This window comes from Nocardioides currus, assembly GCF_003057875.1.
GTDB lineage: Bacteria > Actinomycetota > Actinomycetes > Propionibacteriales > Nocardioidaceae > Nocardioides > Nocardioides currus.
Window position 1 is genome coordinate 57,272 of the sequence record NZ_PYXZ01000003.1, and the last position, 109,074, is coordinate 166,345.

General features: G+C 72.3%; 116 protein-coding genes and 1 pseudogene (2 of these 117 only partly in view). 64 read left to right on the top strand and 53 right to left on the bottom strand.

Annotation, left to right across the window (positions count from 1 at the left end):
• The 5 genes from yidC to C7S10_RS09075 form a co-directional block, all read left to right on the top strand.
• On the top strand, positions 1 to 715 hold the 3' portion of the coding sequence (yidC, locus tag C7S10_RS09055; protein WP_108344121.1) for a membrane protein insertase YidC. It extends 260 nt beyond the left edge of the window; 715 of the gene's 975 nt are visible here — the last part of the coding sequence; the start codon falls outside the window, past its left edge; the stop codon is at positions 713 to 715.
• A gap of 60 nt (positions 716 to 775) precedes the next feature.
• Entirely contained in the window at positions 776 to 1,375 is a 600-nt protein-coding gene (locus C7S10_RS09060; protein ID WP_341476743.1) for a Jag family protein, read from the top strand.
• Positions 1,376 to 1,455: 80 nt separating this feature from the next.
• Positions 1,456 to 2,112: a 16S rRNA (guanine(527)-N(7))-methyltransferase RsmG gene (gene rsmG / locus C7S10_RS09065; RefSeq protein WP_207769310.1), complete on the top strand. Its 657-nt coding sequence runs from the start codon at positions 1,456 to 1,458 to the stop codon at positions 2,110 to 2,112.
• A gap of 274 nt (positions 2,113 to 2,386) precedes the next feature.
• Positions 2,387 to 3,292 carry a ParA family protein gene (locus C7S10_RS09070; protein WP_243395289.1) on the top strand — a complete coding sequence of 302 codons (906 nt, stop codon included), beginning with the start codon at positions 2,387 to 2,389 and terminating at the stop codon, positions 3,290 to 3,292.
• Positions 3,289 to 4,338, top strand: a complete 1,050-nt coding sequence (locus tag C7S10_RS09075; protein WP_108344124.1) for a ParB/RepB/Spo0J family partition protein — start codon at positions 3,289 to 3,291, stop codon at positions 4,336 to 4,338. The genes C7S10_RS09070 and C7S10_RS09075 overlap by 4 nt, the downstream gene beginning before the upstream one ends.
• 108 nt (positions 4,339 to 4,446) lie before the next feature.
• On the opposite strand, the gene C7S10_RS09080 is transcribed toward C7S10_RS09075, so the two are convergent.
• On the bottom strand, positions 4,447 to 5,220 hold the full coding sequence (locus tag C7S10_RS09080; RefSeq protein WP_108344125.1) for a lysophospholipid acyltransferase family protein: 774 nt from the start codon (positions 5,218 to 5,220) through the stop codon (positions 4,447 to 4,449).
• 131 nt (positions 5,221 to 5,351) lie between these two features.
• Here C7S10_RS09080 and C7S10_RS09085 point away from each other — a divergent pair, with 131 nt between their 5' ends.
• From C7S10_RS09085 to C7S10_RS09100, 4 genes are read left to right on the top strand one after another with little or no spacing between them, the layout of a single operon-like run.
• Complete coding sequence (locus C7S10_RS09085; protein WP_108344126.1) at positions 5,352 to 6,338, top strand: ABC transporter ATP-binding protein; 987 nt, start codon at positions 5,352 to 5,354, stop codon at positions 6,336 to 6,338.
• Positions 6,335 to 7,081 (top strand): ABC transporter permease, encoded by a 747-nt coding sequence (locus tag C7S10_RS09090; protein ID WP_108344127.1) that lies wholly within the window; start codon positions 6,335 to 6,337, stop codon positions 7,079 to 7,081. Before C7S10_RS09085 ends, C7S10_RS09090 begins: the two co-directional genes overlap by 4 nt.
• Before the next feature lie 22 nt (positions 7,082 to 7,103).
• Positions 7,104 to 8,261: a sensor histidine kinase gene (locus C7S10_RS09095; protein ID WP_108344128.1), complete on the top strand. Its 1,158-nt coding sequence runs from the start codon at positions 7,104 to 7,106 to the stop codon at positions 8,259 to 8,261.
• Positions 8,258 to 8,881 (top strand): response regulator transcription factor, encoded by a 624-nt coding sequence (locus C7S10_RS09100; RefSeq protein ID WP_108344129.1) that lies wholly within the window; start codon positions 8,258 to 8,260, stop codon positions 8,879 to 8,881. The genes C7S10_RS09095 and C7S10_RS09100 overlap by 4 nt, the downstream gene beginning before the upstream one ends.
• Positions 8,882 to 8,885: 4 nt before the next feature.
• On the opposite strand, the gene C7S10_RS09105 is transcribed toward C7S10_RS09100, so the two are convergent.
• Positions 8,886 to 10,100 carry a pyridoxal phosphate-dependent aminotransferase gene (locus C7S10_RS09105; protein WP_108344130.1) on the bottom strand — a complete coding sequence of 405 codons (1,215 nt, stop codon included), beginning with the start codon at positions 10,098 to 10,100 and terminating at the stop codon, positions 8,886 to 8,888.
• 43 nt (positions 10,101 to 10,143) lie between these two features.
• Between C7S10_RS09105 and C7S10_RS09110 the strand changes: the two genes are divergently transcribed.
• Positions 10,144 to 10,791 carry a GNAT family N-acetyltransferase gene (locus tag C7S10_RS09110; RefSeq protein ID WP_108344131.1) on the top strand — a complete coding sequence of 216 codons (648 nt, stop codon included), beginning with the start codon at positions 10,144 to 10,146 and terminating at the stop codon, positions 10,789 to 10,791.
• Between the two features lie 46 nt (positions 10,792 to 10,837).
• Here C7S10_RS09110 and trxA read toward each other — a convergent pair whose 3' ends face one another.
• The 3 genes from trxA to C7S10_RS22025 all read right to left on the bottom strand — a co-directional run bounded on the left by trxA (position 10,838) and on the right by C7S10_RS22025 (position 14,004).
• Positions 10,838 to 11,161, bottom strand: a complete 324-nt coding sequence (gene trxA / locus C7S10_RS09115) for a thioredoxin (protein WP_108344132.1) — start codon at positions 11,159 to 11,161, stop codon at positions 10,838 to 10,840.
• A gap of 144 nt (positions 11,162 to 11,305) precedes the next feature.
• Positions 11,306 to 12,409, bottom strand: a complete 1,104-nt coding sequence (locus C7S10_RS09120) for an NPCBM/NEW2 domain-containing protein (protein WP_108344133.1) — start codon at positions 12,407 to 12,409, stop codon at positions 11,306 to 11,308.
• 95 nt (positions 12,410 to 12,504) lie between these two features.
• On the bottom strand, positions 12,505 to 14,004 hold the full coding sequence (locus C7S10_RS22025; protein WP_133176473.1) for a hypothetical protein: 1,500 nt from the start codon (positions 14,002 to 14,004) through the stop codon (positions 12,505 to 12,507).
• Between the two features lie 140 nt (positions 14,005 to 14,144).
• Here C7S10_RS22025 and C7S10_RS09130 point away from each other — a divergent pair, with 140 nt between their 5' ends.
• Both C7S10_RS09130 and C7S10_RS09135 read left to right on the top strand, forming a co-directional pair.
• Entirely contained in the window at positions 14,145 to 16,427 is a 2,283-nt protein-coding gene (locus tag C7S10_RS09130; protein WP_108344135.1) for a sensor histidine kinase, read from the top strand.
• A 35-nt stretch (positions 16,428 to 16,462) separates the two neighbouring features.
• Positions 16,463 to 17,131 (top strand): helix-turn-helix transcriptional regulator, encoded by a 669-nt coding sequence (locus tag C7S10_RS09135; RefSeq protein WP_165807096.1) that lies wholly within the window; start codon positions 16,463 to 16,465, stop codon positions 17,129 to 17,131.
• A gap of 111 nt (positions 17,132 to 17,242) precedes the next feature.
• Here the strand turns inward: C7S10_RS09135 and trxB are convergent, their stop codons facing one another.
• From trxB to C7S10_RS09165, 6 genes are all read right to left on the bottom strand, one after another.
• Positions 17,243 to 18,244, bottom strand: a complete 1,002-nt coding sequence (trxB, locus tag C7S10_RS09140; RefSeq protein ID WP_108344137.1) for a thioredoxin-disulfide reductase — start codon at positions 18,242 to 18,244, stop codon at positions 17,243 to 17,245.
• Between the two features lie 105 nt (positions 18,245 to 18,349).
• Positions 18,350 to 19,078 (bottom strand): hypothetical protein, encoded by a 729-nt coding sequence (locus C7S10_RS21925; protein WP_133176475.1) that lies wholly within the window; start codon positions 19,076 to 19,078, stop codon positions 18,350 to 18,352.
• 37 nt (positions 19,079 to 19,115) lie between these two features.
• Complete coding sequence (gene sigM / locus C7S10_RS09150) at positions 19,116 to 19,796, bottom strand: RNA polymerase sigma factor SigM (protein ID WP_108344138.1); 681 nt, start codon at positions 19,794 to 19,796, stop codon at positions 19,116 to 19,118.
• Positions 19,793 to 21,751, bottom strand: coding sequence for a hypothetical protein (locus tag C7S10_RS09155; protein WP_108344139.1), 1,959 nt, complete (start codon positions 21,749 to 21,751; stop codon positions 19,793 to 19,795). The genes sigM and C7S10_RS09155 overlap by 4 nt, the downstream gene beginning before the upstream one ends.
• Positions 21,752 to 21,802: 51 nt before the next feature.
• Complete coding sequence (gene murJ, locus C7S10_RS09160; protein ID WP_108344140.1) at positions 21,803 to 23,431, bottom strand: murein biosynthesis integral membrane protein MurJ; 1,629 nt, start codon at positions 23,429 to 23,431, stop codon at positions 21,803 to 21,805.
• Positions 23,432 to 23,441: 10 nt separating this feature from the next.
• Positions 23,442 to 25,775, bottom strand: a complete 2,334-nt coding sequence (locus C7S10_RS09165) for a DUF6049 family protein (RefSeq protein ID WP_133176476.1) — start codon at positions 25,773 to 25,775, stop codon at positions 23,442 to 23,444.
• Positions 25,776 to 25,863: 88 nt separating this feature from the next.
• Here C7S10_RS09165 and C7S10_RS09170 point away from each other — a divergent pair, with 88 nt between their 5' ends.
• Positions 25,864 to 27,330: a CCA tRNA nucleotidyltransferase gene (locus C7S10_RS09170; protein WP_108344142.1), complete on the top strand. Its 1,467-nt coding sequence runs from the start codon at positions 25,864 to 25,866 to the stop codon at positions 27,328 to 27,330.
• Between the two features lie 306 nt (positions 27,331 to 27,636).
• Here the strand turns inward: C7S10_RS09170 and C7S10_RS09175 are convergent, their stop codons facing one another.
• Both C7S10_RS09175 and C7S10_RS09180 read right to left on the bottom strand, forming a co-directional pair.
• Complete coding sequence (locus C7S10_RS09175) at positions 27,637 to 28,719, bottom strand: inositol-3-phosphate synthase (RefSeq protein ID WP_108344143.1); 1,083 nt, start codon at positions 28,717 to 28,719, stop codon at positions 27,637 to 27,639.
• Positions 28,720 to 28,763: 44 nt separating this feature from the next.
• Positions 28,764 to 29,342 (bottom strand): PadR family transcriptional regulator, encoded by a 579-nt coding sequence (locus tag C7S10_RS09180; protein ID WP_108344144.1) that lies wholly within the window; start codon positions 29,340 to 29,342, stop codon positions 28,764 to 28,766.
• Positions 29,343 to 29,415: 73 nt separating this feature from the next.
• On the opposite strand from C7S10_RS09180, the gene C7S10_RS09185 reads away from it, so the two are divergent.
• Both C7S10_RS09185 and C7S10_RS09190 read left to right on the top strand, forming a co-directional pair.
• Positions 29,416 to 31,716 (top strand): transglycosylase domain-containing protein, encoded by a 2,301-nt coding sequence (locus C7S10_RS09185; protein WP_243395290.1) that lies wholly within the window; start codon positions 29,416 to 29,418, stop codon positions 31,714 to 31,716.
• Positions 31,713 to 33,194 carry a glycosyltransferase 87 family protein gene (locus tag C7S10_RS09190; RefSeq protein ID WP_108344145.1) on the top strand — a complete coding sequence of 494 codons (1,482 nt, stop codon included), beginning with the start codon at positions 31,713 to 31,715 and terminating at the stop codon, positions 33,192 to 33,194. Before C7S10_RS09185 ends, C7S10_RS09190 begins: the two co-directional genes overlap by 4 nt.
• Here C7S10_RS09190 and C7S10_RS09195 read toward each other — a convergent pair.
• The 3 genes from C7S10_RS09195 to C7S10_RS09205 all read right to left on the bottom strand — a co-directional run bounded on the left by C7S10_RS09195 (position 33,105) and on the right by C7S10_RS09205 (position 36,305).
• Complete coding sequence (locus C7S10_RS09195; RefSeq protein ID WP_108344146.1) at positions 33,105 to 34,187, bottom strand: alanine racemase; 1,083 nt, start codon at positions 34,185 to 34,187, stop codon at positions 33,105 to 33,107. The genes C7S10_RS09190 and C7S10_RS09195 overlap by 90 nt on opposite strands.
• Complete coding sequence (locus tag C7S10_RS09200) at positions 34,184 to 35,326, bottom strand: lipid II:glycine glycyltransferase FemX (RefSeq protein WP_108344147.1); 1,143 nt, start codon at positions 35,324 to 35,326, stop codon at positions 34,184 to 34,186. Before C7S10_RS09200 ends, C7S10_RS09195 begins: the two co-directional genes overlap by 4 nt.
• 184 nt (positions 35,327 to 35,510) lie before the next feature.
• Complete coding sequence (locus tag C7S10_RS09205) at positions 35,511 to 36,305, bottom strand: deoxyribonuclease IV (RefSeq protein WP_108344148.1); 795 nt, start codon at positions 36,303 to 36,305, stop codon at positions 35,511 to 35,513.
• Between the two features lie 82 nt (positions 36,306 to 36,387).
• Here C7S10_RS09205 and C7S10_RS09210 point away from each other — a divergent pair, with 82 nt between their 5' ends.
• Both C7S10_RS09210 and C7S10_RS09215 read left to right on the top strand, forming a co-directional pair.
• A complete protein-coding gene (locus C7S10_RS09210) occupies positions 36,388 to 37,731 on the top strand; it encodes a calcium-binding protein (protein WP_108344149.1) in 1,344 nt (447 codons plus the stop codon).
• 60 nt (positions 37,732 to 37,791) lie between these two features.
• Positions 37,792 to 39,174 carry a calcium-binding protein gene (locus C7S10_RS09215; protein ID WP_108344150.1) on the top strand — a complete coding sequence of 461 codons (1,383 nt, stop codon included), beginning with the start codon at positions 37,792 to 37,794 and terminating at the stop codon, positions 39,172 to 39,174.
• Here the strand turns inward: C7S10_RS09215 and C7S10_RS09220 are convergent, their stop codons facing one another.
• The gene (locus C7S10_RS09220; RefSeq protein WP_108344151.1) at positions 39,175 to 40,092 is read right to left on the bottom strand and encodes a serine/threonine-protein kinase; all 918 of its coding nucleotides are present in this window, start codon (positions 40,090 to 40,092) and stop codon (positions 39,175 to 39,177) included.
• A 170-nt stretch (positions 40,093 to 40,262) separates the two neighbouring features.
• On the opposite strand from C7S10_RS09220, the gene rpsF reads away from it, so the two are divergent.
• From rpsF to rplI, 4 genes are all read left to right on the top strand, one after another.
• The gene (rpsF, locus tag C7S10_RS09225) at positions 40,263 to 40,556 is read left to right on the top strand and encodes a 30S ribosomal protein S6 (protein ID WP_108344152.1); all 294 of its coding nucleotides are present in this window, start codon (positions 40,263 to 40,265) and stop codon (positions 40,554 to 40,556) included.
• Between the two features lie 98 nt (positions 40,557 to 40,654).
• Entirely contained in the window at positions 40,655 to 41,254 is a 600-nt protein-coding gene (locus C7S10_RS09230) for a single-stranded DNA-binding protein (protein ID WP_108344153.1), read from the top strand.
• 95 nt (positions 41,255 to 41,349) lie between these two features.
• Entirely contained in the window at positions 41,350 to 41,586 is a 237-nt protein-coding gene (gene rpsR / locus C7S10_RS09235) for a 30S ribosomal protein S18 (protein ID WP_008355445.1), read from the top strand.
• Between the two features lie 14 nt (positions 41,587 to 41,600).
• Positions 41,601 to 42,047 (top strand): 50S ribosomal protein L9, encoded by a 447-nt coding sequence (rplI, locus tag C7S10_RS09240; RefSeq protein ID WP_108344154.1) that lies wholly within the window; start codon positions 41,601 to 41,603, stop codon positions 42,045 to 42,047.
• 240 nt (positions 42,048 to 42,287) lie between these two features.
• Here rplI and C7S10_RS09245 read toward each other — a convergent pair whose 3' ends face one another.
• Genes C7S10_RS09245 through C7S10_RS09255 form a run of 3 tightly spaced genes read right to left on the bottom strand, consistent with a single transcriptional unit; the run spans position 42,288 to position 45,270 of the window.
• A complete protein-coding gene (locus tag C7S10_RS09245) occupies positions 42,288 to 43,418 on the bottom strand; it encodes a hypothetical protein (RefSeq protein WP_108344155.1) in 1,131 nt (376 codons plus the stop codon).
• A 9-nt stretch (positions 43,419 to 43,427) separates the two neighbouring features.
• Positions 43,428 to 43,937: a hypothetical protein gene (locus C7S10_RS22180; protein WP_165807098.1), complete on the bottom strand. Its 510-nt coding sequence runs from the start codon at positions 43,935 to 43,937 to the stop codon at positions 43,428 to 43,430.
• 10 nt (positions 43,938 to 43,947) lie between these two features.
• Positions 43,948 to 45,270, bottom strand: a complete 1,323-nt coding sequence (locus C7S10_RS09255; protein ID WP_108344156.1) for an MATE family efflux transporter — start codon at positions 45,268 to 45,270, stop codon at positions 43,948 to 43,950.
• 530 nt (positions 45,271 to 45,800) lie between these two features.
• Here C7S10_RS09255 and dnaB point away from each other — a divergent pair.
• Positions 45,801 to 47,207 carry a replicative DNA helicase gene (gene dnaB, locus C7S10_RS09260; protein WP_207769311.1) on the top strand — a complete coding sequence of 469 codons (1,407 nt, stop codon included), beginning with the start codon at positions 45,801 to 45,803 and terminating at the stop codon, positions 47,205 to 47,207.
• Positions 47,208 to 47,242: 35 nt separating this feature from the next.
• Positions 47,243 to 47,749, top strand: coding sequence for a YflT domain-containing protein (locus C7S10_RS09265; RefSeq protein ID WP_108344158.1), 507 nt, complete (start codon positions 47,243 to 47,245; stop codon positions 47,747 to 47,749).
• A gap of 13 nt (positions 47,750 to 47,762) precedes the next feature.
• Here the strand turns inward: C7S10_RS09265 and C7S10_RS09270 are convergent, their stop codons facing one another.
• The 3 genes from C7S10_RS09270 to C7S10_RS09280 all read right to left on the bottom strand — a co-directional run bounded on the left by C7S10_RS09270 (position 47,763) and on the right by C7S10_RS09280 (position 51,230).
• Positions 47,763 to 48,773 carry a hypothetical protein gene (locus C7S10_RS09270; protein ID WP_108344159.1) on the bottom strand — a complete coding sequence of 337 codons (1,011 nt, stop codon included), beginning with the start codon at positions 48,771 to 48,773 and terminating at the stop codon, positions 47,763 to 47,765.
• A gap of 41 nt (positions 48,774 to 48,814) precedes the next feature.
• A complete protein-coding gene (locus C7S10_RS09275; protein WP_108344160.1) occupies positions 48,815 to 50,656 on the bottom strand; it encodes an amino acid permease in 1,842 nt (613 codons plus the stop codon).
• 85 nt (positions 50,657 to 50,741) lie between these two features.
• Positions 50,742 to 51,230 carry a MarR family winged helix-turn-helix transcriptional regulator gene (locus tag C7S10_RS09280; protein ID WP_108344161.1) on the bottom strand — a complete coding sequence of 163 codons (489 nt, stop codon included), beginning with the start codon at positions 51,228 to 51,230 and terminating at the stop codon, positions 50,742 to 50,744.
• 103 nt (positions 51,231 to 51,333) lie between these two features.
• On the opposite strand from C7S10_RS09280, the gene C7S10_RS09285 reads away from it, so the two are divergent.
• Positions 51,334 to 51,711: a DoxX family protein gene (locus tag C7S10_RS09285; protein ID WP_108344162.1), complete on the top strand. Its 378-nt coding sequence runs from the start codon at positions 51,334 to 51,336 to the stop codon at positions 51,709 to 51,711.
• A gap of 5 nt (positions 51,712 to 51,716) precedes the next feature.
• Positions 51,717 to 52,586: a DODA-type extradiol aromatic ring-opening family dioxygenase gene (locus C7S10_RS09290; protein WP_207769312.1), complete on the top strand. Its 870-nt coding sequence runs from the start codon at positions 51,717 to 51,719 to the stop codon at positions 52,584 to 52,586.
• 3 nt (positions 52,587 to 52,589) lie between these two features.
• Here the strand turns inward: C7S10_RS09290 and C7S10_RS09295 are convergent, their stop codons facing one another.
• From C7S10_RS09295 to C7S10_RS09305, 3 genes are read right to left on the bottom strand one after another with little or no spacing between them, the layout of a single operon-like run.
• Positions 52,590 to 53,519, bottom strand: coding sequence for an MBL fold metallo-hydrolase (locus C7S10_RS09295; RefSeq protein ID WP_108344163.1), 930 nt, complete (start codon positions 53,517 to 53,519; stop codon positions 52,590 to 52,592).
• A 21-nt stretch (positions 53,520 to 53,540) separates the two neighbouring features.
• Positions 53,541 to 54,302 carry a sulfite exporter TauE/SafE family protein gene (locus C7S10_RS09300; protein WP_108344164.1) on the bottom strand — a complete coding sequence of 254 codons (762 nt, stop codon included), beginning with the start codon at positions 54,300 to 54,302 and terminating at the stop codon, positions 53,541 to 53,543.
• On the bottom strand, positions 54,299 to 55,021 hold the full coding sequence (locus tag C7S10_RS09305; protein WP_108344165.1) for a FadR/GntR family transcriptional regulator: 723 nt from the start codon (positions 55,019 to 55,021) through the stop codon (positions 54,299 to 54,301). The genes C7S10_RS09300 and C7S10_RS09305 overlap by 4 nt, the downstream gene beginning before the upstream one ends.
• 97 nt (positions 55,022 to 55,118) lie before the next feature.
• Between C7S10_RS09305 and C7S10_RS09310 the strand changes: the two genes are divergently transcribed.
• From C7S10_RS09310 to C7S10_RS09345, 8 genes are all read left to right on the top strand, one after another.
• Positions 55,119 to 56,444 carry an SLC13 family permease gene (locus tag C7S10_RS09310; protein ID WP_108344166.1) on the top strand — a complete coding sequence of 442 codons (1,326 nt, stop codon included), beginning with the start codon at positions 55,119 to 55,121 and terminating at the stop codon, positions 56,442 to 56,444.
• Positions 56,441 to 57,616 carry a CaiB/BaiF CoA transferase family protein gene (locus C7S10_RS09315; RefSeq protein ID WP_108344364.1) on the top strand — a complete coding sequence of 392 codons (1,176 nt, stop codon included), beginning with the start codon at positions 56,441 to 56,443 and terminating at the stop codon, positions 57,614 to 57,616. Before C7S10_RS09310 ends, C7S10_RS09315 begins: the two co-directional genes overlap by 4 nt.
• On the top strand, positions 57,613 to 59,079 hold the full coding sequence (locus C7S10_RS09320) for a carboxyl transferase domain-containing protein (RefSeq protein ID WP_108344167.1): 1,467 nt from the start codon (positions 57,613 to 57,615) through the stop codon (positions 59,077 to 59,079). The genes C7S10_RS09315 and C7S10_RS09320 overlap by 4 nt, the downstream gene beginning before the upstream one ends.
• 235 nt (positions 59,080 to 59,314) lie before the next feature.
• Positions 59,315 to 61,258 (top strand): adenylyl cyclase, encoded by a 1,944-nt coding sequence (locus C7S10_RS09325; protein WP_108344168.1) that lies wholly within the window; start codon positions 59,315 to 59,317, stop codon positions 61,256 to 61,258.
• Positions 61,259 to 61,293: 35 nt separating this feature from the next.
• A complete protein-coding gene (locus C7S10_RS09330; protein ID WP_108344169.1) occupies positions 61,294 to 62,160 on the top strand; it encodes an aldo/keto reductase in 867 nt (288 codons plus the stop codon).
• Between the two features lie 20 nt (positions 62,161 to 62,180).
• Positions 62,181 to 62,600, top strand: coding sequence for a BLUF domain-containing protein (locus tag C7S10_RS09335; protein ID WP_108344170.1), 420 nt, complete (start codon positions 62,181 to 62,183; stop codon positions 62,598 to 62,600).
• 75 nt (positions 62,601 to 62,675) lie between these two features.
• Positions 62,676 to 64,244: a peptide chain release factor 3 gene (locus tag C7S10_RS09340; protein ID WP_108344171.1), complete on the top strand. Its 1,569-nt coding sequence runs from the start codon at positions 62,676 to 62,678 to the stop codon at positions 64,242 to 64,244.
• Between the two features lie 34 nt (positions 64,245 to 64,278).
• A complete protein-coding gene (locus C7S10_RS09345) occupies positions 64,279 to 64,683 on the top strand; it encodes a cupin domain-containing protein (protein ID WP_108344172.1) in 405 nt (134 codons plus the stop codon).
• Here the strand turns inward: C7S10_RS09345 and C7S10_RS09350 are convergent.
• Genes C7S10_RS09350 through C7S10_RS09360 form a run of 3 tightly spaced genes read right to left on the bottom strand, consistent with a single transcriptional unit; the run spans position 64,670 to position 66,648 of the window.
• Positions 64,670 to 65,167: a GNAT family N-acetyltransferase gene (locus C7S10_RS09350; RefSeq protein WP_108344173.1), complete on the bottom strand. Its 498-nt coding sequence runs from the start codon at positions 65,165 to 65,167 to the stop codon at positions 64,670 to 64,672. The genes C7S10_RS09345 and C7S10_RS09350 overlap by 14 nt on opposite strands.
• Entirely contained in the window at positions 65,164 to 65,802 is a 639-nt protein-coding gene (locus C7S10_RS09355) for a hypothetical protein (RefSeq protein WP_108344174.1), read from the bottom strand. Before C7S10_RS09355 ends, C7S10_RS09350 begins: the two co-directional genes overlap by 4 nt.
• 33 nt (positions 65,803 to 65,835) lie before the next feature.
• Positions 65,836 to 66,648 (bottom strand): VOC family protein, encoded by an 813-nt coding sequence (locus C7S10_RS09360; protein WP_108344365.1) that lies wholly within the window; start codon positions 66,646 to 66,648, stop codon positions 65,836 to 65,838.
• Positions 66,649 to 66,708: 60 nt separating this feature from the next.
• On the opposite strand from C7S10_RS09360, the gene C7S10_RS09365 reads away from it, so the two are divergent.
• The 5 genes from C7S10_RS09365 (at position 66,709) to C7S10_RS09385 (ending at position 71,309) form a co-directional block, all read left to right on the top strand.
• A complete protein-coding gene (locus C7S10_RS09365; protein WP_207769313.1) occupies positions 66,709 to 67,332 on the top strand; it encodes a class I SAM-dependent methyltransferase in 624 nt (207 codons plus the stop codon).
• A gap of 31 nt (positions 67,333 to 67,363) precedes the next feature.
• On the top strand, positions 67,364 to 67,828 hold the full coding sequence (locus C7S10_RS09370) for a Fur family transcriptional regulator (protein ID WP_108344175.1): 465 nt from the start codon (positions 67,364 to 67,366) through the stop codon (positions 67,826 to 67,828).
• A gap of 103 nt (positions 67,829 to 67,931) precedes the next feature.
• Positions 67,932 to 70,106 (top strand): catalase/peroxidase HPI, encoded by a 2,175-nt coding sequence (gene katG, locus C7S10_RS09375; RefSeq protein ID WP_108344366.1) that lies wholly within the window; start codon positions 67,932 to 67,934, stop codon positions 70,104 to 70,106.
• A gap of 73 nt (positions 70,107 to 70,179) precedes the next feature.
• Positions 70,180 to 70,677 carry an FBP domain-containing protein gene (locus C7S10_RS09380; RefSeq protein WP_108344176.1) on the top strand — a complete coding sequence of 166 codons (498 nt, stop codon included), beginning with the start codon at positions 70,180 to 70,182 and terminating at the stop codon, positions 70,675 to 70,677.
• 14 nt (positions 70,678 to 70,691) lie between these two features.
• Complete coding sequence (locus tag C7S10_RS09385) at positions 70,692 to 71,309, top strand: maleylpyruvate isomerase family mycothiol-dependent enzyme (RefSeq protein ID WP_108344177.1); 618 nt, start codon at positions 70,692 to 70,694, stop codon at positions 71,307 to 71,309.
• 69 nt (positions 71,310 to 71,378) lie between these two features.
• On the opposite strand, the gene C7S10_RS09390 is transcribed toward C7S10_RS09385, so the two are convergent.
• Positions 71,379 to 72,185 carry a DEAD/DEAH box helicase family protein gene (locus C7S10_RS09390; protein ID WP_108344178.1) on the bottom strand — a complete coding sequence of 269 codons (807 nt, stop codon included), beginning with the start codon at positions 72,183 to 72,185 and terminating at the stop codon, positions 71,379 to 71,381.
• A 96-nt stretch (positions 72,186 to 72,281) separates the two neighbouring features.
• Here C7S10_RS09390 and C7S10_RS09395 point away from each other — a divergent pair, with 96 nt between their 5' ends.
• Entirely contained in the window at positions 72,282 to 73,382 is a 1,101-nt protein-coding gene (locus tag C7S10_RS09395; protein WP_108344179.1) for a WXG100 family type VII secretion target, read from the top strand.
• Between the two features lie 3 nt (positions 73,383 to 73,385).
• On the opposite strand, the gene C7S10_RS09400 is transcribed toward C7S10_RS09395, so the two are convergent.
• Positions 73,386 to 74,003, bottom strand: coding sequence for a class I SAM-dependent methyltransferase (locus tag C7S10_RS09400; RefSeq protein WP_108344180.1), 618 nt, complete (start codon positions 74,001 to 74,003; stop codon positions 73,386 to 73,388).
• A 67-nt stretch (positions 74,004 to 74,070) separates the two neighbouring features.
• Positions 74,071 to 75,153, bottom strand: coding sequence for a WD40/YVTN/BNR-like repeat-containing protein (locus C7S10_RS09405; protein ID WP_108344181.1), 1,083 nt, complete (start codon positions 75,151 to 75,153; stop codon positions 74,071 to 74,073).
• A 78-nt stretch (positions 75,154 to 75,231) separates the two neighbouring features.
• Between C7S10_RS09405 and C7S10_RS09410 the strand changes: the two genes are divergently transcribed.
• Genes C7S10_RS09410 through C7S10_RS09420 form a run of 3 tightly spaced genes read left to right on the top strand, consistent with a single transcriptional unit; the run spans position 75,232 to position 77,250 of the window.
• The gene (locus tag C7S10_RS09410) at positions 75,232 to 75,729 is read left to right on the top strand and encodes a cupin domain-containing protein (RefSeq protein ID WP_108344182.1); all 498 of its coding nucleotides are present in this window, start codon (positions 75,232 to 75,234) and stop codon (positions 75,727 to 75,729) included.
• 28 nt (positions 75,730 to 75,757) lie between these two features.
• On the top strand, positions 75,758 to 76,768 hold the full coding sequence (locus tag C7S10_RS09415; RefSeq protein ID WP_108344183.1) for an aldo/keto reductase family protein: 1,011 nt from the start codon (positions 75,758 to 75,760) through the stop codon (positions 76,766 to 76,768).
• A gap of 8 nt (positions 76,769 to 76,776) precedes the next feature.
• Positions 76,777 to 77,250, top strand: a complete 474-nt coding sequence (locus tag C7S10_RS09420; protein ID WP_207769314.1) for an MOSC domain-containing protein — start codon at positions 76,777 to 76,779, stop codon at positions 77,248 to 77,250.
• Between the two features lie 89 nt (positions 77,251 to 77,339).
• On the opposite strand, the gene C7S10_RS09425 is transcribed toward C7S10_RS09420, so the two are convergent.
• Positions 77,340 to 77,822: an SRPBCC family protein gene (locus tag C7S10_RS09425; RefSeq protein WP_108344184.1), complete on the bottom strand. Its 483-nt coding sequence runs from the start codon at positions 77,820 to 77,822 to the stop codon at positions 77,340 to 77,342.
• Position 77,823: 1 nt separating this feature from the next.
• Positions 77,824 to 78,180 (bottom strand): ArsR/SmtB family transcription factor, encoded by a 357-nt coding sequence (locus C7S10_RS09430; RefSeq protein ID WP_243395291.1) that lies wholly within the window; start codon positions 78,178 to 78,180, stop codon positions 77,824 to 77,826.
• A gap of 58 nt (positions 78,181 to 78,238) precedes the next feature.
• Between C7S10_RS09430 and C7S10_RS09435 the strand changes: the two genes are divergently transcribed.
• The 3 genes from C7S10_RS09435 to C7S10_RS09445 are packed head-to-tail and all read left to right on the top strand — an operon-like array spanning position 78,239 to position 79,855.
• Positions 78,239 to 78,679 carry an SRPBCC family protein gene (locus C7S10_RS09435; RefSeq protein WP_165807099.1) on the top strand — a complete coding sequence of 147 codons (441 nt, stop codon included), beginning with the start codon at positions 78,239 to 78,241 and terminating at the stop codon, positions 78,677 to 78,679.
• Entirely contained in the window at positions 78,679 to 79,662 is a 984-nt protein-coding gene (locus C7S10_RS09440; RefSeq protein ID WP_108344187.1) for an SDR family NAD(P)-dependent oxidoreductase, read from the top strand. The genes C7S10_RS09435 and C7S10_RS09440 overlap by 1 nt, the downstream gene beginning before the upstream one ends.
• A gap of 1 nt (position 79,663) precedes the next feature.
• Positions 79,664 to 79,855, top strand: a complete 192-nt coding sequence (locus tag C7S10_RS09445) for a hypothetical protein (protein WP_108344188.1) — start codon at positions 79,664 to 79,666, stop codon at positions 79,853 to 79,855.
• Positions 79,856 to 79,929: 74 nt separating this feature from the next.
• Here the strand turns inward: C7S10_RS09445 and C7S10_RS09450 are convergent, their stop codons facing one another.
• Both C7S10_RS09450 and C7S10_RS09455 read right to left on the bottom strand, forming a co-directional pair.
• The gene (locus C7S10_RS09450; protein WP_108344189.1) at positions 79,930 to 80,613 is read right to left on the bottom strand and encodes an alpha/beta fold hydrolase; all 684 of its coding nucleotides are present in this window, start codon (positions 80,611 to 80,613) and stop codon (positions 79,930 to 79,932) included.
• 1 nt (position 80,614) lies between these two features.
• Positions 80,615 to 81,376: a DinB family protein gene (locus C7S10_RS09455; protein ID WP_108344368.1), complete on the bottom strand. Its 762-nt coding sequence runs from the start codon at positions 81,374 to 81,376 to the stop codon at positions 80,615 to 80,617.
• 61 nt (positions 81,377 to 81,437) lie between these two features.
• Here C7S10_RS09455 and C7S10_RS09460 point away from each other — a divergent pair, with 61 nt between their 5' ends.
• The 3 genes from C7S10_RS09460 to C7S10_RS09470 all read left to right on the top strand — a co-directional run bounded on the left by C7S10_RS09460 (position 81,438) and on the right by C7S10_RS09470 (position 84,308).
• Positions 81,438 to 82,391 carry a helix-turn-helix transcriptional regulator gene (locus C7S10_RS09460; RefSeq protein WP_108344190.1) on the top strand — a complete coding sequence of 318 codons (954 nt, stop codon included), beginning with the start codon at positions 81,438 to 81,440 and terminating at the stop codon, positions 82,389 to 82,391.
• A 37-nt stretch (positions 82,392 to 82,428) separates the two neighbouring features.
• Positions 82,429 to 83,892, top strand: coding sequence for a peptide MFS transporter (locus tag C7S10_RS09465; protein ID WP_108344191.1), 1,464 nt, complete (start codon positions 82,429 to 82,431; stop codon positions 83,890 to 83,892).
• Positions 83,893 to 83,954: 62 nt separating this feature from the next.
• Entirely contained in the window at positions 83,955 to 84,308 is a 354-nt protein-coding gene (locus C7S10_RS09470) for a hypothetical protein (RefSeq protein WP_108344192.1), read from the top strand.
• Positions 84,309 to 84,332: 24 nt separating this feature from the next.
• Here C7S10_RS09470 and C7S10_RS09475 read toward each other — a convergent pair whose 3' ends face one another.
• Positions 84,333 to 84,521: a hypothetical protein gene (locus C7S10_RS09475; RefSeq protein WP_108344193.1), complete on the bottom strand. Its 189-nt coding sequence runs from the start codon at positions 84,519 to 84,521 to the stop codon at positions 84,333 to 84,335.
• 51 nt (positions 84,522 to 84,572) lie between these two features.
• Between C7S10_RS09475 and C7S10_RS09480 the strand changes: the two genes are divergently transcribed.
• From C7S10_RS09480 to C7S10_RS09490, 3 genes are all read left to right on the top strand, one after another.
• Entirely contained in the window at positions 84,573 to 85,259 is a 687-nt protein-coding gene (locus C7S10_RS09480) for a hypothetical protein (protein ID WP_108344194.1), read from the top strand.
• 102 nt (positions 85,260 to 85,361) lie between these two features.
• Positions 85,362 to 85,685: a hypothetical protein gene (locus C7S10_RS09485; protein WP_108344195.1), complete on the top strand. Its 324-nt coding sequence runs from the start codon at positions 85,362 to 85,364 to the stop codon at positions 85,683 to 85,685.
• Positions 85,682 to 86,449: a WXG100 family type VII secretion target gene (locus C7S10_RS09490; protein ID WP_108344196.1), complete on the top strand. Its 768-nt coding sequence runs from the start codon at positions 85,682 to 85,684 to the stop codon at positions 86,447 to 86,449. Before C7S10_RS09485 ends, C7S10_RS09490 begins: the two co-directional genes overlap by 4 nt.
• Here the strand turns inward: C7S10_RS09490 and C7S10_RS09495 are convergent, their stop codons facing one another.
• From C7S10_RS09495 to C7S10_RS09515, 5 genes are all read right to left on the bottom strand, one after another.
• Positions 86,450 to 87,415 carry a succinylglutamate desuccinylase/aspartoacylase family protein gene (locus C7S10_RS09495; RefSeq protein ID WP_108344197.1) on the bottom strand — a complete coding sequence of 322 codons (966 nt, stop codon included), beginning with the start codon at positions 87,413 to 87,415 and terminating at the stop codon, positions 86,450 to 86,452.
• A gap of 196 nt (positions 87,416 to 87,611) precedes the next feature.
• Complete coding sequence (locus C7S10_RS09500; RefSeq protein WP_108344198.1) at positions 87,612 to 88,058, bottom strand: hypothetical protein; 447 nt, start codon at positions 88,056 to 88,058, stop codon at positions 87,612 to 87,614.
• Positions 88,059 to 88,091: 33 nt separating this feature from the next.
• Positions 88,092 to 89,609, bottom strand: a complete 1,518-nt coding sequence (locus tag C7S10_RS09505; protein ID WP_108344199.1) for a carbohydrate-binding domain-containing protein — start codon at positions 89,607 to 89,609, stop codon at positions 88,092 to 88,094.
• Between the two features lie 34 nt (positions 89,610 to 89,643).
• On the bottom strand, positions 89,644 to 90,828 hold the full coding sequence (locus C7S10_RS09510) for a glycosyltransferase family 2 protein (RefSeq protein WP_165807100.1): 1,185 nt from the start codon (positions 90,826 to 90,828) through the stop codon (positions 89,644 to 89,646).
• 5 nt (positions 90,829 to 90,833) lie between these two features.
• Positions 90,834 to 91,787 (bottom strand): phosphodiester glycosidase family protein, encoded by a 954-nt coding sequence (locus tag C7S10_RS09515; protein WP_108344201.1) that lies wholly within the window; start codon positions 91,785 to 91,787, stop codon positions 90,834 to 90,836.
• Positions 91,788 to 91,966: 179 nt separating this feature from the next.
• On the opposite strand from C7S10_RS09515, the gene C7S10_RS09520 reads away from it, so the two are divergent.
• The 3 genes from C7S10_RS09520 to C7S10_RS09530 are packed head-to-tail and all read left to right on the top strand — an operon-like array spanning position 91,967 to position 94,144.
• Complete coding sequence (locus C7S10_RS09520; RefSeq protein WP_108344369.1) at positions 91,967 to 92,563, top strand: DUF4956 domain-containing protein; 597 nt, start codon at positions 91,967 to 91,969, stop codon at positions 92,561 to 92,563.
• Positions 92,560 to 93,363, top strand: a complete 804-nt coding sequence (locus C7S10_RS09525; protein ID WP_108344202.1) for a polyphosphate polymerase domain-containing protein — start codon at positions 92,560 to 92,562, stop codon at positions 93,361 to 93,363. Before C7S10_RS09520 ends, C7S10_RS09525 begins: the two co-directional genes overlap by 4 nt.
• 40 nt (positions 93,364 to 93,403) lie before the next feature.
• A complete protein-coding gene (locus C7S10_RS09530) occupies positions 93,404 to 94,144 on the top strand; it encodes an FkbM family methyltransferase (RefSeq protein ID WP_108344203.1) in 741 nt (246 codons plus the stop codon).
• Between the two features lie 82 nt (positions 94,145 to 94,226).
• Here the strand turns inward: C7S10_RS09530 and C7S10_RS09535 are convergent, their stop codons facing one another.
• A complete protein-coding gene (locus C7S10_RS09535; protein ID WP_108344204.1) occupies positions 94,227 to 94,733 on the bottom strand; it encodes an ATP-dependent zinc protease family protein in 507 nt (168 codons plus the stop codon).
• 28 nt (positions 94,734 to 94,761) lie between these two features.
• Here C7S10_RS09535 and C7S10_RS09540 point away from each other — a divergent pair, with 28 nt between their 5' ends.
• On the top strand, positions 94,762 to 95,955 hold the full coding sequence (locus C7S10_RS09540) for a RimK family alpha-L-glutamate ligase (protein WP_108344205.1): 1,194 nt from the start codon (positions 94,762 to 94,764) through the stop codon (positions 95,953 to 95,955).
• Between the two features lies 1 nt (position 95,956).
• On the opposite strand, the gene C7S10_RS09545 is transcribed toward C7S10_RS09540, so the two are convergent.
• Complete coding sequence (locus tag C7S10_RS09545) at positions 95,957 to 96,340, bottom strand: YbaB/EbfC family nucleoid-associated protein (RefSeq protein WP_108344206.1); 384 nt, start codon at positions 96,338 to 96,340, stop codon at positions 95,957 to 95,959.
• A 77-nt stretch (positions 96,341 to 96,417) separates the two neighbouring features.
• On the opposite strand from C7S10_RS09545, the gene C7S10_RS09550 reads away from it, so the two are divergent.
• A complete protein-coding gene (locus C7S10_RS09550; RefSeq protein ID WP_108344207.1) occupies positions 96,418 to 96,879 on the top strand; it encodes a PPOX class F420-dependent oxidoreductase in 462 nt (153 codons plus the stop codon).
• A gap of 15 nt (positions 96,880 to 96,894) precedes the next feature.
• On the opposite strand, the gene C7S10_RS22760 is transcribed toward C7S10_RS09550, so the two are convergent.
• On the bottom strand, positions 96,895 to 97,146 hold the full coding sequence (locus C7S10_RS22760; RefSeq protein WP_243395292.1) for a DinB/UmuC family translesion DNA polymerase: 252 nt from the start codon (positions 97,144 to 97,146) through the stop codon (positions 96,895 to 96,897).
• A 55-nt stretch (positions 97,147 to 97,201) separates the two neighbouring features.
• Positions 97,202 to 97,939 (bottom strand): annotated as a pseudogene (locus C7S10_RS09555) (DNA polymerase IV); the annotation flags it as partial.
• Between the two features lie 26 nt (positions 97,940 to 97,965).
• On the opposite strand from C7S10_RS09555, the gene C7S10_RS09560 reads away from it, so the two are divergent.
• From C7S10_RS09560 to C7S10_RS09570, 3 genes are all read left to right on the top strand, one after another.
• Complete coding sequence (locus C7S10_RS09560; RefSeq protein ID WP_108344208.1) at positions 97,966 to 98,319, top strand: hypothetical protein; 354 nt, start codon at positions 97,966 to 97,968, stop codon at positions 98,317 to 98,319.
• Positions 98,312 to 98,725 carry a hypothetical protein gene (locus C7S10_RS09565; RefSeq protein WP_108344209.1) on the top strand — a complete coding sequence of 138 codons (414 nt, stop codon included), beginning with the start codon at positions 98,312 to 98,314 and terminating at the stop codon, positions 98,723 to 98,725. Before C7S10_RS09560 ends, C7S10_RS09565 begins: the two co-directional genes overlap by 8 nt.
• A 70-nt stretch (positions 98,726 to 98,795) precedes the next feature.
• The gene (locus C7S10_RS09570) at positions 98,796 to 99,335 is read left to right on the top strand and encodes a hypothetical protein (protein WP_133176477.1); all 540 of its coding nucleotides are present in this window, start codon (positions 98,796 to 98,798) and stop codon (positions 99,333 to 99,335) included.
• 12 nt (positions 99,336 to 99,347) lie between these two features.
• On the opposite strand, the gene C7S10_RS09575 is transcribed toward C7S10_RS09570, so the two are convergent.
• Positions 99,348 to 100,067 carry an EcsC family protein gene (locus C7S10_RS09575; protein ID WP_108344211.1) on the bottom strand — a complete coding sequence of 240 codons (720 nt, stop codon included), beginning with the start codon at positions 100,065 to 100,067 and terminating at the stop codon, positions 99,348 to 99,350.
• 256 nt (positions 100,068 to 100,323) lie between these two features.
• Between C7S10_RS09575 and C7S10_RS09580 the strand changes: the two genes are divergently transcribed.
• The gene (locus tag C7S10_RS09580) at positions 100,324 to 101,745 is read left to right on the top strand and encodes an alpha/beta hydrolase family protein (protein ID WP_108344212.1); all 1,422 of its coding nucleotides are present in this window, start codon (positions 100,324 to 100,326) and stop codon (positions 101,743 to 101,745) included.
• Here C7S10_RS09580 and C7S10_RS09585 read toward each other — a convergent pair.
• From C7S10_RS09585 to C7S10_RS09610, 6 genes are read right to left on the bottom strand one after another with little or no spacing between them, the layout of a single operon-like run.
• Entirely contained in the window at positions 101,637 to 102,323 is a 687-nt protein-coding gene (locus C7S10_RS09585) for a DUF4396 domain-containing protein (protein WP_243395293.1), read from the bottom strand. The two genes, C7S10_RS09580 and C7S10_RS09585, sit on opposite strands and share 109 nt — an antisense overlap.
• Positions 102,320 to 104,446: a heavy metal translocating P-type ATPase gene (locus tag C7S10_RS09590; protein WP_108344213.1), complete on the bottom strand. Its 2,127-nt coding sequence runs from the start codon at positions 104,444 to 104,446 to the stop codon at positions 102,320 to 102,322. Before C7S10_RS09590 ends, C7S10_RS09585 begins: the two co-directional genes overlap by 4 nt.
• A complete protein-coding gene (locus C7S10_RS09595) occupies positions 104,433 to 105,305 on the bottom strand; it encodes a hypothetical protein (RefSeq protein ID WP_108344214.1) in 873 nt (290 codons plus the stop codon). The genes C7S10_RS09590 and C7S10_RS09595 overlap by 14 nt, the downstream gene beginning before the upstream one ends.
• A complete protein-coding gene (locus tag C7S10_RS09600) occupies positions 105,302 to 105,508 on the bottom strand; it encodes a heavy-metal-associated domain-containing protein (RefSeq protein ID WP_108344215.1) in 207 nt (68 codons plus the stop codon). Before C7S10_RS09600 ends, C7S10_RS09595 begins: the two co-directional genes overlap by 4 nt.
• Positions 105,505 to 105,801: a metal-sensitive transcriptional regulator gene (locus C7S10_RS09605; RefSeq protein ID WP_108344216.1), complete on the bottom strand. Its 297-nt coding sequence runs from the start codon at positions 105,799 to 105,801 to the stop codon at positions 105,505 to 105,507. Before C7S10_RS09605 ends, C7S10_RS09600 begins: the two co-directional genes overlap by 4 nt.
• On the bottom strand, positions 105,741 to 106,592 hold the full coding sequence (locus C7S10_RS09610) for a glycerophosphodiester phosphodiesterase family protein (protein WP_108344371.1): 852 nt from the start codon (positions 106,590 to 106,592) through the stop codon (positions 105,741 to 105,743). Before C7S10_RS09610 ends, C7S10_RS09605 begins: the two co-directional genes overlap by 61 nt.
• 150 nt (positions 106,593 to 106,742) lie before the next feature.
• On the opposite strand from C7S10_RS09610, the gene C7S10_RS09615 reads away from it, so the two are divergent.
• From C7S10_RS09615 to C7S10_RS22520, 4 genes are all read left to right on the top strand, one after another.
• Entirely contained in the window at positions 106,743 to 107,129 is a 387-nt protein-coding gene (locus C7S10_RS09615; protein WP_207769315.1) for a hypothetical protein, read from the top strand.
• A gap of 71 nt (positions 107,130 to 107,200) precedes the next feature.
• Positions 107,201 to 108,337 (top strand): LLM class flavin-dependent oxidoreductase, encoded by a 1,137-nt coding sequence (locus C7S10_RS09620; protein WP_108344217.1) that lies wholly within the window; start codon positions 107,201 to 107,203, stop codon positions 108,335 to 108,337.
• Positions 108,334 to 108,984 carry a CE1759 family FMN reductase gene (locus C7S10_RS09625; RefSeq protein WP_108344218.1) on the top strand — a complete coding sequence of 217 codons (651 nt, stop codon included), beginning with the start codon at positions 108,334 to 108,336 and terminating at the stop codon, positions 108,982 to 108,984. The genes C7S10_RS09620 and C7S10_RS09625 overlap by 4 nt, the downstream gene beginning before the upstream one ends.
• A gap of 32 nt (positions 108,985 to 109,016) precedes the next feature.
• Positions 109,017 to 109,074 carry the 5' portion of an antitoxin gene (locus C7S10_RS22520; protein ID WP_207769316.1) on the top strand. It continues 272 nt past the right edge of the window, so the window shows 58 of its 330 coding nt (coding positions 1–58); its start codon is at positions 109,017 to 109,019; its stop codon lies beyond the right edge, outside the window.

The window sequence follows — 109,074 nt, forward strand, 5'->3', positions numbered from 1 at the left end:
CCACGACCGGGAGCGTCTCGCCCAGGAGACGATGAAGCTCTACAAGGACACGGGCACCAACCCGTTCGCGTCGTGCCTGCCGATCATCTTGCAGATGCCGATCTTCCTCTCGCTGTTCCGCCTGATCGATCAGGCGGTGAAGAACCCGGACAAGCCCAAGGGCGTCATGACGGAGACGCTGAACAACCAGTTCCGCGACGCCCACTTCCTCGGAGCGAAGATCTCCGACACCTTCGTCAACACCGACGACAACGGGGTCCGGCTCCTCGCCGCGATCCTGGTGATCGCCATGACCGCGACCACCTTCCTCACCCAGCGCCAGCTGATGAGCAAGAACATGCCGGCCGACGCGCTGTCGGGTCCCTACGCCCAGCAGCAGAAGATGCTGCTCTACGTGCTGCCGGTCGTGTTCGCCGTCGGTGGTATCGCGTTCCCGGTCGGCGTCCTCTTCTACTGGACCACCTCCAACCTGTGGACCATGGGCCAGCAGTTCTACGTGATCCGCAACAACCCCGCGCCCGGGACGCCCGCGTTCAAGGCCAAGGAGGAGCGGGACAAGGCGAAGGCCGCGCGCAAGGGCCTGCCCGAGCCGACCACGGGCGAGGCGGAGTCGAGCGCGGTCGCGACCGAGGTGGAGGAGCGCCCCGCTCCCCGGGTCCAGCCCAAGCGGCAGACCAAGGCCCAGCGCCAGGCCAAGAAGAAGCCGGGCAGCTAGCCCCCACAGTTCCCCCGCGGCCCCGGCCGCGACTTCGAAGCAGAGCCAGGAGAAGTGCACGTGACCGATTCCAAGGCAGTAGAGACCGACGACGTCGCCGTCGACAGCACCGAGCAGACGGACGATGGGGAGACCAGCACCCACGAGACCAGCACCCACGAGACCAGCACCCAGGAGACCAGCACCGAGGCGCGGCCCTCGAAGGTCGAGCGGCTGGAGAACGAGGGCGAGATCGCCGCGGACTACCTCGAGGAGCTGCTCGACATCGCGGACCTCGACGGTGACCTGGACATGGACGTGGAGGGCGACCGAGCCGCCGTGTCGATCGTCGGTGCCGACCTCGCGCAGCTCGTGGGCGGCAAGGGTGAGGTGCTGGACGCCCTGCAGGAGCTGACCCGGCTGGCCGTCTACCGGGAGACCGGTGAACGATCCCGCCTGATGCTGGACGTGTCGGGCTACCGCGCGGAGCAGCGCGAGCGCCTGGTGCGACTGGCCACGGAGAAGATCGGCGAGGTCCAGAGCTCGGGCGAGTCGGTCTCGCTCGACCCGATGACGTCGTTCGAACGCAAGGTCGTGCACGACGCCGTCGCGGCCGCCGGCCTCACGTCGGAGTCCGAAGGCGCTGAGCCGCGTCGCTACGTCGTGATCCTTCCGGCCTGACGCCGGGTGTTTCACGTGAAACAGCGCCCGTGAACGCGACGAGCGACCTGCCACCCTCCGCGCCCGATGAGGCCCGGGGGGTGTTTGGTTCCGAGCGGTTGTCGCTGGCGGAGGAGTACGCGGCGCTGCTGGCGACGGACGGAGTGGTGCGCGGCCTGATCGGTCCGCGTGAGGCGCCTCGGCTCTGGGAGCGCCACCTCCTCAACTGCGCCGTCCTGGCGGAGGCGATACCCAACGGCGTGTCTGTCTGTGACATCGGTTCGGGTGCCGGTCTCCCGGGCCTGGTGCTGGCGATCGCACGGCCCGACCTGCGCATCACGCTCGTGGAGCCATTGCTGCGGCGCACCACCTTCCTCTCCGAGGTCGTCGATCAGCTCGGCCTGGGCCAGGTCACCGTGGTGCGGGGTCGTGCGGAGGAGGTGAGGGACCGTCACGCCTTCGACGTGGTGACCTCACGTGCCGTCGCTCCCCTCGATCGGCTTCTCCGGTGGTCCATGCCACTGGTCGCTCCGCACGGGGCGCTGGTCGCGATGAAGGGGTCCTCAGTCGAGGCCGAGGTCGAGGCAGCCCGCCCGGTGCTGCGCAGCCTGGGGTGCTCAGAGCCCGAGGTGCTCACGCTTGGTGCCGAGTCGCTCGTCCACAGCACCCACGCCCTACGGGTGGCATGGGCCGACCCGGCGAAGGTAGGTTTGCCCGCCTCACGGTCGCGACGGTCTGCACGTCGCCGCCCACGCTGATGCTGTCCGTGACAGCACGCCGTTCCGAACCTGAAAGGTCCTGGTTGTGACCGAGGACTCACGTCGTCCTGAGCGCTCGACCCCACCCGACCCCTCGGAGTTTTCCACCACTCCTGAGGGCGTCCCTGAGCGTGCCTATCCACAGCAGGCTCAGGTTCATCCACAGGTTGAGGGTGTGGATGTTTCACGTGAAACCCCGCCCGCGACGGCTGTTTCACGTGAAACACCGACCTGGCAGGTGCGCACGGCGGGCCAGGTGGCCGAGGGCACTCCGGTGTTCGACGATGCGACGACGCCGTTGGCTCGGGCCGCCGAGCAGTCGGTACTCGCCCGCAGCGGTGCCCTGCACCGCGACCGACCGGCGCCCCGCCCGAGCGCAACCCGCGTCTTCGTCGTGGCGAACCAGAAGGGCGGCGTCGGCAAGACCACCAGCACCGTCAACGTCGCCGCAGCCCTGGCCCAGCTCGGCCAGCGCGTGCTCGTGATCGACCTCGATCCACAGGGAAACGCGTCGACCGCGCTGAGCGTGGAGCACCACCGGGGAGTGCCGTCGACCTACGACATGCTGGTCGACGGGCATCCGCTCGCCGACGTGATGACGCAGAGCGACGAGGTCCCCGGGCTGTGGGTCGTGCCGGCCACCATCGACCTCGCCGGCGCCGAGATCGAGCTGGTGAGCGTCGTGGCCCGGGAGATGCGACTGCAGAAGGCACTGGCCGCCCACCCCCTCATCGGGCCGGCCGCCGAGGCGGGCGAGGAGCGGTTCGACTACGTGCTCATCGACTGCCCGCCCTCGCTCGGGCTGCTCACCCTGAACGCCCTGGTGGCCGGTCGCGAGATGTTCATCCCGATCCAGGCGGAGTACTACGCCCTCGAGGGGCTCGGCCAGCTGCTCGAGACGGTGGACATGGTGCGCCAGCACCTCAACCCGAGCTTGGTCGTCAGCACGATCCTGCTGACCATGTACGACGCCCGCACCCGGCTGGCCGCCGGCGTGGCCGCCGAGGTGCGCGAGCACTTCGGCCCCGAGGTGCTCAAGACGGCGATCCCGCGCTCGGTGCGTGTGTCGGAGGCGCCGTCCTACGGCCAGACGGTGATGACCTACGATCCTGCGTCGGCCGGTGCCCTCAGCTACCTGGAGGCAGCCCGGGAGATCGCAACCAACGGAGCCCCTCGATGACCAGCACGCCCAAGCCTCCCCGCCGTGGTCTCGGTCGGGGGCTCGGCTCCCTCATCCCGACCGCACCGACCGAGACGTCCGGCGCGCCGGCCAGCACCGGGACCCCCGCGACCGGCGGCGCCTCGGCACCCGACGGGTCGGCGAGCGGCGTACCCGCAGCGGCTGCGCCCACGTCGGGCGACCGCCCGGCCGAGTCGGGTCCCGCCACGGGAACCGTCGTCGGGGGCACCGTCGCCGGCGCCTACTTCGCCGAGCTCCCGATCGGCCAGGTGCGCCCCAACGCCCGGCAGCCGCGGCAGGTCTTCGAGGAGGAGGCGCTCGCCGAGCTGGTGCACTCGATCACCGAGGTCGGCCTGCTCCAGCCCGTCGTCGTCCGGCGCACCGGTGACGACGAGTACGAGCTCATCATGGGTGAGCGCCGCTGGCGGGCCTCGCAGGAGGCCGGCCAGGAGACGATCCCGGCCATCGTCCGGCAGACCGACGACAACGACATGCTCCGCGACGCCCTGCTGGAGAACCTCCACCGCTCCCAGCTCAACCCGCTCGAGGAGGCGGCGGCCTACGGCCAGCTGCTCGAGGACTTCGGGTGCACGCACGACGAGCTGGCGCAGCGCATCGGCCGCTCCCGTCCGCAGATCAGCAACACGCTGCGACTCCTCAAGCTCTCGCCGGCGGTCCAGCGGCGCGTGGCGGCCGGCGTGCTGTCCGCCGGTCACGCCCGGGCCCTGCTGACGATCGAGGATCCCGACCTGCAGGACCGGCTGGCCGCCCGGGTCACGGCCGAAGGCATCAGCGTCCGCGGCCTGGAGGAGATCGTCTCCCTCGGTCCCGGTCAGACCAGCTCGACCCGAGCACAGCGCAACCGGCCGACGGCCCCCGGGCTGGCGGACCTGGCCGAACGTCTTTCCGACCGGTTCGAGACGCGGGTCAAGGTCGACCTGGGCAAGGCCAAGGGCAAGATCACCGTCGAGTTCGCCTCGCTCGACGACCTGCGTCGGATCGTCGAGATCATGGACCCACGCAACCGCACCGACCGCCCGATCTGACGCCACCGCGGGCGCGTCGACAGGTCCGGGCGAGCCGCTGACCTGCGCAAACACCGAAAGTCGACAAAGCAATTCACCGATAAGTCGTCATGACGACTCATCGAATGGTCACTTCTTCGCGGCTCGCTTGGCCGCCCGTCGTCGCGCCCGCTCCCGCTTCTCGGCGGCGTCGAGCACGGCGGCCTCCTCGAGCGTCGGCGCCGTGCCCCCGAGCCGCTGCGGCACCCACCACGACCCCGGCGGCTGCTCGTCGACGGGGTAGGCGGCGACCGTCTCGTCGAGCATCGCGCTCATCCGACGGTGCAGCTCGGCGGTCTGGGCGACGGCGTTGTCCTCGGGAGTCGGGTGCATCGGCTCACCGACGTTGATCGCGATCGTCGTGCCGCGGGAGAAGTCGCGCGGGTGGTCCTTCGTCATCATCCGCTGGGTGCCCCACAGGATGACCGGCACCAGCGGCACGCCGGCCTCGGCGGCGATCCGGACGGCGCCACTCTTGAGGTCCTTGATCTCCATCGCGCGCGAGATGGTCGCCTCGGGAAAGATCCCGACGGCCTCCCCGGCCAACAGGTGGGCCAGGGCGGTCGCGAGCGACTTCTCGCCCGAGGCGCGGTCGACCTCGATGTGGTGCAGCGACCTCATCAGCGGCCCGACCGCCTTGTGGTCGAAGAGCTCGCGCTTGGCCATGAACCGCACCAGCCGCTTGGAGGGGTTGGCCGCGAGCCCGCCGTAGATGAAGTCGACGTAGCTGATGTGGTTGTAGGCGAGCAGCACACCGCCGGATCGCGGCACGTTCTCCGTCCCGGTCATCTGGAACCGCTGGCCCAGGAGCCGGAAGCCGGCCTTCGCGGTGAGGATGATCGGGGGATAGGTCACGTCGCGCATGTCGGCGAGCCTAGGGTGCCCGGGGGCCGGCGGCGAGGGTGACATGTGTCATGGGCCGCCCGTGCAGGACGCACCCGGACCGGTGAGCAGCCGCACTGCCGCCGCCGCGTCCGCGCCAGCAGGCTGGTGCCATGACCAACGAGGACAGTTCCATCGCCATCAGCTGCCGCGGCGTCGAGCGCACCTACGGTGCCGGTCGCGACGCGTTCACCGCCGTCCGCGGGGTCGACCTCGACGTACCTGCCGGGTCGATCACCGCGCTCCTCGGCACCAACGGGGCGGGCAAGACCTCGACCGTCGAGCTCATCGAGGGGCTGGCGCCGGCCGCGGCCGGCGAGATCCGGGTGCTGGGTCTCGACCCGTGGCGCGATCGTGAGGCCGTACGCCGCCGCACAGGCGTGCTCCTGCAAGCCAGCGGGTTCTCGGGCGACCTCACGGTCCGCGAGACGATGCGGATGCAGGCGAGCCTGACGTCCACCGCGCGCCCGATCGACGCGGCGCTGGACGACCTGGCGCTGCTGGACAAGGCCGAGACGCGCGTCGGGCAGCTCTCCGGTGGTGAGCAACGCCGTCTCGACATCGCGTGCGCGCTGCTCGGCGACCCCGCCGTGCTCTTCCTCGACGAGCCGTCCAACGGTCTCGATGTCGAGAGCCGCCGTCGCGTCTGGGACCTCGTCGCCGCCCTGCGCGACCGGGGCGCGGCCATCCTGCTGACCACCCACTACCTCGACGAGGCCCAGCGCCTGGCCGACCGGATCGAGCTGATGCACGCCGGCCGGATCGAGCGCAGCGGCAGCCCGGCCGACATCGTCGCCGACCTCCCGAGCACCATCAGCTTCGCGACCTCGTCGCTGCGCAGCGCGCCGCCGCTGCCCGACCTCGGACAGCTCCGGGTCGTCGAGCACCGCGGAACGGCGACGATCGAGACCCACGAGCTGCAGGGCAGCCTGGGCGCGCTGCTGGCCTGGGCGTCGAGCCACGACGTCCACCTCGACGAGCTCCGCGCCGAGACGGCGTCCCTCGAGCGCGCCTTCCTGGCCCTGACCAGCAAGGACAGCAGCAGCAAGGACCGAGGGTCCAGCGAGCACCCCGACCAGACGAAGGAGCACGCCGCATGAGCACCACCGCCGCCCCCGCCCCCACCCAGACCCGGGCCGTCGGCCGCGTCCTCGGGCTCAGCCGCGCCAACGCGACCCTGATGGTCCGCAACCCGCTGACCCTGGCCTACGGCGTCGTCACCCCACTGCTGCCGCTCGGGTTCGTCGCGCTCAGCGGGAGCGAGGACGCCGCGACGGGCGGAGCGATCTCGACCGTGCTGATGGTCGCCTGGCTGCTCCCGGTCTACTACAACGTGTTGTCGATCATCGTGACCCGGCGCGACGAGCTCGTCCTCAAGCGCCTGCGCACGGGGGAGGCGCGCGACCACGAGCTGCTGCTCTCCATGTGCCTGCCGGGCGTCGTCATCTCCCTCGCCGTCGCCGCCCTCGCGGTCGTGGTGGCCACGGTCATGGGCCAGGCGCCGGGATCGCTGGCGACGTACGGACTGGCGGCGATCGGCGGCAGCGTGATGTGCGCGGCGCTGGCCGTGTGGACCGCCTCGTGGACCCGCAACGCGGAGGCCGCGCAGATGACGAGCCTGCCCGTGCTGACGCTGATGATGCTCGGCACCTTCGCCCGCGCCCTGCCGGAGCGGGCGCAGGAGGTCGTGGCGCTGACACCTGGCGGCGCCCTCGACGCACTGGCCCGGCTGAGCTGGGGGGCCGACGTCGACGCCCTTCGGGCCGCTGCCGTCGTCGTCGTCTGGACGGGCGCCGCGCTGTGGGTCGCGTCTCGGTCGATGCGCTGGGAGCCGCGTCGGTGAGCCACGGCCTAGGCTCGCGGTCATGAAGTCGCCGCGCGTGCGCCGTACCCAGGTCGAGTGGGTCGACCTCTACACGCGCCAGACCCTGCTGTGGCTGATGTGGCTCACGCTCGGCTTCATCCTCGTCGGCGCAGCCCCGGTCGCGGAGGCGAACCCGCCGGCGATGCTCACGCTGGTCGTGATCGCCCTCGTGCTCGGCGTCACGGGGACCTATGCCCAACGGGCGGTCGCCGACGCGTGGCCGGGCGCGCAGCCCACGCCGGGGCGGCCGGTGCTGGTGATGCTCGGCGTCGCCGCCGCGTGCACCGCCGCGGCGGCGGTGCTCCCGGCCGACCCGCGCCTCGCCGGCCTCTCGCTGGTGTGGATCGGGACCGTCTACGCCCTCGCCGGGCTGCGCGACCGCCGCCACCTGGTGGCGCTGCTCGTCGTGCTGAGCGCGGGGGCGTACGTCGCCACGGGCTCCCCGGGCACGCTGGCCCTCTCCGTCGGAGCCGGCCTGTTCCTCGGGTTCACGGTCCACATCTCGCTGTGGATGCTCGACGTGGTGAGGCGGCTCGACCGCAGCCGTGACACCGAGGCCGCGCTGGCCGTCGCCGAGGAACGACTGCGCTTCTCCCGCGACGTCCACGACGTGCTCGGGCGCCACCTGTCCACCATCGCGGTGCGCGCCGAGCTCGCCGCGGCCCTGGCCCGACGCGGTGACCCGAGCGCCGCGGACACGATGCTCGAGGTGCGGACGACGGCCCACGACGCGCTGCGGGAGGCGCGCGAGCTCGCCCGTGGCTATCGCGCCAGCAGCCTGGAGCGCGAGCTCGAGGGTGCGAGCTCGCTGCTGGCCGCCGCCGGCATCGAGACGGTCGTCAGCGTCGCCGACCTCCCCGCGCGGTGGCACGAGCCGGCCGCATGGGTGGTGCGCGAGGCCGTGACCAACGTGCTGCGGCACTCCGCCGCCACGAAGGTGGAGATCGCCTGGCGCGACGGGGTGCTGTCGGTCGCCAACGACGGCTCGGGGGAGCAGCAGCGCTCGGGCAACGGGCTCGGCATCGTCGGTCTCGGCGAGCGGCTCGCGCCGTTGGGCTCGGTGGTCAGCACGACGCTGCGTGACGGGCGCTGGACCCTGGCCGCGACCATGCCCGACGACCTGCGCGCTCCGACCGTTGCCGCGAAGGCGCACGCATGATCCGGATCCTGGTCGCCGACGACGAGAACCTCATCCGGGCCGCGCTCGCCCAGCTCCTCGACCTCGAGGACGACCTCACGGTGGTGGCGCAGGCGGCGTCGGGCCGGGCCGCGCTCGACCAGGCCCGCGTGCTGTGCGCCGACCGCGGGCCCGACGGTGGCCTCGACGTCGCCGTGCTCGACCTCCAGATGCCCGAGCCCGACGGCATCGCCGTCGCCGCCGAGCTCGCCGGGCTGGACGTCCACAGCATCATCGTCACCAGCCACGGCCGGCCGGGGCACCTGAAGCGTGCGCTGGCCGCCGGCGTGCGTGGTTTCCTGCCCAAGACCACCGAGGCGGCGCGGCTCGCGGAGGTGATCCGTTCCGTCGCGGGCGGTGGGAGGTACGTCGACCCGGAGCTCGCCGCCGAGGCGATCGGGGCCGGCGACTCGCCGCTGACGCCGCGCGAGGCCGACTGCCTCGAGCTCGCGGCCGACGGCGCCACGATCGAGGACATCGCCGCCCGCGCGCACCTCTCGCCCGGCACGGTGCGCAACTACCTCTCGAGCGCGATCACCAAGCTGGGCGCGGCCAACCGGCACGACGCGTGCGCGATCGCCGTACGCATGGGGTGGATCTAGCCCGTCAGCGGCGCATGGCGAGGAAGTCGGCGATCCGGCCGATGGCCTCCTCGAGCACCGAGGCCTCCGGCAGCGTGACGAGCCGGAAGTGGTCGGGCGCGAACCAGTTGAAGCCGGTGCCGTGGGTGACGAGGATCTTCTTGGCGCGCAGCAGCTCGATCACGAACTCCTGGTCGTCCTCGATCGGGTAGACCTCCGGGTCGAGGCGGGGGAAGCAGTAGAGGGCGCCCTTCGGGGTCACGTTGGAGACGCCGGGGATCTCGTTGAGCAGCCGGTCGGCGAGCATCGACTGCTCGTAGAACCGGCCGCCGGGGCCGATGAACTCCTCGATCGACTGGTAGCCGCCGAGCGCGGTCTGGATCGCGTGCTGGGCGGGGACGTTGGCGCACATGCGCATGTTGGCGACCAGCGTCAGGCCCTCGAGGAAGTCGGTGGCGATCTCCTTGGGCCCGGAGATCATCAGCCAGCCGGCGCGGTAGCCACACACGCGGTAGGCCTTGGACAGGCCGCTGAAGGTCAGGCACAGGACGTCGTTGCCGGCGAAGGTCGCCGCGTGGTGGTGCTCGGCGTCCTCGAACAGGATCTTCTCGTAGATCTCGTCGGCGAAGACGACCAGCTGGTGGCGGCGGGCGATGTCGATGAGGCCCTTGACGATCTCCTCGCTGTAGACCGCGCCCGTCGGGTTGTTGGGGTTGATGATCACGAGGCCGTGGGTGTTCTCGGTGATCTTCGACTCGATGTCGGCCAGGTCGGGGTTCCAGCCGTTCTCCTCGTCGCAGCGGTAGTGCACCGCCGTACCCCCCGACAGCGTGATCGCGCCCGTCCACAGCGGATAGTCCGGGGCCGGGACGAGGATCTCGTTGCCGTCGTCGAGGAACGCCTGGAGGACCATCGAGATCAGCTCGGAGACGCCGTTGCCGATGAAGATGTCCTCGACGCTGCACTCGCGCAGGCCGTGGGACTGGTAGTAGTGCATGACCGCGGTGCGTGCGGAGTAGATGCCCTGCGAGTCGCTGTAGCCCTGCGCCTCCGGCAGGTGGTGGATCATGTCGGCCAGGATCGCCTCGGGCGCCGCGAAGCCGAAGGGTGCGGTGTTGCCGATGTTGAGCTTGAGGATGCGGTGTCCCTCTGCCTCGAGGCGCTGGGCCTCGACCAGGATCGGACCGCGGACGTCGTAACGAACCCCTTGCAGCTTCTTGCTCTGGCGGATCTGGCGCATGGGAGCCATCCTCGCAGGCGGGCTTGCGGCCTAGCATGGACATATGTCGCGGCGGACACTCCCGATCACGCTCGACCACCTCGCACGGGTGCGCGAGCCGTGCCGTTCCTGCCTGTACTGGTGCACCGACCCGGTCAGCCGCGCGCGGCTCGACGACGGCGAGGAGACCCCGGCGCGCGACGCCTGGCTGTCGTGGGTGCTGCGCGAGTGGGGCTCCGCCGGCCGGGTCGCGGTCATCGACGGGGAGGTCGTCGGGCACGCGATCTACGCTCCGGCGGCGTTCTTCCCGGGCGCGGCCGGCATCCCGACCTCGCCGCCCTCGCCCGACGCGATCCTGCTCTCCACGGTGTACGTCGATCCGTCGGCCCGCAAGCGCGGCGTGGGCCGGCTCCTGGTGCAGGCGATGGCGCGCGACCTCGTCAAGCGCGAGATCTCGGCGGTCGAGGCGTTCGGCGACACCCGCGGCCGCTCGGTGGGCTGCGTGATGCCCGCGGAGTTCCTGGGCCGGGTCGGCTTCAAGACCCAGCGGGCCCACGTCACCACCCCCCGGATGCGGATGGACCTGCGCTCGGTGGTGACGTGGAAGTCGGAGGTCGAGGTGGCGTTGGAGAAGCTGTGGGGCGTCGTCCGGCCGCACCCGCAGCCCGCGCCCAAGACCAGCCACGCGACCAGCCACCGCGACCGGACATGACACGACCCCCGCTCCGCGAGGCGGAACGGGGGTCGGGACGGGTGGCTCAGATGAAGTCGGCGAGCTCCTTGAGGAGCGCGGCCTTCGGCTTGGCGCCGACGATGGACTTCACGACCTCGCCGCCCTGGTAGACGTTGATCGTCGGGATGCCGGTCACACGGTAGGACGACGGCGTGACGGGGTTCTCGTCCACGTTCATCTTCAGGAACGTGATCTTCTCGCCGTGCTCGGCGTTGATCTCGTCGAGGATCGGGGCGACCTGGCGGCACGGGCCACACCACTCGGCCCAGAAGTCGACGAGGACGGGCTTGTCGGACTTGAGGACCTGCTCGTCGAACTGCGCGTCGGTGACGGCGGAGATGTTGCCCACGGGGGTGCCCTTTCGGTAGTCGGGTGACGTCTGTAGTCCAGTCAACACCAGTCCACCGACATCTGTTCCCGACCGGCATGCGACCTGCGGGAACAGGTACGGCGCCCGCCACCCCCGTGTGCGGACGCCGTACGACTGGGGTGCTCAGAAGGAGCAGAGGGCCTTCGCGTCGCCGAAGACGAGGTAGTCGTAGCCGGAACCGGCCGTGCGCTGCGTGGCGATCCGGAGTCTCAGGGCGTTGGTGACGTCGATGGAGACCGGGTTGCTGGTCCCGAGGGCAATGGCGTCCTTCGTGGCCTTCTGCACCGAGTCGGAGAAGAGCTGGTAGGAGTAGCGGGTCGTGGTGCTCGCGGTGTCGAGCAGTCCCACTGTCGCGGTGAACGTCTTGCAGGACCGCGCCAGGTTCCACTCTCCCGACCCGACGCCACTGGAGGTCTCCATCGTGACGGAGGTGGCGTAGGGCACGGCATTGATCGTTGCCGGGCCGTATTCGACGTAGCCCGAGACCCGCGAAGGCATCTTGCTCTCGCCGAGCGGGTACCAGCCGTAGACCGCGATCACGCCGGCCCCGACGGCGGTCTCCAGCGTGGTGGCGCTCGGCGGCGCGTACACGCGGATGCCGATCTTGCCCGCGGTGCCGATCGGCCCGGTCAGCGTCCAGCTGCCGGCGGCGTCGACGAGGCCGGTGGCGATGTTGCCCCAGGTCTTGCCCGCGGCGTCGTACGCCTGGAGGGCGACCGGCTTGCCGGCCAGGTTGGCCGACGCCGTGCCCCCGACGGTGATCGTCTGCCCGGCCTCGATCTCCGGGGCCGCGCCCGTGACCAGGGTCAGCGAGGCGGCCTGCGGGGTGGCCGGCGGTGGGGGCGGCGTGGTGGGGACGTTGCCGACCGTGACCAGGCGCTGCGGGCTGCAGGAGCGGCCGACGCAGGCCTTGTAGTAGCGGCTGAAGGTCGTCACGCCCTCGGAGTACCTGAACTTGCCGCGCTTCTTGACCCGCGTGGTGCCCTCGAGGTTCCACGAGGCCCGGTCGAGCGGGCGCTGGTAGATCCGCACCTTCGCGCCGCGGCGGGCCCCGGTGCGGCCGGTGAGCGTGACCCGGGAGTGCGGCGCGACCGTCGAGGGGGCGGACAGCGAGATCCGGGCCTGGGCGGCCTGTCGCTCGGCGGGCGCGGAGGCCTGTCCGGCGGACACCGGGAGCAGGGTCGCGGTCGCGAGCAGGCTGGCAACGGCGAGGGAGGTACGGCGCATGGGTGCTCCACGGGGGTCGGACGCGAGGTCGGGTGGGTCGGCTCGCGCACGATAGGCAAGGAAGGGTGCCCGCCGGCATCCCCAGATCCGGGGGGTCAGACCGCCGGGTCGACCACCCGTGTGCCGTTGCGCAGCCACCAGGCCGCCGCGCCGCGGACGTCCTCGGCGAGCGACTCGTCGTCGGCGAGCCTGGCCACCAGCGCGTGGCCGCTGAGTCCGGCAGCCGCCAGCGCGGCCAACGTGTCGCCGTCGCGGATCGCGTCGATCAGCACCTCGTCGGGCAGGAGCACGCCCGACGTGCCCGCCACCCGCAGTCCGACCCGCCGCAGCCGCTCGTCGCGGCCCGACACCCACCGGTGCAGGCGGTCGGGCGGCGCGTGCGTGAAGGCCGGCAACCGTCGGCCCGCGCGATCGCGGATCACCGGGTCGGGATGGGCTTCGACCACGTGGACCACCTCGTCGGCGACGGCGGCCGCGAGGTCGGGGAGCGCGGTGAGCAGCATGTAGCCGGTGACGGCGCGGGTCTCGTGCGGGCCGAAGACGATGTCGTGCACCAGCCGGGCCAGCATGGGCTGCTCCCGCAGTCCGAGGTCGGACGTGACAGACCTGGCCAGCACCTCGGACTCGTGCCAGTGCGCCTCGTGCAGCCCGGCCATCCCGACCAGCGACTGCGCGCCCGGCGCGAGGGCGCGAACCGGCCGCACCGGCGCGGGCGACAGCTCGGCCGGCGGCACCAGCCGCAGCACGTGCGAGAGCCAGCGCCACTGCTCGGAGTCGGGCTCGGTCTCGTTGTAGATCTCGAGCAGCGGGCGCACCAGCGGCGACCAGAAGTCGGGGTCGCCGCTGATCGACGCCATGTTCTCCAGCCCGAGGCAGGCGGCGGTCACGACGCGGTCGCGCGGGTCCCGCAGCAGCTCGAGGCACCAGGCGAGGGCGTCGGGGGAGACGTGCTCGCCGACGGCACTCATGAGGTCGGCCAGGAACTGCACGTGCGGCTCGGCGAGACGCTCGCGGGCGACATCGAGCATGACCTCGCCGTACGGACCGCACCGCATGAGGGCGAGCGCCTCGTAGCGCGTCGTGTAGGCGCTGGCGACCGAGCGGTCCATCTCGCCGACGAGCCGGTGGAGCAGGGAAGCCGCGAGGTCGACCGGCAGGCCGAGGGCGGCGGGGCCGGAGAAGGCGCGGGCCCACGCCAGCCAGTCGCCGCCGTGGGGGGAGGCGCGGACCCGGCCGAGGAGCGCCGACATCTCGGCCACGGTCGTGACGTCGGGTCCCGGGTCGCGGTCGGCGGGGCTGTAGGCGAAGGTGCGGCACAGGATGTCGATGGGCGCGCGGACGGTGCCGGGCGCGAGTCCGAGGACCTCCTCGTACGACGAGGCCACGCGCCCCGAGCGCACCGCACCGGTCTCCGCGCGGTGCACCACGGCCACGCTCACCCCGGCGTGGTCGGCGATGTCCTGGAGCCGGACGGGGGTGGGCGAGAGCTGGCGGGCCGTGCGCAGCAACCAGCCGATCCGCCGGCCCACGTCGATGCGTGACCCGCCCAGCGGGGTCTCGTCCGCGAGCACCCGCGGTGGCGCACCTGGTACCACACGCCCACCGTATGTCCCATCCCCGGTTTTCCTGGACGTCTGTTCAGGAAAATAGTCGCCGTTCCCCGTGCGTTGGACGCAGTCTCTCGTTGAACGATCAAGAGCAGACGATCACGAGCAGGCAGACCGGGGCGGTGCGCATGGGGGTGAGCAGCGTGCTTCGCCGTACGCCGCCGACGACCGCCGCCTCCCGCGGGCTGAGCGTCTCGGTGGCCCGGGCGCACGCGGGCCTGGTCCTGGCCTTCGCCGTGATGTCGGCGGCCCCGTTGCCGACCACGACCGGCCTGAGCCCGGGCGGGCTGGCGGCACGATGGTTCGTGGTGGCGACCTTCGCCGTGGTCGCGGTGTGGATGGTGCGCTCGGGCGAACGGCTGGCCCAGCTCGCCTGCGTGCTGCTCGCCCTGGCCGTGGCCGCGCCGGCCCTGGTGCGCGAGCACGTGCCGGGCGAGACCACAGCCGGCATCCTGATCTCCTCGGCCGTCCTCCTCGGCGCGCGGGTGCTGGTGCCGTGGGCGGCCGTGGCCAACGCCCTCGTCGCGTGGTCGCCGTTCGCGGTGGCCAGCGCGGTGGGCATCCGGACCGCTCGCGACGCGGTCGCCGTCGAGGACTACGCGCTCGCGACGGCCATGGCGATGGCCGCCGTCGGCTTCGTCAACTCGCTGGAGTCGTTGGCGACGCAGGCGACGCAGGCCGAGGAGTTCGCCCGGGCGCGCAGCACCGAGCTGCTCGAGCGAGCCACCGAGCGCGAGGCTGTCACGCACGCCCAGCGGGTGCTGCACGACGACGTGCTCGGCACCCTGCACCTGCTGGTCAACAACGCCGACGAGGACCCCGGCACGCTCCGCACCCACTGCCGGCGCACGGCAGAGACCGTCAGCCAGGTCCTGGCCGAGGACGAGGTGGTGGCGCTCGAGGCGGAACCGCGCGTCGATGCCGCCACCACGGCGTACGCCGGGATGCTCGGGCGGGTGCTCGACCTCGCGCCGGTCGGGGTCACGGTGGACGCCGACCCGCAGGCTGTCGCCGCGCTGGAGGAGCTGCCGCCGGCCCGTCTGGACGCCCTGGAGCGAGCGTCGCTCGAGGCACTGCGCAACGTCCACCGCCACGCGCGCGTCCGGGCGGCCACGCTGCAGGTGCGCTCGGACCGGCAGCGGGTGCTGGTGCGGATCACCGACCCCGGTGTCGGGATGTCCCGGGGCGCGCGTCCCGGGTTCGGGCAGACGCAGTCGATCCGGCGCGCCGTGAGCGCCGCCGGTGGCCGGGCCGGCATCGTCTCGACGCCCGGCGAGGGGACGGTCGTGTCGCTGCGGATGCCGCACGAGCGGGTCCGCAGGCCGGGCCTCCAGCAGACCTACGAGGCCACGATCGCCGGGTTCGGGGTGCTGCCGATGGCGACGCGCAGCGTCGCGCTGCCGATCATCATCGTGTGGTGCCTGATCGGCGGGTCGCAGGCCCTGACCGGGGCACACCCGGTGGCCGACCTCGCTGTCGTGCTGGGCTGGGCCGCCCTGAGCATCGCGGTGCTCGCGCGGGTCGAGTCGCGCGCGCCCCGCCTGCCGTGGGTGGTCGGCGTCGTCGCGCTGGCCAGCCTGCTCCAGGTCGCGGGACTGGCGCTGATGCCCCCGGGGGCGCTGCTCGACTACGGGTCCTGGTCCGTCGGCTTCAGCGCCGCCCCGCTCGTGCTGTTCGTCTTCGTGCTGCCGGTGTGGATGGGGCTGGCGGCGATCGCCACGCAGCCCGCCATCGTCCTCACCGCCGCCTGGCTCTCGCCGGAGCTGAGCGACGGAGCGTTCCCCTTCGGCTCGGTCAACGCCCCGGTGACGGCGCCGATGGCCGCGCTCCTGCTCGGCGTGCTCGTGCGGCGTACCAACCGTGCCTCGGCCCGACGCACCGCCGAGGCGACGCGCGTCGAGCACGCGCTGCTCCTCGAGCGGGCCCGCGCCAGCGCCGCGGCGCTCTACTTCGACTACTCGCGCGACCAGGTGCGGCCGTGGCTGGTCGACGTGGCCACCGGGGCGATCGACCCGACGCTGGAGGAGTCGCGGCAGCAGGCCCAGGCCCTGGCCCGGGCCGCGCGCGACGACCTCTACGCACCCGGCTTCTTCGACGCGCCGCTGCGGGCCGACGTGGCCAGGTTCCGCGCCGACGGCGGCACCGTCGAGCTGCGCGCGGGCCTCACCCCGGGCGGTTCGAGCCGGGCCGTGGGACGGGTGCTGGCCGGGCTGCTGCCGGTCTCGGCCGGGCGCCGGATCATCGTCTCGCCGCCGGGCGGCGCCGAGACGCGGGTGCGCATCTCGGTCGTGCCGGCGCCCCCCGCCGGCGACATCGCCCGCCTCGGCGACGACCTCCGCGCACCCCTCGAGGTCGACGTCGACGACTTCCGCGCGGTGCTGCTCGTCGAGGACCTCCCCGTTTCGGGGTAGTGACGCGGACCCCGATGACCGGATATCCACTCCCCATGACCTCCCTCCCGCCGACTGGCTCGCCGACGATCGCGTCGACCGTGCTGTCCGTCGCCGTCCTCGACAACCAGGAGGTCGTGCGCGACGGCGTCGCAGCGGCCGTCGGCCGGCACGCCGACGACCTGCGGATGGTCGGGTCGTACGCCGCGGTGCCCGACGTCGACCTCTCCTCGCCCGGTCCCGACGTGCTGGTGCTCGACCTCTACCTCGGGCGCGACGACGAGCTGGTGCTGGACCACATCCCTGCCCTCGTGGGGTGGGCCGGGGTGGTGGTCCTGCACACGGCCGAGGAGAAGCCGGTGCCGCTGCGCCGCGCGCTGGGCCAGGGAGTCCACGGGATCGTCCTCAAGAACGACGGCACCGAGGCACTGGTGCGGGTGATCCGCAGCGCCGCCGCCGGCGACTTCGTCTGCAGCAGCGTGGTCGCCGAGGCCCTGATCAACGACCCGGCGCTCGCGCCCCGGCTCACCGGCCGCGAGGTCGAGGTCCTCGTCAATCTCCGCGACGGCCTGACCCAGCGCCAGGTCGGCTCACGGATGAAGGTCGCCGAGGAGACGGTGCGCGCGCACCTGAAGTCGATCCGCGGCAAGTACGTCGTCGCCGAGCGCGACGTCACCAACGCCGGCAGCCTGGTCCGCGAGGCCGGGCGCGACGGCTGGATCTGACGGCGCGGCCGGTGGGACCGACCACGACGCGACACTGGCGGCGTACGACACCCGGATCGGTCCGGGAGGTGTCGTACGCCGCCAGTCAGCGATCGATCGGGTGCGCAGGCGTCAGTTGGTCGCCTCGACGACCTCGGTGATGATCTGCCGGGTCTCGGCCTCGGACGCCTCGACCTGCGCGGCGTGGTCGAGCGAGGCGATGTAGCGCTCGGCGTCGAGCGCGGCGGCGCAGCCGGTGCCGGCGGCGGTGATGGCCTGGCGGTAGTGGTGGTCGACGAGGTCGCCCGCGGCGAACACGCCGGTCAGGTTGGTGGCCGTCGAGGGGTGGTCGACGAGCACGTAGCCGTCGTCGTCGAGGTCGACCTGGCCGGTGAGCAGCTCCGAGCGCGGGTCGTGGCCGATCGCGATGAACAGGCCCGTCACGTCGAGCTGGCGCTCCTCGCCGGTGACGGTGTCGCGCAGGGTCAGCGACTCGAGCCGGTCGTCACCGTTGATCGAGGTGATCTCGGAGTTCCACACCATCTCGAGCTTCGGGTCGGCGAAGGCGCGCTCCTGCATGATCTTGGAGGCGCGCAGCTCGTCGCGGCGGTGGATCAGGTAGACCTTCGAGCCGAAGCGGGTCAGGAACGTGGCCTCCTCGACGGCCGAGTCGCCGCCGCCGATGACCGCGATCGCCTGCTCGCGGAAGAAGAAGCCGTCGCAGGTCGCGCACCACGAGACGCCGCGACCGGAGAGCTCCTCCTCGCGGGGCAGGCCGAGCTTGCGGTAGCCCGAACCGGTCGCGAGGATCACCGACCGGGCCTCGTAGGTGTCGGTGGCCGTCTTCACGACCTTCACGTCACCGGTCAGGTCCACCTCGACGACGTCGTCGGGGACCAGCTCGGCGCCGAACCGCTCGGCCTGGGCGCGCATCTCGTCCATCAGGGCGGGGCCCATGATGCCGTCGCGGAAGCCGGGGAAGTTCTCCACCTCGGTGGTGTTCATCAGCGCGCCGCCGGCGGTCACCGAGCCCTCGAAGACCAGCGGGTTCAGGGAGGCCCGCGCGGCGTACACCGCGGCGGTGTAGCCCGTGGGTCCAGAACCGATGATGATGACGTTGCGGACTTCGGACATGCGGTCAGGGCTCCTGGTGATCGGGGATGGCGGTGTACGCCGTGTGCAACCGATCGTAGGCGCCGGATGTTCCGCCCGTCCGGCCAGTCCGGCTGCTCGCGGGGGTCAGGGTGCGCGCAGGCGCAGGGAGCGTACGGCGTCGGGCCGGCCGCACAGGAACAGGTCGACGCGTTGCGTGCCGCCGTCGGGGACCCGGAACACGAGGACGCCCGGCTGGTCGCCGTACGTCACGGCCACGCTCTCGCCGGTCTGGGCCACGACCAGGCAGGCCGACCCGGCGTCGTACGACGAGGTGAAGGGGGCCTGCGGCTGGATCGCGCGCACCTGGGGCCGCAGGGGCTCGTCGGTGGTGAGGGCGGCCCCGGCGCCGAGGGCGCTGGCGCTGGGGAGCGGGGCGCTCTCCTGCCCCTGCCTCTCGCTGTCATCCTGCTTCTCGTCGGCACTGCTCGAGCGCTGGGACTGGTCGGTGAGCCCGCGGTCGCCGCCGGCGGAGTCCTCGGAGTCGTCCGCCGACATCGGCGCCTCGGCCGTCGATCCCGCGGAGCTGGAGTCGCCGTCCGAGCCCGCCAGGCCGGGCAGCACCTGGGTGATCCCGACGCCGCCGACCACCACGGCGGCCGCCGCGAGCAGCGCGGTCGCGACGCGGCGACGGCGGCGCGAGGCGAGGGTCACGACCGGAGCGGCGGGGACCTCGCGGCGCTCCGCGGTGAGCGAGGCCAGGGTCTCGTCGAGGCGGGCGACGACCTCGGGCGGCGTGGGGTCGGTGTGGCGGACAGAGGCGAGGAGGGCGCGCACGGCCTCGTCCTGCTCGGGAGTCAGCTCGGGGTCGGACACGGTGGGCACCTCCTTCGGCGGGTGGGACGGGGTCAGGTCAGGCTCGATCGGCCGGCGGGCCGCGTGGGGGGCCAGTGGTTGGGACGTCCGCGGTCTCGGGCGGGTTCCCGGCGTGGGGGACGTCACCCCCCGTCGGCGCGAGCACGCCGAGCAGTGGCGCGAGCTTCGCGCGGCCGCGGAAGCAGCGCGACTTCACGGTCCCCTCGGCCACGTCCAGCATCTCGGCCGCCTCGGCGACGGAGTATCCCTCCATGTCGACCAGCACGAGCGCGGCCCGCTGGTCGGGGGTGAGGGTCCGCAGCGCGGCGAGCACCATCCGTCGGCGCTCGTCGGCGACGGTGAGCTGCGCGGGGTCGAGCTCGACGTCGGTGGCGCTCACCAGGGCACCCCGGTCGGCGCGCTCCTCGAGGTCGTCGGGCAGGGGTTCCGCGCGGCGGACCTTCATCGCCCGCAACCGGTCGAGGCAGGAGTTGACCACCACCCGGTGCAGCCAGGTCGTGACGGCGGCGTCGCCGCGGAACGACCCGGCCCGGCGGAAGGCGGCGATCATCCCCTCCTGCAGCCCGTCCGCGGCGTCCTCGGGGTTGCCCATCGTCCGCAGCGCGACCGCCCACAGCCGGTCGCGGTGCCGGCCGAACAGCTCGCCGAACGCGTCGGGGTCGCCGTCGACGTGCAGGGCCAGCAGCTCGGCGTCGGAGCGTTCGCGGAGCTCGCTCATCCCTTGACCACCACGTCGGTGATGGTGCCGCGGTAGCCGTCCTCCACCGGCGGCAGCGAGGTCAGCCAGATCGTGACGAACCGACCCGACACCGCCTCGTCGAGGGTGACGGTGAGCGTGCCGTCGCCGTCGGCGGTGCCGACCGGTGTCAGGTCCGCGACCCCGGTGGGGGCGCTGGTGCCGATGTAGACCGAGACCGAGGTCGGACCGCCGGACGTCGCGATCTCGACCTGCCGCACGGCCCGGGTGGCGCCGAGGTCGAGCACCAGCCCGACGCCGGTCTTGAGACTGTCGGCCAGGCCGAGGTTCTGGTTGTACGTCGAGGTGCGCCACGCCGTCGCCGGGTCGCCGTCGAGCGCCAGGGGGACGAGCTCGGGATACTCCTCCGGCGGGTCGCCCTGCGGGTCGAAGTCGGTGCCGGTGACGCCGGGGAACGGGGTCGGGGTGGCCGCCGGCGGCGAGCTCGACTCCGTCGAGGTGGAGGTCTCGGAGTCCTCGGGGCCGTCCGAACCGGCGTGGTAGGCCGCGACGGCGGCGACGAGGAGGAGCAGGCCCAGGGCGATCCCCATCGCCAGGCGGAACCAGCTACGGCCGGGCACGACGTCGGAGTCGGCCGTGTCCTGCACGCCCCACCCGCCCGTGCCGGTGTTGGAGCCGGTGTGGTGGGCGCCGTGGCCACCCCCGTCGGTGCCCGGACCGGTCGACTCCCACGGCCAGTACGGCGCCGGCTGCGCCGCGGCGGTGCCGGGTCGCGGACGGCGGACGGGTTCGCCGTCCGCCGGATCCGGCGCGAACAGCGGCTTGACCGGCTTCTCCTCGAACGGCGGCGGCGGCGCCGGCGACTCGGTGCGGGTGGGGATCCAGCCGACCTCGTCGTTGTCGTCGAAGACCGGGATGCCGGCCTGGGTCGGGAGCTCGACGGGCTCGGGCTCGGTTGCCGGCTCCGGCGCGGGCGCGGGCTCGCTCTCAGCCTCGGGGGTCGGGTCGGGTGACGGGTCGGGTGACGGGTCGGGTGACGGTGGGGCGGGCGGGATCGCCACCGCGGTGGCGTCGGGCTGCTCGGGTGTCGGCTCCGGCCAGGGTGGCGGGGTGGGGACGGGCGAGGGTGGCAGCGGGGAGATCCCGCGCACGGGCTGCGTCGGCGCCGGGCTGCTCCACGGGCTGGCCTCCTCGGCGAGCCCGGTCGGGTCGCCGACGAACTCCGCCAGCGCCGCCGCCACACCGGCCATGGTCGACAGGTCGTGCTCGCTGCGCTGGGCGTGGCCGGCTGCGCCGTTGACGACCTGGTCGCAGATGGCGTCGAGCGGCCGCGGGATCCCGGCCCGCACGCGCCGGGGGCGCAGCACCTGGCCGTGCACCATCGGCGCCGGCGGGAGCTGGGAGTAGGAGACGCCGGCCCACTTGCCGGTGAGCGCGGCGTAGAGCACCGCCACGGTGTCGACCAGGTCGGCCGACTGCCGGCCCGGCGCGAGGCCGTGCAGGGCGGCGTCGACCGAGAAGCCGATCACCCGCACGTGGCCCTGCCGGTCGATCAGCACGTTCTCGGGCACCATCCGCCCGTGGTCGAGCCCGGCGTCGTGCGCCCGCGCCAGGCTGTCGGCCACCTCGGAGACGATCCAGGCCGCCTTGCGCGGCGGCAGCGGGCCGGTGCCGGCCAGCATGATGTCGAGCGAGGTGCCCGAGCCCCACTCGTTGACGACGTAGCAGACCTCGTCCGTGCGGTCGGCGTCGAGCACGCGCAGCAGGCGGCGGTCGTGGTGCGGCGCCGTACGCCGTGCGGCCTCGAGCAGGCTGTCGGCCCGGCGGTCGCTGCTCGCGATGACGTGGACGGCGACGGGACGGTCGAGGACCTGGTCCTGGGCTCGCCAGAACCGGCCGCCGGCGCTCTCGGTGAGCAGCTCGTCGAGGCGGTAGCGACGGGCGAGGAGGTCGCCGGCGTGGAGCGAGTCAGGCACGCGGCACCTCGCTCTCCATCGACGTCGGCACGGTCGGGACCATGCTAGGCATCAACGGCGTCGAACCCGTGACAACGCCGCATCGGTCAGGGAGGTGACCTCCGTGATCCGCAGCGCGCGGGCGAGCAGGAGCACGACGGCGACGCCGGCCCCGCCGGCGAGACCGCCCCGGAGCAGCGACAGCAGCAGGCCGGGCTCCTCGCCGAGCCCGTCGAGAGCGCGCTCGACGCCCCACGCCACCGCACCGGCGAGCAGGCACACGATCGCCATCCGCACGACGAAGCGCAGCAGGCGCGCGGTGTCGAGCCCACCGACCGTGCGGCGCAGGGCGGTGTAGCTCAGCGCCGACCCCACGACGTACGACGCACCCCACGCGACCACGAGCGCGGGCGCGGTCCGGTCGGCCGAGGACCGGCCGACGAGCACGAGGGCCAGCGCGATGTTGGTGGCCGAGATCGCGCACTGGATCCAGAACACCCGGCGGGTCTGCTCGAGGGCGTAGAAGCCGCGCAGCATCAGGTAGTGCACGGTGAAGAAGACCAGCGCCGGCCCGAAGAGGGCGAGCGTCGGCGCGAACGCCGCGGGATCGCCGGCCCCGACGCCGAAGAGCACGCCGGCGACGTCGCGGGCCAGGACCGGCATCAGCACCGCGAAGGGGAGGACGACGACCAGCGCGGTGCGCAGCGTGGTGGAGACGGTGCGGCCGAGGTCGAGCAGCCGGCGGTCCGCGGCGTGGTCGGAGAGGCGCGGCAGGATCGCGGTGGTCAGGGAGACGGTCACGATCGCGTGCGGCACCATCATGATCAGGAAGCTGCTGGCGTAGACGGTGTTGCCGGTGCCGCCACCGTCCACGGTGCCGCTCGAGGCGAGCCAGGTCACCACGAGGAACGCGATCTGGTTGACCACGACGAACAGCACGGTCCACAGGCCCAGCCGCAGGGTGTGGCCCAGGCCGGTGTCGCGGAAGTCGAAGCGCGGGCGGTAGTGGAAGCCCGCCTTGCGGAGGTAGGGCAGCAGGATGAGGAGCTGGGCGACGATGCCGAGCGTGGACCCGAGCCCGAGCAGCAGCTCCTGGTTGCTCGTGTAGGGGCCGACCTGCGCGGCCTCGCTCGCCGGGCCCCACACCAGGAGGTAGCCGCTGAGCACCGCGACCGCGATGACGTTGTTGGCGATCGGGGCCCACATCATCGGCCCGAAGCTGCGGCGGGCGTTGAGGACCTGCCCGACCAGCACGAACATGCCGTAGAAGAACACCTGCGGCAGGCAGTAGCGGGTGAAGTCGATCGCGGACTCGAGGTGCGCCGCCCGGTCGGGCTCGTAGTAGCGGTCGGCGAGGTAGAGCTGCAGGAGCAGCGGCGCGGCGACGACCAGCACCACCGTGACCACGGCGAGGAAGATCGCCGACAGGGTGATGATCCGCGAGGCGTAGGCGTCGCCGCCGTCCTCGTCGAACTTCTGTGCCCGCACCAGCTGCGGCACCAGCACCGCGTTGAAGACGCCACCCGCGACGAGGATGTAGACCGCGTTGGGGATGGTGTTGGCGATGGTGAAGATGTCGGCGTGCAGCGTCTGTCCGAGCGCCGCGATGATCAGCAGCGTCCGGAGGTAGCCGCTCAGGCGGGACACGATCGTCCCCGCCGCCATCACTGCGCTGGAGGCGAGGATCTTCTGGTCGCTCATCCGATCGGGCTCACGCGTCGGTCCCGACGTGGGTCGTGGTCGGCTCGTCGGCCGGCTCGCCGGGGTCGGTCGTCGCTTCCTCGTCGCCGCCACGACCGCGGATCCGGCGCACGAGGCGTACGGCGATGGTCCCGAACAGCAGCAGGGCACCGCCCGCGATCAGCAGCCAGATGATCCCGCTGACCTGCGCGGCGCGGATCTGGACCGCGGTGGAACCGCCGAGCGGGGCGCCCTCGAGGTCGGTGACCAGCAGCTCGAGCTGGTGGATGCCGGGCTCCGTGGCCCGGACGGTGGGCAGGATGCGGGTGCGCGCGCCGGCGTTGAGCTGGATCTCCTCGAGGTCCTCGAGCCGTAGCCCGCCGTCGGAGCGGGCAGCGATGCGCACGGTCACCGGCTGGTCGAGGCCGTTGACGATGTCGGCGCCGAGCGGACCGCTCTCGCTGGACAGGGTGACGGCGTCGGGCGCGTCGATGGTGACGCTGTCGAGCTGGTCGGTGATGAAGTCGCTCGCCGCGGCCGTCGACTCGACCGCGTCCTCCCGGTTGGCGCGGTGTCCGACCGAGAGCCCCATGAGCGACTCGTCGGCGACCTGCTGGCGGACGAGGTTCTGCTGCGAGAGGAGCCTGGAGAGCAGGGTGCCGCGGGCGGTGAGCCGGTCGGCCGCGCTGAAGCTGGCGATCCCGAGCTCGGCCTGCTCGTCCTCGTCGAGGTAGGCCAGGTCGTTGCCGCTCACCGACACGGCCGAACGGAGGGCCAGGTCGGCGACCTCGACGGGGCGCAGCCACGGCACGTCCAGACCGTCGAAGAGCCGGCTGGAGTCGGCGGACTGCCAGTCGGCCGGCAGCATCATCACGACGGGGGCGGTCGAGCCCGACTGGAGCCGCAGGGCCGCCTCGCTGAGGAGGCGCTGGCGCAGCGCCAGCGGGTCGGCGGCGGCCGTCGGTCCGGGACCGCCGGCGGCGGCCCCGCTGGAGGTGACGATCACCTTGTGGTCGAGGAGACGGACCAGCGACTGCGGCGCGTCCGGGGGCTCGGCGAAGGAGGTGTCGGCGACCAGGATCGTGCTGTCGGGCGTGGCCGCCTCGATCGCGGCCGGGCTCAGGATGCCGTCGCGCGGCGCGATCGCGGGGGTGGACCGGACGCCGAGATAGTCCATCACCTGGCTGCTGCGCCGGACCGCCTGCTGGTAGTACGTCGAGCCGTGGGCGGCGGCCGCGGAGACGTCGAGGTCGCCGAAGGGCAGCGACAGCACCGTCTGGTCGGCGGTGAGCTGCTTGAAGCGGTCGAGCCAGGCCTGGGCCACCGCGGCGACCTGCTGCTGCGACTCGGTCAACGTCGTGCCGGGCACCACCTGCGGGACCGGGTCGGAGGCCGTGGCGTAGGGGTCGGGGTCGGCCGGCGCGCCCCCCTCGGGGGTGTCGGGCTGCTCGGTCGGCGACTCGGTGGGCGTCTCGGTCGCGGCGGGGTCGGGGGCGAGGCTGCGGGCGGGGTTGCCGGCGGCCAGTCGGGCGACGGCGGCCGGGACGGCTGGGTCGACCAGCCAGGTCAGCGGCACCTCGCTGCCGGAGTCGCCGGCCGAGAGCAGGGAGTGCAGTCGCCCGCCCACGCCGAGCGAGCGCGCCCAGCGGCCGACCTTGTCGACGCGACCGTCGGGCGTGAGCCACACCGTCTGGCGGATCGGCACCACGATCGCGGACTCGACGCTGTCCACCGTCGCCGGGCCGACGCCCTTCGCGGGCTTCGAGGCGGGCACGAGCGGGATGAAGGTGCGTGCCCGGCCGTCCATGAAGTCGTCGCGCGGGAGTGAGGAGATCCCGCTCGCGTGCACCCCCAGCCAGTAGACGCCGGGCTCGGAGATCGTCAGCTCCGAGCGCGGCACGGTGAGCGAGAAGTCCTGCGTCTGGTCGGGCTCGAGCTCGGCGACGGTGTCCTCGGTGCCCGGGGTGATGACGCGCTCGCCGACGAAGGCGTCGTCCTCGATGGTCGCGGAGGCCGCGAGCGTCGACGCGTCGACCAGGGGCGCCAGCGAGCGGAAGGCGTAGAGGTTGATCTCGGTCCACGGCTCGTCGCTCTGGTTGGTCACGGTCCCCGTGATCGTGATCGGGCGGTCGTCGTCGCTGAGGGTGGAGGGCGAGATCGAGTCGATGTGCACCCGCAGCGGGTCCACGTCGGCCCTGGCCGGCGCGTGCGCGCGGGGCTTTCCCTGGCCGGCGGCGTGCGCTGTGCCACCCGCGAGCCCGAGGAGGGCGACGACGAGGGCGAGCGCGACGAGCAACGGCGAGCGGGCCGTCATCGTCCGTCCCCGGGTCCTCCGGGCAGGGAGGGAGGGGGACGGGTGCTGCACGGAACGACTCTAGCCGCGCGTTCCTCGTGCTCCGGGACGACGCTCGCGACCGGGCACTTTCGGTGTCGACCCCCTAGAGTTGACCCCCGTGTCCGACGCCGCCCTGCCCCCGTTGACCATCGTCGAGGTGCAGCGGCGCGTGGGCGAGGAGCTGACCCGGATCGGCCCCGTCATCGACGAGCTGGGCGCCCGGTTCGCCGCCGCGGGCGAGGAGCTGGCGCTGGTGGGCGGGCCCGTCCGGGACGCCATGCTGGGCCGCCTGCAGAACGACCTCGACTTCACCACCTCCGCCCGGCCCGAGACGACCGAGAAGCTGCTCGCCGGCTGGGTCGACGCGATCTGGGACATGGGCCGGGCCTTCGGCACCATCGGCGCCCGCATCGGCGAGTGGCAGGTCGAGATCACGACCTACCGTGCCGAGACCTACGACCCGTCCTCGCGCAAGCCCGACGTGGAGTACGGCGCCGACCTGACCGGCGACCTCGGCCGGCGCGACTTCACGGTCAACGCGATGGCGGTGAGCGTGCCGGGCCGCGGGTTCGAGGACCCCTACGGCGGGCTCGTCGACCTGGCCAACCGCACGCTGCGCACGCCCGGACGCCCCGAGGACTCCTTCTCCGACGACCCGCTGCGGATGATGCGCGCCGCCCGGTTCGCCGCCCAGCTCGGCTTCGAGGTCGCCCCCGAGGTGGTCGCGGCGATGACCGCGATGGCCGGCCGGATCGAGATCATCTCCGCCGAGCGGGTCCGCGACGAGCTGGTCAAGCTGGTGTGCGCACCGTTCCCCCGGCTCGGGCTCTCGCTGCTGGTGGACACCGGCCTGGCGGCGTACGTCCTGCCCGAGCTGCCCGCCCTCGCCCTCGAGCGCGACGAGCACCACCGGCACAAGGACGTCTACGAGCACACCCTGACCGTGCTGGAGCAGTCGATCGACCTCGAGTCGCGGCTCGGCGGCGGCCCCGACTTCGTCTCGCGCTTCGCCGCGCTGATGCACGACGTCGGCAAGCCCCGCACCCGGCGCTTCGAGTCGGGCGGGGTCGTCACCTTCCACCACCACGACGTGGTCGGCGCCAAGATGACCCGCAAGCGGATGCAGGCGCTGCGCTTCTCCAACGCCGAGACCGACGCGGTCGCCCGGCTGGTCGAGCTGCACCTGCGCTTCCACGGCTACGGCTCCGGCGAGTGGACCGACTCCGCCGTGCGCCGCTACGTCCGCGACGCCGGCGACCAGCTCGCGCGGCTGCACATCCTGACCCGCGCCGACTGCACCACCCGCAACCAGCGCAAGGCCGACCGGCTGCGCCGGACCTACGACTCGCTCGAGGAGCGGATCGCCCGGCTGGCCGAGCAGGAGGAGCTCGACGCGATCCGGCCCGACCTCGACGGCGCCCAGATCATGGAGATCCTCGGCATCGGGCCCGGCCCCCGCGTCGGTGCGGCCTACAAGCACCTGCTCGAGCTGCGGATGGACCACGGCCCGATGAGCGCCGACGAGGCCCGTGAGGCGCTCATCACCTGGGCGGACTCCCACCCGGACACCCGCCCGGGGCAGTGATCGGGCGCTGAGCGGTCGCCGTACGCCCTTCTCATCGGTCGCGGCGGTGCGTGAGCCACCGTGCGGGGCTCGGGAACGTGGCTGGGCCACCGCTCCGGGGGCGTGTCGTCCCGCGCCGCGCCCGGCCGCGGTGAGTGAGCCACGTTCCCAGGCTCGAGAACGTGGCCGGGTCACCGCCGCGGCGCCGGGCTCGACCTCCAGCCCGTCCCGACCCCACTCACGCCACCAAAGAAGCACTCCCGCCCCCATCAGTGGGGGCGGGAGTGCTGTGTTCGTGGCGTTACTCGCCGCAGGCGAGGAGGAGGTTCACTCCCCGGCGATGAACTTCTCGAGCTCGGCGCGACCGAGGTCGTCGGGCATCTGCACCGGCGGGCTCTTCATGAGGTACGTCGACGCGGGGATGATCGGGCCGCCGATGCCGCGGTCCATGGCGATCTTCGCGGCGCGGACGGCGTCGATGATGATGCCGGCCGAGTTGGGCGAGTCCCAGACCTCGAGCTTGTACTCCAGGTTGAGCGGGACGTCGCCGAACGCGCGACCCTCGAGGCGGACGTAGGCCCACTTGCGGTCGTCGAGCCAGGCGACGTAGTCCGAGGGACCGATGTGGACGTTCTTGCTGTCGATCTTGTCGGCCAGCTCGCCCTTGAGGTTGGAGGTGACGGCCTGGGTCTTGGAGACCTTCTTGGACTCCAGGCGCTCGCGCTCGAGCATGTTCTTGAAGTCCATGTTGCCGCCGACGTTGAGCTGGTAGGTGCGGTCCAGCGCGACGCCGCGGTCCTCGAACAGCTTCGCCATCACGCGGTGGGTGATGGTGGCGCCGACCTGCGACTTGATGTCGTCGCCGACGATCGGGACGCCGGCGTCCTCGAACTTCTTGGCCCACTCGGGGTCGGAGGCGATGAACACGGGCAGCGCGTTGACGAAGCCGCAGCCGGCGTCGATGGCGCACTGGGCGTAGAACTTGTCCGCCTCCTCGGAGCCGACGGGGAGGTAGGACACGACGACGTCGGCCTTCGCGTCCTTGAGGGCGGCCACGACGTCGACCGCGTCGGCGGGCGACTCGTCGATGGTGGCGCGGTAGTACTTGCCCAGACCGTCGAGGGTCGGGCCGCGCTGGACCTCGACACCGATGGTCGGCACGTCGCAGATCTTGATGGTGTTGTTCTCGGAGGCGTTGATGGCCTCGGAGAGGTCCTTGCCGACCTTCTTGTCGTCGACGTCGAACGCGGCGACGAACTCGACGTCGGAGACGTGGTAGTCACCGAACTTGACGTGCATGAGGCCCGGCACGGTCGTGCTCGGGTCGGCGTCCTTGTAGTACTCCACGCCCTGGATGAGGGAGGTGGCGCAGTTGCCGACCCCCACGATTGCAACTCGTACGGACCCCATGGGGACTCTCCTTGTCTGACTGGACACTTGGTTGAAGCTGGTGGTCATCGATCGGTGTTCTGGGAGCTGGAGGGTGGCTGCGTGAGCGGCTCGCCGCGCTCGGCCGAGATGAGGTCGGAGAGCCAGCGCACCTCGCGCTCGACGGACTCGACCCCGTGCCGCTGCAGCTCGGCGGCGTAGCGGTTGACCTCGGCCTGCGTGCGGTCGAGCTCGGACTGGACCCGGGCCAGTCGTTCCTGGAGACGGGTACGGCGACCCTCGAGCACCCGCAACCGGATCTCCATGTCGGTGCGGCCGAAGAACGCGAACCGGATGTCGAAGTTGTCGTCCTCCCACGCGGTCGGACCCACCTCCGACATCAGGCGCTCGAACTCGGCGTGCCCGGCCTCGGTCACCTCGTAGACGATGCGGGGGCGGCGGGTCACCGGGGTGGTGGTCGTCGCCTCCTCGATGAGGCTGGCGCGGAGCATCTTCTTCAGCGCGGGATACAGCGATCCGTAGGACAGCACCCGCCCCCAGCCGAGCATGAGGTTGAGCCGCTTGCGCAGCTCGTAGCCGTGCATGGGGCCCTCGTGCAGCAGTCCGAGGACTGCCAGCTCGATGGTCTCTGCGCGACGTGCCATACGACCTATCGTAGCGATATATCCGCGAGCCGCTAATCGTGGTCGTGGTCGTGTCTCCCCGTACCCTTTGGCCGTGAGCAAGCGCAGAGCCGACGGACGTCCCGTCACCCGACGACCGAACAAGCCGAAGAAGACGGCCGGCCAGCGGGCGCGAGGCATCCTGAAGAAGCTGGCGATCCTCGGGGTCGTGGGGCTCCTGATCCTCTCGGGGATCCTGGTCGTGCTCTACCAGGCGATAGCGATCCCCGAGCCCAACGAGGCGTTCAAGGCGCAGACGACGTTCGTCTACTACAGCGGCGGCGACGAGGAGCTCGGCACCTACTACGACGACCAGAACCGCGAGTCCATCCCCCTGTCGGAGATGCCGCAGACGATGCAGGACGCCGTCGTCGCCGCGGAGAACCGCACCTTCTGGACCGACAACGGCATCGACCCCAAGGGCATCCTGCGCGCCGCCTTCTCGAACGCCCGCGGCAACGCCCAGCAGGGCGCCTCGACCATCACCCAGCAGTACGTCAAGATCCTCTACCTCACGAGCGAGCGCAGCTACCAGCGCAAGATCAAGGAGGCGGTGGTCTCCCTCAAGATCCGCAACCAGCTCAGCAAGGAAGAGATCCTCGAGGGCTACCTCAACACCATCTACTTCGGTCGCGGCGCCTACGGCATCCAGGCCGCGGCCCAGGCCTTCTTCGGCCACGACGCCAAGGACCTGAGCCTGCGCGAGAGCGCGGTCCTCGCGACCACGCTGAACAACCCGTCGACCTACGACCCCGACAACGGCAAGGCGGCGAAGCAGGCGCTCAAGGAGCGCTACCGCTACGTCCTGTCCGGGATGGCCGACATGGGCACCATCTCCGACGCGGAGGCCGAGAAGGCCGCCAAGCGGCTGCCCAAGTTCCCGGAGATCGCGCAGCAGAGCCAGTTCGGCGGCCAGCGCGGCCACATGCTGGCGTTGGTCAAGAAGGAGCTGCTCAGCCTCGGCTTCGACGAGCAGGAGATCGACGGCGGTGGGCTGCGCGTCACCACGACGTTCACCAAGGCGGCGATGGCGTCGGCCGAGGAGGGCGTGATGGAGGCCAAGCCCGAGGGCTTCGGCGACAAGGAGCTGCACATCGGCGCCGCGACCGTCGAGGTCGGCACCGGCGCGCTGCGCGGGTTCTACGGCGGCCAGGACTACCTCGACTCCCAGATCAACTGGGCGGCGACCGGCGGCATGGCCGGCTCGACGATCAAGCCGCTGACCATCGCGGCCGCGCTCAAGGACGGCTTCTCGCTCAAGGACTCCTTCGAGGGCAACTCGCCGTACGAGTTCCCCGACGGCCTCGAGGTCAACAACGAGGGCCCGGGCGACGGCAACGACTACGGCTCGGCGGTCAGCCTCGTCACCGCGGCCGAGGAGTCGATCAACACCGCCTTCATCGACATGTCGGACTCGATGGACGACGGCCCGGAGAAGATCTACGACATGGCCCGCGCGCTGGGCATCCCCGGCGACAAGCCGTCGCCGAAGTTCCCCGGCATCCCCAACCGCACCGTCGACTTCACCCCCGACGACACGCTCATCACCCTCGGCAAGGGTCGCGTCAGCCCGATCAACATGGCCAACGCCTACGCCACCATCGCCAACGGCGGTGAGCGCTCCGACGTGCACGTCGTCGAGCGGGTCGTCGACGCCAGCGGCGAGGAGCGCTACTCCTACAAGCAGAAGACCCGGCGCGCGGTCGACGAGGACATCGCCGCCGACACGTCGTACGCCATGCAGCAGGTCGTCGCCAACGGCACCGGCCAGGCGGCGCTGGCCCTCGGGCGGCCCGCGGCCGGCAAGACCGGCACCGCGACGGGCGGCTCGGGCGAGGACCCGTACGTCTCGTCGTCGTGGTTCGCCGGCTACACCCCGCAGATGGCGACCGCGGTGATGTACGTCCGGGGCGACGGCGACAACCAGCTCGACGGCTGGCTGCCGTCCTACTTCGGTGCCGACTACCCCGCCGACACCTGGACCGCGATCATGAGCTCGATCATGGACGGCATGGACGTCGAGGACTTCCCCGAGCCGGCGTACGTCGACGGCGACGCCCCCTCCAGCGGCCACGAGCCCTACGTCCCGCCGGCGACCAGCACCAACCCGCCGCCGCCTCCGCCCAAGCCGACCAAGTCCGCGACCATCAAGACGCAGGAGCCGGAGCCGACGCAGACCCCGTCGACGCCGGTGCCGACCACCCCGGTCCCGACGACGCCCGTGCCGACGACCCCGGTCCCGACGACCCCGGTGCCGACCGAGCCGGTGCCGACGACGCCCGTGCCGACGACCCCGCTGCCGACCGAGACCGTGCCGCCGCCGACGGTGGCTCCGTCCCGGGCCGCCGGGCGGTGAACCACCCCGGTCCGTCGTCCCCCGGCTCCAGCCGGGTGGTCGCGCCGAGTCGCGACGACCTCGTCGTCGCCTCGGTCAGCGAGGTCGTTGGCGGGCCGCTGGGCGACCACGCCGGTCGTCACCCGTGGTGGACCCCGCTGCGGGTCGTGCTGCTCCTCGCCGCGCTGGCGATGTCGCTGGGCATCGTGGCCAAGGCGCCGTGCCTCGACACGGCGGGGGACACGACGGCCACCAGCCGCTACACCGACCTGTGCTGGTCGGACACCTCGACGGCGTACGTCGCCAACGGCTTCGCCGAGGGCTACTGGCCGTTCTCCGACGACGGGCAGCTGCGGGCGCGCTACGCCCCCGCCTGGGTGACCCCGCTGCCGGCCTACGTCGGCTTCGCCGCCCAGCGCATCACCGGCCTCCTCACCGACACCCCCGACCTCGACGCCCGCGCCCTCGTGCCGGTCAACGAGGTGATCCAGCAGCCGGGCGTGCGCCACGAGACCCGCGTCTTCACGCTGGTCAACGCCGTGCTGCTGGCCGGCGTCGGACTGCTGGCCGCGGGCCTGCTGACGGGCGTACGCCGCACCCGCCCCTGGGACGCGGCGGCGTTCGCGCTCGCCCCGGTGCTCGTGCTGTTCTTCCCGATCGCCTGGGAGCTGCTGGCTGGCGCGGCGGTGGCCGGCGCCCTGTGGGCGTTCGCCCGGCGACGGTCCGCCGTGGCCGGGGTCGCGATCGGAGTGGGGGCCGCGACCTCGCCGTACGCCGCACTGCTGGTCGTGCCCGCCGTCGCCGTCCTGTTGCGTGAGCGCCGCACCCGCGAGGCCGGCGTGCTCGCGGCCTCCGCCGTCGGCGCGTGGGCCGTGCTCATGCAGCCCGCCCTCCTGTCCTCGCGCGACGCCTGGCTGGCCTCGTGGAAGGGCTACACCCACGGTGCGGACATCGGCTCGCTCTGGCTGCTGATGAGCCAGGCGGGCGGCCTCGACCCGTCGAACCGGACCCGGCTCACGATCACCGTGGTGCTGGTGCTCGCCGCGTGCGCGGTCGTGGTGTGGCTCTCCGGCCGGGAGCGGTGGGGCTTCGCCAGCCTGTCCACGGTGCTGGTCGCGCTCACCCTCGTCGTCAGCCCGGCGTCGGCGCCGTCCTACGCCCTCGTGCTGCTGCCGCTCGCGGTGGTCGCGGTCCGGCAGTGGAGCCACCTGCTCGTGTGGCAGGCCTGCGAGATCGGGCACTGGGTGCTGCTCGGGTTCTACCTCGGCGGCCTGCTGGCGCCCTCGGGCGGTGGTGACGCGCGGGCCTACTGGCTCGCCGTGGTGCTGCGCATCGCGGGCCTGGTGTGGCTGGTCGCGGCGACGGTGGGCGCCGCGCGCGACCCGCTGGTCGCCGACATCGGCGAGGACCTAGGTGATGTCGACCCGGTCGAAGCTGGTCGCGGTGAACCGGACGCGGACGTCGATGGCCTCCCCGACGTCGGGCACGCGCGCGCCTGACGGCAGGAACAGCATCGAGGCCTGCATGTGCGGCGGCTCGGCGAAGAGGCGCTGCTTGCCGTCGATCGAGAACGGCGAGCGCACGAGACCGACGACGTCCATCCCGCTGCGGGCGATGGTGGCCGCCCGGCTGCGCAGCGACTGGTCCCCGGTCGGGGCCTCGAGGCCGATCCCGTGGGCGGTGCCGCCGCTGACGATCAGCAGGTGTCCGCTCTTGGGCATCGAGCGTCCGCGGTAGCCGAAGGCCTCGCCTCGCTCGAGCGGGTGCACGTCGAGGACGGTGGCCGTGACCCGGAGGGCCGCGCGCTCCCCGAGCCACAGCTCGGTGCCGACGCGCGGGCGGATCGTGAAGTCGGGGTAAGTGGTGCGGAGCCGGGCCATCTCACCGAGCGTCAGGTGGCTGACGAACACGGTGCGGGTCGGCAGGCCGGAGGCGACCAGGTCGTTGATCAGGCGCTCGACCTCACCGAGGTGGGAAGAGACGTTGAGCGGCAGGTGCATCGCCACGCCGACGAGCCCCGACAGACGCCGCTCGCCCAGGTCGTTGGCCGCCGCGAGCAGGTCTCGACGCGTCATCCCGTGACGGCGCATCGAGGTCAGCTGCTCGAGCACGAAGCGCGCGTCCGGGGACCGCTCGAGCAGGTCGGCGACGTCGGCGAGGCGGCTGACGGTGTGGATGACGCGGGGGCTGAGGGTCTCGGGCACGTCGAGGGCCGCACCGAGCGGGCGCCAGGGCGTGAGCACGAGGACGTCGCCGTCGAAGCGGGTGGCGGCCTCCGGGATCTCGAGGTAGGTGCCCACCGACACCATGTCGATTCGGGTCCCGGTCTGCTCCGCGTGCTCGTCGAGCCACGCGCAGCGCCGGGCCAGCCGCCCGATGCCGAAGCCGTAGCCGTTGCCCTTGGTGACCGGGACGATGCCCGGGCGTGCCGCGACCGTCTCGAGCAGGTGGCGGCGCCAGCGCTCGCCGTCGACGTGGAGGACGAGGCTCATCCGCGCCTCCGCATGTAGAGGTCGAACGCCCGGTAGAGCGGGCGGTTGAGCGGCAGGTCCCACTCGCCGACGTGCTCGACCGCCTCGCCACCGGTGCCGACCTTGAACTGGATCAGCCCGACGTGGGAGTCGGCCGCGTCGAGGGTGTCGGTGATGCCGCGCAGGTCGTAGACCGTCGCGCCGTTCGCCAGCGCGTCGCGGATCATCGCCCACTGCACAGCGTTGGAGCCGCGGACCTCGCGCTTCTCGGTGGAGCTCGCGCCGTAGGAGTACCACGCGTGGGTGCCGACGCGGATCGCGATGGTGCTGGCGACGAGGTCGCCGTCGTGGCGCGCCAGCCACAGCGTGATCCGCCCGGGGGCCTCGGCGGACAGGGCGTCGTACATCGTCTCGAAGTAGGCGAGGCCACGCGGCGTGAAGTGGTCGCGCTCGGCCGTGTGGACGTAGAGGTCGTGGAAGGCCTTGAGGTCGGTGCGGGTGCCCTGCTCGACGACCACGCCCTCCTTGGCCGCCTTCTTGATGTTGCGGCGCCAGAGCTGGTTCATGCCCTTGAGCACGTCGTCCTCGGAGCGGACGGTCCCGGCGTCGTCCGTCAGGGGGATGACGAAGTTGTACTGCGGCTGCCCGGCGGCGAACCCGCCCTCGACGGCCTGCGGGCGCCAGCCGAGCTCGTGCAGCTGCGACACGACTGCGGCCCCCTCGCGGGAGCGCTCGAGCGGCGGCACGTCGGTCAGCCGGGTGATCGACTCGTCGGCGATGCCCTCCTTGACCTGCGCGGCACTCCAGCGACGCGTGACGACGGGCGGCCCCATGCGGACGCCAAAGGCCCCCTGCTTCTTCAGGTGCGCCGCCATCGGGGTCAACCACGCCGAGAGGTCGTCGTCGGTCCAGTCGATGACGGGGCCCTCGGGGAGGTAGGCGAGGTAGCGCTTGACGCGCGGGAGCTGGCGGTAGAGCACCAGGGCCGTGCCGACGAGCTCGCCCCCGCGGAACCAGCCCAGGCTCTCGGCTCGCCACTCGGGCTTGACCTGCGCCCAGCCCGGCGTCTGCAGGAAGCTGGCGCTGGCGCGGGAGGCGATGTGGGCCGCGTGCTCGGTCGTCGTGATCGTGCGGACGGTGAGGGGCGGCGGAGAAGTCACCGGCCCACGGTATCGGGCCGGGTGACGGGCCAGAAATGAAAGAGGGCCGGACACGACCCCCGTGCGTGTCCAGCCTGCTCTCTACCTACCCAGACGTGGCAACGGTCAATCAGGTTGCGCTGGCTCACCAAGAATTTCCGCCCCCTCGGCGGACGGGGCTCAGAGCCGCTCGCGCAGCCAGTGTTCAGAGCCGCTCGCGCAGCCAGGCCACGTCGTCGACGTGCTCGGCGGCCGCGCCGGGCGTCTCGAGCACGACGGGCGCCTTCGCGTCGCGGATCACGGCGGCCAGCAGGTCGGGATCGATCTTGCCGGCGCCGAGGTTGGCGTGCCGATCGGCGCCGGAGTCGAAGTCGTCGCGGCTGTCGTTGCAGTGCACCAGGTCGATCCGCCCGGTGATCGCCAGCACGTCGTCGACGATCGTCTCGAGCGAGTTGCCGCCGGCGTGGGCGTGGCACGTGTCGAGGCAGAAGCCGACCATGTCGGCCTGCTCGCAGCCGCTGATCGCGTCCCACACCCCGCTGATCCGGTCGAGGTAGCGCGTCATCGCGTTGTCGCCGCCGGCGGTGTTCTCGATCAGCAGCGGCAGCTTCAGGTCGGTCGCGTCGATCGCCTTGCGCCAGTTGTCGAAGCCCTTCGCCGGGTCGTCGTCCTTGTTCACGTGCCCGCCGTGGACGATCAGGCCCTTCGCCCCGATCTCCGCGGCCGCGTCGACGTGCTGCTGGAGCAGCTTGCGGCTCGGGATCCGGATCCGGTTGTTGGTCGTGGCGACGTTGACGATGTAGGGCGCATGGACGTAGAGGTCGATCGAGCCCGCCTCGGCCGCCGCCCGGAGCGCGGCCGCGCCGGCGGCGTACTGCACCTCGGGGCCCTTGTAGCCCTGCGGGTCACCGAGGAAGAACTGCACGAGCGGCACCTCGCGGGCCTGCGCCTGCGCGATCGGGTCGGCCTGGTCGACGTGGGCGCCGATGGAGATCGTCATGGGAACAGGCTAGGCGGGTCCGGGGACAGTGCGGACCCGCACGGTCCTTGACAAGCGGGCCTGCGGCCGGTGGGGTCGCCGCATGAGCTTCGGGGGAAGTGTCCTGGTCAGTGGTCTGCTCGCGACGGCGACGCTGGTGGCGGTTCCCGCACCCGCGTCGGCGGCGGTGGGCACGGTGAGCGCGAGCGGGTCGGTCGTGACCGTCATCGGCTCGGACCTGAGGGACGTGGTCTCGATCGACAGCGCCGACGCGGGCCGCCACGTCGAGGTGAGTGCGGCCTTCTCGCCCGATGGCCAGCACGAGCTGACGTGGTACACCGCCGGAGCCGGCTGCACGGAGGCTGGCCCGCCGTACTACACGATCACGTGCGAGCTCCCGTCTGCGGCCACCGTCGACATCGGGTCCGGCCCGGACGTCGACCGCATCAGCGTCAGCGACAGCGCCGCGCCCGAGACCAGGGTGGTCGTGAGGGGCGGACCCGGTGGCGACTACTTCTTCGGCGGGCCTGCCGTCGAGGAGTGGTACGGCGAGGACGGCAACGACGTCTTCCACACGGACGGGCGCGTGCATCTCGGACCCGACCTGGTGCGCGGCGGACCGGGCTATGACGAGTTCTATCCCGCTGACGACGCGCTCAGCGTCTCCGTCAGCCTCGACGACCAGCCCAACGACACCAGCCGCAACGACACCGCCACGGACACCAACGACGTCGGGTCCGACGTCGAGAGCGTCATGGGCACCATCGGCGACGACGTGATGGTCGGCAACGACCTGGCGCAGCACTTCACCGGCTACGAGGGCAACGACACGATCCTCGGCCTGGGCGGGGACGACGTCCTCGACGGGAACGAGGGCGACGACCGGATCGACGGTGGCACCGGCCGCGATATCCTGAACGGGCGCGAGGGAGCGGACACCATCACGGCGGCCGACGGGGAACGGGACGAGGTGGCCTGCGGGTCGGGGACCGACACCGCGGCTCTCGACGACATCGACGCCCGCAACGACGCCGCGCCCGAGACCTGCGAGGTGGTGACGGGCGGCCCGGCCCCGGTGCCGACCCCGGTGCCGACCCCGGTGCCGACCCCGGTGCCTGTGCCCGGTCCGGCGACGGTCTACTCGACCCCGGTCGTGAAGGGGCGGGTGCTCCACACCGACCGGCGCATGCGCTGGACGACGGTCCGGCTCGCGTGCCGCCGGGGCACCACGGACTGCACCGGCGTGCTGGTGCTGCGCCACGGTGGCGGTCAGTGGGGTCGTGGTGAGTTCTCGATCGCGGACGACGCGACGGGCCGGGTGCGCGTCAAGCTGTTCAACCGGGCGCGCAGGGTCCTCACCCGTCGTGGCTCGGTGCGTGTCGTGGTGATCGCCGCTGGCAACAGCGGCCGGACGAGTCACCGGTTCCTCCGCCTCGAGCGGCGCTGACGGGGCGCCGCCGGATCCGTCGCCCTTTACCTCGAGGGTGCCGGGTGGTGGAGTCGCCACATGAGGCCGAAGAGCGGTCGGGTCCTGCTGGCGGGCGGCGGCGTGGTGGCCAGCCTGCTCGTCGGGGCGCAGCCGTCCCACGCGGCGGCCGGCACGGTGAGTGCGAGCGGCTCGGTGGTGACTGTCACCGGCACCGACGCCTGGGAGGTCGTCACGATCACCAGCTCGGTGGGTGCCACCCGCATCGAGGTGGACACCAGCCCCGACTTCACCGCCGGGTCCGGGTGCGCGCCGGACGACGACCCCACGACGCGACTCATCGTCTGCCTGCTCCCGTCGGCCGGCACCGTCCAGGTCGACATGTCCGGGGGCGGAGACATCGTCAGGGTCGGCGCGGACTCCTCGCCGGACACCCGGCTGGTCGTGCGCGGTGGCCCGGGCCACGACGCCCTGTACGGCGGACCGACGATCGAGGAGTGGTACGGCGACGACGGCGACGACATGATCACGCCCGACCCGTCCCAGCCGACCCAGAAGGGTCCCGACGTGGTCCGCGGCGGACCCGGTCGGGACCAGGTCAACCTCGGCGGCTTCCTCGCCTCGTCGATCACGCTCGACGACCAGCCCAACGACACCGTCGAGGACGTGCCGGGCTTCGACGACCTCGGCTCGGACGTGGAGGTCCTCGCGGGCGGGGACGGCGACGACTCGTTCACCGGCAACGACCTCGCTCAGGTCTTCGACGGTGGTCCGGGCTACGACACGATCATCGCGCTCGGGGGTGACGATGTGGTCGGAGGCCAGCTCGGCGACGACCGGATCGACGGCGGTCCCGGGGACGACCAGCTCTACGGGAGCGAGGGCGACGACACGATCGTCGGCGGCGCCGGCCGGGACACGGTGTTCGGCGAGTCGGGTCACGACACCGTCGACACCGTGGACGGCGAGCCCGACTCCGTCGCCTGCGGGGCCGGCTCCGACGCCGCCAACCTCGACACCCTCGACACCCGCACCGACGTCGCGCCCGAGACCTGCGAGGCGGTGACGGGCGGCCCGATGCCGACGCCGGCGCCGGCTCCGGTCCCGACCGCCCCCGTGCCCACGGCGCCACCTGCTCCGGCGCCGTCGGTGGTCGACTCGACCCCGCACCTGAAGGGGAGCGTGCTGCGCGCCGACCGGCACGTGCGGCGTACGGCGGTGCGCGTGGCCTGCCGCCAGGGCACGACCTCCTGCGCGGGCGTGCTCGTGGTCAGGAGCGGTGGACGGGGCTGGGGCCGAGGAACGTACTCCCTGGCCGACGACGAGACCGCACGAGTCCGGATCTGGCTGAACCGGCGGGCGCGCACGGTCCTGGCTCGCCGTGGCGCGGCCCGCGTCGTGGTGATCGCGGTCGACGACAGCGGTACGACCAGCCACCGGTTCTTCCGCCTCATGCGCCGCTGATCAGAGCAGGGCGCCGACGACGACCGCCACGCACAGGGCGACCGCGCCGAGGCAGGCTGCGACGGCGGTCCAGGCCCGCCAGTCGAAGTCCAGGGGTGGTCCGCCTCCGAGGCGGTCGGGGATCGTCGGGCCCTCCTCGAACCCGATGTCGAGTCGGCGGAGCAGGCGCAGTGCCGCGTCGGCCGAGGCGAGTCGCTGCTCGGGGTCGACGACGAGGAGCCGTTCCAGCAGCGGGCGGAGCGGGCCGGACCCGATGGCGCCCTGGCGGTCGGGCGGCAGGCCGGTGACGAGCTGGAGGCCGACCCGGCCCACGGCGTAGAGGTCCTGGGCGGGGTCGGGCAGCGCGCCCCGCGCCTGCTCGGGGGCCATGTAGCCCTCGGTGCCGATCGCGCCGGGCACGGTCGTCCAGCGGGCGTCGGCGACGGGTGCCGCGACGCCGAAGTCGCCGAGCCGCAGGTGGGGAGGGCCCCCGCCGCCCGGCTGGAGGAGGAGGTTGGCGGGCTTCACGTCGCGGTGCACCAACCCCGCACCGTGCACCGCGGCGAGCGCCTGGAGGAGCTGCTCGAGCAACGCGGCGGCGTACCCCGCCGGGAGGTGGCCGTGCTCGTCGAGCAGGTCCTGCACGGAGCCGCCCGCGACGAGGTCCATCGCGAGGACCACGAGGTCGTCGTCGGCCGCCCAGCCGATCGGCGCGACGACGTGCGGGTGACGCACCCGCATCGCCTGCTCGCGCACGAACCGGACCAGCAGGGCCGCGTTGTGGTGGCCGAGCACCTTGACCGCGACGACCTCGCCGGTGCGCTCGTCACGGGCGCGCCAGACCGAGCCCATCCCGCCGGCGCCGATCTGGTCGAGCATGGCGTAGCGGCCGGCGATGACGGTGCGGTGGAGTGGCAGGTGCGATGTCGCCGAACGCATGGCCTCGACGCTAGCCTCGTCGGCGGACCGGTGCGTCCGGTCATCCACAGGCCGTGATTCCCGCAGCGACCCGCAGCGCTGTTAGCCTTGCCTGTCGCCCCCGTCCGATGGGGGCATCCTCCTGCCACGGAACGTCCGTGGCCGCCTGAGTCCGAAGGAGGTAGACACGCATGTCGCGTGCCTACGAAGTGATGGTGATCCTCGACCCCAGTCTCGAGGAGCGCACCATCGAGCCGTCCCTCGACAAGTACCTCAACGTCATCCGCAAGGACGGCGGCACCGTCGACAACGTCGACGTGTGGGGTCGCCGTCGTCTGGCCTACGAGGTCAAGAAGAACGCCGAGGGCATCTACGCCGTCATCTCGCTGACGGCCGAGCCGGCCACGGTCAAGGAGTTCGACCGCCAGCTCACGCTCAACGAGTCCATCCTGCGCACCAAGGTCCTGCGTCCCGACGCCAAGTGAGTCGTGCCCGTGAGGGCGCACTCATGGACCACCGTCGGTGGGCTCTGTCATGGTGCCCACTGACATCACCGATCAGTTGACTTCTAGGGAGACCTGACATGGCAGGCGAGACCACGATCACCGTCGTCGGCAACCTCGTCGACGACCCGGAGCTGCGCTTCACCCCCTCGGGTGCGGCCGTGGCGAACTTCCGGATCGCCTCGACGCCCCGCACGTTCGACCGCCAGACCAACGAGTGGAAGGACGGCGACGCGCTGTTCCTGTCGTGCTCGGTGTGGCGCCAGGCTGCGGAGAACGTTGCCGAGTCCCTCCAGCGCGGCATGCGTGTCGTGGTGCAGGGCCGGCTCAAGTCCCGCCAGTACGAGACCCGCGAGGGTGAGAAGCGCACCGTCTTCGAGATCGAGGTCGAAGAGGTCGGTCCCTCGCTGAAGTACGCCACGGCCAAGGTCACCCGCGCCAACCGCTCCGGCGGCGGCGGTGGCTTCGGTGGCGGCGGCCAGGGCGGCAACGCCCCGGCCGACGACCCGTGGGCCACGCCCGCCCCCGCCCAGCAGGGTGGCGGCGGCTACGGCGGTCAGCAGGGTGGCGGCCAGCAGGGCGGCAACCAAGGCGGTTCGTACGGCGGTGGCAGCTCTGCCCCCGCCAACGACCCGTGGGGTGCCCCCGGCGTCGGCGGCTCCTCCGAGCCCCCGTTCTGAGTCACCTGATCCAGCACCACCAGTCCGAATACACCTCAACCATTCCGGCCCGCCTCGATTCGGCAGGGCCGGGCTTCTAGAAGGGAAGCACCACAATGGCCAAGGCAGTGATTCGCAAGCCGAAGAAGAAGGTTTGCCAGTTCTGCAAGGAGAAGGCGACCGGCGTCGACTACAAGGACGCCACGCTCCTCCGCAAGTTCATCTCCGACCGGGGCAAGATCCGCGCGCGTCGCGTGACCGGCAACTGCGTCCAGCACCAGCGCGACGTGGCGATTGCGGTCAAGAACGCCCGCGAGGTCGCCCTGCTGCCCTACACGTCCACCGGTCGCTGAGAGGAGCACGAGACATGAAGCTCATCCTGACGCAGGAAGTCGACGGCCTCGGCGCCCCCGGCGACGTGGTCGAGGTCAAGGACGGCTACGGCCGCAACTACCTCATCCCGCGGGGCCTCGGCCTCCGCTGGACCCGTGGTGGCGAGAAGACCGTCGAGTCGATCAAGGCCGCCCGCACCGCGCGCGCTGCCCGCGACTCCGACCACGCGGTCGAGATCAAGAACAAGCTCGAGCAGGGTCCGGTCAACGTGAAGGTCCGCGCCGGTGAGGCCGGTCGCCTCTTCGGCGCCGTCACCACCGCCGAGATCGCCGACGCGATCACCGAGACCTCCGGTGAGAAGGTCGACCGCCGCACCATCGTCGTGGTCAACCCGATCAAGTCGCTCGGTGCCCACGAGGTGTCGGTCAAGCTGCACGACGAGGTGGCCGCCAAGGTCGCGCTCAACGTGGTCCCCGCCTGACCTGTTCAGCTCGTCCGGCCCGTCCGCTCCTCGGAGCGGGCGGGCCGTTCGCCATTTCCTGGCCTCCACCGAGCGCCCTGGCGGCGGTGCGCGGGCCACATTTCGCGTCCGGCGAGGGTGGGTGGCGCACCGGTCGTGCGCGTGTCCCGGGCGACTCGCCGGGTGGCGGTGTCGTACCCACGTTCCCAGCGCACGGAAGGTGGCTGACGCACCGCTGGACGGATGAGACGGGCGCCGGACTCAGCCCTGGAACACGTTGGTCCGCGCGACGATCGCGTCGAGGAGGACCGGCTTGTCGCGGCTGAGCACCTCGATCACGATCTTGCCGGTGCGCGCGCCCCGGTAGCGGTCGATCACGACGATCTCGCGCTGGGCGGCTCGCCGGCCGGACAGGTCCACCACCCGCCACCTCGTCGCGCCGACCTTGACCCGCACCGCGCCGTACGCCGGACCGGTGGGCGCGTACAGGCGCAGCTCGCCGACGCGCTGCTTGGGCAGCACCAGGCGGGCGCCCTTGGTGGTCGAGCGGACGAGCGTGCGGTCGAAGGCGCCGGACTTCTTCACGATGGTCCAGCCGCGGCGGGCGCGGAGGTCGGTGGGCACGAAGAACTCGGAGGTGGGCGACCAGGCGCTCGGGTTGCCGGCCTTGTCGACGGCCCGCGCCCGGAAGTAGTGCCGGCCCGACGAGGCGTTGGTGAGCTGCCAGGCGCCGGGCGTGCAGGGGGTGGCTCGCCCGTCGAGCTCGCACTCGAACCCGGCGCCGGCCTCGTTGCTGTTGAGACGGATCGGCACGGTCCGCCCGACGACGACCGGCTGCTGCGGCGTCTCGTCGTCGTAGGTGTCGGGGTTGACGAAGCCGACCGGCGGGGTCGAGTCCTGGCCCCACGTCAGCGTGGCCGGCGTGGGATCGACGTCCTCACCGGGCTCCGCGTCGGCGCCGAGGACGCGGTAGGTGAAGGCCTGGTCCGCGACGTCCACGGCGCGCACAAAGAAGGTGTACGGCGCGGTGTCGGAGTCGACGAGGCCGGAGTACGTCCGGGGCGAGGTGCAGGAGGTCCAGTCGTGCGGCTGGGCGGGCCCGTCGAGCCGGCACTCGAAGCCGAGGGCGTCGGCGTCGGCGTCGGTGTGGGCGCCGGCGAACGTGAAGGTCATCGTGCTCGCGGCCAGCCAGCCGGCGGCGTTGGGCTGGGTCGACGCTGACGTCAGCGCCGTCTCGGGCGGGACCGTGTCGTCGCACCCGGACTGCAGGAGCCCGGCCGGGGGCTCGGAGAGGCAGTCGGCGGCGGCCTCGGCCGGGCCGGCGATCGGCACCGTCGCCAGCGCGGCGGCGGCGAGGACGAGGGCGGTCAGGGTCCCGAGACGTCTGGACATGCCCACAGGTTACGAGTCAGTAGCCCACGGCCGGCCGGCGTGCACGAAGAGCAGGACGATGAGGAGCACCACGACGGCGCCCGCCGCGGCGTAGACCGCGTCCAGCAGGTCGTCGGCCGAGGCGGCGAAGACGACCACCGGAGCGAGCGCGAGCAGCACGTTGAGCAGCATCGTCGTCCGCAGCCACGCCCGGGCGCGGCCGTCGCCCGCGTCGCCGGCCAGCTCGGAGAGCCGGTGGCACAGCGCGACGCAGAACAGCACCTGGGGAAGGTTGACCGCCCAGCGCAACGAGGGGTCGCTGCGGTCGAGCCAGTCCTGGGTCGCCGGGAACCAGACGACGCAGGCCACCACCAGTGCCGCCGCGGCGAGCGCGAGGAGCGTGGACCGGTCGGGCAGGCGGCGTACGCCCGCGAGCACCAGCAGCCAGCCGACCGGGTCGGCCAGGGCGTCGTACGCCCCGAACCGCGCGACCAGGACCACGACCACCAGCCCGATCGCGACGGACTGGAGCGGCCTCATGGCCGAGAGGCTAGCGACCCGGTGCGGAGCCCGTGACCAGCCAGGCGTCCGTGCGTTCGCGGCGGGTCAGCAGGACGAAGCGGGCGCCCATGAAGACGACCACGAAGGCGACCCACACCGGGACGAGGGTGCCGGGCGCGAGGGCGGCGAGCACGGCGGCCGGGGCGTGGAGGGCGAGCACGCCGAGCCCGGCGCGGGCGAGGTAGCCGCCGTCCCCGGCGCCGATCAGCACGCCGTCGAGCACGAAGACGACGCCGGCGATCGGCTGGCCCAGCGCCGCGACGAGCAGCACCGGGACGAGGAGGCGGTGCACGGCCTCGTCGGAGGAGAACAGCGGCCCGAGGAACGGCGACGCAGCGGCGAGGAACACCCCGGTCGCGATGCCCGAGCCCCAGCCCCACTGCACCATCCGGCGGGTGAGCCGCCGCGTGCCCTCGACGTCACCGGCTCCGAGGGCGCGGCCGGTGATCGCCTGCGCCGCGATCGCGAGCGCGTCGAGCGCGAAGGCGAGGAAGGTCCACAGCGTCAGGGCGATCTGGTGGGTCGCGAGGTCGATCTCGGCGTCGCGGCCGGCGATCGTGACGGCGTAGGTGGTGACCAGCAGCGACCCGCGCAGGGTGAGGGTGCGCAGGACGAGCGGGACGCCGGTGCGAGCCGCGACGACGATGCCGCGGCGGTCGGGGGTCAGGGGGGCGCCCTCGCGGCGCGCGGCGCGGACCACCACGGCGACCAGCACCGCGGCGCTCGCGACCTGGGCCAGCACGGAGCCGAGCGCCGAGCCGGCGATGCCGAGGTCGAGGCCGTAGACGAACAGCACGTTGAGGGCGATGTTGGCGAGGTTGCCGCCGACAGCGACCCATAACGGGGTGCGCGTGTCCTGCAGACCCCGCAGGACGCCCGTCGTGGCGAGCATGAGCAGCAGCGGCGTGGTCCCGAGGATCGCCACGCGGAGGTACGCCGCCGCCTGGTCGCCCACGGCATCGCCGGCGCCGAAGAGGTCGACGAGGGGTCGGGCGAGGAGCGCCCCGGGGATCGTGACCACGACGCCGATCACGACCGCGAGCCAGATCCCGTCCACGCCCTGGGTGAGCGCGCCGCGCAGGTCGCCGGCGCCGAGGTGGCGCGCGACGCTGGCGGTGGTGCCGTAGGCGAGGAAGACGCAGAGCCCGACCAGTGTCTGCAGGACCGCCCCGGCGATGCCGAGGCCGGCGAGCTCGGTGGTGCCGAGGTGGCCCACGATCGCCGCGTCCGAGAGCAGGAACAGCGGCTCGGCCACCAGCGCGAGGAACGCCGGCACCGCGAGGCGCAGGATCTCGCGGTCGGTGGACGTCACACGGGCGAGTGTAACGGTCACTCAGGGCCGATGGTGGTGACAGCGCGCTCGTCAATGGCTCGCGGGTAGTCCGTTCGGACTACCTGTGCATGACCGGTGCACAACTCGCACACATCGGCCCGTTTCGGGTCAAAGTCGACAAACCGACCGGGGGATTCCAGATGGCGAGAAGATGAACGAGGTCGCCGGGGAATTGTTTTCCTCCACAGGTGGATTGAGCCGTTGTCGCAGGTCAGCGCGATGCGCTCCCTCATGATCGCGAGCTCGTCCACAGGCCCGTCCCCAGTCGGTGCACACGTGGCGGCGCGTCCTCCACGACGATCGGCGAGTTATCAACAGAGCCTGTGGACAACTGGCCGTCGGCGAGTGGCTCCGGAGCCGTCGGGCGTCGTACCGTCGCGCGGACGTGCACCCCCGGCCACCCGGACGACCCACGCGCACCACTCGATGTCGGTGCGCCTCCCTACGGTCGGTCACGGGGTCGCGGAGCGGGTGGCGTGCGGGAGCCGAGAGGCAGTGAGGGGACAACGGTGAGCATCACCGAGCAGGGTCGCAGCGAGGCGGACTTCGAGTGGGGCGACGGGCCGGCGGCCTACGAGCCGGGCGAGGCGCCACGGCGCCCCGGCGACCGCACCCCGCCCCAGGACAACGCGGCCGAGCAGAGCGTCCTCGGGGCGATGCTGATCTCCAAGGACGAGATCGCCAACGTCACCGAGACGCTGCGCGGCGTCGACTTCTACCGGCCGGCGCACGAGGTCATCCACGACGCGATCATCGACCTCTACAGCCGTGGCGAGCCCGCCGACCCGGTCACGGTCGCCGCCGAGCTGAGCCGCAAGGGCGAGCTGGAGCGCGTCGGCGGTGCGCCGTACCTCCACACGCTCTCGGCCAACGTGCCGATCGCCGCCAACGCGGGCTACTACGCCGAGATCGTGCGCGAGAAGGCGATCCTGCGTCGCCTCGTCGACGCCGGCACCAAGATCGTGCAGATCGGTTACGCCGGCGAGGGCCAGGTCGACGACGTGGTCGACCAGGCGCAGGCCGAGGTCTACAAGATCACCGACCGCCGCGCGACCGAGGACTACGCGCCGCTGAGCGACATCATGAACCCGACCCTCGACGAGATCGAGGCGATCGGCAACCGCGAGGCGGGCCTCTACGGCGTGCCGACCGGCTTCGCCGACCTCGACGAGCTGACCAACGGCCTGCACTCGGGGCAGATGATCATCGTCGCGGCCCGACCCGCGATGGGGAAGTCGACGCTGGCCCTCGACTTCTGCCGGGCGGCGTCGATCCACAACAACCTGTCCAGCGTCTTCTTCAGCCTCGAGATGACGCGCACCGAGATCATGATGCGACTTCTCTCCGCCGAGGCGAAGGTGCCGCTCAACCACATCCGCAACGGCCAGATGACCGAGCAGGACTGGGACAACCTCGCCCGCAAGATGGGCCAGGTCTCGGGGGCGCCGATGTTCATCGACGACTCGCCCAACATGACGATGATGGAGATCCGCGCCAAGGCGCGACGGCTCAAGCAGCGCCACGACCTCCGGCTGATCGTGATCGACTACATGCAGCTGATGAGCTCGGGCAAGAAGGTCGAGTCGCGCCAGCTCGAGGTCTCGGAGTTCTCCCGCCAGATCAAGCTGCTCGCCAAGGAGCTCGAGCTGCCGATCATCGCGCTCTCCCAGCTCAACCGTGGTCCCGAGCAGCGCGCCGACAAGAAGCCGATGATGAGCGACCTGCGCGAGTCCGGCTCGCTCGAGCAGGACGCCGACATGGTGATCCTGCTGCACCGCGACGACGTCTACGAGAAGGAGTCGACCCGCCCCGGCGAGGCCGACCTGATCGTGGCCAAGCACCGCAACGGCCCGACCCGCGACCTCACCGTCGCCTTCCAGGGCCACTACTCGCGCTTCGTCGACATGGCGCACTGAGGCTCCCCCGTCACCCCCGGTGCCACACTGGTCCTATGAGCATGTCGTCGCCCCGCCCCACCGCCGCCTCGCCCCTCAAGCTGCAGTTCCCGCAGTCGCTGGCGGTGTACGACGACTACGCCGCCGCGCAGAAGAGCGTCGACTACCTCTCCGACCAGGAGTTCGCCGTCGAGCAGCTGATGATCGTCGGCACCGACCTCAAGCGGATCGAACGCATCACCGGGCGCCTGACGTGGAACCGGATCGCGATCGGCGGGATCCTCTCCGGCCTGTGGCTCGGCGGCTTCGTCGGACTGATCTTCGCGCTGTTCACCAGCGCCAACACCCTCCAGGTGCTGCTGAGCACCGCGTTCTTCGGGGCGGTCTTCGGGCTGGTCTGGAGCCTGATCGGCTACGCCGCGACCCGCGGCCAGCGCGACTTCAGCTCGATCACCCAGGTGGTCGCGACGAGGTACGAGATCCTGGTGGAGCACAAGCACGCCGCGCGGGCCCGCGAGCTGCTGGCCGGTCTGCCCGGTGCGCTGCCCACCCCGTTCGACTAGGGGGCGGGGAGCCTCAGCGCTCGTCCCAGATCGCGCCGATCTCGGCCAGGTCGTCGGCATCGATGCGCGCGTGGTCGGGGATCAGGCCGGCGACCCGCACCATCGACTCGGTCGGGTCGTAGCCCGCCAGGGTGGGCCCCTCGCGGACCACGACGCTGGCGTGGCCGTCGCCGTCCACGACGGCCACGAGGAGCCGGAGCGGTGAGGTGCCGGCGAAGTCGTTGACCTGGCCGCGCGGCTTCCCGGTCAACACCCCGTCCTCTGCGCCCGGCTCGCACACCCAGCCGGTCGGGCACAGGTCGGCCTGGTCGGCGTCCGGCACGTGGTAGCCGGTCAGGGTGATGTCGTCGTCGAGCTCGAGGGTGGCGCCGATGCTGCCGTCGCCGTACGCGCTGGCGTCGACCTCGTACGCCGCGAGCTTGTGGACGGTCTGGTGGAGCAGCGTCAGCTCGTGGGCGATCGTGCGCGGCGTCAGCCCGCCGGGGTCCTCGGCCCAGCCCGGCACATCGACCTCGGTCATCTCCCTCGTCGTGGAGGTGCCGAACCGCTCGTCGGTGACGATCGCGACCATCTCGTCGACGTCGACCCCGAGATCGAGGTCGCGCGGGTCTCCGGTGACCCGGTCACCGGCGTAGTAGGCGATGTTGAGCCCGTCGCCGGTCGCGAACGTGACCACGACGATGCCCGGGTCCTCCTCGGGCTCCTCGTCCTCCCAGTAGAGGCCGACGTCACCGGCGTCGGTCTCGACGACCGCGCAGGTCCCTCGACCCTCGCAGCCCTCGTCCGCCTCGGTGCCGTCGTCCTGGGCTCCGACGCTCAGGAGCTGCTGCCCTTCGTCGAACCTGATCGACGCCCGGACGTCGCCACCCTCGCTGGACCCCTCCACGAGGGTCGGCTCCACGTCGGCGTGCTCGAGGGCCACGGCCGCGAGGGCCTCGGGCGTGGCCGGCACCCGCTCGTCGTCCTCGCAGCCGGCCACCAGCACCAGGGTCGCGAGCGCCGACGCCGCCACGACCCGGTTCATGCGGGCGACCTTAGCGGCGACCAGGCGTCGAGCGGTGGGGTTCAGGGCCGTGAGGCCAGCATCGAGTCGGCCTCGACGTGGGTGACGGGCACCCCCAGCTCGCGGGCCTGGTCGACCACCTCGAACCGCTGCCACACCGAGGCGCTCGCCGGCAGGGTCGCGATCACGATCCGGTCGGGGTCGAACGACTCGATCGCGTCCTTGATCGCGCGCAGCGGCCGGTAGTCGCCGAGCCCGCCGGTGACCTCCAGCCCGGCATCGGTGAGGATCTCCAGCGTGCGGTCCAGCCGTGCCTGCGCCGCGGTGGCGGTGGCCTCGCGGATGTTGAGGGCGCCGTGGGTCGTGGCCGCCCCGGTGTCGACCGGGCTGGCCGGGACCACCACGCGGTAGGTCGCGTCGAGGTCGGAGTCGAGGCGGGTCAGCTCGTCGACCAGCTCGCTGGCCGTCAGCGTCTCGTTGGCCACCACGAGGATGCGTGCGGCCTCGCCGCCCGGCTCCTGCGGCGCCGTACCCAGACGGGCCGCCCGCCCGATCCGCGCCCGGTTGACGAAGAACAGCACGAGGACCACCGCCCAGCTCAGCAGGCTCAGGGTGATCTGCGTGCGCGAGTCGGGGTAGAAGAACATCTGCACGAGGATCGCCACGATCGCCGCCGCCCCGAGGATCGAGAGCACCGGGAAGAGCCACATCTTGACCGTCAGCTCGCTGTCGTCGGTGCGGTAGCGCAGCACGATCTGCGAGATCGAGATCAGCAGGTAGACGAACAGGATCACCGCGCCCGAGGAGTTGAGCAGGAAGGTGAACACGGTCTCGGGCCAGATCGCGGCGAACACCACGGAGGCGAAGCCGACCAGCGACGAGGCGAGGATCGCGTTGCGCGGCACGCCGCGGTCGGTCACGGTGATCAGCGACGCGGGCGCCTCGCTGCGGCCCGCGAGGACGAAGATCATCCGAGACGCGGTGTAGAGCCCGGAGTTGAGGCAGCTCAGCACGGCGGTCAGCACGATCGCGTTCATGATGTGGTCGGCGCCGGGGATGTCCATCGACTGCAGCGCTGCGACGTACGGCGACGCGGCGACGCCCTCGCCGTCGATCCGGTCCGCGTAGTCCCAGGGCAGGATCACCGCGAGCACGAACATCGACCCGACGAAGAACACGCAGATGCGGGTGATGACGGAGTTGGCGGCCTTGGCCACCGCGCGCTCCGGGTCGGCCGACTCGGCGGCGGCCACCGTGGCGATCTCGGCGCCGACCATCGAGAAGATCACCGTCACGATCGCGGTGGTCAGCGCGAGCGTCCCGTGCGGCAGGAACCCGCCGTTGGCGGTCAGGTTGGAGAAGTCCATCGCCTTGTCGGGCCACAACCCGAAGATGAACAGCCCGCCGAGGACGAGGAAGACCAGGATGGCGGCGACCTTGATGCCGGCGAACCAGAACTCGAAGGCACCGAACGACGAGACGCTGATCAGGTTGGTGCCCATCATCGTCGTCATCAGCACGAGCGCGAAGACCCACGTGGGCACGTCGGGCATCCAGTACTGCAGCACCTGACCGCCGGCGACGGCCTCGAAGCCGACGACGATCACCCAGAAGTACCAGTACAGCCAGCCGACCGAGAAGCCCGCCCAGTTGCCGAGCGCCTTGCGCGCGTAGTCGGCGAAGGAGCCGGTCGACGGGTTGGCGACGGCCATCTCCGCGAGCATCCGCATCACCAGGATGATCAGCAGCCCGCACAGCAGGTAGGTGATGAAGGCCCCGGGTCCGGCGGCCTCGAGCACGGCGCCCGAGCCGACGAACAGCCCGGCCCCGATCACCCCGCCCATCGCGATCATCGACAGCTGACGTTGGGTCAGCGACTTCTTCAGCTCCGGTCCACCGGACATGGGCCGTCCCTTCACCCGAGTGTGGTTGGCCCGTTCAGTGTGGACCCTCCCGGTCCGTGCCGATAGCCCCCACGAGCACGGCTCGTCAGGCGCCGGGGCACTCGTCCTGCGGGTCGACGGCGGTCATGATGCGCCGGCCGATCCTCGCGAGCTGCCCGACCTGCGCCGGCGTCAGGGGGTCGAGCACCAGGCGGCGTACCTCTGCGACATGGCCAGGGGCCGTCGCCACGACCTTCTTCCAGCCCTTCGCGGACAGCGTGGCCAGGGTCGAGCGGCCGTCGTCGGGATCGGGCGTACGGCGCACGAACCCCCGCCCCTCCAGGCGGGAGACCACCTGCGAGAGCCGGGACAGCGACCCCTCGGCCAGCACCGCGAGCTCGCTCATCCGCAGCGTGCGCCGCGGCGCCTCCGACAGGGCGGCGAGCACGGTGTACTCGAAGTGGGAGAGCCCGGCGTCGCGCCGCAACTGGGTGTCGAGCGCACCGGGGAGCCGGATGGTGAGGCTGGCCAGGGCGAGCCACGCCTCGCGCTCGTCCGGCGTGAGCCAGTCGGGCTCGTCGGTGCTCGCGACCATGGTGGCAACCTACTCCGGGGCCACCGGGAACAACTTCACGCGTGAAGCAGTTACAGGTCTACGTTCACTTCAAACATGAAGTAATTTCCCCCTAGGAGTCATCATGGACGTCGTCCTCTGGATCATCGCCGGGCTGCTCGCCGTGGCCTTCCTCGCCGCCGGCGCCACCAAGCTCACCCAGCCGAAGGACAAGCTGGCCCAGAACATGGGATGGGTCGAGGACTTCAGCCCCAACGCGGTCAAGGCCATCGGCGCGCTCGAGGTCCTCGCGGCCGTCGGGCTGGTCCTCCCGGCCGCGCTCGACATCGTCCCTGTCCTGACGCCGCTCGCCGCGCTCGGCCTGGTCCTGGTCATGATCGGCGCCGCCGTGACGCACGCGCGCCGCCAGGAGACCCAGATGATCGTCGTCAACGTGGTGCTCGGCGTCCTTGCCGCGATCGTCGCGTGGGGCCGCTTCGGCCCCTACTCGTTCACCGGGTGATCCCCGTGCCCGACCCGTTCCGTCCCACCCGCCCGGCCGGCGCGTACGACGACCTGCTGGCCCGCGTCCTGCCGACGGCCCGCGACCAGCGGGTGTGGCAGCCGTCCGACGGTCCGATGCCGGCGGTCTTCGTCAGCCACGGCGCGCCGCCCACGCTCGACGACCCGGAGTGGCTGGCCGACCTCAACGCCTGGGGCCGCTCCATGCCCAAGCCGCGGGCGATCGTGGTCGTCTCGGCGCACTGGGAGAACGCGCCGGTCGCCATCTCCTCGGCGGTCGCGGGCACGCCGCTGTTCTACGACTTCGGCGGCTTCCACCCGCGCTACTACACGCTGGAGTACGCCACCCCCGACGGCACCGACCTCGCGCGGCGGATCGCGGGGACGCTCGGCGGCAGGACGCCGCTGCACCACCACGCCGACCGCGGTCTCGACCACGGCGCGTTCATCCCGCTGATGGCGATGTTCCCGGCCGCCGACGTGCCCGTGGTCCAGGTCAGCATGCCCAGCCTCGAGCCGGCCGCGCTGCTGGCCCTCGGGCAGCGGCTCCGCGCCCTGCGCGACGAGGGCGTCCTCGTCATGGGCTCGGGCTTCATGACCCACAGCTTCGCGGTGATGCGCGACCCCGACCTGGCTCGGCACACCGCCGCCTTCGACGAGTGGGCCGCCGACGCCCTCGACCGCGGCGACGTGGACGCCCTGAGCGACTACGTGGCGAAGGGCCCCGGCGCGCGGGTGGCGCACCCGACGGCCGACCACTTCGTGCCGCTGCTGCTGACGATGGGTGCCGCGTCGAGCGTGGGGGCCGGCTCGACGATCACCCCGATCGACCGGAGTCGCTTCGGCAACTCCACGCGGTCCATCCAGGTGGTGTGACGGTCACAGCCCCGACCAGGGGTCCTCGCGCCGCCACAGCGTCGGCAGGTGCAGGGCCACCCCCTGCTGCGAGGCGAGCTCGCCGAAGACCCGCATCGTGACGTCGAGGTCGTCGCCGGCGTAGGGCAGCGCACGCAGCGGCCGGTCCAGACCCCGGAAGAAGTCGTCCCAGTGCGTCAGCACCACCCGCCGCGCGCCCACCGTCTCGATCGTCTCCGCCCAGTAGTCACGGATGTAGGCCTCGTCCATCACGCCGAGCTGGCCGACGCCGAGGTAGGCGACGTCCGCGCGCTGCCCGGCGAGCGCGCCGCGGACGAACCCGGCGCTGCCCTGGAGCAGGGCGCTGCGACCACCCGTGTGCTCGACGAGGATCGACCATGCCTCGCCACACTTGTACGCCGCGGTGCGCACCGGCGGCACCACGGGCTCGTCGATCGTGCCGGGGAAGCGGTCGGGCGGGCAGTGGCTGGACTCGACGTGGGTGATCGTGAAGGCGCCGTACGACACGGGCACGCCGGGCGTCACGACGTGGATCCTGTCGTCGGGCAGTCCGCCGCCGCGACCGACGTTGGCGCTCGACGTGCCGCCGACGAGGACGGCACCGGTGCGGGCGGCCACGACCGCGGAGTCCATGACGTGGTCGAAGTGCGTGTGGACCGGCAGCACAGCGGCCAGCGACCGGCCCGACGGGCCGAGCCCCAGCCGTCCCAGCGCCTCGTCGATGCGCCCCTCGTCGGGCGCGACCGGCCGCAGCAGCAGCCGGGGCAGCGACGGGCGGGAGAAGAACCCGTCCGTCATCACTGCCGTCGTGCCGTCGTCGAGCAGCAGGCTGGCGACGCCGAGGAAGGTCACCGCGAAGTCGTCGGTGGACGCGGGGGTGTCGAAGCGGTCGGCGTACTGGTCCAGCGACGGGCGACCGGGCTTGAGGCGCATGGCGCCCAGACTAGGAGCGGTTCAACGCCAGAGCAGGACGGCGCCGACGATCCCGGCCACGACGATCCCGGCCCGCAGCAGCGACGCCGGCAGCCGGCGACCGATCCGCGCACCGACGTACCCCCCGACCACCGACCCGGCGGCCAGCAGGACGACGGCGCGCCAGTCGATGTCGGCGGCGACGACGAAGATGATGCTGGCCACCAGGTTGGCCGCCAGCACCGCGAGCGTCTTGAGCGCGTTGGCGACCCGGAACGGCAGGTCGGTGCCGAGCCCGAGCACCGCCAGCATCATCACGCCGGAGCCGGCGCCGAAGTAGCCGCCGTACACGCCGGTGATCGTCGCGAAGAGGCCGGTGACGGGCGAGACGTGCATGCGCATCGTCGCGTCGTCCCCGCGCCGGGCGCGGAGGCGGGCCGAGAGCGTCGGCTGGATGCCGACCAGCAGGCAGGTGCCGAGGATGAGCCAGGGGATCACGCCCTCGAAGACCGACGCGGGCAGCGCCAGCAGCAGCACCGCGCCGACCACCGAGCCCACCGCGCAGGTGGCGAGGACGATCGCGGTCACGCGCGGGTTCTCGCGCAGCTCGCTGCGATAGCCGAACGAGCCGCTGATCGCGCCGGGGGTGAGGCCGACCGTGTTGGACGCGTTGGCCACCACCGGCGGGAGCCCGACCGCGACCAGCACCGGGAAGCTCAGCAGTGACGCGACCCCGACGGTGGAGGTGAGGATGCCGCTGCCCAGCCCGGCCAGCAGCACGAGCACCTGCTCGAGCGGGGTCACGTGGTGCGCAGGACGGCGACGTCGCTGACCATCTCGACGTGCGCGTGCATGGCGCGCGCGGCGCCCTCGGGGTCCCCGGCGCGGATCGCGTCGGCGATCGCCCGGTGCCCGGCGAGCGAGGCCCGCGGCCGGTCGGGCTGCGAGAGCGACTCGATGCGCGTCTCGCGGATCAGGTCGGAGATCTCGCCCATCAGGCGCGAGAGCAGCTTGCTGTGCGCGGCCGCCGTGACGGCGCCGTGGAAGAGCTCGTCGCCCTCCACCCCGCGACCGCCCGCCTCGACGTCGCGCTCCATCGCGGTCAGCGCGTCCTCGATCCGCTCGAGGTCCTCGTCGGTGCGCCGCCCGGCCGCGAGGCTGGCGATCTTGGTCTCGAGCGCGTCCCGCGTCTCGATGATCTCGGGCAGGCGGTCGGCGTGCGCACGCACCGCCTCGACGATGCGGGAGGCGCCCGGCGCCGAGGCGACGACCGTGCCGTCCCCGTGGCGCACGGCGACCGCCCCGATGACCTCGAGGGCGACCAGCGCCTGGCTCAGGGTGGCCCGGCTGACCCCGAGCCGGGCGGCGAGCTCGCGCTCCGCGGGCAGCTTGTCGCCGGGCTGGAGGTCGTGCTCCTTGATCCAGGCCGAGATCTGCTCGGCCACCTGTTCGTAGAGCCGCATCCGGGCGAGCGGGGCCGGGAACGAGGAGGCCTGGGACCCAGGCGTGGGGCGCGCGGACATGGGTTGATCCTATTGACAGATGGCTCAGAGGGCTATTGGCTAGGCCACTGATCCAGTACGCGACGCCGGTCACGTAGTCGGCAGAGGGAGGGTCCTCATGGGACCGGAATGGGTGGCGATCATCGCCTTGGTCGCCCTGTTCGTCGTGGGCACGTTGTTGCCCATCAACATGGGCGCGCTGGCGTACGTCGCCGCGTGGCTCGTGGGCATGTACGCGTTGGACCTCGACGAGAAGGAGATCCTCGGCGGGGTCAGCGGTGACCTGATCCTGACGCTGATCGGGGTCACCTATCTCTTCGCGATCGCCCGCAACAACGGCACCGTCGACCTGATCGTGCGTACGGCGGTCAAGGCCGTCGGAGGTCGCGTGGCCCTGATCCCGTGGGTGATGTTCGCGGTGACCGCCGTGCTGACCGGCATCGGCGCCGTCAGCCCGGCGGCCTGCGCGATCATCGGCCCGATCGCCCTGGGCTTCGCCGGCCGCTACGGCATCAGCCCGCTGATGATGGGCATGTTCGTCGTGCACGGCGCCCAGGCCGGCGGGTTCTCGCCGATCAGCATCTACGGCGTCATCACCAACTCGGTGATGGAGGACGCCGGGCTGCCGACGAGCGAGATCACCGTCTTCCTGGCCAGCCTGGTCGTCAACACGGTGATGGCCGCGATCCTCTTCGTCGCCCTCGGCGGCCGGAAGCTGATGTCGATGCGGATCGACCCCGACGAGGAGGACACCCTCGACGACGACCTGCACCGCGGCGGCGCGACGGTCCCCGCCCGCGGCTACGGCACCTCGGCCCCCACTGGCACCCAGGCCCAGGGCGTGCGCCGTGACCAGGTCCTGACGCTGGTCGCCTTCGTCGGCGTCGCCGTCATCGCGCTGGCCTTCGACAAGAACATCGGCTTCGTCGCGATCACCGCGGCGGTCATCCTGGCCATGCTCAACGCCGACGAGCACAAGGACGCGGTCAAGCAGATCGCCTGGCCGACCGTGCTCCTCGTCGCCGGTGTCAGCACCTACGCCACCATCCTCACCACCGCCGGCTCGCCGGAGTTCGTCGGCAACTGGGCCGCCGGCCTCGGGGCGGCCGCGATCGGCGCGCTGGTCCTCTGCTACGTCGGCGGGGTCGTGTCGGCCTTCGCCTCGTCCACCGCGCTGCTGCCGGTGATCATCCCCATCGCCGTACCCCTCATCGCGGACGGCGGGATCAACGCGGCGCTCTTCGTCGCCGCCCTCGCGGTGTCGTCGACCATCGTCGACGTCAGCCCGTTCTCGACCAACGGCGCGCTGATGCTGGCCAACCGGCCCGACTCGATCAGCGAGCCGGTCTACTACAAGCAGATCCTGGGCTACGGCGTCGCCGTCACCCTGGCCGGTCCGCTGCTCGTCTGGGCCGCGCTGGTGCTGCCGGGGTGGGGCTCGTGACGAAGCCCTTGGACGACGTGCTCGTCGTCGACCTCTCCCGTGCCCTCGCCGGCCCACAGGCCACGATGATGATGGGCGACCTCGGTGCCCGGATCGTCAAGGTCGAGGCCCGCGGCCACGGCGACGACACCCGGGGCTGGGGACCGCCGTTCGTCGGTCCGGAGGACGATCGCCAGTCGACGTACTTCCTCTCGGCCAACCGCAACAAGGAGTCGATCGCCCTCGACCTCAAGGCCGACGCCGACCGCGAGGTGCTGCTGCGGCTGGTCGACCGCGCCGACGTGCTGGTGGAGAACTTCCGCACCGGTGTCCTCGAGCGCCTCGGCCTCGGCATCGACTCGCTGCTCGAGCGCAACCCGCGCCTCGTGGTGCTCTCCATCACCGGCTTCGGCCACGACGGGCCGGAGGGCGGTCGCGCCGGCTACGACCAGATCGCGCAGGGCGAGGCGGGCCTGATGTCGCTGACCGGCTCCTCGCCCGAGGACCCGCAGCGCGTGGGCGTCCCGATCGCCGACCTGCTGGCCGGGATGTACGGCGCTTACGGCGTGCTCGCCGCCCTGCACGAGCGGACCACCACCGGGCGCGGGCAGGTCGTGCGCACGTCGCTGCTCTCGGCCGTGGTGGGCGTGCACGGATTCCAGGGCACGCGGTGGACCGTGGCCGGCGAGGTCGGTCGCGCCCAGGGCAACCACCACCCGTCGATCTCGCCCTACGGCCTGTTCCACTGCCGCGACGGTGCGGTGCAGATCGCGGTCGGCAGCGAGGGACTCTGGAAGCGGCTCTGCGACGGGTTCGACATCGACCCCGCCACCCCCGGCCTGGAGACGAACGGCGACCGCGTCGCCTCGCGCGAGCGGACCATCGAGGTCGTCGAGGCGGCCTTCGCCGACTGGGACGCCGAGGCGCTGCTGGAGCGGCTCGCCGAGGTCGGCGTGCCGGCCGGCAAGGTGCGCAGCCTCGATGAGGTCTACGCCTGGGAGCAGACGCGTAGCCAGGGGCTGCTGATCGACGTCGAGCACTCCTCGCTCGGGACCCTCACGCTGCCCGGACCGCCGCTGCGCTTCTTCGACGCATCGGGGACCGAGACGACCCACCGCGAGCACGCGGCCCCGCCGCTGCTCGACGAGCACGGTGAGCGCCTGCGGTCGTGGCTGGAAGGGCCGACGGCGTGAGTGCCGCTGTCGCCGGCGAGGGACCGCGTCGCTGGGGCGCCGAGGAGCTGCTCGACCTCGTGCTCGACGAGGGCACGTGGCAGTCCTGGGACCGACCCATCGACATCAGCGGGCACGACCCCGCCTACCAGCGCGAGCTCGTCGCGGCCCGGGAGAGGGCCGGCACCGACGAGTCGGTGATCACCGGCCGCGGGCTGGTCCGCGGCCGGCCGGTGGCGGTCATCGCCAACGAGTTCCGCTTCCTGGCCGGCTCGATCGGCCGGGACGCGGCGGGCCGGATCACGGCCGCCGTGCGGCGCGCCACCGCCGAGGGCCTGCCCCTGCTGGCGACCACCGCTTCGGGCGGCACCCGGATGCAGGAGGGGACGCCGGCCTTCGTCGAGATGGTCGAGATCACCCGGGCGATCGGCGCCCACCGCGCCGCCGGGCTGGCCTACCTCGTGCACCTGCGCAACCCCACCACGGGCGGGGTCTACGCGTCGTGGGGCTCGCTCGGCCACGTCACGGTGGCCGAGCCCGGCGCGCTGGTCGGCTTCCTCGGGCCCAAGGTGTTCGAGGCGCTGCACGGCGAACCGTTCCCCTCCGGCGTCCAGCGTGCCGAGAACCTCGCCGCCAAGGGCGTGATCGACGCCGTCGTCGCCGCCGAGCAGCTGCCCGAGCTGGTCGACCGGTCGCTGCGGGTGCTGCTCGACCCGCCCACACCGCCGTCCCTGCCGCGGCGCGACCCCACGGCCCTGGTCGCCCGCGGGGCGTGGGAGTCGGTCGAGCTCACCCGGAGCCCGGACCGCGCCGGGGTGCGCGACCTGCTGAGGTACGGCGCGGCCGACACCCTGCGCCTGCGCGGCACCGACGAGGGGGAGCGCGACGAGACGATCATCGTGGCGCTGACCCGGCTCGACGGCCAGCCGTGCGTGCTCGTCGGGCAGGACCGCTCGCGGCAGGGACCGGGACGGGCCATGGGGCCGGCCGCCCTGCGCGAGGCGCGGCGGGCGATGAACCTCGCCGAGGAGCTGCGGCTGCCGCTGGTCACCGTCATCGACACCCCGGGCGCCGAGCTGTCGGTCGCCGCCGAGGAGCGCGCGGTGGCCGGCGAGATCGCCCGGTGCATCGCGACGATGACGAGGATGCGGGTGCCCACGCTCGCCGTCCTGCTCGGCCAGGGCTGTGGCGGCGGGGCGCTCGCCCTGCTCCCGGCCCGGCGGGTGCTGGCCGCCCAGCACGCCTGGCTCTCGCCGCTGCCGCCCGAGGGGGCCAGCGTCATCGTGCACGGCGACGTCGCCCACGCCGCCGAGATGGCGGAGCGGCACCAGGTGCGGGCCGTCGACCTCGCCGCCACCGGCACCGTGCACCGGATCGTCCCCGAGCGCGAGGACGACGACGCGGCCACCCTGGCCCGCGCCGTCGCCGCCGAGGCCGCCGCGATGCTCGTGAGCATGGGACGGGACCAGCTCGGGCGGTCCTGAGCATGGTGGCGCGCCCGCGCCGCCGCTGCTGGTCGTCGGCCGACGCCCACACTGACCGCATCGTCGGACGCCGCGCGGGACGTCCGACGACCCGGCGGCTGGAGCGGCCAGACCGTCGGACGACCCGGCTGATGCCCGACGAGGGACGAGACGGGTGTGGCGCACGTCACTCCGAGGTGGCATGCTGGCTCGGCGGCGTGGAAGCGCTTCCATCCTCACGAAGGGTCTCGGTCTGATGTCTCGTGCCACCCTCAGCCCCCGCCGGCTGACCACCCTGCTGGTCGTCCTCGTCGTCGCCCTGGCCTCGCCCCTGGTCGCCCAGACCACGGCGACCGCCGGGCACGGGAGCGGACCGGGCGGTGGACACGGAGGGCGTCACCACGGCCCGCCGAAGGCCCCCGACCTCGGCTCCCGCGTGGTCGTCTTCGACCCCTCGATGCCGGTCGCCGAGATCAAGGCCCGCGCCGACGCGATCCACGCCCAGCAGGTCGATGCCGAGATGGGCACCGAGCGCTGGAGCCTGCTCTTCAAGCCGGGCACCTACGGCACCGCCACCGAGCCGCTGCAGATCCAGGTCGGCTACTACACCGAGGTCGCCGGACTCGGGGTCTCGCCGTCCGACACCGTCATCAACGGCAAGATCGAGGTCTACAACCGCTGCCTGACCGACGGCCCCACGCAGCCCTACTGCGTCGCGCTCAACAACTTCTGGCGCTCGCTGTCCAACCTGACGATCCAGGTCAACGGCGCGGGCCAGGACGGCTGCCGGGCCTCGGCCAACTTCTGGGCGGTCTCGCAGGCCTCCTCGCTGCGCCGCGTCGACATCCGCGGCGGCACCCTGTCGCTGATGGACTACTGCACCGCCGGCCCGCAGTACGCCAGCGGCGGCTACCTCGCCGACTCGCGCACCGGCGACGTCGTCAACGGCTCGCAGCAGCAGTGGATCACCCGCAACGCCGAGGTCGGGAGCTGGTCCAACGGCGTGTGGAACCAGGTCTTCGCCGGCACGGTCGGCGCGCCCGCCGAGACCGGGTTCCCGACCCCGCCGTACACCACCCTCGACACCACGCCGATCAGTCGCGAGAAGCCGTTCGTGTACGTCGACGCCGCCGGCACCTGGCAGGTGCGGGTGCCCGACGCCCGCACCGACTCGCGCGGCACCGACTGGACCGCGGGGACCGGGGCGGGCGAGAGCCGCCGGCTCTCCGACTTCTTCGTCGCGCGCCCGGGCGTCAGCGCACGCGAGCTCGCCTCGCAGCTGGCCCGGGGCAAGGACCTGCTGCTGACGCCGGGGGTCTACGACATCGACAAGAGCCTGGTCGTACGCCGCGACGACACCGTGGTCCTCGGCCTGGGCCAGGCCACGCTGACCGCAGTGGGCGGGGCCGTCCCGCTGGTGGTCGACAAGCACGCCGAGGGCGTCGTGGTCGCCGGGGTGACCATCGACGCGGGCACCGTCTCCTCGCCGGCGCTGATGCGCATCGAGGGCGAGCCCGGTCGCGGGCACCACCGAGGCGGGCCGCGGCACGGCTCGGACGGGACCCCCAGCACCACGCTCAACGACGTCTACTTCCGGGTGGGCGGACCGCACGTCGGCAGGGCCGACGTCTCGCTCCAGGTCGACGCCGACGACGTGCTCATCGACCACGCATGGGTGTGGCGGGCCGACCACGGCGTCGAGGGCTTCACCCAGGGAGCGAGCGGCGACACCGACCGCTGGCGCACCAACACCGGCCGCGTCGGCCTCGTCGTCAACGGCGACCGGGTGAGCGCGACGGGACTGTTCGTCGAGCACTTCCAGCAGCACAACACGATCTGGAACGGCGAGGACGGCGAGGTCGTGCTCTACCAGAACGAGCTGCCCTACGACCCGCCCACGCAGGCCGACTGGAACCGACCCGACGGCACCCTCGGCTGGACGGGCTACAAGGTCGCGGACACGGTGCAGCGCCACCAGCTGTACGGCGGCGGGGTCTACGTGTTCAACCGCAACGACCCCTCGATCGTCACGCAGCGCGGGTTCGAGGTGCCCGACCGGACCGGGGTGCGGCTGCACCACGTGCTGACCGTCAACCTCGACGCCGGTGCGATCGAGCACGTCGTCAACGACGCGGGCGCCCGGGTCGACAGCAGCGCGTCGGGCGTCCCGAGCTACCTCGTGGACTACCCGACGGGGTGAACAGTCGGCTTTCCCGCACGCCTAGGGTCGGACCCATGCAGACACGGACTCTCGGTTCCCACCAGGTCGGCGCGATCGGCCTGGGCCTCATGACCTTCGACCAGACCGGCACGCAGCCGCGCCAGCAGCTGCTCGACACGGTCACGGCCGCCCTCGACGCTGGCGTCACGCTCTTCGACACCGCCGACGCCTACGGGCCCGGCGACGAGAAGGGCGAGGGCGCCCAGGGCGAGAACGAGCGACTCATCGCCTCGCTGCTCGACGAGCTCGGGGTCCGCGACCGGGTCGTCCTGGCGACCAAGGGCGGGCACGTGCGCACCGAGGGCGGCGGCTGGGACACCGACAGCTCGGCCGACCACCTCCGCTCGGCCGTCGACGCCAGCCTCGAGCGGCTCGGGGTCGAGCAGATCGCCCTGTGGCAGCACCACCGACCCGACCCGAAGGTGCCCTACGACGAGGTCATCGGCACGCTCAAGGAGATCGCCGACAGCGGCAAGGTCGGCGCGGTGGGCCTGTCCAACGCCAACTCCGAGCAGATCCGTGCGGCGTACGACGTCCTGGGCAAGCGCCTCGTCAGCGTGCAGAACCAGTACAGCCCCGCGTTCCTCAGCAGCCGCGCGGAGATCGACACGTGCGAGGAGCTCGGTCTCGCCTTCCTGCCGTGGAGCCCGCTGGGCGGGCTCGGCAGCGCCAAGGAGCTCGCCGAGAAGCACCCGGCCTTCGCCGAGGTGGCGCAGGCCCGGGGCGTCAGCGCCCAGCAGGTCGCGCTGGCCTGGGAGCTGGCCGCGTCGCCGTGCGTGATCCCGATCCCGGGGGCCAAGCGACCGTCGTCGGTCCAGGACTCCGCTGCCGCTGCCGACCTGGTCCTGACCGAGCAGGAGCTCGGTCGCCTCGACGGCTGACGCGGGGCGGCGGTATCCCTGTGCACACGCTGACCTACATCAGCTCGGCCACGACGTTGATGGCCGTCCCCGACCTCGTCGACCTGCTCGAGCAGATCCGGCCCAAGAACCACGCCCTCGGGCTCACGGGGATGCTCGTCTACTCGGGCGGCGGCATCATCCAGGCCCTCGAGGGACCGCGACGTGCGGTGGACGAGGTGTTCGAGGCGATCGAGGTCGACCCGCGACACCGCGACGTCACCGTGCTGGAGCGTCGCCCCGTCGAGGGGAGGGTGTTCTCCGACTGGTCGATGGGCTTCCGCAACCTCGACCGGCGCGAGCTCCACGACGCGACCACGTTCCAGGCGTTCCTGCGGGGTCCTGCCGGGAGCGGACTCGGCGACGACGCCGTCCCGACGTACGACCTGGTGTCGCTGTTCCGCACGCACCACGCGGCCTGAGCGGCCCGCCCGACCGCACGGATCACACCGCCGCCGACGCGGGGTTTGCCGGCGCGGCGCGGTAACTTCGCAGGCGTGTCCGACAACCGCCCTCGCCGTACCTTCGCCGTCATCAGCCACCCCGACGCCGGCAAGTCCACGATCACCGAGGCCTTGGCGCTGCACGCACGGGTGATCACCGAGGCCGGCGCGGTGCACGGGAAGGGCGGGCGCCGCGCGACCGTCTCGGACTGGATGGACATGGAGAAGGCGCGCGGCATCTCGATCACCTCGGCCGCGCTGCAGTTCGTCTACCGCGACCACGTCATCAACCTGGTCGACACCCCCGGCCACAGCGACTTCTCCGAGGACACCTACCGCGTGCTCTCCGCCGTCGACTCGGCCGTGATGCTGGTCGACGCGGGCAAGGGGCTCGAGCCGCAGACCCTCAAGCTGTTCCGCGTCTGCGCGCTGCGCGGCATCCCGGTCATCACCGTCATCAACAAGTGGGACCGCCCCGGCCTCGCGGCCCTCGAGCTGATGGACCTGATCGAGCAGCAGATCAAGCTCCGCCCGACGCCACTGACCTGGCCGGTCGGCGAGGCCGGCGACTTCCGCGGCGTGCTCGACCGGCGCACCGGCGAGTTCGTGAAGTACACCCGCACCGCCGGCGGCGCCACCCGCGCGCCCGAGCTGCGGATGTCCGCTGACGACGTGCCCGAGGTCGACGCCGACGTGTGGGCCGCCGCGGTCGAGGAGCACGAGCTGCTCTCGCTCGACGACAAGGACCACGACCAGGAGACGTTCCTGGCCGGCGTGACGACGCCGGTGATGTTCGCCAGCGCCCTGCAGAACTTCGGCGTCGCCCAGCTGCTCGACCTGCTGCTCGACCTCGCACCCGCGCCCAGCACGATCGACGGCGTCGACGGCACGCCGCGGCACGTCGCCGACGACTTCAGCGCCTTCGTCTTCAAGGTGCAGTCGGGCATGAACGCCGCCCACCGCGACCGGATGGCCTACGCCCGCATCGTGTCGGGGGAGTTCGAGCGCGGCATGGTCGTCACGCACGCCTCGACCGGTCGGCCGTTCGCCACGAAGTACGCCCAGGCGGTCTTCGGCCGCGAGGTCACCTCGATCGAGCAGGCCTACCCCGGCGACATCATCGGCTTCGTCAACGCCCAGGCGCTGCGCGTGGGCGACACGGTGTACGTCGGGGAGCCGATCGAGTTCCCGCCGGTGCCGACCTTCGCGCCGGAGCACTTCATGACCGCGACCGCCGCCGACATCGGCCGCTTCAAGCAGTTCCGCCGCGGCATCGAGCAGCTCGACCAGGAGGGCGTGGTGCAGGTGCTGCGCTCCGACCTGCGTGGCGACCAGAGCCCGGTGCTCGCGGCCGTCGGGCCGATGCAGTTCGAGGTCGTGCAGGAGCGGATGACCAACGAGTTCAACTCGCCCATCCGGCTCTCCTCGCTCGACTACAAGGTCGCCCGGCGCACCGACGCCGACGGCGCCCTCGCGCTGCGCGGGGGCCGTGGGGTCGAGGTGCTCCAGCGCTCCGACGGCACCTACCTCGCGATCTTCACCGACCAGTGGCGCGCGGGCGCGACGGCGCGCGACAACCCGGAGATCATGCTCGAGCCGCTGCCTGCGGGCGGCGCGGCCTAGCGCTCCAGCTGGCTGGTTCGGTCATGGTTGACCCATGACCGACCCCCGGATCGTCAACCTGCACCAGACGCTGGCCTCCTTCGAGGACCTGTGGAGCCCGCGGATCCTCGCGCAGGTCAACGACCACGACCTCCGCACGGCCAAGGTCCGCGGCGAGTACGTCTGGCACCGCCACCCCGACACCGACGAGCTCTTCCTGGTCCTCGACGGGCAGCTCGACATCGGCCTGCGCGACGAGGACGGCACGGAGCGCGTGGTCGCGCTGGCCACGGGTGACGTCTTCGTCGTCCCGCGCAACCTGCTGCACCGGCCCTCATCGGCCGAGGGGGCCACGATCCTGCTGGTCGAGCCGACCGGCACGGTGACGACAGGCGACTTCGACGGCGAGGTGCCCGACCACATCGACAGCACCGTCGGGCACAGGGTCAGCCCGGACTGACGTCGCCGACCCCGGTGGGCCCGACGTAGCAGAGCATCCGGTAGTCGACGCCCGCCTCGATGTTCACGAAGCCGTGCCGCTCGTAGAAGCGGCGGGTGTCGGTGTCGACCTCGTCGACGTTGATGTGCATCTCCGGCGAGCCCCGCTCGAGCACCAGCCCCCGGGCGGCGTCGAGGATCGCCGTACCGATGCCGCGGTCGCGCAGCGCCGGCACGACGTAGAGCTCCTCGAGCTGCGAGACCGGCCCGTCGAACCAGATCGCCGGGCGCAGGGTGACGAGGGCGAACCCGTCGGCCTCGCCCGCCAGCAGCGCGACGACGTCGTCGAGCGCCAGCAACCGCTCGAAGCGCGGGGCCAGCACGTCGACCGGGTCGGTCTCGGTCTCGAACTCGGTGTTGAAGTCCCACAGCAGCCGGGCCAGCACCCCGGCTTCGGCCGGTGTCGCGCGGCGTACGGCGTGGTCACCAGGGTTGGCGTCGGTCATGACGACGACGATGCCACGCGCTCGGCGAGCCGGACGGCCGCCGTGGCCACGAGCTCGGCCTCGTCCGGGTCGGCCGCGGCGCGCTCGGGCACGAGACCGCCGAGCAGCGCGGCCGGCTGGGTGAGCCAGATCCACGCCGCCCACGGGTCCATCCCGGCCGCGAGCAGCGGCATCAGCACGGGCTCGAGGTCGGGTCGCGGCTCGCCGCCGGACGTGAGCTGGAAGGCGGGCACGATGACGTCGCGGTGGTCGCCGATCACCAGGAGCCGGTGTCGCGCGGCGGTCTTGTGGATCATGAACCGGGTGGCGTCCAGCGTCGCGCCCCGCACGGCGGCCAGCGACGCGTAGTCGTGGGTCGGGGTGGCCGCGAGCTCGCTGCGGAGCCGGGCCTGGCGCGCGACCTGGATGAGCTGGAGCGGGATCGCGTGGGCCGGGTCGTCACCCTGGGAGTGCAGCATCGCGTCGAGCGCCTCGAGCTGCTCGGCCGTCATCGGGTCGCCGGTCGCGGGGTCGGTCCACACGGCCCGGCCGTCGGCGTCGCGGGTGAAGGACGGCAGCCCGGCCGCGGGCAGGTGGCCGGCGAGGTCGAGTCCCTCGAGCCAGGTTGCGAGCCGGTCGCCGAGGTCGGAGGTCATGGACCAAGCGTGCCGCACCCGGGGCCGGTGCGCTCAGCCGGCCGGCGGGGTGAACTGGCTGGCGGTGAAGACGGCTCCCGCGGGGTCGCGGACCTCGGCGGTGCGGGTCCACGCGGAGTCGGCGGTCGCGAGGACGGTGCCGCCGAGCCGCTCCACCGCCGCGACGGTCGCGTCCCGGTCGGCGACGGTGAACGTGACGTGCCAGTGTGGCCGCTCGTCGCCGGTCGTGGGCGCCAGCCACCCGATGGCGTCGGCGAAGCCGGGTGGGACGCCGACCCCGCTCTGCCGCTCGTGGATGCCGGGGTCGACCGTCGCGGCCAGGTGGTCGCCGTACCCGGACCGGCCGATCATGGTGGCGAAGCCGAGGTCGGAGACCTCCCAGCCGAACACGGAGCCGTAGAACGCGGTGGCGGCCGCCGGGTCGGTGGTGTGGAGGTCGCTGAAGTTCCAGGCCCCCGGAGCGTTGGTGAGCTGGGCGCCCAGGCGGGTGCCGGCCTGCCACAACGCGAAGGCGACACCCTCCGGGTCCTCGCAGTAGGCCGCTGTGCCGGCCGGGCCGAAGGCGGTCGGCGGGCTCACGACCCGACCGCCCGCGGCAACGACCCGGGCAGCTGCTGCCTCCGCGTCGTCGACCGCGACGTAGGTCGTCCACGTGCGTCCCTCGCCGCTCGAGATCCCGGCGACGTCCTGGCCGTCGAGCTGGGCGATGAGGTAGGCGCCGCCACCGGTCTCGACGAACCGCCAGCCGAGCAGGCCGCCGTAGAACTCCTGCGCCACCGACGGGTCAGGGTGCTCGAGGTCGATCCAGGACGTGACGCCCTCGGGATAGGTCCGCTGTGTCTCCATGTCCGCCACGCTACGACCGGAACCGGACAGGTGGGGTCCGCGTCGTCCTACTCTGGGGTGGTGCCGCGCCAGCCGATCGAGCCACCCGCCGAGGCGGACCCCACTGCCCGCACCGTCGCGTCCTACGAGCTGGTGGCCGCCGACTACGCCCGCGAGACAGCGGGCGGCGGGCTGAGCGACGGGCTGGCCCGACTGGTCGAGGCCGTGCCGGGCGGCCACGTCCTCGAGATCGGGTCCGGCCCCGGCTGGGACGCCGACGCCCTCGAGGAGGCCGGCCTGCGGGTGCGACGCACGGACGTGACGCAGGCCTTCATCGACCTCCAGCAGGAGCGCGGCCAGCAGGTCGAGCGGCTGGACGTGGTGTCCGACGACCTCGGTGGTCCGTACGACGCCGTGGTGGCCCTCGCGGTGCTCCAGCACGTCCCGAGGTCGGCGCTCGCCCGTGTGCTCGGGCGGATGGCGGCCTCGCTCGCGCCCGGCGGCGCGCTGCTCCTCGCCGTACGCACGGGTGAGGGTGAGCGCTGGGAGGTGGGCGACTCGGGCAATCCCTACTACGTCGCGCTCTGGGAGGAGGGCGAGCTGATCGATCTCCTGGTCGCGGCCGGTCTGCGGGTGGAGTGGCAGGAGGTCTCGAGCGACTCCGAGGACAGCGACTGGGTCAGCCTGCTCGCCCGCATTACTTGATTTGTTCAAGAAAAGGCGGAAGGGTGGCCCTGTGACCACGACCCCCGCCGAGAGCCTCCTGCGAGGCGCCGGTCTGCGTGTCACGCAGCCGCGGCTCGCGGTGCTGCGCGCGGTCGGCGACGCCCCGCACGCGGACACCGCGACGGTGCTCGGCGCCGTGCGCGCCGAGCTGGCGTCGGTCTCGCACCAGGCGGTGTACGACGTCCTCGACGCCCTGACCCGCAGCGGGCTCGTCCGCCGCATCCAGCCGGCCGGATCCGTGGCGCGCTACGAGCTGCGGGTCGGCGACAACCACCACCACGTAGTGTGCCGCAGCTGCGGCGCCGTGGCCGACGTCGACTGCGCGGTCGGCGCCCGGCCCTGCCTCGACGCCTCCGACACCCACGGCTTCGTCGTCGACGAGGCCGAGGTCACCTACTGGGGCACCTGCCCCGCCTGCACCAACGCCACCGACACCAACGCCACCACCAACGCCCGCACGACCAGCAGCAACTGAGAGGGAACCCATGCCTGACGACCTGACCGACGACCTGCCCAACGACTCCGAGCGGGCGACCGACACCTCCGACAGCAACCAGGCCAACGCCGAGGTCGGGGAGATGAACGAGGAGGCCGGCGCCGGCAAGTGCCCGGTCATCCACCACCAGCCGCGGCCCACCGAGGGTGACGCCAACCAGGTGTGGTGGCCCGAGCGCCTCAACCTCAAGATCCTTGCGAAGAACCAGCCGGTGCTCAACCCGCTCGGCGCGGACTTCGACTACCCCGCCGCGTTCGAGGCGCTCGACCTGTCCGCGGTCAAGGCCGACATCACCGCCGTGCTGCACGACTCGCAGGACTTCTGGCCTGCGGACTTCGGTCACTACGGCCCGTTGATGATCCGCATGGCCTGGCACAGTGCCGGCACCTACCGCGTCCAGGACGGTCGCGGCGGCGGTGGCACCGGCCAGCAGCGCTTCGCGCCCCTCAACTCCTGGCCCGACAACGGCAACCTCGACAAGGCCCGCCGCCTGCTGTGGCCGGTGAAGAAGAAGTACGGCAACGCGCTGTCGTGGGCCGACCTGATGATCCTCACCGGCAACGTCGCGCTCGAGGACATGGGCTTCGAGACCTTCGGCTTCGCCGGCGGCCGCATCGACGCGTGGGAGCCCGACGACGACGTCTACTGGGGCCCGGAGACCGAGTGGCTCGGTGGCGACCGTGGCGGCGAGCAGCGCTACTCCGGCGACCGTGAGCTCGACAACCCGCTCGCCGCCGTCCAGATGGGCCTGATCTACGTCAACCCCGAGGGTCCCGAGGGCAACCCCGACCCGATCCTCGCCGCCCACGACATCCGCGACACCTTCGGCCGGATGGCGATGAACGACGAGGAGACCGTCGCGCTGATCGCCGGCGGTCACACCTTCGGCAAGACGCACGGTGCCGCGGACCCCGAGGTCAACGTCGGCCCCGAGCCCGAGGGCGCCCCGATCGAGACCGGCGGCCTCGGCTGGCTGAGCAAGTACGGCACCGGTGTCGGCGCCGACGCCATCACCTCGGGCCTCGAGGTCACCTGGACCGACGTCCCGACCCAGTGGAGCAACCGCTTCTTCGAGATCCTCTTCGAGCACGAGTGGGAGCTCTCGCAGAGCCCTGCCGGCGCCGCGCAGTGGGTGGCGAAGGACGCCGAGGCGATCATCCCGGCCCCCGACGAGGGCGGGGCGAAGCGGCTCCCGACGATGCTCACCACCGACCTGGCGCTGCGGATGGACCCGGCGTACGAGGTGATCTCGCGCCGCTTCCTGGAGAACCCCGACGAGTTCGCCGACGCGTTCGCACGCGCCTGGTTCAAGCTGACGCACCGTGACATGGGCCCGATCGCCCGCTACCGCGGCGCCGAGGTCCCCACGGAGGAGCTGCTCTGGCAGGACCCGATCCCGGCGCCGGCGCACACGGCCTCCGCCGAGACGATCGCTGCGGTGAAGCAGAAGATCGCCGACTCGGGCCTGACCGTCAGCCAGCTCGTGTCGACGGCCTGGGCGGCCGCGTCGTCCTTCCGCGGCTCCGACAAGCGCGGTGGCGCCAACGGCGGCCGGATCCGGCTCGAGCCCCAGCGCAGCTGGGAGGTCAACGACCCGCAGCAGCTCGACGGCGTGATCAAGGTCCTCAAGGGCATCGCGGCCGGTGCGGACATCACGTTCGCCGACACCGTCGTCCTCGCGGGCAACGTGGGCGTCGAGCAGGCGGCGGCGGCCGCCGGTGTCGAGGTCGAGGTGCCGTTCACCCCGGGTCGTGGCGACGCGACCCAGGAGCAGACGGACGTCGAGTCGTTCGCGTGGCTCGAGCCGAAGGCCGACGGGTTCCGCAACTTCGTGCGCTCCGACGCCAAGCTGCCCGCGGAGTACCTCCTCGTCGACCGCGCCAACCTGCTCAACCTCAGCGCTCCCGAGCTCACCGTCCTGGTGGGCGGCCTTCGCGTCCTGGGCGCCAACACGGCCGCGTCGACCGACGGTGTGCTGACGGAGCGCCCGGGTGAGCTGACGAACGACTTCTTCGTCAACCTGCTCGACCTCGACACGGTGTGGAGCCCCGCCGGCTCCAACGACCGGTTCGAGAGCAGCGAGAACGGCCGGGCCTGGACGGGCACCCGCGCCGACCTCGTCTTCGCGTCCAACTCCGAGCTGCGGGCCATCGCGGAGGTCTACGCCACGGACGGCGCGCACGAGAAGTTCGTGCACGACTTCGTCGCCGCGTGGACCAAGGTGATGGAGCTCGACCGCTTCGACCTGCACAGCTGATCGTCACGGACGGCGGCCGGCCCCTTCGGGGTCGGCCGCCGTCGTCGTTCGGGGGCGCTGCAGACTGGGGGGCATGATCGCGCTGACCGAGTCCGAGATCCGGGCGTCGTTCGTGAACTGCTCGCAGGGCGAGGCCAAGCGCCTGCGGGTCCCCCTGGGCCTCGCGGACACCGCGTGGGACACCCTCGACTTCCTCGGCTGGCGCGACCCGGGCGCCCCCGCCGCGGCGTACGTCGTGACTCAGTGGCGCGGGACCCTCACCGGCCTGGTGATGCGGCTGAGCACCGACCGTCGGGCGACCGGGCGGCAGAACATGTGCGCGCTGTGCCACACCGTGCACTCCACGACCGACGTCGCGCTGATGGTCGCGCCCCGGCCCGGCGCCGCCGGTCGCGCCGGCAACACGGTCGGCACCTACCTGTGCACCGACCTCGCCTGCTCGCTCTACGCCCGCCACCTCAAGCGCCCCGACCGCGTCCAGCCGGTCGAGACGCTGACGACCGAGAAGCGGATCGAGCGGGTGCAGGCCAACCTCGACACCTTCGTACGCCGCGTGGTGGAGGCGTCATGAAGACTTCCCCACGAGTGAACGCCACCTGGTCGCTGGTGCACGCCGAGCGTGCGGCCCTGGTCGAGGACCTGGCGGGGCTGGACGAGACGCAGTGGGGTCGGCAGTCGCTGTGCGGGGAATGGACGGTGCGCGAGGTGGCGGCGCACCTGGTGAACAACGCCCGCACCACCCGGCTCGGGATCGTGCGGGAGATGGTCCGGGCGCGCTTCGACTTCGACCGGCAGAACGCCAACGGCGTCGCGCGCGAGCTCGGCGACTCCCCGGCCGAGACGCTGGACCGGCTGCGAAAGGTCGTCGGACGTACCGACACCCCGCCCGCGCCGCTCGACAGCCGCCTGGTCGAGGAGGTCGTGCACGGGGAGGACATCCGCCGCCCGCTGGGCATCACCCACTCCTACGCGCCCGAGGCGGTCACCCGGTCGCTGGCCTACCAGGCCCGCACGTCGGTCGCGATGGGCGGTGGCCGGCAGCGGATCGCGGGAGTGCGCCTGGTCGCCACCGACGCGGACGTCGCGATCGGCGACGGCCCCGAGGTCAGCGGCCCGGCGCTGTCACTGCTGCTCGCGACCTCGGGCCGGACGGTCGCGCTGGACGACCTGGCCGGGCCGGGTCTCGCCACGTTGCGCGACTGACCTGCCGGGGGGATCCGTCATGCGCGCCGGGACCCATCGGTGCGGGTCGGGATGACGGACGGGACCGGCTCAGACGTGGCCGCTGAGCTGGGCCAGCCGGGTCGCGAGTGCGTCCACCATCGCGCTGGCCTGCTTGGCGGGCAGGTCGGACTTCCGGTCGCCGCCCTGGCTGGACACGGGCAGCACGTCGACCGACAGCCGTGCCCCGCCGGCCAGCGCACGCAGCTCGTCGAGCTTGTCGCCGAACGGGGAGCCGCTGCCCGGTGAGTAGTAGGCCAGGGCCTCGTCCACGTCGTCGGCGTAGAGGTCGGCCTTGGTCACCGCGATCACCAGCCACACCGGCCGGTCCCGGCGGACGGCCATCGACGCGATCCGGTGGGCCGTGATCGACCAGTCCTCGAGCTCGGCGGCGAGCAGCTCCTCGCGGGTCGCGGTGGCCGCGCCGGTGGTCCCGGCCGTACGCCGCGGGGTGGCGTGGCCGTTGGCGACGACGTGGATCACCCCGTCGACGGGCTCGTCGTGGAACACCTCGTCGAGCGCACCCAGCCGGGTGGCGGCGTTGTCGCCGGGCACGACGAGGAAGCGGAACCCGTGCAGGCGGGCCGAGCGCCGGGTGCGCCGCTCCATGACGGCGGATCCGACCTCGGTCACGGCGTTGCTCGCCGTACGCCGCGAGAGCCGGTCGGCGAGCTGGGACTTGCCGACCCCGGTCATCCCGGTGACGGCGACGGTCGGGTAGCGGTGGCGGAAGAGCCGACCGATCCGCTCGGGGGCCGCGGCCAGTCCGGTCAGCACCGTGCCGGCGATGGTGGCGCCGAGCGCAGCGTTGCGGCCCGAGGCGGGCAGGATCGTGCGGATGCGGGTGGCGCGCGACATGCGCCCGAGCCTACGGTCCGGAACCTTCCACCCACCTCATCCTTCCCGGCGGGACCCGCCCGGGCCGACACTCGGCCCACGACGACGCTGGTCGGGATGGACACCGAGGTCGTCGGCGACCTCGCCCGAGACCTGCTCGCCGACGCGGACCGGATGGACGACGTGGCCGCCCGCCTGCGCGGCACGGTCGACGACCTGGCGATGCGGTCGTGGCGGGGCGCCGACAGCACCGGCTTCTGCGACACGTGGCGGCACGTCCACGATCCCGCCCTCGTCGCGCTCGCGACCCGGCTGCGCGAGCTCGGCCGCCAGGCCATGCAGGAGGCGGCCGACCAGGACCGGGTCAGCGGGTCGGGCGGTGCCACGGCCGCACCCGTCGCGGTCGCGTCGTCGCCGTACGCCGCGAGCAGCCCGATCGGCGGACAGCACGACCGCGACCTGCTGGCGCTCGCGATCGGCGCCTATCCCGGTGGCACCGTCGCCGAGGCCGGCGGCCGCTACCGCGCGCTGGGTCGCGACGAGCTGCAGCGCCTCGGCATCACCGAGCAGATGCTGCGCGACGACCGCACCGGCTTCGCGGCGACGGTCTATCGCGGCACCGACGGCAGCACCGTGCTGTCCTTCCGGGGGTCGGACGGGCTGGACCCGACGGACTACCTCGGCACCAACGTCCCCAACGGGCTGGGGCTCCCGTCGCCGCAGGGCGCGCAGGCCATCGCCCTGTCGCGTCGGCTGGCCGCGAGCGTCGGCGCCGACCAGCTGACGATCGTGGGGCACTCGCTCGGCGGCCACCTCGCCGCGGCCGGTGCGGTGGCGACGGGGGCGCGCGCCGTCACCTTCAACTCGGCGCGGCTCGGCGACGCAGACTTCTCCCGGGCCCTGATCGCGAGCGGCCGCGACGGCAACGTGGCCGGGGTCGTCGCCAAGACCGCCTTCACGCGCAGCAACCCGCTGAGCCCCGTGGGGTTCCTCTACGACCCGCATGCGCGGGAGCGGGCAGCGATCGCCGCGTCGGGCCAGATCCGCAACTACTCGACGACGGGCGAGCCGCTCAACCTCGTGCAGTCGCTGCGCCTCGGCCCGCGCGCCCTCGGCGTCCAGGTGCCGATGACCGACCCGTCGCCCGGCTGGCTCAAGCGGCACGGCCCCGACGGACTGGTCGAGACGTGGGACAACACCTTCCCGGGGCGGCGCTGAGGCTCACGACCTCCGGGCGCGCAGCACGCAGTCGGTGTGGTGGTGGGCGCCGGGTCCTTCGGGCGCCGTGCGCGCTCGTTGCTCGGCCAGCTCGATCGTCCAGCCGTCGCGGTCGGTGAGCGCAGCGACGAGGTCGTCGTGGCCGACGTAGTCGTCGGGGTCGAAGCCGTGCTCCAGCGCCACCTCGCGGTCGACGAAGGCGTGGTGCACGGCGAGCAGGGTGCCGCCGGGGGCGACCGCGCCGAGCAGCGTCTCGATGACTGCGCCGTCCTCGCGGAGCAGGGCGGGGTAGAACGCGATGACCAGGTCGTGCGTCACGGGGTCGAACTCCTCGAGCCCGATCGGGCGCCAGGCCACCTCGACACCCGCCACCTCCGCGGCGCGGGCAGCCCGCCCCAGGGCCCGCGCCGAGACGTCGATCCCGGTGGCGCACCAGCCGCGGGTGGCCAGCCAGATCGAGTCGGCGCCCTCGCCGCAGCCCACGTCGAGCGAGGTGCCGGGCTCGAGGTCACTGACCTCGACGACGAGCTGCTCGTTGGGGTGGCCGCTCCACAGCTGGTCGTCGCCGTAGCGCTCGTCCCAGTCGAGCGCGTCGGCGTGCTGGTGCGTGTCCTCGCCCATGCGACCTCCTGTCGCCGAGTCTGGCACCGCGCGCCGGTTTGGGACACTCGTCAAGAGTGTCGGCGCGTCAGCCGATCCGCACGGTCCCCACCCGGCCGTCTCCGCCGGCGGCCCAGCAGTCGGCGCCGTAGCAGTCGAGGGTGTGGAAGCCGGCCTTGCTGAAGCGCGTCCAGGTCGCGCCGAGGTCACGCGAGATGCTGCTGCCACCGTCCTCGCCGCCCTGGCCGACGACCAGCAGCATGCCCCGCGACCAGGACGCGTCCTCGCCGAGGTGTCGCAGGTCGCCGCCCGCGGTCCAGCGGTTGCCGCGGCGCAACAGCGCCGTGGCGTCCGTGCCGTCGTCCGGTGCCTCGAAGTCGCCGCCGACGGCGACGCCGGCGCGCGGAGTGCGGAAGGCCAGGGCGAAGACCCCGGCCGCCTCGCCGGTCGGCAGTGTCGTCTCGGACGCGGCCCAGGTGCGGCCCTGGTCGGTGCTGCGGTAAACCCGCGCGACGTCGCCGCCGCTGCCGAAGTAGGCGTTGCGCCCGGCGAAGACGAGGCAGTCCCCGCTGGCGGAGAAGTTGAACTCACCCGTCGACCGGGGCATGCGCCGGTCGTCGAGCACCGTCCACGACCGACCGCGGTCCTTCGTGCGGGCGATCTGGAACTTCCCGCCGACCGGGTCGCTGACCGCGAGCCCGACCTTGCCCCCGCGTGAGAAGTCCATGCAGTTGAAGAAGGCCTTCGGGTCCGTGTTGCGGAAGGTCTCGGTCCACGTCGCTCCGCCGTCGGTGGTGCGGTAGATCCGGGACGCCTCGCCCTCGCCGATCGCCAGCACCGACGCGGTCAGGGCGTCCTCGGCCTCGACGTCGCGGAAGTTCAGTCCCTCCGAGTCGGGCGGGCTCACGTCCTGCCAGGTCGCCCCGGCATCGGTGGTGAGGAAGACCTTCGCGGCGCCGCCGTCGGTGAGGCTGGCGCCGCTGACCCACGCCGTCGTCGCATCGACCGCGTCGAGACCGCGGAAGCTCTGGTCGGCGTCGACCACCGTGGTGGACCACCTGTACTTCGCCTCCTCCGCGCGGTCGGCCGTGTCGGCGGAGGAGGGGGCGACGAGGGATCCGGTCAGGGACGCGGCGAGGGTGAGGGCGACGAGCCCGAGAGGGGTACGCATGTCCGCACCCTGCCGGAGCCCCGGCGGGCTGTCCAGCGGCCCTCGCCGTACCCGCGATCCGGTGGCAGGCTGGCGGGCATGTCCTTCCCGTCGTCGTCATCCCCCAGGAGCTACCCGCCGGAGGTCTACGACGGTGAGGGCGAGGCCAGCGCCTGGATCCGACCCTCCGACACGCCACCGGACCTCACCTACGCGAGCGGCGGCACCTGCGAGTACCTCGTCACGGGCGAGCGGTCACGCGGCAACCTCGGCGTCTACCGCTGGACGTTCGGGGAGGGCGAGACCGGTCCCGACCCGCACTTCCACCGCACGATGTCCGAGCACTTCTACGTCCTGCGTGGGACGGTCCGGTTGTACGACGGCCGCGCGTGGGTCAGCGCCGGGGTGGGTGACTACCTCTACGTCCCGGAGGGCGGCATCCACGGCTTCAAGGGGTCCGACCACGCGCAGATGCTGCTCAGCTTCACCCCCGGCGGCCCACGGGAGGACTACTTCGAGGCGCTCGCCAGCGGGCGCTCGATGACCGAGGAGGAGCGGGCGGAGTTCATGCTGCGCCACGACAACCACTGGGTCTGAGTCTGGCGGTCCCCCGTAGGTTGGCGACATGGACTTCCGATACCTCGGCAACAGCGGACTCAAGATCTCCGAGATCACCTACGGCAACTGGCTGACCCACGGGTCGCAGGTGGAGAACGAGGTCGCCACCCAGTGCGTGCGCGCCGCGCTCGATGCGGGCATCTCCACCTTCGACACCGCCGACGTCTACGCCAACACCGCGGCGGAGACCGTGCTCGGCGAGGCGCTCAAGGGCGAGCGGCGCGAGTCGCTGGAGATCTTCACCAAGGTCTACTGGCCGACCGGTCCGAAGGGCAAGAACGACACCGGTCTCTCGCGCAAGCACATCCTGGAGTCGATCAACGGCTCGCTCCAGCGCCTCCAGACCGACTACGTCGACCTCTACCAGGCCCACCGCTACGACACCGAGACGCCGCTCGAGGAGACGATGCAGGCCTTCGCCGACGTCGTACGCCAGGGCAAGGCGCTCTACATCGGGGTCTCGGAGTGGACGGCCGACCAGATCCGCGCCGGCGTCGAGCTGGCGCGCGAGCTCAACGTCCAGCTCATCTCCAGCCAGCCGCAGTACTCCATGCTCTGGCGCGTCATCGAGGACGAGGTCGTCCCGACGTCGGCCGAGCTCGGGGTCTCGCAGATCGTGTGGAGCCCCATCGCGCAGGGCGTGCTGACCGGGAAGTACGTCCCCGGCCAGCCGCTGCCCGAGGGCTCACGGGCCACCGACGAGAAGGGCGGCGCCGACATGATCAGCCGCTTCATGAACGACGACGTCCTGACCCGCGTGCAGGCGCTCAAGCCGATCGCCGACGACGCGGGCCTGACCATGGCGCAGCTCGCCGTGGCCTGGGTGCTCCAGAACGACAACGTCGCGTCGGCACTGGTCGGGGCCTCGCGCCCCGAGCAGGTCACCGACAACGTCAAGGCCGCCGGCGTGAAGCTGGACGCCGACGCGCTGGCTGCGATCGACGAGGCGCTCGGCGACGTGGTCGTGCGCGACCCGGGCAAGACGGCCGAGAACGCCCCGAAGGGCCGCGTCGTCTGAACCCGCTCGTGCCCACCGTCGACTCGACCCACGTCGACTCGATCCACGTCGCCTCGATCCACATCGCGAAGGCCACCCGGCTGCCCATGCGGGCCGTCGAGGTGGTCGAGGCGGAGGCCGGGCGCGGCCTGGTCGGCGACCGCTACCACGGGACGCGGCACCGGCATGTCACGGTGCAGAGCGCGACCTCGCTGGCGGAGGCCGCGGAGGTGTTCGGGAGGGACGTGCCGGCGGAGCTGACCCGACGCAACATCACGATCAGCGACGGCGTCGTGCCCCGCGACCCCGGGTCGCGGATCCGGGTGGGCGACGTGCTGCTCGAGGCCGTGCGGGTCGCCGCGCCCTGCAAGCTGCTCGACGACACGATCGGTCGCGGCGCCCAGGAGGCCCTGCGCCGCCGCGCCGGCACGGTGTTCCGGGTGCTCGGCTCGGGCACGATCCGGGTCGGCGACGCGGTCGACCTCGCCGTACCTCCCGGGTAACGCCACGTTCCATGCACTCCCGCCCCCATCAGTGGGGGCGGGAGTGCTGTGTTTGTGGCGTTACCCGCGTCCGACGTCGAGGGCGAGGCTCAGGCGACGAGGTCGTCGATCTGGTTGAGGGCCTCGGTCATGCCCTCGACCTGGCCCATGTCGAGCACGCGCTGCAGGTCCTCGGCGCTGGTGTGGCTGGCGACGTAGGTGGCACGGGTGCCGCCGTCGTGCTCGGTGAACGTGAAGACGTTCTTGCCGACCGGCATCTCCGGGTTGGGGTTGAAGTCCAGGTCGGCGAAGCCGTCGTCGAAGCTGAAGCTCGAGGGGCCGTCCACCTCGGTGATGTCCCAGAAGCCCGCGAACTTCTCGCCCTCCGGGCTCGTCATGAAGTACGTCGAGCGCGTGCCCGGCCGCAGGTCGTGGTCCACGAAGGTGGCGGGGTAGGTCGGCGGGCCCCAGACCTTTTCGAGCTGTCGCGCGTCGGCGTAGATCTCCCAGATGCGCTCGACCGGTGCCGCGAAGTCGGCCACGATCGTCAGGGTCAGGTTGTCGGGGTCGTGCTGGACGTCGGTGACGGGCATGTCACTGGTTCCTCTCGGTGGGTGGTGGTGGTGCGATCAGGTCGTCGATCCGGGCGATGCGTCCGCGCCAGACGGTCTCGAGCTCGGTGAGCATCGAGCCCACCGAACGCACGGCCTCGACGTCACCGCTGGCCAGGGCCTCGCGGCCGCTGCGCCGCTTGGTGACCAGGCCGGCCCTCTCCAGCACGGCGACGTGCTTCTGCACCGCGGCGAAGGTCATGTCGTAGGACGCCGCGAGCGCCGAGACCGAGTGCTCCCCGGCCAGCACGCGGCGCAGGATGTCGCGTCGCGTCCGGTCGGCCAGCGCGTGGAACATGGCGTCGGCCCGGTCCTCGTGCTGGTCCGCGGTGTCGGTCACGGGACAAACGTACAACCATATGGTTGTAGGTTGTCAAGGGGTCGCTAGCGTGGATCGCATGAGGCCCACCGTGTCCCGCACGTTCACCACGACGACTCCACCCGAGGCGGTCTTCGACTACCTCGCGGACTTCACGAACGCCGAGGAGTGGGACCCCGGGACCGTCTCCTGCGAACGCGTCTCGGGCGACGGCGGCGTCGGCACGACCTACCGCAACGTCTCGACGTTCCTCGGCCGCGAGTCGGAGATCACCTACACGGCGGTCGAGCTCGAGCGTCCGACGCGCATCCACCTCACCGGCCACAACGAGCAGTTCGACGGGCACGACGTGCTCGGCGTCCGCGCCCACGGCACCGGGTCCGAGGTGACCTACACGGCCGAGTTCTCGTTCTCCGGCACCGCGCGCTTCGCGGCGCCGGTCGTCGCCGCCTACCTGCCGTTCCTGGCGAGGAAGACGGTCGACGAGCTGAAGGCCCGCCTCGATCGGCTGCCGGCCTGATGGGCGCGCCGATCGCGTCCCGCGCCCTCGACACCGCGATGGACCGCTCGCTGGTGCTCGGCTACACCCGCATCGGCCTCGCGGTGCGCCGCGCCCTGCCGGGCTGGCCCGCCGACCCGGCGCCCGGCTCGCTGGCGGGCGAGCACGTGCTCGTCACCGGCGCCAGCTCCGGCCTCGGCATCGCCACGGCCGAGGGACTGGCCGAGCTCGGGGCCACCGTGCACCTGGTGGTGCGCGACGAGGCCAAGGGTGCACGGGTCCGCGACGAGATCGCGCGCCGGCTCCCGGCCGCGACGCTGGAGGTCCGGCGCTGCGACGTGGGCGACCTGGACGACGTACGCCGCTTCGCCGCCGCCATCGGTGACGAGCTGCCCTCGATCCGGGCCGTGGTCCACAACGCCGGTGTGATGCCGCCCGAGCGCACCGAGTCGGCGCAGGGCCACGAGCTGAGCATGGCCGTGCACCTGCTCGGGCCGGTCGTGATGACGGAGGCGCTGCGCCCGCAGCTGGCCGGCGCGCGCGTCGTGCTGGTGAGCAGCGGCGGGATGTACGGCCAGGCGCTGCGCTCCGACGACCCCGGCTACCTGAAGGGCGACTACTCCCCGACGACGGCCTACGCGCGGTCCAAGCGGATGCAGGTCGAGATGCTGCCGCTGCTGGCCGACCGCTGGTCCCTCGACGGCATCCACCTCTCGGCCATGCACCCGGGCTGGGCCGACACCCCCGGCGTGCAGGAGTCGCTGCCGCGCTTCCGGTCGATCACGCGACCGGTGTTGCGCGACGACGCCGAGGGCGCCGACACCAGCGTGTGGCTGGCCGCGACGGAGCCCGCCCCCGCGGACGGACGCTTCTGGCACGACCGGCGCGAGCGCCCGATCGACCTGCTGCCGACGACCCGATCCACCCAGGACCAGCGCAGCGCAGCGTGGGCGTGGCTCACGCAGGCGACCGGGCTGGTGCCGAACCAGACGAAGGGCGCATGAGATGAGCGACGAGCAGTGGTCCGACCCGGACGCCGCGGACGGCACGCAGCAGGACTCGGCGTTCCCCGGTGCCGGTCGTCACGTCGACGATGCCGAGCGGGAGGCGGCGCTCGAGGCCGAGCCCGCGGGCAACGCCGAGGTCGGTGACACGGTCGACACCGACGAGGTCGACTCGGGCGCCCACGACGACTGAGCGGGACCGGATCCGCTGGACGTCATGCGGACGGAGCCACGGTCGGTCCGGCCGCATGACGTCGAGGGTGGTGCTCAGGCCTTCGCGCAGTCCGCGAGGATCCGCGCCAGCTCGACCGGCTGGGTGAACATCGGCCAGTGGCCGGAGTCGATGTCGACGTAGTCGACGTCGGTGCACTTCGCGAGCTCCGGGATGTCGCCGGCCGCGAGCCACTCCTTCGCCTGCTCGGGGGTGTACTCCGGGCAGACCATCGTCACCGGCACGGCGTAGCGGCGCTCGTCCGTCAGCTCGGCCACCGCCTGGGTGATGCCGGCCGGCACCGCGATCGCCCCGGCGGCCACGGACTCCTTCACCGCGTCGGACATGTCGTCGGAGTCGGGGCCCTCGAACGGCTCCCAGCCGGGGAAGGGCACGACGCCGTCGACGGGCTCGAAGAACCCGAAGTACTTCTCGCCCGACGGGCTCGGCATCCCGCCGACCAGCGCGACCCGGGCGACCGCCTCGGGCCGTCGGTCCGCGGTCAGCCACGCGAGCTGGCAGGCGGCCGAGTGCCCGACGACCAGCGCCGGCCCGTCGGCCGCGTCGACGGCGGCCACGACCGCCGCGACCTGCTCGTCCAGGGTCGCCGCGGTGTTGCCGTCGCCCTGTCCGGGCAGGTTCAGCGCCACGGGCCGGTGGCCGAGCTTCTCGATCTCGGGCACCACCTCGTCCCAGGCCGATCCGTCGAGCCACATGCCGGCGATGAGCAGGATGTCCATGTCAGTTCTCCTCCGTGGTTGGTGCGGTGTCTGATTCCTGTGCGTCTGCTTCGAGCGCGTAGAGGTCGCGCTCGGCGTACATCCGGTGGTGCCACTCCTCGTTGACGACGATGAAGAGGCACTGCCGCAGCGGAAAGTCCTCCAGCTGCGGCCACCCGGGCGCGGTCTGGGTCACCGTCTCCTCGAGCCGCTCGGGAGTCAGGTCGGTGATCAGGTCACGCATCATCGCCTGCCGCGTGCGGCGTACGGCGAGGACCTCGTCGAGCGAGGGCCGCGCGTCGCGGTCCCACGGGATGCCGTCCCAGCCGGGCGCCTCGTCCCACGGCAGGTCGAGCGGGTGCCACGGGCTGGGCTCGCCCAGCACCATCCGGGCGCCCCAGGCCGCGCTCGCGAACCCGAGGTGGCGCAACGTCTGGATGAACGACCACTCGTCGCGGACGCTCTCGTGCAGCCGTTCGGGCGGGAGCCGGCGGGCTCGCTCCTCGGTCTCGGTCCACAGCTGCTCCAGGATGGTCCACGCCTCCTGGAACTCCAGAGGCGTGCTCGGGTGCATCTTCGCCCGCAGCGGCATCCGGCGGTCCAGCTCGGCGTCGACCAGCGGTCCGATGTCGACGCCGTTGATGGTCACGTTGTCGATCTCGCCGGTGATCTCGACGTCGACGAGCTCGAGTCCGGGGAAGCGGACGTGGTGGAACGAGATCGCACGCAGGTCCGCGTGCTCGATGTGGGCACCGTTGGCCAGGGAGGCTGTGGATCGGTTCATGCGACCACCGTAGGAGGGGTTGCGGACGATCTGCGTCCTGATCCCGTGCGACCATGACGAGATGAGCGAGACCAGCCCGACCGCGCGGGCGCTGCGCACCCTCGAGATCCTCCAGAACCGGCCCGGCTGCACCGCCGACGACATCGCCGAGCGGCTCGGCGTCACCGACCGCGCGGCTCGTCGCTACGTCGCGATCCTGCGCGACGCCGGGATCCCGGTGGAGTCGGTGCGCGGTCCGTACGGCGGCTACCGGCTGGGCCGGGGCGTGCGGCTGCCCCCGATGGTGTTCACCGCCGCCGAGGCGCTCGGCCTGGTGATGGCGGTGCTCGACGGCCGGCACGCCGCGGCCGACGCCGACGACCCGGTCGGCTCCGCGCTCGGGACGATCATCCGCGCCCTCCCGGTGCAGGTGGGGCGACAGGCGGCGACGATGCGCGAGCACGCCCGCGCCGTACCCGACAAGTGGGCGAAGCCCGACCCGGCCGTGGCCAGCGCGCTCGTGGAGGCCGTGGGGGAGCAGCGGCAGGTGCGGATCGGCTACCGCAGCGCGGCCGGGCACAGCCACACCTTCGAGGTCGACCCGTGGTCGGTGGTGGTGCGCTACGGGCGGTGGTACCTCCTCTGCTTCGCCCACCACGCCGACGCCGTGCGGACCTACCGCATCGACCGGGTGACGTCGGTCGGCGAGGGCACGCGGAGGTTCGAGCAGCCGCCCGACCTCGACCCGGTGCGGGTGCTGGAGGAGAACCTCGCGTCCGGCTGGGACCACGAGACGCGGATCGTCTTCCACGCACCGGCGGCCGAGGTGGAGCCGTGGCTGCGCCCCACGATGGGCCGCCTCGAACCGCTCGGCGAGGACCGCTGCGTGGTCGTCGGCACGACGAGCAACCCGGTGATGGTGGCGGGCGAGTGGCTGGCCGGGATGCCCTTCGAGTTCACGGTGGAGGGCGGCCCGGAGCTGCGGGCTGCCGTCGCCGAGGTGGCGGCCAGGATGGCGCGGTCCGTCGCGGGCTGACTTTGAATCGAGGCGCCCGAGTGGCAACGTCGAGTCAGTGAGTGACACCAGAACTGCAGACGGGTCCCGGCACGACACCGGCTTCTTCGGACAGCCGGGCGTGCTCGCCAACCTCTTCGGCGTCGAGCTGTGGGAGCGCTTCAGCTTCTACGGCATGCAGGGCATCCTGCTCATCTACCTCTACTACTCCGCCGCCAAGGGCGGCCTCGGGATCGACGAGGCCACGGCGACCTCGATCGTCGGGGCGTACGGCGGTGCGGTCTACCTCTCGACCATCCTCGGCGCCTGGCTGGCCGACCGGGTGCTGGGCGCGGAGCGGACGCTGTTCTACGCCGCGGCCACCGTCATGCTCGGTCACATCGCCCTCTCGCTGCTGCCGGGGCTGCTCGGCGTCGGCGTCGGGTTGGTGCTGATCGCGCTGGGCTCGGGCGGGGTGAAGGCCAACGCCAGCTCGCTGGTCGGCTCCCTCTACGACGAGCACGACACCCGCCGCGACGCGGGCTTCTCGCTGTTCTACATGGGCATCAACATCGGCGCGCTCGCCGGCCCGCTGCTCACCGGGCTGCTCCAGAAGGAGTGGGGCTTCCACGCCGGCTTCCTCGCCGCGGCCGTCGGGATGGCGCTCGGGCTGGCGCAGTACGCCGCCTTCCGCAACCGCCTCCCCGACGAGACCAACGAGGTGACCAACCCGATCGGGTCGCGGACGCTGGCGACGTACGCCGCGGGGCTGGCCGCCGTCGTCGTCCTGGTCGTGGTCCTGGTGCTGGTCGAGGTGATCACCGCCGAGCGGCTGGCCAACATCGTGATCGGCGTGACGGTCGTGGCGGCCATCGCCTACTTCGCGCTGATCCTGGCCGACCGCGAGGTGCACGGTGCCGAGCGGAGCCGGATCTTCGCGTTCATCCCGCTCTTCCTGTGCAACGCGGTCTTCTGGTCGCTCTACCAGCAGCAGTTCACGGTCGTCACGATCTATGCCGACAAGCGGCTCGACCGCGACCTGTTCGGCTGGGAGATGCCGGTCAGCTGGGTGCAGTCGATCAACCCCGTCTTCATCATCGTGCTCGCCGGTGTCTTCGCCGCGCTGTGGACCAAGCTCGGCAAGCGCCAGCCCTCGACGCCGATGAAGTTCGGTGCGGGGACGCTGGTGATGGGCCTCGCGTTCTTCTGCTTCCTGCCGATGCCCGCGGGCGAGGCCTCGGCCCCGCTCCTCGGCCTGGCCGGGATCCTGTTGGTCTTCACGATCGCCGAGCTGCTCATCTCGCCGGTCGGTCTGTCGGCCTCGACCAAGCTGGCGCCGAAGAAGTACACGACGCAGATGGTCGCGCTCTACTTCTTGTCCATCGCGCTCGGTACGGCGATGGCCGGCACCCTCGCCGGCTACTACGACGAGGCCAGCGAGGGCCCGTTCTTCCTGTGGATCGGTCTCGCGGCGGTCGTCACCGGCGCCGCGGTGATGGCGTTCTCCAAGCCGATCCACCGGCTGATGGCGGGCGTCGACTGACACGATGCCCGTCGGGGTGGGGCGCCCTTGTCCGGCATCCGGTGACGGGACACAGTGGGTGCATGAGCAACCAAGGTGACTGGGGCGAGACCGAGCTCGACGAGACCGAGCGGGCCGACGCCGACATCAACCTCGACGACCCGAGTGCGGGCGACGACGAGCCGTGGAGCCCACCGGACCGCCAGCCTCGGGGTGCGGAGCTGGTCGACGTCGAGGACGAGACGCTCAGCATGCGGGTGATGCAGGAGGAGCCCGACCCCGCGGCCACCGTCACCGACGAACCGATGGTCGGCGGTGACGACCCCCTCGCCATCCCGGCCGACCAGGACGTGCTCGGTGGTGACGCCGACGAGGACGAGTCGTTCGACCTCGACGGCGACCCCGGCCCCGAGTCGCGCGGGATGCACCTGGAGTAGTCGGCATACCGGCGTCGGCGAGGCTCAGGCCCCGTCGTCGCGCCGGTCCTCGTCCTCGATCTCGGCGTGCCGCTGGTGCAGGCGCTCGCGGACCTCGTCGGCGGAGTAGGACCGCCGGACCCGTTCCTGGCGGCTGATCGCGGCTCCGGTGGCGACGCCGCCGAGCACCCCCGCCAGGCCGAGGAGCTTCCACCACGCGAACGTCTTGGCCATGTCCGGAGCATAGGGCCGCGGTGGGCGCCCCGGCAGTGCAGACTGACCGCCATGAACGGCGAGCCCCTCGAGGCCATCACGGTCGGCCAGGCGGTCGACCTCACCCGGACCGGCGACCTGTGGCTGTTCCGTGGTCGCACCGTCGCCGATCGCGCGATCCGCACGCTGACCAACTCGCCGGTCAACCACGTCGGGATGGCGATCGTCATCGACGACCTGCCACCGCTGATGTGGCACGCCGAGCTCTCCCGGGTGCTGACGGACGTGTGGACGGGTGGCCACCACCGCGGCGTCCAGCTGCACGACCTCCGCGAGGCCGTCGACCGGTGGTCGGACACCTACGGACAGCAGGCGTGGATGCGCCAGCTCACCCCCGAGGTCGGGCGGGCGGAGGAGGACGCCGCGATGAAGGCCGTGGCGCGCCTCGACGGCGTCTCGTTCCCCAGCACGGCCCGGTTGGCGGCGAAGTGGTTCCGCGGGCGCGACGCCTACGTCGCGCGCCGCAAGCGCGGGGTCAAGGTGCGCCCCGAGCAGGCCTTCTGCGCCGAGGTCGTGGCGACCACCCTGCAGGACATGGGGATCCTGGCGCTGGACCGGCGGGCGCAGTGGTTCGACCCCGGCACGTTCTGGAGCGGGGACCACCTGCCGCTGATCGACGGGTGGTCCTACGGCCGCGAGGTCAAGGTCGGCCAACCCGGCGCCGGCCCCGTCCCGAGCGCGCGCGACCGCTGGCGCTGAGCGGTTCTCCACAGCCGACGACTCGCTCGTTTCCGACCCGGACGTGCCCGGGAACTCTTCCTCCACCCAGACCGATCCCAGCGATCACCCACGGAGGACACGATGACCAGCCGACTGCACGCCGAGTTCGGGGCGTTGACCCGCACCGCCGCCGACCAGCGCCATGCGCGCAACACCCTGATCCGGATCCAGCACCAGCGTCGTGAGGCAGCGCTCGACCCGGATGCGCTGGGCATGATCCTGCCCGCCCGCGACATCGTCGCGTCCTTCCGCGAGGCGGACCGCGCGACCCGGGCCGGGATCTGGGACGTCGCCCAGCGCTGCGAGGACCTCGGCGACGGCGTGCGCGAGGTCCGCGACCTCTACCGCGACGTCGACCGCGAGGTCGCCGAGCGGTTCAGCGCGATGCTGGGCGGCCAGTCGTGACGGCCGCGGTCGCCCCGGCCCTCGACCTCGAGGCCCGGCTCGGCGCACTCGGCGGCGAGGTCGCCGCCGTGATGCGCCCGCTGGTCCGACCTCTGGTGGAGCGGTGGGAGATGGTCGTCGGCGACGACGAGCAGGTCCACGAGACGGCCCGGCGCTGGCGGATGATGGCGGAGGCGCTGACCCAGGTCGCCGACGACGAGCGTGCGTCGCTCGCCCGGGTGGGCGGCGAGTGGGAGGGACTCGCGCACGGGTCGTTCGATCGGGCGGTCGACGACGTGGTCCGCGACCTCACCGAGATCTCCCGGCGCGCCCGCGACGTGGCCGGGCTGCTCGACGAGGCGGCGGTGGCGGTGCGACGTACGGAGATGGTCGTGCGCGAGCTGATCCACGAGCTCGTCGAGTGGGCGGCCATCTCGCTGGCGGTCAGCGCGGCCGGCGCGATCATCACCCTCGGGGCCTCGGTCGCCGCCGGTGCCGCCGCCGCGGCGGCGAGGGCCGGGATCGTCAGCGCGCGGATCGCCACCCAGCTCGCCCAGCTGGCGCTGGAGCTGCGGCGGATCGACTTCGCGCTCGGGATCTACCAGACCTGGGTCAAGAGCCTGGGCCTGGTGCAGAAGCGGCTGGTGAAGGCGGTGCAGGGCTACGTCGTGCACGCGCTGGTGCCGATCGACGGCGACTGGAAGCCGCCCGCGATCGCGCTTGCGCAGATCGCCGTCGAGCCCGAGACCTGCTTCGAGCAGGGGGTCGACGGCCCGCGGTGGTGATCAGTCCACCGGTGTGGTCACGTCGGCGACGTGCACGAGCGCGTCGCCGGAGTTGACCAGCGGCTGCTCGGTGCGCCCGATCACGATGCCGGTGCGGTTGGCGTGCACCAGTCGCAGCGTCTTGCCGAAGGAGTCGTGCAGCGCCCCGAGCCGCTCGCCCTCGGTGACGTGCTGGCCGAGCGTCGCGTCGAGGTGCAGGATCCCCGTCCGGCGCGCGCGCACCCAGCCGCTCGCCCGGGACTCGATCGACGGCGGCGGCGCCGGCTCGTTGACCGGTTCGGTCATCTCCAGGGCGGCCAGCACGCGGCGTACGCCGATGACGCCCGCGTCGATCGCCCAGGCGTCGAAGCGCAGGCACTCGCCGGCCTCGTAGAGCAGCACCTTCGCCCCTTGCTCGCGGGCCGCGTGCCGCAGCGAGCCGTCGCGGATGCCGGCGTGCAGCATCACCGGCGCGCCGAAGGCCTGGGCGAGCTCGAGGGTCAGCGCGTCGTCGAGGTCGGCGCGGACCTGCGGCAGGTTGGAGCGCCGGTCGGAGCCGGTGTGCAGGTCGAGACCCACGTCGCACTTGGCCACGACCTCGGTCATGAACAGGTGCGCGATCCGCGAGGCCAGCGAGCCGCGGGCCGAGCCGGGGAACGAGCGGTTGAGGTCGCGGCGGTCGGGGAGGTAACGGTCGCCGGCCATGAAGCCGAGGACGTTGACGACGGGTACGGCGACGAGCGTGCCGCGGAACGACTTGGGGTCGAGCCCCGCCAGCACCTGCCGGATCACCTCGACCCCGACGACCTCGTCGCCGTGGATCGCCGCGCTGAGCCAGACCGTCGGCCCGTCCTCGCGCCCGTGCACGACGCGCACCGGCAGGCTGACGTCGGACCCCGTGACCAGCCGGGTGATCGGCAGCTCGAGGTTGCGGGTCGAGCCGGCCCGGATCCGGACGCTGCCGATGGCGAAGGACTCGCGTGCCACTACGACCCCGGTGCGCGGCGGGCGGTCGGCATGGTCACGGTGGTGAGGGTAACGGGTCGAGAGCAGCACTCCCGCCCCCACTGATGGGGGCGGGAGTGCGATGTTCGACCCGTTGCTCGCGTGGGCGGGGCCGTGGTGAGGCCCGCCCCGGCGCACCCGCGGGGGCGGCGGGGTGGACGGGACGGGCCGGTCTGGGTCAGCTGTTGCTGGTCGAGCCGTCCGTGCCCGAGTCGGCGCCCGAGTCGGTGTCGGGCTGGCCGTCGCCGTCGAAGTCGGGCGCGGTGCCGCTGCTGCCACCCTGGGTGGAGTCGTCGGACTGGCCGGGCATGCCGCCCATCTGCCCGCCCATCTGGCCGTCGGGCGGGGTGCCCATCTGGCCGGCCGGTCCACGCATGCCGCCGTCGGGGAAGCCCGACTGCTGCGTGGTCGTGGTGGTCTCGCTGCCGGTGTGCCCGACGGTGTACCCGGCGCCGAAGCCGGCCCCGCCGATCGCGAGCCCCGCCACGACCGCCCCGGCCGCGATCGCCGTGCGGCCGCGGGGGAGGCGGCGCTTCCTGGCCTCGGGGCGCCGGTCGGCGGGGTGCTGGTCGACCGGGTCGATGGGGATCTCGGAGGCGGGGGGAGTGGTGTCGGTGGTGCTCATGGTGGGACCTTTCGTGGGGTGGGTGGTCATGGGTCAGCCGCCCACCGGGCCGCCGCGGCCACCGGCGGGTGCGACGCCCTCGGTGACCTCGGTCGCGGTGCCGTCGACGGTGACGGTGTAGGTCGCGCCCTGCTCGATGTCGGCCGACGAGAAGACGACGGAGGCGGCGTCCTTCTCCAGGGTGTACGCCGCGACCTCGGCGCCCGACTCGTCGGTGATGACGACCTCGGAGCCGGTGGAGGCGGTGCTCGCGAGGGCGGTGGCGAGCCAGCCCTGGGCGGAGTCGGTCGACGGGGCGACCATCATGCCCGCGCTGCCGACCGCCATCAGCGTGCCGCCGGTGACCTCGAAGGTGCCATTGACGTCGAGCGCGCCGTTGCCGTCGGTCGTCGGGCCGTAGACGGTGATGTCACCGCCGGTGATGGTGGCGGAGCCGTTGGAGTCGAGCCCGTCGCCGCTGGCCCACACCTCGAGGGTGCCGCCGTTGACGTAGAGGTGGAGCGACTCGTCGGCCTCCATCCCGCCACCCATGCCGGCCTGCCCGTCGGTGGCGGCGCCGTCGTCGGAGGAGGCGACGTTCACGCCGTCGTCGGCGGAGTGCAGCTCGATGTCACCGTCGTCGATGATGATGAGCGAGCCCTCCATGGCCTCGGTGGAGCCGGCCACGTCGATGGTCCCGCCGGCGACGAGCACCTGGACGCCCTTGATGCCGTCGTCCTGCGAGGTGACGGTGACGTCGCCGCCCTCGATCAGCACGAACCCGGCGCCGGCGTCCTCGGTGTTGTCGGACTTGATGCCGTCGTCGACCGCGTCGACCGTGACGGTGCCGTCGGTGATCGCGAGGTAGTCCTTGCCGATGATCCCGTCGTCCACCGACGTGACGTCGATGGAGCCGCCGGTGATGACCAGCCCGTCCTTGCCGACGATGCCGTTGTTGCTCCTTCCCGTCACGGTGAGCGAACCGCTGCCGCCGATCGTCAGGTCGGCGGTGGAGTAGAGCGCACCGGTCGGAGCGTCCTCGCTCGTGTCGTCGTACGTCGCGGCGTCGGCCAGCGCGTTGCTGGAGCCGTCCGCCAGCACCACCACGACCGACTCCGCGTCGACGACGTCGATCGCCGCCGTGGTCGATGAGGTGATCGACGCGTCGTCCAGCACGAGGCGCACGACCCCGTCGCCGCTGCTGTCCACGACGACCTGGCCGTCGAGGTCGCCGTTCAGGACGTAGGTGCCGGCCGCGGAGATCGTGACCGTGCCGTCCTCGCTGGTGACGGCGTCGCTGTCGGAGGTGCCGGACGTGCCGGACAGGGTCACGTCGACGGCGTCGGCCTCGTCGTAGGAGATGTCGCCGGTCTCGACCTCGACGTCGTCGCCGAGGGCGCCGCCGACCGTGGTGGCGTCGGTGGCCACGACCGAGCTGGCGGTGCTGGAGGTGCCGGACGTGGAGCCGCTCGTCTCGCTGGCCACGGTGGTGCCGCAGCCGACGAGGAGGGTGGCGGCCAGGGTGCCGGCGAGGGCCTGGCGCAGCCGGGTGGTGGGCTTGGGGAGTCGCATGGGGTGCGGCCTTTCGAAGGTCTCGGTGCCGGTCTCAGCGGCTGGTGGTGTCGATGGTGGTCGGGTGACCTGTCGGCGAGGTGGGGTCACCTTGTGAGGCTCCTGTGAGCCACGTCGTCGGACGTGACGCGGGACGTCCGACGGTCCGGCCGTCCCGGCGACCACCTCGCCGGACGTCCCGGTGGACGTCCGACGATCCGGTCACGAAGACCAGGTGCCGTTGGGCGGCGAAGCTGGTCGGGACGAGGGCCAGCTCGGTCAGCACCTTGGCCGCGAGCAGGGGGACGCCGAGACCGGTGAGCCCGGTCAGGAGCAGGAAGTTGAGGGCCAGCAGGCTCGCGGCGAGCAGGGCGTAGCGCCACGCAGCACCTCGCACGTGGCGCGCGTCGAAGACGAGGCGACGGTTGACGGCGAAGTTCACACCGGCGCTCGTCAGGCGTGCCCCGAGCACCGCCAGCAACAGGTCGCCGGTCAGGGCCTCGAGGGTCAGCAGGGCGACGGTGTCGATGGCGAAGGCCGCGAGCGCGGAGGCGAGGAAGGCGAGCAGGGGCAGGTAGATCCGCACCGAGTCGGCGACCGGGCGGAAGTGGGAGGTGGTGTTGTCGTCGAGGTAGATGGTCGCGATCGGGACCGGGTCGAGCTCGATCCCGGCACGCCCGGCCCGCAGCAGCACCTGGAGCTCGTACTCGTACCTCTCGCCCGGCACCGTGCACGCCCAGCCGAGCAGGTCGGCCGGGATCCCGCGGAGCCCGGTCTGGGTGTCGGTGAGCCGGCGACGCGTCGCCGCGGTGAAGAGCCAGCGCGTGACGTCGTTGCCGACGCGGCTGCGGAGCGGCACGTGGCCGTCGAAGGTGCGGGTGCCGAGCACGATGCGGCGCACGCCCGGGGCGGCGTCGACCCGCGTGCCCACGGCCAGGATGTCGCGCAGCGCGTGCTGGGCGTCCGCGTCGGCGCAGACCACGGCGGAGCCCGGTCTGGTGCGGGCGACGTGCGCGAAGCCGGCCTTGAGCGCGGCGCCCTTGCCGCCGTTGCGGGGCAGGGTGAGGACGTCCGCGCCGAGCGTCCGGGCGTCGTCGAAGACCGGGGCGTACGCCGCACCCGACCCGTCGTCGACGACCACCAGCGCCCAGGCCGGGCGGGCGGTGCGGAGGTCGGCGATCGTCCGGAGGAGGGCGGGTCCGGGGCGCAGCGCGGGGATGAGCACGGTCGGCGTGGACACGGAGCTCAGCCCTTGACGTAGAGGATGTCGGAGGTGCCGCGCTCGCCGCCGTTGCTCGGCCGGTTGACCACCTCGCCGTCGAAGAACATCGTCGAGGAACCGCCGCCGTCGATGTTGTAGGCGGTGACCGCCCCGAGGCCCTGCATCAGCGTCGCGAGCTCGGTCATCGAGGCGCCCGCGCTGTAGCCGGTCGAGCGGCCGTCGACCACGACGAGCACGAGGTGGTTGTCCTCGACCACGCCGACGGCGGTGCGCGGCTGGTCGCCCTGGATCGAGTGGTTGCCGATGTTGGTGTCGACCTCGACGTCGTCGATCCCGCTCTGGACCCGGCCGTCCGACACCAGCGCCGGGCCGAAGGACAGGGTGTTCCACACGCCGTCGTCGACCAGCGAGGCGGCGTCGGTGGCGGTCTCGTCGTAGAGCGCGACCCGGCCGTCGCGGTAGAACGCCAGCCCCTCGCGGGCGCCGGCGTCGCGATAGACGACCCCGTTGCGGATCACGATGCCGGTCTCGCGGAAGCCGTAGTAGTCGCCGTTGATGGCGAAGATCGCGTCGTTCTGCCCGGCGATGTCGGAGGTCTCGTCGACGATGTTGGTGCCGAAGGAGTCGTCGGCGAAGGCCGAGCGGAGGACGGTGGCGTCGCTGAGGACGAGGTCGGCGACGAAGTAGGTCACCGGCTGGTCCCCCGACCCGGTGGTCACCTCCTTCACCGTGATCGTCGTGCCGTCGGCGCTCCAGCTGTCGTCGGTGAGCACGGCCTGCGACGTGTCGAGCTCGGCTCCGGTGCTGCCCTGGCTCGCTTCGTACGCCGAGGCGTCGGCCACCTCCACGTGGTCGACGACGTAGCGGTCGAGCGCCCAGGCGGCCCCGCCGGAGCTGAGGGTGAGCGCGGCGAGGCCGCCCGCGAGGAAGCCGCGGCGGGTGGGGGTGGATGGTCTGGCGGGCGATGTCGTCGGCATGGGGACTCCTGTCGTGGTGGAGCCCCCGACGTTCGTGCGCCCGCCTGTTCGGACCCTGTGCGGCGGCCGTCGGCGCGGTGTGGAGCCGCTTCACAGGCCAGCCACAGCGAGATCGCAGCCGATCACCAAGCTGGCGCGATGCGATGGCGTCCTCGATCCACCGATCCCAGGAGTCCTCGATGTCCCAGTACGCCATGCTCGCCGCCGATGTGGTCGCCGTCCTCGTCCTCGTCTTCGCCCTCTTCGTGCCACGCCACGGGCGGCGTGAGCTCGTGGTCGCCTTCCTCGGCGTCAACATCGGGGTCGTCGCGGTGACCGCTGCCCTCGGCTCCGGGACGGTCGGCGCCGGGCTCGGCCTCGGGCTCTTCGGCGTGCTGTCGATCATCCGGCTCCGCTCCGAGGAGCTGGCCCAGCACGAGGTGGCCTACTACTTCGCGGCCCTCGCCCTCGGGCTCATCGGCGGCCTGCTCTCCACGGCCTCGTGGCTCTCGGGCGCCCTGATGCTGGCGGTGCTGGCGAGCATCTTCGTCGGCGACCACCCGCGCGTCGTCGGGTCCGGCCGCACCCAGGAGGTGCTGGTCGAGCGGGCGTTCACCCACGAGGCCGGGCTCGTCGCCCACCTCGAGATGCTGCTGGGCGCGCGGGTGGAGGACGTCAGCGTGCGGCGTACGGACCTGGTCAACGACACCACCCTCGTCCGCGTGCGCTACTCCCCGCGCGCCGTCACCCACGAGCGCACGGCCGTCACCCACGAGCGCATCGTGGACGCGGCATGAGCCTCGACCGGCTGGCCCCCATCGGCCTGGCCGAGCTCGTCGAGCGCGCCTCGCTCCTCGAGCGCGTCGACCGGAAGTACGTCGTGCCGCGCGCGCTGCTCCCCGACCTGCTCGCCGCCGCGCCGACCGGGACGCGGGTGCTCGAGCTCGACGGCCGCCGCACGCACGGCTACCGCTCGGTCTACCTCGACACCCCCGACCTCGCGAGCTACCGCGTCGCCGGTCAGCGCCGGCGCCGGCGCTGGAAGGTGCGCAGCCGGGCCTACCTCGACTCCGGCGGCTCGTGGCTCGAGGTCAAGACCCGATCGGCCCGCGAGGTGACGACCAAGGTGCGCATGCCCCACCCCGACCTCGAGGCGGCCGCGCTCGACGACGCCGGCGCGTCGTTCGTCGACGCCTCGCTGGCCGGCGCCCGCGTCGACGGCGTGCGGGCCCGCGACCTGCGGCCGGTGCTCGCGACGTCGTACGACCGCGCCACCCTGCTGCTGCCCGGCACCCGCCCGACCCGCGTCACCGTCGACACCGAGCTCGGCTGGACCTGGCTGGCCGCGCACGACGGACCGACGAGCCGCGACCTCGACCGGCCGGCGCTCGCCATCGTCGAGACCAAGGGCGGCTCGACCCCGTCCTCTATGGACCGGCTGCTGTGGGCGCGCGGGCACCGGCCGGTCTCGATCAGCAAGTACGGCGTGGGCGTGGCCGCCCTCCACGACGTGCCGCGCCTGAAGTGGCACCGCGTGCTGGCGCGCGACCTCGGGGTCTCCGCGGCGCCGTACCCACACGAGGGGATCCTGCTGTGATCCCGGCCGTGCGCCCGGAGGCCGTTGCTACGTTCCGTCGATGATCAAGGGGATGCTGGCGCGGCTGGGGCTCTACCAGCCCGTGCGCAATGCCTACAACCGGCTCTTCCGGCCCGACGCGGCGGCGCACCGCAACCGCGTCCGGACGTACTTCAGCGAGTTCGTCGGGCCCGGTGACCTGGTCTTCGACATCGGGGCCAACGACGGCCGCTACACCGGCGTCTTCCTCGAGCTCGGTGGGCGTGTGGTGGCGGTGGAGCCCAACCCGTCGCTGGCGAAGACGCTGCACGAGCGCTACCGCCTCGACATCGAGGAGGTGGCCGTCGGCGCCAACCCGGGCTCCGCCGAGCTCCACCTCGGCTCGGCCGACATCCTCTCGACGCTCTCGACCGAGTGGATGGACATCGCGCGCGAGCAGCACCTGTCCAACCAGTGGAGCGGCGAGACCCTGACCGTGGACGTCTCGACGCTCGACCTCCTGATCGAGAAGCACGGCCTCCCGCACTACGTGAAGATCGACGTCGAGGGCTTCGAGCCCGACGTCCTCCGCGGCCTGTCGAAGCAGGTCCCCGTCATCTCCTTCGAGGTGCAGGGCCCCGCGCTGCACATGGCGGCGCAGTGCGTGGAGAGCCTGGAGCAGCTCGGCCCCTACACCTACAGCGTCTCCCCGCTCGACCAGCACGCGCTGGCGACCGACTGGCTGGACGGTCCCGAGCTGCTCGAGCGGCTCCCCGAGCTCGTGGGCGAGCGCCACGGCGACGTGTTCGCGCGCCTGGCCTGAGCCCTCCCCTGACCGCGGGTAACGCCAGGAAACATTCGCTCCCGCCACGACTGGTGGTGGCGGGAGTGCTCGATTCCTGGCGTTACCCGGCGGGCGGGGGCGAGGCGAGGCCGCGGTTGCGGCGGCGTACGGCCTTCTTCGGCCGACCGCCGAGGTAGGACCGGCGCGAGTCGATCAGGTAGCCCTGGCGCAACGCCTCGCGGCCGACCAGCATCCGGAAGCCCATCTGGTCGCGGCTCGTCAGCGTGACCTCGGCGGTGACCGTGCGCCCGACGAGGGTGATGTCCATCAGCACGACGTGGCGCTCCTGCACGTGGCCGGTCGACGACCGCACCTGGCGGCGGTCGTGGATCGGGCGCTCGACGTCGACCGAGTCCTCGCGCGATCGCTGCCACGGGTGGACCGAGAACCGCACCCAGGGCTCGCCGTCGCGGGTGAACTCCTCGATGTCGAAGGCGTGGATCGCGCTCGACCGCGCGCCGGTGTCGAGCTTGACCTTGATCCACTCGACGTCGATGCCCGGGAGGGAGATCCATTCACGCCACCCGGCGACCACCGCAGTGGTGCTGGTTGGATGAGTGGGAGCCATCCCCCCATCCAAGCAGGTGTAGATCGACGTGAAGCTCGCCATCCTGTCCCGCGCCCCGCGCTCCTACAGCACGCAGCGCCTGCGCACCGCGGCCCTCGATCGCGGCCACGACGTCAAGGTGCTCAACACCCTGCGCTTCGGCATCGACCTGTCGGGCGACCAGCCAGACCTGCAGTTCCGCGGCAAGCAGCTCAGCGACTACGACGCGATCCTGCCGCGCGTCGGCAACTCGATCACCTACTTCGGCACCGCCGTCGTGCGGCAGTTCGAGCAGATGGACGTCTACACGCCCAACACCGCCTACGGGATCTCCAACTCGCGCGACAAGCTGCGCGCCTCGCAGATCCTCTCCAAGCACGAGATCGCCATGCCGGCCACCACCTTCGTGCGCGACCGCGCCGACGTGATCCCCGCGATCGAGCGCGTCGGCGGGGCACCGGTCGTGATCAAGCTGCTCGAGGGGACGCAGGGGATCGGCGTGATCCTCGCGCCCGACATCAAGGTCGCCGAGGCGATCATCGAGACCCTCCAGAGCACCCGGCAGAACGTGCTCATCCAGCGCTTCGTCTCCGAGTCGAAGGGCCGCGACATCCGCGCGCTCGTCGTCGGCGACCGGGTCGTCGCGGCCATGCGCCGGGTCGCCAAGGGCGACGAGTTCCGCTCCAACGTGCACCGCGGCGGGTCCGTCGAACCGGTCGAGCTCGAGCCCGCATTCGAGGAGGCCGCCGTCCGCTCTGCGCAGATCATGGGCCTGCGCGTCGCCGGCGTCGACATGCTCGAGGGCAACGACGGCCCGCTCGTGATGGAGGTCAACTCCTCGCCCGGCCTCGAGGGCATCGAGACCGCCACCAACCTCGACGTCGCCGGCTCGATCATCGACTACATCGACAACCAGGTCGCCTTCCCGCAGATCGACGTCCGCCAGCGGCTGTCCGTCTCGACGGGGTACGGCGTCGCCGAGCTGCTCGTCCACGGCGACGCCGACATCGTCGGGCTGACGCTGGGCGACTCCGGCCTGCGCGAGCGCGACATCAGCGTGCTCACGCTGCACCGCGGCGCCGCCGTCGTCCCCAACCCCCGCGCGTCCGTCGTGCTCGAGTCCGACGACCGGCTGCTGTGCTTCGGCAAGCTCGAGGAGATGCGCTCGATGATCCCGGCCCGCCGCAAGCGGAGCCGGAAGGTCAAGAAGCTGCCGAAGGTGCCGATCCACGAGCAGGAGTGAGTCAACCGGTGGATCCGCCGGTCCACTCGCGTACGGCGCTGCGGTCGGCCGGCGACGGGACGCCGGTGAGCATCGCGTCCACCTCGTCGGCCGGCACCAGGTCGCCGAGCAGGCTCGCGACCCGAGCCGCCGCGTCGCCCGCGGCCTGGTCGACGGCGCGCAGGATCGCCGCGGCCAGCTCGGTCGCGGGGAGCGACGTCGCGGTCGGCTCCAGCGTCAGGGCGGTCGGGCGGCCCGCGGCGTTGACGCGGACGTGGACGCGTCCGTGGGCGGTGTGCCCCTCGCCGTACACCTCCGCGAGGTCGGCCTGGAGGCGGGCGATGCGTTCGAGCTGACGCGCGTCATGGGTGTGGAGGTCGTCGAGCCAGGGGTCGGTGTCTGTCATGGCGTGAGGCTTCCCGGCGACGAGGACGGCGGAACGGCCCGTTCGGCGCCTGTGGACAGGCGTGCCACGATCGAGGCATGAGCCCCAAGATCGCCACCGCCGACCGGGTCCAGCTCGACGAGCTGCTGGACTTCGTCCGCCCGCGCCACCGGATGCTCCTCATCACCCAGCGCCACGACGGCAGTCCGCAGGCCTCGCCGGTGACCGGGGGCGTGGACGACGACGGACGCATCGTCATCGCGACCTACCCGCAGCGCGCGAAGACCAGGAACGCCCGCAAGCGCGGCGAGGTTAGCGTCGTGGTGCTCTCCGACGAGTGGGACGACGCGTGGGTGCAGGTCGACGGGACCGCCGAGGTGATCGACGCCGTCGACGACGTGGAGCCGTTCGTGGAGTACTTCCGCAACATTGCCGGCGAGCACTCCGACTGGGACGAGTACCGCGCCGCCATGGTGAAGCAGGGCAAGTCGCTGGTCCGGATCACGCCGACCGGCTGGGGCCCGGTGGCCACCGGCGGTTTCCCGCCGGAGCAGGTCTAGCCCACCGACCGGCGGTCAGTAGCCGCCCTCGGGCGGCTCCATCTCGGCCCGCACGCCGAGCAGGCGCACGGGGCGCGAGTCGTCGAGGGCGTCGTACAGCGCGAGCGCCGTGTCCGCGAGCACGGCCGGATCCATCGTCGGACCCGCCAGCTTGCGCACCTTGGTGAACGTGAAGAACGGCGCGAAGCGCACCTTGAGGTGCACGCGTACGGCGGCGCGGCCCTCCTTCGCCAGGTCCTCGATCACGCGCTCGGCGAGCTCGGCCAACGCGTCGGCGACCGACGCACGGGTCGGCGAGGTCGGCCTGGAAGGTCGTCTCCCGCCCGTGCGCCCGCGCGACCCAGGGGGTGTCGTCGGGCCAGGACCGCCCGCCGCCGCGTCCGAGCCGGCCGATGTGCGGACCGGTGTTGGGTCCGAACGCCTCGACGAGCGGCTCCTCCGGGCTCGCCGCGAGCTGCGCGACGGTGTCGATCCCGATCGCCGCGAGCCGCTGCCCGATCTTCGTGCCGACGCCCCACAGCGCGGTCGTCGGCCGGTGGCCCATCACGTCCAGCCAGTTGTCGCGGTGCAGGAAGTAGGTGCCCTGCGGCTTGCCGAAGTCGGTCGCGATCTTGGCCCGCACGAGCGTGTCACCGATCCCGACCGAGCAGTGCAGGTCGGTCGCGGCCAGGACCGCCGCCTGGATCTCCAGCGCGGTCGCGTGCGGGTCGTCGGTCTCGACGCCGACGAAGGCCTCGTCCCAGCCGAGCACCTCGACGACCGCGCCGGGGTGCGCGCGCAGGGTCGCCATCACCCGCGCCGACGCGGCCTCGTAGACCGGGAAGTCGACCGGCAGGAAGACGGCCTCCGGGCAGCGGCGTGCGGCGAGCTTGAGCGCCAGCCCCGAGTGCACGCCACGCGCGCGGGCCTCGTAGGACGCGGTGGAGACGACCGCCCGCTCGGTCGGGTCGCCGCGCCCGCCGACGACCACCGGCAGGCCCACGAGCTCGGGGTGGCGCAGCAGCTCGACGGCGACGAGGAACTGGTCCATGTCGACGTGGAGCACCCACCGCTGGCCCATCACGCGATCCTGTCAGAATCGAGCCTGTGATCGAGCCCCTCCAGACGATCCTGATCGTCGTCTCGCTGCTGCTCGCGGTCGCCGCGGGTGTGTACGTCGCCCTCGACCGCAGCCCCGACAACCTCCTCGTCGGCCTGGCCGGCCTGCTCGAGCTCGGGTTCCTCGCCCAGGCGGTCATCGGGATCGTGCAGGTCGCCGGTGACGACGACGTCGCCAGCCCGGTCACCTACGTCGGCTACCTCCTCGCGGCGCTCGTCGTGCTCCCCGTCGGAGTCCTCTGGTCGCTGTCCGAGCGCAGCCGCGGGGCGACCGCGGTGCTGATCGTGGCCGCACTGACGTCGGCCTTCCTGGTCGTGCGGATGGTGCAGGTCCATGGCTGAGGCCGGTTCGACCCGGTCGGGACTCGGCCGCGTGCTGGTGGCGGTCTACGCCGTGTTCGCCCTCTCGGCGACGGCCCGCTCGGGCGTCCAGCTCGCGACCAAGGCGGGCGAGGCGCCGCTCGCCTACACGCTCTCCGCGCTGGCGGGCGTCGTCTACATCGCCGCCACGCTGGGGCTCGCCGAGGTCGGCCCCGCTCCACGCCGACTGGCGTGGGCGGCTGTCGGGTTCGAGCTCGTCGGCGTGCTCACGGTCGGCACGCTGACCGTCCTGGACCCCGAGCTGTTCCCGGACGCGACCGTCTGGTCGGACTACGGCCAGGGCTACGGCTACCTACCGCTCGTGCTGCCCTTCCTCGGCCTGGCCTGGCTGGTCCGGACGAGGCCGCGACCTGAGCACGCGACCTGAGCACGGGCCCCGATCAATCCCCGCTTGCGGGCATGGTCGCCGGCACCGCGGGCTGACTAGCGTGCCCGCCATGGCGCTTCGAGCAGCAGCAGTCCTCACCCTGGCCCTCGCCCTGGCGGGTCAAACCGCCGTCGCCCACGCGGGCGTGACCACGATCAACGACCCGACCGGCGACCAGGTCGGCAGCGGGGACAACGACATCCGTCGCGTCACCCTCAGCCACACGACCGGCAACGTGTCGATCGACATCTCCGGCGACGGCTACGGAGCCGACGGCTACACGGTCTTCCTCGACGTCACGCCGGCAGGCAAGGGTCCGGACTTCGCGGTCTACTACGAGACCTACCTCTCGGAGTACGCCGAGATCCGCACGACGACGAAGGACTGGGAGGCCGGCAAGCGCGTCCGGTGCCGGGTCAGGACCGGTGGCGGCGGGGCCGACGGGGTGGCGGCCGGGTTCAGCTTCGACCGAGCCTGCCTGAAGACCGGTGGTCAGCTGCCGGCCCGGATCCGGGTCAACGTCCAGGCCAACGACTTCGAGCAGGTGGAGCCCGGCGACTCCGCCCCGGGTCGTCGCCAGTGGAGCAGGTGGGTCGGCTCCGGGCGCTGACGCACCGGGCAGTCAGTCGGTGACGACCGGGAACTCCTTCATCGCGTGGTCCGCGATCTTCTTCATCATGTAGGCGTCGATGCCTGCGCCCATGAAGCCGCCGGCGACGGGGACGACCCGGCCGAAGCGGCTCAGGACCTTGGTGCCGACGCCGCGCAGCAGCCGGAACCCGACGGCCTTGTTGACGACCATCAGCGCCGCGGGGGGCAGGTTGCGCAGCGCGAGCGAGGTGATGCGACCGCCGCCGGTCGCCATCCCGGCCTTCTTCAGCACCTCGTCGGACTTCGAGCCGACCAGCGTGAGGAGGACGGCGGTGCGGATGCGCGGCTCCGTGACGTCGTAGCCGCGCAGGATCGCGATCGCGCCGACCATCCGGGTGGCCTGGACGTAGAACTCGAGCACGTTGGCGGGCAGCGCGACCGGCAGCGTGACGAAGCCGCCGACACCGGTGACGAAGCCGCCGACGGCCCCGCGGGACATCGTGCCGCGAGCGATCGCCTTGATCGCCTCCTCGCGGGAGCTTTGCTCCTTCTTGGCCGCGCTGGCGACCTGACCCGCCGACCTGATCGGCCCCCGCCCGTCGAGGCCGATGTCGAGGAGCATGTCCATGACCCGGTTGATCGCCTGGTTGGCGGTCCCCTCGTCGACGTCCGGGTCGTTGGCCGCCTCGAGCGCCGATCGCGTCTCCTTGATCTGCTCGCGCTGCGGCTTGAAGAGGTCGATGAGGCCCATGGACGCATCCTGTCACCGGTTGGCAACTGGATACCAACGTCACGGATCCGGGATCCCACCGCGGCGCAGTAGGTATCCAGCTACCAACGCCGGCGGCGATGGACCGCGAAAAGGCCGATTCGGTATCCACCTGCCAACCAGCCGACCGTCCCAGGCTGCTGGCGAACTCAACGACCACAAGGGTGAGACGACCGTCACACCGTCCTAGCGTCGACGGGTCGGGCGCATCGGGTGCCCGCTCCCGGAAGGCGTTCCCATGACGCACCTCTCGCGACACCTCGCCCGCGCGGCCGGCCTCGTCCCGGCGGCGACGCTCCTCCTGCTCGCCGCGCTGACCGGTCCACCCGCCCAGGCCGCGGAGGCCGCGCCGGTCCCGACGACGTGTCCGCCGGCCGTCGCGGAGCTGGCGACCTGTTGGACCGGGCAGGACGCCAACGGCGCCTTCTACGCGATCGCCGTCCCGCGCGAGTGGAACGGCGACCTGGTCGTCCACTCCCACGGCGGTCCCGACCTCGACGACCCCACCGACGCCTCACGCAGCCTCGACGACCTCGACCGTTGGTCGGTCATGGTGCGCGAGGGCTACGCCTGGGTCGGCTCGGCCTACCGCCGCGGTGGCTTCGGGACCCGGATGGCCGTCGCCGACACCGAGAGCGCCCGCACCGAGTTCGTCGCAGCGTTCGGCGAGCCGGGGCGCACCTTCGCGCACGGGCAGTCGTGGGGAGGCGACGTCGCGGCGAAGCTCGTGGAGGTCCACCCCTCGACGTACGACGGCGTGCTGCTCACCAACGGCGTGCTGGCCGGCGGGTCGCGCGGCTACGACTACCGCGTCGACCTCCGCGTGGTCTACCAGTACTACTGCGGCAACCACCCGCGCCCGACCGAGCCGCAGTACCCGCTCTGGATGGGGCTGCGGGCCGACTCCACGATGACGTCGGGCGGGCTGCGTGCGCGGCTCCAGGAGTGCACCGGGATCGAGTCCGACCCGGCCACCCGCACGCCGCTCCAGCAGCAGAACCTCGACGACATCCTCGCCGTCACCGGGATCCCGGAGCGCACGCTCGGGTCGCACCTGAGCTTCGCGACCTTCACGTTCCGCGACATCGTGCACGAGCGACTGGGGGATCGGAACCCGTTCTCCAACCGAGGGGTCCGCTACTCCGGCAGCCACGACGACCGGGCGCTCAACCGCGGCGTCGAGCGCTTCTCGGCGGACCCGTCGGCCCGGCGCGACCTGTCCTGGGACAGCGACCTCACCGGCGCGGTGACGATCCCGACCGTGACCCTCCACGCGACCGACGACCCGACCGCCTTCGTGGAGCACGAGTCGGCCTACCGCGAGACCCGCGAGGGCGCCGGGACCGCCGATCTCCTGGTGCAGAACTTCACGCACGAGTCGGAGCACAGCGCGCTGAGCAACAGCGGGTACGCCGCCGCGATGGACGCCCTCGCGACCTGGGTCGACACCGGGGTGCGGCCCACGCCCGCGGGGATCGCCGCGGCGTGCCCGGCGTTCGACGCGACGTACGGCGCCGGCTGCTTCCTCGACCCCGGCTTCACGCCCGGCAGCTATGCCTCGCGGGTGGAGCCGCGTCCCGGTGGGACGCGCTGGCCGGCGATCTCGGCGGCCCAGGAGCGAGCCTGGAGCCACGTCCCGGGCATCGGCATCGCCCCCTGACTCCGCGTCGTCGCGGGCTCGCCCCGCTGGGCGAGCTCGTCGGCGACCGAGACGGTGAGCCCGCCGACGAGGAACGCCACGATCGCGGCGGCCAGGGCTCCGGCGCTGATCGTCGGCCCGCGCGAATGGGAGTCGTGGTCGCCGTGCATGTCGTGGGTGAGCGCGTGTCCCTGGCCGCGGTCGATCAGCGCGCGGTTGACCGGGAAGGCGGCCACGAAGGCGACCGCGAGGGCGAGCATCATCGACAGCCAGAACACCGGGTTGACCAGGCCGGCGTCCATCGCGCCCGGCACGACGGCCACCACCGCGTTGTCGACGACCTCCATGGTCAGGATCGAGAGCGTGTCGGCCGCGAGCACGACCTTCAGGGCCGAGCCGAGCGCCACGCCGCCCTGCACGAGCGGCAACGTCGACAGGGCGTAGCCGAAGACGAAGGCCAGCCCGATCGAGAGGGCGATCGTGACCGCGTTGGTCAGGCCGGCGGCGGTGCCGACCAGCAGGCCGAGGATCTCGCCGATCGCGCATCCGGTCAGGCAGTGCAGGGTGGCGCTGGCGGCCATCGCGTTGCGGGCGTTCATCCACCCACCGCCGTACGGAACCCGCGCAGTCGCAGGCTGTTGGTCACCACGAAGACGCTGGACAGCGCCATCGCGGCGCCGGCGAGCATCGGGTTGAGCAGCCCGGCGGCGGCGAGGGGGATCGCGGCGACGTTGTAGGCGAAGGCCCAGAACAGGTTGCCCTTGATGATCGCGAGAGTACGGCGCGAGAGCCGGATCGCGTCCCCGGCCGCGCGCAGGTCGCCCCGCACCAGGGTGAGGTCGCTGGCCTCGATCGCGACGTCGGTGCCGGTGCCCATGGCGAGCCCGAGGTCAGCCTGCGCCAGCGCCGCCGCGTCGTTGACGCCGTCGCCGACCATGGCCACGACCCGACCCTGCGCCTGGAGGTCGGCGACCGCGGCGACCTTGTCGGCGGGCAGCACCTCGGCGATCACGGTGTCGATGCCGACCTCCGCCGCGACCGCCTCGGCCGCGGCCCGGTTGTCGCCGGTCAGCAGGATCGGCGTCAGGCCGAGTGCCGTGAGGTCGTCGACCGCCTGCTTCGAGGTGGGCTTGACCGTGTCGGCGACATGCAGGGTGCCCCGGGGCGTGCCGTCGACGACGACGGCGACGCCGGCGGGGGCGCGGCCGACCTCGACGACGCGGCCCTCGACGACGCCGCGCACCCCGTGGCCGGGGGTGCTCGTGAAGTCGGTGACCGGCGGCAGGGCGCCGAACCGGTCGCGGGCGGCGTCCGCGATGGCGCGTCCGATGGGGTGCTCGGAGGCGTCCTCGACGGCGCCCGCCCAGCGCAGCACGTCGTCGTCCACGTCGCCGGGGACCAAGGTCATCCGGCCGGTCGTCACGGTGCCGGTCTTGTCGAGCACGACGGTGTCGACGGCGCGGGTGGACTCGAGCACCTCGGGCCCGCGGATCACGATGCCGAGCTGGGCACCGCGGCCGGTCCCGACGAGCAGGGCCGTCGGCGTGGCGAGTCCGAGGGCGCACGGGCACGCCACGATGAGCACGGCGACGGCGGCGGTGAACGCGGCCGGGGCACCGGCGCCGTTGCCGAGCCAGAAGCCCAGTGTCGTCACGGCGAGCACGAGCACGATGGGCACGAAGATCCCCGAGACGCGGTCGGCCAGCCGCTGCACGGGGGCCTTGCCGCTCTGGGCGTCCTCGACCAGTCGTGCCAGTCGCGCGAGCTGGGTGTCGGAGCCGACCCAGGTGGCGCGGACCACGAGGCGGCCGCCGGCGTTGACGCTGGCCCCGACGACCGCGTCGCCGACGCCGACCTCGACGGGCACGGGCTCGCCGGTCAGCAGGCTGAGGTCGACGGCGCTGGAGCCGGACTCGACGACGCCGTCGGTGGCGATCCGCTCGCCGGGGCGCACCACGAACGTGTCGCCCACGACGAGCGTCTCGATCGGCACCCGCACCTCGGCGCCGTCGCGCAGCACCGCCGCGTCCTTGGCCCCGAGGCGGAGCAGGCCGGTCAGGGCGGCGCCCGCGGTCCGCTTCGCGCGGTGCTCGAACCAGCGACCGGCGAGGAGGAACGTCGTCACCCCGGCCGCGGCCTCGAGGTAGATGTTGCCCGCGCCGTCGCTGCGCTCGATGGTGAGCTCGAACGGGTGGGTCATGCCGGGGGTGCCGGCGGTGCCGAGGAAGAGCGCGTAGACCGACCACCCGAAGGCGGCCAGCGTGCCGATGCTGATGAGGGTGTCCATCGTGGCGGCGCCGTGGCGCAGGTTGGCCCAGGCGGCCCGGTGGAACGGCCACCCGCCCCACACCACGACCGGCGCGGCCAGGGTCAGCGACAGCCACTGCCAGAACTCGATCTGCAGGGCCGGCACCATCGCCATCGCGACGACCGGGACGGTGAGGACCGCGGAGACGACCAGGCGGACGAGCGCCTCGTCGGTCGCCGGGGCCTCGACCTCGGGCTCGTCGCTCGGCAGCGTGGCGGCGTACCCCGCCGCCTCGACCGTGGCCAGCAGGTCGTCGGTGCTCACCGTCGCGGGGAACTGCACGCGCGCCTTCTCGGTGGCGTAGTTGACCGAGGCGGTCACGCCGTCGAGCTTGTTGAGCTTGCGCTCGATCCGGTTGGCGCACGACGCGCAGGTCATGCCGGAGATCGCGAGCTCGACGTCAGTGGTCGTCATCGTGGCCCTCCGCCTGCACCAGGAACTGCGCCGTCCTCACGACGCCGTCGTGCTGGAAGTCGAGGTAGAGGTGGAAGTCGCCGGCGCTCGGGACCTCCGCCACGAACGGCACGTCCGGTCCAGGACCGCTCTCCTCCGGGTGGACGTGGAGGTAGGCGAGGTCGCCGTCGCGCAGGGCGACGAGGTGGCCGTAGGCGCCGAGGTAGGGCTCGAGGTCGGTGACGGGCTCGCCGTCGCGGGTCACGGTGACGGTCAGGTCACTGGCGGCGCCGGCGACGAGGTCGCCGTCGAGGGTGACGGTGTAGTCGTCGACCCGCGCCGTGCGGCTGGGCGTGGCCGGGGCGGGCTCGTCGACCCGACCGGGCACGGTGACGTCGGCGCCGAGGGTCAGCCCTTCGCCCCCGGTGGGCGTGAAGTCGGCGAAGACCCGCCACGCACCGGGCGCGACGTCGAGGTCGGTGCGCCACGTCCCGGCGTCGTCCATCGTCGGGTGGACGTGCTGGAAGCCGGACCCGTCGCGGCGTACGGCGATGAGGTGGAGCTGCTTCTCGTGCTCGACGTCGTAGGCGGTGACCGGGTGCCCGTCCTTCGTGATCGTGAACGCGACCGGACGGGTGCCGGGCCGGAGGGTCGTCTGCTCGAGGTCCAGGGCGTAGCCGTCCTGGCTGACCATCAGGCCGCCGGGGAGGTGGCCACCGTCGTCGTGGGACGCGTCCCCGTGGGCCATGGCGCCGTCCATGTCGTGGGCGGCGGGTGGCTCGTCGAGCAGGGGGTCGGTCGCCGTACCCACGCCCCAGGCGGCGCCGAAGGCGGCGACGAGTCCGGCGGCGAAGATCGCCAGGCGGGTCGGGGTGTTCACGACGACACGGCGTAGCCGGCTTCCTCGACGGCGGCCCGGACGGCGGCGGGGTCGAGGGGCTGGCTGCTGGTGACGGTGACGGAGCCGGTCGCGAGGTCGACCGCGACGGACTCGACGGACGTGAGCTCGCGGATCTCCTCGGTGACGCTGGCGACGCAGTGGGCGCAGGTCATGCCGGTGACGGTGAGGGTCGTGGTGGTCATGACTTCACCAGCCTCGCGATCGCGGCGCTGGCTTCCTTGAGCTTGATCGACTGCTCCTCGCCGCCCTCGCGGACGGCCTCGACGACGCAGTGCTCCATGTGCTCGTCGAGCAGGCCGAGCGAGAGGGCCTTCAGGGCGCTGTTGACGGCGGAGACCTGGGTGAGGATGTCGATGCAGTACTGCTCCTCGTCGACCATCCGGGCGATCCCGCGGACCTGCCCCTCGATGCGCCTCAGGCGCTTGAGGTGGGCGTCCTTGGTGCCGTGGGCGACGTAGCTGTGTTCGGTGGCCATGGCCTCAACATACCCCTAGGGGGTATGCCGTTCAAGGGAGCCCACTCGCCGCGCGCGATCAGCACCTCGCGCAGGCGGTCGGGGTGGTCGGTGATGATCGCGTCGACCCCGGCGTCGAGGAGGCGGTGCATCGTGGGCTGGTCGTCCACGGTCCACACGGCGACGCGGATGTCGAGGGCGTGGGCGCGACGCACGACCCGCTCGGCGTAGATCGGGACCCGTCCGAGCCGCAGCGGCACGTGCGCGAAGGTGCCCGACGCCACCCGTGCCGGCGGGCGGGCGTAGGACCGGGAGGCCGCGATCAGGGTCGTCAGGGCGCGCCAGCCCAGGGCCGTCGTCACGTCGGGCACGGCCTGCTGCACGAGACGCAGCCGGCTGGACCACGCGCCGGCGATGCAGATGCGTGATGCCCACGCCCGATTGGCGCGCAGCAGCGACACCAGCGCGGGACCGGATGCGTCGTCCTTCAGGTCGATCGCGAACCGCGTGTCGGGGAAGGCGTGCAGGGCGGAGGCCAGGCTCGGGATCGGCTCACCCCCGACGACCCGGATCCGCCGCACCTGCGCCGAGTCCAGCGACGCGATCGTGCCGGCGACGCCGGTCATCCGCTCGAGCGACGCGTCGTGGAAGCAGACCAGCTCTCCGTCGCGCGTGGTCTGCACGTCCGTCTCCAGGTAGCGCACCCCGAGGGCGGTCGCCCGCCCGAAGGTCGCCAGCGTGTTCTCCGGACCGAGCGCCACGCCGCCGCGGTGGGCGATCGCGAGTGGGCCGTGCTCCTCGCCGTACCTCATGGTCGCCAGCATGCGAGCGCGACCGAGGCTGCGGGAAGCGGAACCCGCGAGGATCGGCGACTGTTCACGCACCCGTCACGCGACCAGCGGGAATCGGACACCCCAGGTCGGCGTTGTGGCGGCGACAGTCCACCCGAGAGGAGCCCGACCATGACCGACTTCACGCCCTTCGAGGAGCTGCTGGCGGGCCACGCCGGTCTCCTGTCGGACTCCACGCACGACCGCTGGGTGCGCGCCCAGTCCCTGTTCGAGGACCGGGCCTACCGCGAGGCGATCGTGCTGCTGCGCGAGCTGGTCGAGGACCCCGGCGACGTCGTGCACGCCCTCACCGAGGTGCGCCTGCTGCTGGCCAGGTCCTACTACCACTCCGCGCTCCTCGGGCCGGCGATCGAGGCGGCTCGCGAGGTGCTGGCGGCCGACCCCGGCGAGGCCTACGCCCACCTGCTCATCGGTCGCTCGCTGCAGCGGCAGAGCAAGCGCGAGGAGGCGGAGCCGCACATGAAGCTGGCCGAGCTGCTCGGTGGCTACACCGCCTGAGGCGGAATAGGGCGGTGCGGGTCGCCGTTACAGGTAGTACAGTCTTCAACTACTAGATCCAGGAGGGCACCATGCAGTTCGGCATCTTCAGCGTCGGCGACATCACCCCCGACCCGACCACCGGTGTGGCGCCCACCGAGGGCGAGCGCATCGAGTCCATGACGCGGATCGCGCTCAAGGCCGAGGAGGTCGGCCTGGACGTCTTCGCGACCGGCGAGCACCACAACCCGCCGTTCGTCGTCTCCTCGCCCACCACGCACCTGGCCTGGATCGCGGCGAAGACCGAGCGGCTGCTGCTCTCCACGTCCACGACGCTGATCACCACCAACGACCCGGTGAAGATCGCCGAGGACTACGCCTTCCTCCAGCACCTCTCCGGCGGCCGCGTCGACCTGATGATGGGTCGCGGCAACACCGGCCCGGTCTACCCGTGGTTCGGCAAGGACATCCGCGACGGCATCAAGCTCGCGGTCGAGAACTACCACCTGCTGCGCACCCTGTGGCGCGAGCCCGTCGTCAACTGGCAGGGCCAGTTCCGCACCCCGCTGCAGGGCTACATGAGCACGCCCGCCCCGCTCGACGGCACCCCGCCGTTCGTGTGGCACGGCTCGATCCGCAGCCCCGAGATCGCCGAGCAGGCGGCCTACTACGGCGACGGCTTCTTCCACAACCACATCTTCTGGAACAAGGAGCACACCGAGCAGATGGTGAGGCTCTACCGCCAGCGCTTCGAGCACTACGGCCACGGCGCCGCCGACCAGGCGTTCGTCGGGCTCGGCGGGCAGGTCTTCATGGGCACCAGCGAGGCGGAGGCCAGGAAGCAGTTCCGGCCCTACTTCGACAACGCCCCGGTCTACGGCCACGGCCCGTCGCTCGAGGAGTTCACGCGAGCCACCCCGCTGACCGTCGGCACCCCCGAGCAGGTCATCGAGCGCACCCTCGGGTTCGCCGACTACGCCGGTGACTACCAGCGCCAGATGTTCCTGGTCGACCACGCCGGACTGCCCACCGACGTCGTGCTCGAGCAGATCGAGATCCTCGGTCGCGAGGTCGTCCCGGTGCTCCGCGCCGAGTTCGACCGCCGTCGCCCGGCCCACGTCCCGAGCGACCCGCCCACCCACACCACCCTCGTCGCGGCCGGCCCGAACGCCCCGCACCACCTCGTCGAGCCCGCCAGGGCGACCGCCTCACAAGGAGCCAGCGCATGACCCGCCGCATCGTCGTCCTCACCGCCGGACTGACGATCCCCTCCTCCACCCGACTGCTCGGCGACCAGCTCGCCGACGCCGTCGCGGCGGCGGTGGGCGCCCGCGGCGAGGCCGTGAGCTTCGAGTACGTCGAGGTGCGCGAGCTCGCCCAGGACCTGGCCGCCTACATGACCAGCGGGGGCGTCGCGACCGAGCGTCTCGCCGCCGTGCGCGAGCAGATCTCCGCGGCGGACGGCCTGATCGCCGTGACGCCTGTCTTCAGCGCGAGCTACAGCGGGCTGTTCAAGATGATGTTCGACGCGCTCGACACCGACGCCCTCAACGGCCTGCCGGTGCTGGTCGCCGCCACTGCAGGGTCCGCGCGCCACTCGCTGGTGCTCGACCACGCGATGCGCCCGCTGTTCTCCTACCTGCGAGCCGTCGTGCTGCCCACCGGGGTGTTCGCCGCCACCGAGGACTTCGGCTCCACCGGTCTTGCGGACCGGGTCGCCCGGGCCGCGGCCGAGCTGGCCAACGCGGTCGTGGTCGCGGGCAGCGACCACGTGGCCGGGTTCGCACCCGACCCGACCGCGCGGCGCCGTACGTCCGGGAACGACCTGGCCCCTGTCACCGAGTTCGCCGACCTGCTGCGCGGCCACTCCGGGTGATCGCCGGGTGACGGCGTGGCATGGTGGACACCATGACGCAGCCCGAGTCCTTCCTCGACCAGCTGAAGCGGGCCTACGACGACCTCGAGA

Coding starts and splice junctions, on each gene's coding strand:
- C7S10_RS09075 (WP_108344124.1), top strand. CDS start 3,289: ATGACCAGCACGCCCAAGCCTCCCCGCCGTGGTCTCGGTCGGGGGCTC.
- C7S10_RS09080 (WP_108344125.1), bottom strand. CDS start 5,220: ATGCGCGACGTGACCTATCCCCCGATCATCCTCACCGCGAAGGCCGGC.
- C7S10_RS09085 (WP_108344126.1), top strand. CDS start 5,352: ATGACCAACGAGGACAGTTCCATCGCCATCAGCTGCCGCGGCGTCGAG.
- C7S10_RS09090 (WP_108344127.1), top strand. CDS start 6,335: ATGAGCACCACCGCCGCCCCCGCCCCCACCCAGACCCGGGCCGTCGGC.
- C7S10_RS09095 (WP_108344128.1), top strand. CDS start 7,104: ATGAAGTCGCCGCGCGTGCGCCGTACCCAGGTCGAGTGGGTCGACCTC.
- C7S10_RS09100 (WP_108344129.1), top strand. CDS start 8,258: ATGATCCGGATCCTGGTCGCCGACGACGAGAACCTCATCCGGGCCGCG.
- C7S10_RS09105 (WP_108344130.1), bottom strand. CDS start 10,100: ATGCGCCAGATCCGCCAGAGCAAGAAGCTGCAAGGGGTTCGTTACGAC.
- C7S10_RS09110 (WP_108344131.1), top strand. CDS start 10,144: ATGTCGCGGCGGACACTCCCGATCACGCTCGACCACCTCGCACGGGTG.
- C7S10_RS09120 (WP_108344133.1), bottom strand. CDS start 12,409: ATGCGCCGTACCTCCCTCGCCGTTGCCAGCCTGCTCGCGACCGCGACC.
- C7S10_RS09130 (WP_108344135.1), top strand. CDS start 14,145: ATGGGGGTGAGCAGCGTGCTTCGCCGTACGCCGCCGACGACCGCCGCC.
- C7S10_RS09135 (WP_165807096.1), top strand. CDS start 16,463: ATGACCTCCCTCCCGCCGACTGGCTCGCCGACGATCGCGTCGACCGTG.
- trxB (WP_108344137.1), bottom strand. CDS start 18,244: ATGTCCGAAGTCCGCAACGTCATCATCATCGGTTCTGGACCCACGGGC.
- sigM (WP_108344138.1), bottom strand. CDS start 19,796: ATGAGCGAGCTCCGCGAACGCTCCGACGCCGAGCTGCTGGCCCTGCAC.
- murJ (WP_108344140.1), bottom strand. CDS start 23,431: ATGAGCGACCAGAAGATCCTCGCCTCCAGCGCAGTGATGGCGGCGGGG.
- C7S10_RS09175 (WP_108344143.1), bottom strand. CDS start 28,719: ATGGGGTCCGTACGAGTTGCAATCGTGGGGGTCGGCAACTGCGCCACC.
- C7S10_RS09180 (WP_108344144.1), bottom strand. CDS start 29,342: ATGGCACGTCGCGCAGAGACCATCGAGCTGGCAGTCCTCGGACTGCTG.
- C7S10_RS09195 (WP_108344146.1), bottom strand. CDS start 34,187: ATGAGCCTCGTCCTCCACGTCGACGGCGAGCGCTGGCGCCGCCACCTG.
- C7S10_RS09205 (WP_108344148.1), bottom strand. CDS start 36,305: ATGACGATCTCCATCGGCGCCCACGTCGACCAGGCCGACCCGATCGCG.
- C7S10_RS09210 (WP_108344149.1), top strand. CDS start 36,388: ATGAGCTTCGGGGGAAGTGTCCTGGTCAGTGGTCTGCTCGCGACGGCG.
- C7S10_RS09215 (WP_108344150.1), top strand. CDS start 37,792: ATGAGGCCGAAGAGCGGTCGGGTCCTGCTGGCGGGCGGCGGCGTGGTG.
- C7S10_RS09220 (WP_108344151.1), bottom strand. CDS start 40,092: ATGCGTTCGGCGACATCGCACCTGCCACTCCACCGCACCGTCATCGCC.
- rpsF (WP_108344152.1), top strand. CDS start 40,263: ATGTCGCGTGCCTACGAAGTGATGGTGATCCTCGACCCCAGTCTCGAG.
- C7S10_RS09230 (WP_108344153.1), top strand. CDS start 40,655: ATGGCAGGCGAGACCACGATCACCGTCGTCGGCAACCTCGTCGACGAC.
- rpsR (WP_008355445.1), top strand. CDS start 41,350: ATGGCCAAGGCAGTGATTCGCAAGCCGAAGAAGAAGGTTTGCCAGTTC.
- rplI (WP_108344154.1), top strand. CDS start 41,601: ATGAAGCTCATCCTGACGCAGGAAGTCGACGGCCTCGGCGCCCCCGGC.
- C7S10_RS09245 (WP_108344155.1), bottom strand. CDS start 43,418: ATGTCCAGACGTCTCGGGACCCTGACCGCCCTCGTCCTCGCCGCCGCC.
- C7S10_RS22180 (WP_165807098.1), bottom strand. CDS start 43,937: ATGAGGCCGCTCCAGTCCGTCGCGATCGGGCTGGTGGTCGTGGTCCTG.
- C7S10_RS09265 (WP_108344158.1), top strand. CDS start 47,243: ATGAGCATGTCGTCGCCCCGCCCCACCGCCGCCTCGCCCCTCAAGCTG.
- C7S10_RS09270 (WP_108344159.1), bottom strand. CDS start 48,773: ATGAACCGGGTCGTGGCGGCGTCGGCGCTCGCGACCCTGGTGCTGGTG.
- C7S10_RS09275 (WP_108344160.1), bottom strand. CDS start 50,656: ATGTCCGGTGGACCGGAGCTGAAGAAGTCGCTGACCCAACGTCAGCTG.
- C7S10_RS09280 (WP_108344161.1), bottom strand. CDS start 51,230: ATGGTCGCGAGCACCGACGAGCCCGACTGGCTCACGCCGGACGAGCGC.
- C7S10_RS09285 (WP_108344162.1), top strand. CDS start 51,334: ATGGACGTCGTCCTCTGGATCATCGCCGGGCTGCTCGCCGTGGCCTTC.
- C7S10_RS09295 (WP_108344163.1), bottom strand. CDS start 53,519: ATGCGCCTCAAGCCCGGTCGCCCGTCGCTGGACCAGTACGCCGACCGC.
- C7S10_RS09305 (WP_108344165.1), bottom strand. CDS start 55,021: ATGTCCGCGCGCCCCACGCCTGGGTCCCAGGCCTCCTCGTTCCCGGCC.
- C7S10_RS09310 (WP_108344166.1), top strand. CDS start 55,119: ATGGGACCGGAATGGGTGGCGATCATCGCCTTGGTCGCCCTGTTCGTC.
- C7S10_RS09325 (WP_108344168.1), top strand. CDS start 59,315: ATGTCTCGTGCCACCCTCAGCCCCCGCCGGCTGACCACCCTGCTGGTC.
- C7S10_RS09330 (WP_108344169.1), top strand. CDS start 61,294: ATGCAGACACGGACTCTCGGTTCCCACCAGGTCGGCGCGATCGGCCTG.
- C7S10_RS09345 (WP_108344172.1), top strand. CDS start 64,279: ATGACCGACCCCCGGATCGTCAACCTGCACCAGACGCTGGCCTCCTTC.
- C7S10_RS09350 (WP_108344173.1), bottom strand. CDS start 65,167: ATGACCGACGCCAACCCTGGTGACCACGCCGTACGCCGCGCGACACCG.
- C7S10_RS09355 (WP_108344174.1), bottom strand. CDS start 65,802: ATGACCTCCGACCTCGGCGACCGGCTCGCAACCTGGCTCGAGGGACTC.
- C7S10_RS09360 (WP_108344365.1), bottom strand. CDS start 66,648: ATGGAGACACAGCGGACCTATCCCGAGGGCGTCACGTCCTGGATCGAC.
- katG (WP_108344366.1), top strand. CDS start 67,932: ATGAACGAGGAGGCCGGCGCCGGCAAGTGCCCGGTCATCCACCACCAG.
- C7S10_RS09380 (WP_108344176.1), top strand. CDS start 70,180: ATGATCGCGCTGACCGAGTCCGAGATCCGGGCGTCGTTCGTGAACTGC.
- C7S10_RS09390 (WP_108344178.1), bottom strand. CDS start 72,185: ATGTCGCGCGCCACCCGCATCCGCACGATCCTGCCCGCCTCGGGCCGC.
- C7S10_RS09395 (WP_108344179.1), top strand. CDS start 72,282: ATGGACACCGAGGTCGTCGGCGACCTCGCCCGAGACCTGCTCGCCGAC.
- C7S10_RS09400 (WP_108344180.1), bottom strand. CDS start 74,003: ATGGGCGAGGACACGCACCAGCACGCCGACGCGCTCGACTGGGACGAG.
- C7S10_RS09405 (WP_108344181.1), bottom strand. CDS start 75,153: ATGCGTACCCCTCTCGGGCTCGTCGCCCTCACCCTCGCCGCGTCCCTG.
- C7S10_RS09410 (WP_108344182.1), top strand. CDS start 75,232: ATGTCCTTCCCGTCGTCGTCATCCCCCAGGAGCTACCCGCCGGAGGTC.
- C7S10_RS09415 (WP_108344183.1), top strand. CDS start 75,758: ATGGACTTCCGATACCTCGGCAACAGCGGACTCAAGATCTCCGAGATC.
- C7S10_RS09425 (WP_108344184.1), bottom strand. CDS start 77,822: ATGCCCGTCACCGACGTCCAGCACGACCCCGACAACCTGACCCTGACG.
- C7S10_RS09435 (WP_165807099.1), top strand. CDS start 78,239: ATGAGGCCCACCGTGTCCCGCACGTTCACCACGACGACTCCACCCGAG.
- C7S10_RS09440 (WP_108344187.1), top strand. CDS start 78,679: ATGGGCGCGCCGATCGCGTCCCGCGCCCTCGACACCGCGATGGACCGC.
- C7S10_RS09445 (WP_108344188.1), top strand. CDS start 79,664: ATGAGCGACGAGCAGTGGTCCGACCCGGACGCCGCGGACGGCACGCAG.
- C7S10_RS09450 (WP_108344189.1), bottom strand. CDS start 80,613: ATGGACATCCTGCTCATCGCCGGCATGTGGCTCGACGGATCGGCCTGG.
- C7S10_RS09455 (WP_108344368.1), bottom strand. CDS start 81,376: ATGAACCGATCCACAGCCTCCCTGGCCAACGGTGCCCACATCGAGCAC.
- C7S10_RS09460 (WP_108344190.1), top strand. CDS start 81,438: ATGAGCGAGACCAGCCCGACCGCGCGGGCGCTGCGCACCCTCGAGATC.
- C7S10_RS09470 (WP_108344192.1), top strand. CDS start 83,955: ATGAGCAACCAAGGTGACTGGGGCGAGACCGAGCTCGACGAGACCGAG.
- C7S10_RS09475 (WP_108344193.1), bottom strand. CDS start 84,521: ATGGCCAAGACGTTCGCGTGGTGGAAGCTCCTCGGCCTGGCGGGGGTG.
- C7S10_RS09480 (WP_108344194.1), top strand. CDS start 84,573: ATGAACGGCGAGCCCCTCGAGGCCATCACGGTCGGCCAGGCGGTCGAC.
- C7S10_RS09485 (WP_108344195.1), top strand. CDS start 85,362: ATGACCAGCCGACTGCACGCCGAGTTCGGGGCGTTGACCCGCACCGCC.
- C7S10_RS09500 (WP_108344198.1), bottom strand. CDS start 88,058: ATGAGCACCACCGACACCACTCCCCCCGCCTCCGAGATCCCCATCGAC.
- C7S10_RS09505 (WP_108344199.1), bottom strand. CDS start 89,609: ATGCGACTCCCCAAGCCCACCACCCGGCTGCGCCAGGCCCTCGCCGGC.
- C7S10_RS09515 (WP_108344201.1), bottom strand. CDS start 91,787: ATGCCGACGACATCGCCCGCCAGACCATCCACCCCCACCCGCCGCGGC.
- C7S10_RS09520 (WP_108344369.1), top strand. CDS start 91,967: ATGTCCCAGTACGCCATGCTCGCCGCCGATGTGGTCGCCGTCCTCGTC.
- C7S10_RS09525 (WP_108344202.1), top strand. CDS start 92,560: ATGAGCCTCGACCGGCTGGCCCCCATCGGCCTGGCCGAGCTCGTCGAG.
- C7S10_RS09530 (WP_108344203.1), top strand. CDS start 93,404: ATGATCAAGGGGATGCTGGCGCGGCTGGGGCTCTACCAGCCCGTGCGC.
- C7S10_RS09535 (WP_108344204.1), bottom strand. CDS start 94,733: ATGGCTCCCACTCATCCAACCAGCACCACTGCGGTGGTCGCCGGGTGG.
- C7S10_RS09545 (WP_108344206.1), bottom strand. CDS start 96,340: ATGACAGACACCGACCCCTGGCTCGACGACCTCCACACCCATGACGCG.
- C7S10_RS09550 (WP_108344207.1), top strand. CDS start 96,418: ATGAGCCCCAAGATCGCCACCGCCGACCGGGTCCAGCTCGACGAGCTG.
- C7S10_RS09565 (WP_108344209.1), top strand. CDS start 98,312: ATGGCTGAGGCCGGTTCGACCCGGTCGGGACTCGGCCGCGTGCTGGTG.
- C7S10_RS09570 (WP_133176477.1), top strand. CDS start 98,796: ATGGCGCTTCGAGCAGCAGCAGTCCTCACCCTGGCCCTCGCCCTGGCG.
- C7S10_RS09575 (WP_108344211.1), bottom strand. CDS start 100,067: ATGGGCCTCATCGACCTCTTCAAGCCGCAGCGCGAGCAGATCAAGGAG.
- C7S10_RS09580 (WP_108344212.1), top strand. CDS start 100,324: ATGACGCACCTCTCGCGACACCTCGCCCGCGCGGCCGGCCTCGTCCCG.
- C7S10_RS09585 (WP_243395293.1), bottom strand. CDS start 102,323: ATGAACGCCCGCAACGCGATGGCCGCCAGCGCCACCCTGCACTGCCTG.
- C7S10_RS09590 (WP_108344213.1), bottom strand. CDS start 104,446: ATGACGACCACTGACGTCGAGCTCGCGATCTCCGGCATGACCTGCGCG.
- C7S10_RS09600 (WP_108344215.1), bottom strand. CDS start 105,508: ATGACCACCACGACCCTCACCGTCACCGGCATGACCTGCGCCCACTGC.
- C7S10_RS09605 (WP_108344216.1), bottom strand. CDS start 105,801: ATGGCCACCGAACACAGCTACGTCGCCCACGGCACCAAGGACGCCCAC.
- C7S10_RS09610 (WP_108344371.1), bottom strand. CDS start 106,592: ATGAGGTACGGCGAGGAGCACGGCCCACTCGCGATCGCCCACCGCGGC.
- C7S10_RS09615 (WP_207769315.1), top strand. CDS start 106,743: ATGACCGACTTCACGCCCTTCGAGGAGCTGCTGGCGGGCCACGCCGGT.
- C7S10_RS09620 (WP_108344217.1), top strand. CDS start 107,201: ATGCAGTTCGGCATCTTCAGCGTCGGCGACATCACCCCCGACCCGACC.
- C7S10_RS09625 (WP_108344218.1), top strand. CDS start 108,334: ATGACCCGCCGCATCGTCGTCCTCACCGCCGGACTGACGATCCCCTCC.